106 protein-coding genes (1 of these 106 only partly in view) are annotated in these 115,343 nt (G+C 39.5%); 45 read left to right on the top strand and 61 right to left on the bottom strand.

The features are described from left to right. Window positions 1-1,845 (top strand): M1 family metallopeptidase, encoded by a 1,845-nt coding sequence (locus ACXAG7_RS04085; protein WP_408041910.1) that lies wholly within the window; start codon window positions 1-3, stop codon window positions 1,843-1,845. A gap of 29 nt (window positions 1,846-1,874) precedes the next feature. On the opposite strand, the gene ACXAG7_RS04080 is transcribed toward ACXAG7_RS04085, so the two are convergent. Next, window positions 1,875-2,714: a helix-turn-helix transcriptional regulator gene (locus tag ACXAG7_RS04080; RefSeq protein ID WP_476666052.1), complete on the bottom strand. Its 840-nt coding sequence runs from the start codon at window positions 2,712-2,714 to the stop codon at window positions 1,875-1,877. A 101-nt stretch (window positions 2,715-2,815) separates the two neighbouring features. On the opposite strand from ACXAG7_RS04080, the gene ACXAG7_RS04075 reads away from it, so the two are divergent. From ACXAG7_RS04075 to ACXAG7_RS04055, 5 genes are all read left to right on the top strand, one after another. Then, window positions 2,816-3,376, top strand: coding sequence for a YceI family protein (locus ACXAG7_RS04075; protein WP_476666051.1), 561 nt, complete (start codon window positions 2,816-2,818; stop codon window positions 3,374-3,376). A gap of 94 nt (window positions 3,377-3,470) precedes the next feature. Continuing rightward, the gene (locus tag ACXAG7_RS04070; protein ID WP_476666050.1) at window positions 3,471-4,523 is read left to right on the top strand and encodes a helix-turn-helix domain-containing protein; all 1,053 of its coding nucleotides are present in this window, start codon (window positions 3,471-3,473) and stop codon (window positions 4,521-4,523) included. An 89-nt stretch (window positions 4,524-4,612) separates the two neighbouring features. After that, window positions 4,613-5,470 (top strand): hypothetical protein, encoded by an 858-nt coding sequence (locus ACXAG7_RS04065; RefSeq protein ID WP_476666049.1) that lies wholly within the window; start codon window positions 4,613-4,615, stop codon window positions 5,468-5,470. 4 nt (window positions 5,471-5,474) lie between these two features. Beyond that, window positions 5,475-6,317: a hypothetical protein gene (locus tag ACXAG7_RS04060; RefSeq protein WP_476666048.1), complete on the top strand. Its 843-nt coding sequence runs from the start codon at window positions 5,475-5,477 to the stop codon at window positions 6,315-6,317. Window positions 6,318-6,530: 213 nt separating this feature from the next. Then, window positions 6,531-8,222, top strand: a complete 1,692-nt coding sequence (locus tag ACXAG7_RS04055; RefSeq protein WP_476666047.1) for a glutamine--tRNA ligase/YqeY domain fusion protein — start codon at window positions 6,531-6,533, stop codon at window positions 8,220-8,222. 43 nt (window positions 8,223-8,265) lie between these two features. Here ACXAG7_RS04055 and ACXAG7_RS04050 read toward each other — a convergent pair whose 3' ends face one another. Beyond that, on the bottom strand, window positions 8,266-9,861 hold the full coding sequence (locus ACXAG7_RS04050; RefSeq protein WP_476666046.1) for an Ig-like domain-containing domain: 1,596 nt from the start codon (window positions 9,859-9,861) through the stop codon (window positions 8,266-8,268). Window positions 9,862-9,913: 52 nt separating this feature from the next. Beyond that, window positions 9,914-10,459 carry a ComF family protein gene (locus ACXAG7_RS04045; protein ID WP_476666045.1) on the bottom strand — a complete coding sequence of 182 codons (546 nt, stop codon included), beginning with the start codon at window positions 10,457-10,459 and terminating at the stop codon, window positions 9,914-9,916. Between the two features lie 201 nt (window positions 10,460-10,660). On the opposite strand from ACXAG7_RS04045, the gene ACXAG7_RS04040 reads away from it, so the two are divergent. The 5 genes from ACXAG7_RS04040 to ACXAG7_RS04020 all read left to right on the top strand — a co-directional run bounded on the left by ACXAG7_RS04040 (window position 10,661) and on the right by ACXAG7_RS04020 (window position 15,045). Beyond that, window positions 10,661-11,221: a class I SAM-dependent methyltransferase gene (locus ACXAG7_RS04040; RefSeq protein ID WP_476666044.1), complete on the top strand. Its 561-nt coding sequence runs from the start codon at window positions 10,661-10,663 to the stop codon at window positions 11,219-11,221. A gap of 48 nt (window positions 11,222-11,269) precedes the next feature. Further along, window positions 11,270-12,154 (top strand): hypothetical protein, encoded by an 885-nt coding sequence (locus ACXAG7_RS04035; RefSeq protein ID WP_476666043.1) that lies wholly within the window; start codon window positions 11,270-11,272, stop codon window positions 12,152-12,154. 22 nt (window positions 12,155-12,176) lie between these two features. Then, window positions 12,177-13,055 (top strand): hypothetical protein, encoded by an 879-nt coding sequence (locus tag ACXAG7_RS04030; RefSeq protein ID WP_476666042.1) that lies wholly within the window; start codon window positions 12,177-12,179, stop codon window positions 13,053-13,055. 96 nt (window positions 13,056-13,151) lie between these two features. After that, window positions 13,152-14,696, top strand: a complete 1,545-nt coding sequence (locus ACXAG7_RS04025) for a glycine--tRNA ligase (protein ID WP_408041898.1) — start codon at window positions 13,152-13,154, stop codon at window positions 14,694-14,696. A gap of 94 nt (window positions 14,697-14,790) precedes the next feature. After that, a complete protein-coding gene (locus ACXAG7_RS04020; RefSeq protein ID WP_476666041.1) occupies window positions 14,791-15,045 on the top strand; it encodes a hypothetical protein in 255 nt (84 codons plus the stop codon). A 41-nt stretch (window positions 15,046-15,086) separates the two neighbouring features. On the opposite strand, the gene ACXAG7_RS04015 is transcribed toward ACXAG7_RS04020, so the two are convergent. Next, a complete protein-coding gene (locus tag ACXAG7_RS04015; protein ID WP_408041896.1) occupies window positions 15,087-16,724 on the bottom strand; it encodes a G-D-S-L family lipolytic protein in 1,638 nt (545 codons plus the stop codon). A gap of 11 nt (window positions 16,725-16,735) precedes the next feature. Further along, entirely contained in the window at window positions 16,736-19,426 is a 2,691-nt protein-coding gene (locus ACXAG7_RS04010) for a TonB-dependent receptor (protein WP_476666040.1), read from the bottom strand. Window positions 19,427-19,613: 187 nt separating this feature from the next. On the opposite strand from ACXAG7_RS04010, the gene ACXAG7_RS04005 reads away from it, so the two are divergent. Continuing rightward, complete coding sequence (locus tag ACXAG7_RS04005; RefSeq protein ID WP_408042288.1) at window positions 19,614-20,561, top strand: bifunctional riboflavin kinase/FAD synthetase; 948 nt, start codon at window positions 19,614-19,616, stop codon at window positions 20,559-20,561. A 146-nt stretch (window positions 20,562-20,707) separates the two neighbouring features. Then, the gene (serS, locus tag ACXAG7_RS04000) at window positions 20,708-21,982 is read left to right on the top strand and encodes a serine--tRNA ligase (protein WP_408041894.1); all 1,275 of its coding nucleotides are present in this window, start codon (window positions 20,708-20,710) and stop codon (window positions 21,980-21,982) included. Between the two features lie 56 nt (window positions 21,983-22,038). On the opposite strand, the gene ACXAG7_RS03995 is transcribed toward serS, so the two are convergent. Next, entirely contained in the window at window positions 22,039-22,182 is a 144-nt protein-coding gene (locus ACXAG7_RS03995; protein ID WP_408041893.1) for a hypothetical protein, read from the bottom strand. Between the two features lie 192 nt (window positions 22,183-22,374). Here ACXAG7_RS03995 and ACXAG7_RS03990 point away from each other — a divergent pair, with 192 nt between their 5' ends. From ACXAG7_RS03990 to mgtE, 4 genes are all read left to right on the top strand, one after another. Then, a complete protein-coding gene (locus ACXAG7_RS03990) occupies window positions 22,375-24,150 on the top strand; it encodes a tetratricopeptide repeat protein (protein ID WP_408041892.1) in 1,776 nt (591 codons plus the stop codon). Window positions 24,151-24,356: 206 nt separating this feature from the next. Then, window positions 24,357-24,686: a DUF4286 family protein gene (locus ACXAG7_RS03985; RefSeq protein ID WP_408041891.1), complete on the top strand. Its 330-nt coding sequence runs from the start codon at window positions 24,357-24,359 to the stop codon at window positions 24,684-24,686. A gap of 41 nt (window positions 24,687-24,727) precedes the next feature. Beyond that, complete coding sequence (gene rsmA / locus ACXAG7_RS03980) at window positions 24,728-25,540, top strand: 16S rRNA (adenine(1518)-N(6)/adenine(1519)-N(6))-dimethyltransferase RsmA (RefSeq protein WP_476666039.1); 813 nt, start codon at window positions 24,728-24,730, stop codon at window positions 25,538-25,540. Further along, a complete protein-coding gene (mgtE, locus tag ACXAG7_RS03975; RefSeq protein WP_408041889.1) occupies window positions 25,521-26,870 on the top strand; it encodes a magnesium transporter in 1,350 nt (449 codons plus the stop codon). The genes rsmA and mgtE overlap by 20 nt, the downstream gene beginning before the upstream one ends. A gap of 1 nt (window position 26,871) precedes the next feature. Here the strand turns inward: mgtE and ACXAG7_RS03970 are convergent, their stop codons facing one another. The 3 genes from ACXAG7_RS03970 to ACXAG7_RS03960 form a co-directional block, all read right to left on the bottom strand. After that, window positions 26,872-28,125 carry a T9SS type A sorting domain-containing protein gene (locus ACXAG7_RS03970; RefSeq protein ID WP_476666038.1) on the bottom strand — a complete coding sequence of 418 codons (1,254 nt, stop codon included), beginning with the start codon at window positions 28,123-28,125 and terminating at the stop codon, window positions 26,872-26,874. Window positions 28,126-28,197: 72 nt separating this feature from the next. Then, window positions 28,198-28,875, bottom strand: a complete 678-nt coding sequence (locus ACXAG7_RS03965; RefSeq protein WP_408041887.1) for a LysE family translocator — start codon at window positions 28,873-28,875, stop codon at window positions 28,198-28,200. A gap of 21 nt (window positions 28,876-28,896) precedes the next feature. Next, window positions 28,897-29,937: a 2Fe-2S iron-sulfur cluster-binding protein gene (locus ACXAG7_RS03960; RefSeq protein ID WP_476666037.1), complete on the bottom strand. Its 1,041-nt coding sequence runs from the start codon at window positions 29,935-29,937 to the stop codon at window positions 28,897-28,899. A 148-nt stretch (window positions 29,938-30,085) separates the two neighbouring features. Here ACXAG7_RS03960 and ACXAG7_RS03955 point away from each other — a divergent pair, with 148 nt between their 5' ends. The 4 genes from ACXAG7_RS03955 to ACXAG7_RS03940 are packed head-to-tail and all read left to right on the top strand — an operon-like array spanning window position 30,086 to window position 32,465. After that, complete coding sequence (locus ACXAG7_RS03955) at window positions 30,086-30,424, top strand: PadR family transcriptional regulator (protein WP_476666036.1); 339 nt, start codon at window positions 30,086-30,088, stop codon at window positions 30,422-30,424. A gap of 17 nt (window positions 30,425-30,441) precedes the next feature. After that, window positions 30,442-31,086 (top strand): hypothetical protein, encoded by a 645-nt coding sequence (locus tag ACXAG7_RS03950; protein ID WP_476666035.1) that lies wholly within the window; start codon window positions 30,442-30,444, stop codon window positions 31,084-31,086. 12 nt (window positions 31,087-31,098) lie between these two features. Beyond that, on the top strand, window positions 31,099-31,773 hold the full coding sequence (locus ACXAG7_RS03945) for a hypothetical protein (protein ID WP_476666034.1): 675 nt from the start codon (window positions 31,099-31,101) through the stop codon (window positions 31,771-31,773). Then, on the top strand, window positions 31,770-32,465 hold the full coding sequence (locus ACXAG7_RS03940; RefSeq protein ID WP_408041882.1) for a hypothetical protein: 696 nt from the start codon (window positions 31,770-31,772) through the stop codon (window positions 32,463-32,465). Before ACXAG7_RS03945 ends, ACXAG7_RS03940 begins: the two co-directional genes overlap by 4 nt. A 9-nt stretch (window positions 32,466-32,474) precedes the next feature. On the opposite strand, the gene rsmI is transcribed toward ACXAG7_RS03940, so the two are convergent. Next, a complete protein-coding gene (rsmI, locus tag ACXAG7_RS03935; RefSeq protein ID WP_408041881.1) occupies window positions 32,475-33,146 on the bottom strand; it encodes a 16S rRNA (cytidine(1402)-2'-O)-methyltransferase in 672 nt (223 codons plus the stop codon). A gap of 65 nt (window positions 33,147-33,211) precedes the next feature. On the opposite strand from rsmI, the gene ACXAG7_RS03930 reads away from it, so the two are divergent. Continuing rightward, window positions 33,212-34,972, top strand: a complete 1,761-nt coding sequence (locus ACXAG7_RS03930; protein ID WP_476666033.1) for a 1-deoxy-D-xylulose-5-phosphate synthase — start codon at window positions 33,212-33,214, stop codon at window positions 34,970-34,972. A 50-nt stretch (window positions 34,973-35,022) separates the two neighbouring features. On the opposite strand, the gene ACXAG7_RS03925 is transcribed toward ACXAG7_RS03930, so the two are convergent. After that, window positions 35,023-37,692, bottom strand: coding sequence for an Ig-like domain-containing protein (locus tag ACXAG7_RS03925; protein ID WP_476666032.1), 2,670 nt, complete (start codon window positions 37,690-37,692; stop codon window positions 35,023-35,025). A 186-nt stretch (window positions 37,693-37,878) separates the two neighbouring features. On the opposite strand from ACXAG7_RS03925, the gene ACXAG7_RS03920 reads away from it, so the two are divergent. Then, window positions 37,879-38,760 (top strand): hypothetical protein, encoded by an 882-nt coding sequence (locus ACXAG7_RS03920; RefSeq protein WP_476666031.1) that lies wholly within the window; start codon window positions 37,879-37,881, stop codon window positions 38,758-38,760. Between the two features lie 201 nt (window positions 38,761-38,961). Here the strand turns inward: ACXAG7_RS03920 and atpG are convergent, their stop codons facing one another. The 23 genes from atpG to gdhA form a co-directional block, all read right to left on the bottom strand. Next, window positions 38,962-39,822: an ATP synthase F1 subunit gamma gene (atpG, locus tag ACXAG7_RS03915; RefSeq protein WP_408041877.1), complete on the bottom strand. Its 861-nt coding sequence runs from the start codon at window positions 39,820-39,822 to the stop codon at window positions 38,962-38,964. A 73-nt stretch (window positions 39,823-39,895) separates the two neighbouring features. Next, complete coding sequence (gene atpA, locus ACXAG7_RS03910; RefSeq protein ID WP_408041876.1) at window positions 39,896-41,476, bottom strand: F0F1 ATP synthase subunit alpha; 1,581 nt, start codon at window positions 41,474-41,476, stop codon at window positions 39,896-39,898. A 21-nt stretch (window positions 41,477-41,497) separates the two neighbouring features. Further along, a complete protein-coding gene (gene atpH / locus ACXAG7_RS03905; protein ID WP_476666030.1) occupies window positions 41,498-42,055 on the bottom strand; it encodes an ATP synthase F1 subunit delta in 558 nt (185 codons plus the stop codon). Between the two features lie 16 nt (window positions 42,056-42,071). Next, complete coding sequence (locus ACXAG7_RS03900; RefSeq protein ID WP_476666029.1) at window positions 42,072-42,569, bottom strand: F0F1 ATP synthase subunit B; 498 nt, start codon at window positions 42,567-42,569, stop codon at window positions 42,072-42,074. 93 nt (window positions 42,570-42,662) lie between these two features. Further along, window positions 42,663-42,851: an ATP synthase F0 subunit C gene (gene atpE, locus ACXAG7_RS03895; protein ID WP_476666028.1), complete on the bottom strand. Its 189-nt coding sequence runs from the start codon at window positions 42,849-42,851 to the stop codon at window positions 42,663-42,665. 40 nt (window positions 42,852-42,891) lie between these two features. Further along, window positions 42,892-44,010 carry a F0F1 ATP synthase subunit A gene (atpB, locus tag ACXAG7_RS03890; RefSeq protein ID WP_476666027.1) on the bottom strand — a complete coding sequence of 373 codons (1,119 nt, stop codon included), beginning with the start codon at window positions 44,008-44,010 and terminating at the stop codon, window positions 42,892-42,894. A gap of 124 nt (window positions 44,011-44,134) precedes the next feature. Next, a complete protein-coding gene (locus tag ACXAG7_RS03885) occupies window positions 44,135-44,515 on the bottom strand; it encodes a DUF6168 family protein (protein WP_476666026.1) in 381 nt (126 codons plus the stop codon). Further along, a complete protein-coding gene (locus ACXAG7_RS03880) occupies window positions 44,508-44,738 on the bottom strand; it encodes an AtpZ/AtpI family protein (protein WP_408041870.1) in 231 nt (76 codons plus the stop codon). The genes ACXAG7_RS03885 and ACXAG7_RS03880 overlap by 8 nt, the downstream gene beginning before the upstream one ends. After that, on the bottom strand, window positions 44,707-45,114 hold the full coding sequence (locus ACXAG7_RS03875) for a bactofilin family protein (RefSeq protein WP_408041869.1): 408 nt from the start codon (window positions 45,112-45,114) through the stop codon (window positions 44,707-44,709). Before ACXAG7_RS03875 ends, ACXAG7_RS03880 begins: the two co-directional genes overlap by 32 nt. A gap of 25 nt (window positions 45,115-45,139) precedes the next feature. Continuing rightward, the gene (gene porW, locus ACXAG7_RS03870) at window positions 45,140-47,383 is read right to left on the bottom strand and encodes a type IX secretion system periplasmic lipoprotein PorW/SprE (RefSeq protein WP_476666025.1); all 2,244 of its coding nucleotides are present in this window, start codon (window positions 47,381-47,383) and stop codon (window positions 45,140-45,142) included. A 218-nt stretch (window positions 47,384-47,601) separates the two neighbouring features. Beyond that, entirely contained in the window at window positions 47,602-48,297 is a 696-nt protein-coding gene (locus tag ACXAG7_RS03865; RefSeq protein WP_476666024.1) for an ABC transporter ATP-binding protein, read from the bottom strand. A gap of 21 nt (window positions 48,298-48,318) precedes the next feature. Then, window positions 48,319-49,788 (bottom strand): DUF5687 family protein, encoded by a 1,470-nt coding sequence (locus ACXAG7_RS03860; RefSeq protein WP_476666023.1) that lies wholly within the window; start codon window positions 49,786-49,788, stop codon window positions 48,319-48,321. Window positions 49,789-49,884: 96 nt separating this feature from the next. Then, window positions 49,885-50,394: a DUF1761 domain-containing protein gene (locus tag ACXAG7_RS03855; protein WP_476666259.1), complete on the bottom strand. Its 510-nt coding sequence runs from the start codon at window positions 50,392-50,394 to the stop codon at window positions 49,885-49,887. Between the two features lie 78 nt (window positions 50,395-50,472). Then, the gene (locus tag ACXAG7_RS03850) at window positions 50,473-51,471 is read right to left on the bottom strand and encodes a DUF4837 family protein (RefSeq protein WP_408041864.1); all 999 of its coding nucleotides are present in this window, start codon (window positions 51,469-51,471) and stop codon (window positions 50,473-50,475) included. A gap of 5 nt (window positions 51,472-51,476) precedes the next feature. Continuing rightward, window positions 51,477-52,985 (bottom strand): lytic transglycosylase domain-containing protein, encoded by a 1,509-nt coding sequence (locus tag ACXAG7_RS03845; RefSeq protein WP_408041863.1) that lies wholly within the window; start codon window positions 52,983-52,985, stop codon window positions 51,477-51,479. Window positions 52,986-53,029: 44 nt separating this feature from the next. Next, window positions 53,030-53,791, bottom strand: a complete 762-nt coding sequence (locus tag ACXAG7_RS03840; RefSeq protein WP_408041862.1) for an exodeoxyribonuclease III — start codon at window positions 53,789-53,791, stop codon at window positions 53,030-53,032. Next, window positions 53,791-54,018 (bottom strand): hypothetical protein, encoded by a 228-nt coding sequence (locus ACXAG7_RS03835; RefSeq protein WP_408041861.1) that lies wholly within the window; start codon window positions 54,016-54,018, stop codon window positions 53,791-53,793. The genes ACXAG7_RS03840 and ACXAG7_RS03835 overlap by 1 nt, the downstream gene beginning before the upstream one ends. 1 nt (window position 54,019) lies before the next feature. Continuing rightward, the gene (locus ACXAG7_RS03830) at window positions 54,020-54,673 is read right to left on the bottom strand and encodes a 3-oxoacid CoA-transferase subunit B (RefSeq protein ID WP_408041860.1); all 654 of its coding nucleotides are present in this window, start codon (window positions 54,671-54,673) and stop codon (window positions 54,020-54,022) included. A gap of 97 nt (window positions 54,674-54,770) precedes the next feature. After that, on the bottom strand, window positions 54,771-55,472 hold the full coding sequence (locus tag ACXAG7_RS03825; protein ID WP_408041859.1) for a CoA transferase subunit A: 702 nt from the start codon (window positions 55,470-55,472) through the stop codon (window positions 54,771-54,773). Between the two features lie 19 nt (window positions 55,473-55,491). Then, window positions 55,492-57,780 (bottom strand): penicillin-binding protein 1A, encoded by a 2,289-nt coding sequence (locus tag ACXAG7_RS03820; protein WP_476666022.1) that lies wholly within the window; start codon window positions 57,778-57,780, stop codon window positions 55,492-55,494. A 2-nt stretch (window positions 57,781-57,782) separates the two neighbouring features. Next, entirely contained in the window at window positions 57,783-58,283 is a 501-nt protein-coding gene (locus ACXAG7_RS03815) for a gliding motility lipoprotein GldH (RefSeq protein WP_408041857.1), read from the bottom strand. After that, window positions 58,258-59,940 (bottom strand): regulatory iron-sulfur-containing complex subunit RicT, encoded by a 1,683-nt coding sequence (gene ricT / locus ACXAG7_RS03810; protein ID WP_408041856.1) that lies wholly within the window; start codon window positions 59,938-59,940, stop codon window positions 58,258-58,260. Before ricT ends, ACXAG7_RS03815 begins: the two co-directional genes overlap by 26 nt. 266 nt (window positions 59,941-60,206) lie before the next feature. Continuing rightward, window positions 60,207-61,550 carry an NADP-specific glutamate dehydrogenase gene (gene gdhA / locus ACXAG7_RS03805; RefSeq protein WP_408041855.1) on the bottom strand — a complete coding sequence of 448 codons (1,344 nt, stop codon included), beginning with the start codon at window positions 61,548-61,550 and terminating at the stop codon, window positions 60,207-60,209. A gap of 192 nt (window positions 61,551-61,742) precedes the next feature. On the opposite strand from gdhA, the gene pheS reads away from it, so the two are divergent. Together pheS and ACXAG7_RS03795 are read left to right on the top strand one after the other, a co-directional pair. Next, window positions 61,743-62,762, top strand: coding sequence for a phenylalanine--tRNA ligase subunit alpha (pheS, locus tag ACXAG7_RS03800; RefSeq protein ID WP_408041854.1), 1,020 nt, complete (start codon window positions 61,743-61,745; stop codon window positions 62,760-62,762). A gap of 121 nt (window positions 62,763-62,883) precedes the next feature. Continuing rightward, on the top strand, window positions 62,884-63,279 hold the full coding sequence (locus ACXAG7_RS03795) for a hypothetical protein (RefSeq protein ID WP_476666021.1): 396 nt from the start codon (window positions 62,884-62,886) through the stop codon (window positions 63,277-63,279). Between the two features lie 41 nt (window positions 63,280-63,320). On the opposite strand, the gene ACXAG7_RS03790 is transcribed toward ACXAG7_RS03795, so the two are convergent. The 11 genes from ACXAG7_RS03790 to ACXAG7_RS03740 all read right to left on the bottom strand — a co-directional run bounded on the left by ACXAG7_RS03790 (window position 63,321) and on the right by ACXAG7_RS03740 (window position 72,205). Continuing rightward, window positions 63,321-64,487 carry a hypothetical protein gene (locus ACXAG7_RS03790; protein ID WP_476666020.1) on the bottom strand — a complete coding sequence of 389 codons (1,167 nt, stop codon included), beginning with the start codon at window positions 64,485-64,487 and terminating at the stop codon, window positions 63,321-63,323. A gap of 255 nt (window positions 64,488-64,742) precedes the next feature. Then, window positions 64,743-65,105, bottom strand: a complete 363-nt coding sequence (locus ACXAG7_RS03785; protein ID WP_408041851.1) for a plastocyanin/azurin family copper-binding protein — start codon at window positions 65,103-65,105, stop codon at window positions 64,743-64,745. A 33-nt stretch (window positions 65,106-65,138) separates the two neighbouring features. Next, a complete protein-coding gene (locus ACXAG7_RS03780) occupies window positions 65,139-65,696 on the bottom strand; it encodes a carboxymuconolactone decarboxylase family protein (RefSeq protein ID WP_476666019.1) in 558 nt (185 codons plus the stop codon). Window positions 65,697-66,017: 321 nt separating this feature from the next. Beyond that, window positions 66,018-66,854, bottom strand: a complete 837-nt coding sequence (locus ACXAG7_RS03775) for a helix-turn-helix domain-containing protein (RefSeq protein WP_408041849.1) — start codon at window positions 66,852-66,854, stop codon at window positions 66,018-66,020. A gap of 211 nt (window positions 66,855-67,065) precedes the next feature. Beyond that, window positions 67,066-67,647, bottom strand: a complete 582-nt coding sequence (locus tag ACXAG7_RS03770; protein WP_476666018.1) for a hypothetical protein — start codon at window positions 67,645-67,647, stop codon at window positions 67,066-67,068. 19 nt (window positions 67,648-67,666) lie between these two features. Further along, the gene (locus ACXAG7_RS03765; RefSeq protein WP_476666017.1) at window positions 67,667-68,350 is read right to left on the bottom strand and encodes a hypothetical protein; all 684 of its coding nucleotides are present in this window, start codon (window positions 68,348-68,350) and stop codon (window positions 67,667-67,669) included. Between the two features lie 97 nt (window positions 68,351-68,447). Beyond that, a complete protein-coding gene (locus ACXAG7_RS03760; protein WP_476666016.1) occupies window positions 68,448-69,140 on the bottom strand; it encodes a hypothetical protein in 693 nt (230 codons plus the stop codon). A 64-nt stretch (window positions 69,141-69,204) separates the two neighbouring features. Then, on the bottom strand, window positions 69,205-70,170 hold the full coding sequence (locus ACXAG7_RS03755) for a hypothetical protein (protein ID WP_476666015.1): 966 nt from the start codon (window positions 70,168-70,170) through the stop codon (window positions 69,205-69,207). A gap of 46 nt (window positions 70,171-70,216) precedes the next feature. Further along, window positions 70,217-71,296 (bottom strand): hypothetical protein, encoded by a 1,080-nt coding sequence (locus ACXAG7_RS03750; RefSeq protein ID WP_476666014.1) that lies wholly within the window; start codon window positions 71,294-71,296, stop codon window positions 70,217-70,219. 53 nt (window positions 71,297-71,349) lie between these two features. After that, the gene (locus ACXAG7_RS03745) at window positions 71,350-71,781 is read right to left on the bottom strand and encodes a phage holin family protein (RefSeq protein ID WP_408041843.1); all 432 of its coding nucleotides are present in this window, start codon (window positions 71,779-71,781) and stop codon (window positions 71,350-71,352) included. Further along, window positions 71,774-72,205 (bottom strand): TIGR02594 family protein, encoded by a 432-nt coding sequence (locus ACXAG7_RS03740; RefSeq protein ID WP_476666013.1) that lies wholly within the window; start codon window positions 72,203-72,205, stop codon window positions 71,774-71,776. The genes ACXAG7_RS03745 and ACXAG7_RS03740 overlap by 8 nt, the downstream gene beginning before the upstream one ends. A gap of 289 nt (window positions 72,206-72,494) precedes the next feature. Between ACXAG7_RS03740 and ACXAG7_RS03735 the strand changes: the two genes are divergently transcribed. Beyond that, window positions 72,495-73,349, top strand: a complete 855-nt coding sequence (locus ACXAG7_RS03735; protein WP_476666012.1) for a zinc-ribbon domain-containing protein — start codon at window positions 72,495-72,497, stop codon at window positions 73,347-73,349. Between the two features lie 95 nt (window positions 73,350-73,444). Here the strand turns inward: ACXAG7_RS03735 and ACXAG7_RS03730 are convergent, their stop codons facing one another. From ACXAG7_RS03730 to ACXAG7_RS03720, 3 genes are all read right to left on the bottom strand, one after another. Further along, a complete protein-coding gene (locus ACXAG7_RS03730; RefSeq protein WP_408041840.1) occupies window positions 73,445-73,888 on the bottom strand; it encodes an SMI1/KNR4 family protein in 444 nt (147 codons plus the stop codon). 6 nt (window positions 73,889-73,894) lie between these two features. Next, window positions 73,895-76,138 carry a hypothetical protein gene (locus ACXAG7_RS03725; RefSeq protein WP_476666011.1) on the bottom strand — a complete coding sequence of 748 codons (2,244 nt, stop codon included), beginning with the start codon at window positions 76,136-76,138 and terminating at the stop codon, window positions 73,895-73,897. Between the two features lie 233 nt (window positions 76,139-76,371). Next, complete coding sequence (locus tag ACXAG7_RS03720; protein ID WP_476666010.1) at window positions 76,372-79,947, bottom strand: hypothetical protein; 3,576 nt, start codon at window positions 79,945-79,947, stop codon at window positions 76,372-76,374. Between the two features lie 306 nt (window positions 79,948-80,253). Here ACXAG7_RS03720 and ACXAG7_RS03715 point away from each other — a divergent pair, with 306 nt between their 5' ends. The 7 genes from ACXAG7_RS03715 (at window position 80,254) to ACXAG7_RS03685 (ending at window position 87,021) form a co-directional block, all read left to right on the top strand. Continuing rightward, window positions 80,254-81,054: an XRE family transcriptional regulator gene (locus ACXAG7_RS03715; RefSeq protein WP_408041837.1), complete on the top strand. Its 801-nt coding sequence runs from the start codon at window positions 80,254-80,256 to the stop codon at window positions 81,052-81,054. Between the two features lie 8 nt (window positions 81,055-81,062). After that, on the top strand, window positions 81,063-81,689 hold the full coding sequence (locus tag ACXAG7_RS03710; protein ID WP_476666009.1) for a DUF6973 domain-containing protein: 627 nt from the start codon (window positions 81,063-81,065) through the stop codon (window positions 81,687-81,689). Then, window positions 81,689-82,381, top strand: coding sequence for an alpha/beta fold hydrolase (locus tag ACXAG7_RS03705; protein WP_476666008.1), 693 nt, complete (start codon window positions 81,689-81,691; stop codon window positions 82,379-82,381). Before ACXAG7_RS03710 ends, ACXAG7_RS03705 begins: the two co-directional genes overlap by 1 nt. A 72-nt stretch (window positions 82,382-82,453) precedes the next feature. Next, the gene (locus tag ACXAG7_RS03700; protein WP_476666007.1) at window positions 82,454-83,428 is read left to right on the top strand and encodes a sterol desaturase family protein; all 975 of its coding nucleotides are present in this window, start codon (window positions 82,454-82,456) and stop codon (window positions 83,426-83,428) included. Window positions 83,429-83,553: 125 nt separating this feature from the next. Further along, entirely contained in the window at window positions 83,554-84,234 is a 681-nt protein-coding gene (locus tag ACXAG7_RS03695; RefSeq protein ID WP_408041833.1) for a succinate dehydrogenase cytochrome b subunit, read from the top strand. A gap of 15 nt (window positions 84,235-84,249) precedes the next feature. After that, window positions 84,250-86,265, top strand: coding sequence for a fumarate reductase/succinate dehydrogenase flavoprotein subunit (locus ACXAG7_RS03690; RefSeq protein WP_408041832.1), 2,016 nt, complete (start codon window positions 84,250-84,252; stop codon window positions 86,263-86,265). Between the two features lie 9 nt (window positions 86,266-86,274). Further along, window positions 86,275-87,021 (top strand): succinate dehydrogenase/fumarate reductase iron-sulfur subunit, encoded by a 747-nt coding sequence (locus tag ACXAG7_RS03685; protein ID WP_408041831.1) that lies wholly within the window; start codon window positions 86,275-86,277, stop codon window positions 87,019-87,021. A gap of 247 nt (window positions 87,022-87,268) precedes the next feature. On the opposite strand, the gene ACXAG7_RS03680 is transcribed toward ACXAG7_RS03685, so the two are convergent. Together ACXAG7_RS03680 and ACXAG7_RS03675 are read right to left on the bottom strand one after the other, a co-directional pair. Further along, complete coding sequence (locus tag ACXAG7_RS03680; protein ID WP_476666006.1) at window positions 87,269-87,652, bottom strand: DUF1573 domain-containing protein; 384 nt, start codon at window positions 87,650-87,652, stop codon at window positions 87,269-87,271. Window positions 87,653-87,664: 12 nt separating this feature from the next. After that, complete coding sequence (locus tag ACXAG7_RS03675) at window positions 87,665-88,564, bottom strand: thioredoxin family protein (RefSeq protein ID WP_476666005.1); 900 nt, start codon at window positions 88,562-88,564, stop codon at window positions 87,665-87,667. Between the two features lie 85 nt (window positions 88,565-88,649). Between ACXAG7_RS03675 and ACXAG7_RS03670 the strand changes: the two genes are divergently transcribed. Both ACXAG7_RS03670 and ACXAG7_RS03665 read left to right on the top strand, forming a co-directional pair. Then, window positions 88,650-89,717, top strand: a complete 1,068-nt coding sequence (locus ACXAG7_RS03670) for a sensor histidine kinase (protein WP_476666004.1) — start codon at window positions 88,650-88,652, stop codon at window positions 89,715-89,717. Next, complete coding sequence (locus ACXAG7_RS03665; RefSeq protein WP_408041827.1) at window positions 89,714-90,394, top strand: LytR/AlgR family response regulator transcription factor; 681 nt, start codon at window positions 89,714-89,716, stop codon at window positions 90,392-90,394. The genes ACXAG7_RS03670 and ACXAG7_RS03665 overlap by 4 nt, the downstream gene beginning before the upstream one ends. A 3-nt stretch (window positions 90,395-90,397) precedes the next feature. Here ACXAG7_RS03665 and ACXAG7_RS03660 read toward each other — a convergent pair whose 3' ends face one another. Together ACXAG7_RS03660 and ACXAG7_RS03655 are read right to left on the bottom strand one after the other, a co-directional pair. After that, window positions 90,398-91,000 (bottom strand): FAD-dependent oxidoreductase, encoded by a 603-nt coding sequence (locus tag ACXAG7_RS03660; RefSeq protein WP_408041826.1) that lies wholly within the window; start codon window positions 90,998-91,000, stop codon window positions 90,398-90,400. 29 nt (window positions 91,001-91,029) lie between these two features. Beyond that, entirely contained in the window at window positions 91,030-91,611 is a 582-nt protein-coding gene (locus tag ACXAG7_RS03655; RefSeq protein ID WP_408041825.1) for a MarC family protein, read from the bottom strand. 160 nt (window positions 91,612-91,771) lie between these two features. Here ACXAG7_RS03655 and ACXAG7_RS03650 point away from each other — a divergent pair, with 160 nt between their 5' ends. Beyond that, on the top strand, window positions 91,772-92,353 hold the full coding sequence (locus ACXAG7_RS03650) for a DUF3109 family protein (RefSeq protein WP_476666003.1): 582 nt from the start codon (window positions 91,772-91,774) through the stop codon (window positions 92,351-92,353). Window positions 92,354-92,415: 62 nt separating this feature from the next. Here ACXAG7_RS03650 and ACXAG7_RS03645 read toward each other — a convergent pair whose 3' ends face one another. The 4 genes from ACXAG7_RS03645 to ACXAG7_RS03630 form a co-directional block, all read right to left on the bottom strand. Next, the gene (locus tag ACXAG7_RS03645; protein WP_476666002.1) at window positions 92,416-95,589 is read right to left on the bottom strand and encodes a PA domain-containing protein; all 3,174 of its coding nucleotides are present in this window, start codon (window positions 95,587-95,589) and stop codon (window positions 92,416-92,418) included. Window positions 95,590-95,952: 363 nt separating this feature from the next. Then, on the bottom strand, window positions 95,953-97,380 hold the full coding sequence (locus ACXAG7_RS03640) for an endonuclease/exonuclease/phosphatase family protein (RefSeq protein WP_476666001.1): 1,428 nt from the start codon (window positions 97,378-97,380) through the stop codon (window positions 95,953-95,955). Window positions 97,381-97,706: 326 nt separating this feature from the next. Further along, window positions 97,707-98,216 carry a hypothetical protein gene (locus ACXAG7_RS03635; protein WP_476666000.1) on the bottom strand — a complete coding sequence of 170 codons (510 nt, stop codon included), beginning with the start codon at window positions 98,214-98,216 and terminating at the stop codon, window positions 97,707-97,709. Between the two features lie 124 nt (window positions 98,217-98,340). Next, window positions 98,341-99,678 (bottom strand): deoxyguanosinetriphosphate triphosphohydrolase, encoded by a 1,338-nt coding sequence (locus ACXAG7_RS03630; RefSeq protein WP_476665999.1) that lies wholly within the window; start codon window positions 99,676-99,678, stop codon window positions 98,341-98,343. A gap of 215 nt (window positions 99,679-99,893) precedes the next feature. Between ACXAG7_RS03630 and ACXAG7_RS03625 the strand changes: the two genes are divergently transcribed. Together ACXAG7_RS03625 and ACXAG7_RS03620 are read left to right on the top strand one after the other, a co-directional pair. Further along, on the top strand, window positions 99,894-100,391 hold the full coding sequence (locus tag ACXAG7_RS03625) for a Panacea domain-containing protein (RefSeq protein WP_408041819.1): 498 nt from the start codon (window positions 99,894-99,896) through the stop codon (window positions 100,389-100,391). Further along, complete coding sequence (locus tag ACXAG7_RS03620; RefSeq protein ID WP_408041818.1) at window positions 100,384-100,710, top strand: hypothetical protein; 327 nt, start codon at window positions 100,384-100,386, stop codon at window positions 100,708-100,710. The genes ACXAG7_RS03625 and ACXAG7_RS03620 overlap by 8 nt, the downstream gene beginning before the upstream one ends. A 189-nt stretch (window positions 100,711-100,899) precedes the next feature. On the opposite strand, the gene ACXAG7_RS03615 is transcribed toward ACXAG7_RS03620, so the two are convergent. From ACXAG7_RS03615 to trxA, 3 genes are all read right to left on the bottom strand, one after another. Beyond that, window positions 100,900-103,284 (bottom strand): ribonucleoside-diphosphate reductase subunit alpha, encoded by a 2,385-nt coding sequence (locus ACXAG7_RS03615; protein ID WP_408041817.1) that lies wholly within the window; start codon window positions 103,282-103,284, stop codon window positions 100,900-100,902. Between the two features lie 180 nt (window positions 103,285-103,464). After that, window positions 103,465-104,436 (bottom strand): ribonucleotide-diphosphate reductase subunit beta, encoded by a 972-nt coding sequence (locus ACXAG7_RS03610; protein ID WP_408041816.1) that lies wholly within the window; start codon window positions 104,434-104,436, stop codon window positions 103,465-103,467. A 282-nt stretch (window positions 104,437-104,718) separates the two neighbouring features. Then, window positions 104,719-105,078, bottom strand: a complete 360-nt coding sequence (gene trxA / locus ACXAG7_RS03605) for a thioredoxin (protein ID WP_408041815.1) — start codon at window positions 105,076-105,078, stop codon at window positions 104,719-104,721. A 271-nt stretch (window positions 105,079-105,349) separates the two neighbouring features. Between trxA and ACXAG7_RS03600 the strand changes: the two genes are divergently transcribed. From ACXAG7_RS03600 to ACXAG7_RS03575, 6 genes are all read left to right on the top strand, one after another. After that, window positions 105,350-106,681, top strand: a complete 1,332-nt coding sequence (locus ACXAG7_RS03600; RefSeq protein WP_476665998.1) for a serine hydrolase domain-containing protein — start codon at window positions 105,350-105,352, stop codon at window positions 106,679-106,681. A gap of 76 nt (window positions 106,682-106,757) precedes the next feature. Then, window positions 106,758-107,282 carry a hypothetical protein gene (locus ACXAG7_RS03595; protein ID WP_476665997.1) on the top strand — a complete coding sequence of 175 codons (525 nt, stop codon included), beginning with the start codon at window positions 106,758-106,760 and terminating at the stop codon, window positions 107,280-107,282. A 10-nt stretch (window positions 107,283-107,292) separates the two neighbouring features. Continuing rightward, window positions 107,293-107,670 carry a PH domain-containing protein gene (locus tag ACXAG7_RS03590; protein WP_408041812.1) on the top strand — a complete coding sequence of 126 codons (378 nt, stop codon included), beginning with the start codon at window positions 107,293-107,295 and terminating at the stop codon, window positions 107,668-107,670. Between the two features lie 230 nt (window positions 107,671-107,900). Further along, window positions 107,901-110,066, top strand: coding sequence for a prolyl oligopeptidase family serine peptidase (locus ACXAG7_RS03585; protein ID WP_408041811.1), 2,166 nt, complete (start codon window positions 107,901-107,903; stop codon window positions 110,064-110,066). A gap of 17 nt (window positions 110,067-110,083) precedes the next feature. Continuing rightward, entirely contained in the window at window positions 110,084-112,168 is a 2,085-nt protein-coding gene (locus ACXAG7_RS03580; RefSeq protein ID WP_408041810.1) for a M13 family metallopeptidase, read from the top strand. Between the two features lie 109 nt (window positions 112,169-112,277). After that, window positions 112,278-113,225, top strand: coding sequence for an ABC transporter ATP-binding protein (locus tag ACXAG7_RS03575; RefSeq protein WP_408041809.1), 948 nt, complete (start codon window positions 112,278-112,280; stop codon window positions 113,223-113,225). A gap of 71 nt (window positions 113,226-113,296) precedes the next feature. Here ACXAG7_RS03575 and ACXAG7_RS03570 read toward each other — a convergent pair whose 3' ends face one another. Together ACXAG7_RS03570 and ACXAG7_RS03565 are read right to left on the bottom strand one after the other, a co-directional pair. Next, entirely contained in the window at window positions 113,297-113,746 is a 450-nt protein-coding gene (locus tag ACXAG7_RS03570; protein WP_408041808.1) for a 3-oxoacyl-ACP synthase, read from the bottom strand. Between the two features lie 3 nt (window positions 113,747-113,749). Beyond that, window positions 113,750-114,856, bottom strand: coding sequence for an NAD(P)/FAD-dependent oxidoreductase (locus ACXAG7_RS03565; RefSeq protein ID WP_476666258.1), 1,107 nt, complete (start codon window positions 114,854-114,856; stop codon window positions 113,750-113,752). A gap of 70 nt (window positions 114,857-114,926) precedes the next feature. Here ACXAG7_RS03565 and ACXAG7_RS03560 point away from each other — a divergent pair, with 70 nt between their 5' ends. Next, window positions 114,927-115,343: the 5' portion of a hypothetical protein gene (locus tag ACXAG7_RS03560; RefSeq protein WP_476665996.1), read on the top strand. Its footprint extends 63 nt past the window's final position; only the first 417 of its 480 coding nucleotides appear in the window; its start codon is at window positions 114,927-114,929; its stop codon lies beyond the right edge, outside the window.

The raw sequence follows: 115,343 nt of genomic DNA, 5'->3' as shown, positions 1-115,343 counted from the left end.
ATGAAAAAATTTTTATTAGGGGTAAGTTTGCTTTCTATAATTGCTTGTGCTTCTGCTAAGCAACAGCAAAACAACCCAATTCAGCAATCATCAACTGCCAACAACTATTGGCAACAACACGCTGACTACACGATGGACATCGATGTAGATGTCAAAAAATTTCAGTACAAAGGAGTTCAAAAATTGGTCTATACCAACAATTCTCCTGACGTATTAAACAACGTGTACTACCACCTGTATTTCAACGCCTTCCAACCCAACTCACAAATGGATGTGCGCTCGAGAAACATCCAAGATCCAGACAAACGCGTAAAAGATCGCATCAGTAAATTAAAGCCTTCTGAAATTGGTTATATCAAGGTGAAGAGTCTTAAACAGAACGGAAAAGCGGTATCCTATGAAACCGTAGGAACCATTTTAGAAGTACAACTCAACCAGCCTATTCAACCTGGTGAAAGCGTTACTTTTGATATGCTCTTTGATGCACAAGTACCGAATCAAATCCGTCGTTCTGGAAGAAATAGTTCCGAAGGAGTTGCCTTTTCAATGACCCAATGGTATCCAAAAATGGCAGAATACGATTTTGAAGGTTGGCATACACCTCCGTATATCGGAAGAGAATTTCACGGTGTTTGGGGTAATTTTGACGTAACCTTACACATCGACAAAGCCTATACAGTAGGAGGAACCGGTTACCTACAAAACCCACAAAATGTAGGACATGGTTATGAGAAAAAAGGCGAAAAAGTAAAGCAACCAAAAGGTAAAAAACTTACATGGCACTTTAAAGCTCCCAATGTACACGACTTTACTTGGGCAGCAGACCCTGAGTACATTCACGATACTTTGACTATGGACAACGGTATTGTATTACACTTCTTGTACAAAGAAACCCTCGATGCTAAGTATTTGGAAAACTGGAAAAAGTTACCAGCTAAAACAGCAGAGTTGATGGAGTATTTTAGCAAACACGTAGGACAATACCCTTACAAACAGTATTCTGTAATGCAAGGAGGTGACGGTGGAATGGAGTATGCTATGTGTACCTTAATTACCGGAAAGCGCAGCTGGGGAAGTTTGTTTGGAGTAACTGCACACGAATTGGCCCACACCTGGTTCCAGTTTTTACTCGCAACCAACGAAACCAAACACCCGTGGATGGATGAAGGATTTACTACCTACATCTCTAACAAGGCAGAAAATGAGATCATGAATCTCAACAAAACAAACCCACACAAAGGTTCGTACCAATATTATAATTACGTAGTTCGCAACAACGCTGAAGAACCACTAACTACCCACGCTGACCGTTACCACACGAACATGGCCTACGGAATGGGTAGCTACTCAAAAGGAAGTATCTTCCTGTACCAGTTAGAGTACATTATCGGAGAAGAAAACGTCGCTAAGACATTGTTAAAATACTTCCGTGATTTTTCATTCAAGCACCCTACGCCAAACGATATCAAAAGAACAGCCGAAAAAGTTTCAGGTATTCACCTCGATTGGTATTTAAACGAATGGACTCAAACAACACATACTATCGACTACGGTGTTAAAAGCGTAAACGGTAAGGAAATCACTTTGGAGCGTATCGGAACGATGCCGATGCCTATCGATGTTGAGGTTACCTATACCGATGGTAAAAAAGAACAGTTTACCATTCCGCTACGCATGATGAGAGGCGCAAAACCAACGGAAGGAACCACCTTAACCGATTGGACTTTTGCCCACCCTACCTATACCTTTAATGCTGCCAAAGCAGTAAAATCTGTCAGTATTGACCCTTCACAACGAATGGCCGACATAAACATGGACAACAATACCTTTGAGGTAACTAAATAAAAAGAAAGGGAAGCAATTGCTTCCCTTTTTTATTGCTTTGCTAGTATTTTTTGTAGTTCTGAAGGACTGTAGCCCGTTTGCTTTTTTACAAACAAGCTAAAATTGGAAGGACTGTCAAAATTGTAGTGATAAGCCACCTCCTTTATATTGGTTTCTTTAAAGACCAAGTCTCTTTTTATTTCGAGTAACAGCGCTTTATGAATAAACTTCAACGGAGTTATACCGAAACTTTCCTTGACCAATTCAGTCAATTTTTTAGTACTTACCCGCAGGGCATCTGCATACTCATTAACAGACCACGCGTTTAGTTTCTCATCGACCAATTCCGTAAATGCCACTGCCGTTTTACTCAAAATAGCCGGTGTTTGCTGCTGTGACTTTAAACAGCTATCCAAGTCGTACAACAAGGTGGCCAATAAGTGTTTTGACATCGCATGCGCATGTGGATTAGGCTGCTGCTGTATTTCCTGAATCATAAATACCCATTGTAACATTTTAGCACTGAGCACCTCATCATTCTCGTAGATTACCTTGTTTGTTTTGTGATAGGCCAACATATCCAAGTCTTTTAACAAGACTGTATTAAGTGCCTCATGGGTAAACTGCACCAAATATCCATCGGCGTTCTCCAAGCGTTTTACCAAATGAATTTGTCGGGGTTTGATAAAATAACAACTAAAATCTTCAATAGCACTGCTTTCAAAATCGATCAACTGATCGCCTCCCCCCTGGACAAAAAACAACATTTCAAAATAGCTATGCCTGTGAATCTTGTGATAATCATAAGGATTCCTATACGAGATACGTTCTACATTCACGGCGAATTCAAGACCGATATCATGGATGGGGATTTGCTGTTTCGACTTCATAAGTACAAGCGTAAATTAATAACTATTCCTCTTTTTTTCATAAGCACAACAGCCATCGCTGACTGTACATTTGTGCAGTACGAAAATATAAAACAAGTATAATGAAAAAATTTATGTTACTCTTAGCAGTTGCTTTTAGCTTTCAATTGAGTATTGCCCAAAGCACTTGGAAAGTAGACAAAGCACACTCGTCTATCAGTTTTTCAGTATCGCATTTTATGATATCGGAAGTTACCGGAAATTTCAAACAGTTCGATATCGAAGCTACCGCGGGAGCTCAGTTCGAAAACCCTAGTTTCGACGTCAGTATCGCTGCCGGAAGTATTGACACCAACCAAGGAGGACGAGATAACCACCTAAAAGCTCCTGATTTTTTTGATGTAAAAAACCACGCTCAAATTACCTTTAAAAGTGAAAGTTTTACAGCTGGTGAAAACGGAACTTTTACAACCAAAGGAACCATCACCATCAAAGGAGTGCGTAAAGAAGTCGTTTTTAAAGGAAAGTTAAACGGTGTAATTAAAGGTCGTAACGGAAAACACAAGGCCGGACTGAAGTTGACAACACAAATAAAAAGAGAAGATTTTAACTTAGGTAAAGGAATGACTCCTATTGGAAAAGACGTTACTGTAACTGTTCATCTAGAAATGAACCAACAATAAAAATTCCCTCTCTCAAGTTTCTTGAGTGACTAAAAAAGGCAAAAGCAGTTCGTGCTTTTGCCTTTTGTCATTTTTGCACGTATCTTTAGCAATCATGAAAGAAATTACCCTTGAATTCTCACCCTATGCCCTAATTGATATCCTGTCTATTTGTACGGCATTTACCTTAGGATTACTGTTTTTTAGTACCCCCTCAAAAAATAAAAAAGCAACAGTATTCCTCGGTTTATTTTTGTGGTCATTAATGCTCGAAGTGGTTGATAGCTTTAAAGAAATACTAGTCCCAAGCTTTGAACTCTACCTTCAAACAACCTGGTTTACCCTTCCGTTACTCGTTATCTATGTTCAACAAACGTTGTTTAAGCGTTGGCAGAGGTGGCACAGTTTACTCTTTGTTCCCGGAATACTTGCAAATGGCATCGGCATAGCTCCCTCATTTCCTGCAATCCTAGAATATTTGTACAACTTGGGAATACTCGGATACCTGTGGATGCTCATAAGTAACCATCAAAAAGACGTAGCCAACTATTATTCTGATCTCGAAAATAAGAGTTTGGTATGGCTTAAAACCATCATCTATATTTTTATCGCCTTTCATTTACTGTGGATAGTAGAAGACCTCATCGGATTCCAATTTGAAACCGTGGCGGGCTACTTTGCCTACCTCTCGAACCTGGGAACCTATTTTATGATTTTTTGGATTGGCTACAACGGATTTTCACAACCCGAAATCTTCGCTACCGAACTCTTTTCCGTTAGCCCTAACTCAAAAAAAGACAGCAATACCGAAACTGCGGCCGATCGCGAAAAATACCTCAAGCTGGTTCGCTGTATAGAAGAACGAGAATTGTATCGCAATTCCAATCTCAACCTAAAAAGCCTCTCAGAAGCGGTAGACATCAGAGAAAAAGAGCTTTCCAAACTCATCAACACCTACGCGAATACCAATTTTTATCACTTTATCAATACCTTTCGTGTCGAAACCGTAAAACAACTCCTCACTTCCGATAAGGCTGTACAACTTTCTATCCTAGGATTGGCAACAGAAGCCGGTTTCAGCTCGAAGTCAACCTTTTACGCAGCCTTTAAAAACATAGAAGGCTGTACCCCTAAACAGTATCAAAAACGCCAACAAACGTCCGACTAACGTCTACTCGGACTTTTTCACAGCAGCTATACATACTTTTGGATATACTTTTGCGATTGTCAGTATATCACCCATAAATTCTTAAAAGTATGTTACAAAAATTTACCTGGTGTTTCGCCATCATCTCCTTTGTCTCTTTTTACGCTTGTTCAGACAGCAACTCCAACACCTCACCGAGCAACAACACTAGTTCCTTAGTGGAATACCTTAAAGCCAATGCCGATTTCGTTCATGAAATCAACGGATTTTACATCGTAGGTAGTGCTCAAAAACCGGGAAGTCCGGAAACGACTCCCGGAACTACGGGAAAAGAAATATTTGACCACAGCGTTCGCTTGTTCAGTAATTTCTTGGACCAGGATAACGACGGAGTCATCGATGCTGACAAAAAACAACTCAACAAAGACCTCGCTGCAAAACTCCTATTCATCTCAGGTCCACTTACTATGGTCGACAAGATTTCCGAATCGACCCAAGTAAACGCCAAGGGACTCTACGGCATGTCCATGCAAACCAATCATTGGCCTTATATCAAAGACTACAATGGTAAAGGTTGGACGGTAAGCAAGTTAGAATCCTCAACGTGGCGTCCGCCTAATTTTAATGCCCTGTGGGAAGAAACCTTTCACACCATTACCGAAGCCTATAGCCGAACCGATCAGAGCTTCCGATTTACTACGGGTGGCGCTCTACGCACACACATGGACAAAGATATTCAAGCAAAAACCTACGATATCTCAGAACAGAATGCCGCGGAAAACGGAAACTACGATAAGGTTACTGCCGTTAACGAATACATTCATCAAATTTGGGCCATCGCTTATGCCGGACAAGAAGTTGCTTTAAACACCCATCAAAAGGCCGCTTTAGCGTTTATGAAAACTAAAAACGTTCCGATGAAGTTAGTCCCTAACTACGCACACAAAATAGGAAAAACCATAAAATAAGCCCATGAAAATTGCACTATACAACACCCTAGGTGCCTTGTTATTTCTCTTAGGAACCAGCGCCTGTACCGATACTACTCCTGAAGGTCCCATAGCCCCAGGCAAAGACCCTAACTTTAAAATCGTCGCGAATACCGATGCCGGCATGAACCAATTTAACAGAAAGGTCGTTGTGTTTGGAATCGATATTTACGCAGCTCCAAAGGTCGAAGACAGCAAGCTCCTGCACGCCGCCAATGTTATGGCTCAATACCTCGACAACAATGCCGACGGTACCCCCGACAACCTACTAGTTGTCGAAAAAATGGTTGCTAACAAAGCCTTCTTATTTCTCTGGAAATCTCAAGGAGATATGGGAGCCCCACCGGCAGGGAGGTTAGGTCAAGACCTCGGAAACGACGAAACCAATCCGAATTATGTACAACAAGGTAAAACAGGCCGATTTGATGCCAGTTTAGAAGAAGTATGGCACCTCATTACCCATGCTGGTTACGCCTATGCCTATCCTAGTATTTTTGGAGAACAGCAAGGAACCACCTTGACAAATGCCATGGACAAGGCCCGAGGAGGTAGCTTTACCTCAATTCCCAATCCGTATCCTACAGGAGCTTGGTATACCTATGACGACACTACTTGTACCTACAACTGTCAAGCCACAGAATACTTTTATTGGGCCATGACCTCTATTTTAGGAGCTCAGACCAATAGAGCTGCCGACATTGAAAACGAATGGAAACTCAATACCAAAGCGAAGGTAGCACAAACGGATACTGCCATTTACGCGTTGCTAACCACCCCTCGCTATCAATTACCACAGGTACTTCCTAACGGGAAATACAAGCAATAAATATCCGAGCTTCTCATAAAATTCCTATGCCCTACACTGGGTATCCCTTCTTACAACACTGAGTAAAGCTGAAAAACCTCAGTGTTCGCGCCATCGAACACTGGGGTTCTCTGATAAAAATCAACTCAAGCATGTATTGCTACTGCAAAAGGATGTGGTAAGGCCATTTGGCTCAACTATTTTCACTAATTTTGCACTTCAATTCTTAAGAAAATGTCAGAAGAAAAGAAATCATTAAACTTTATTGAGCAAATCATCGAAGACGATTTAAACAATGGAATGCCACAAGAGCATTTGCGTTTTCGATTTCCTCCTGAGCCGAATGGGTATTTACACATTGGGCATACAAAAGCCATCGGAATTAGCTTTGGATTAGGAGAGCAGTACCAAGCACCTGTAAACCTTCGTTTCGACGATACAAACCCTGCTAAAGAAGAACAAGAATACGTAGACGCTATCAAACGCGACGTAGCTTGGTTGGGGTATCAATGGGAAAACGAATGTTACTCTTCTGACTATTTCCAGCAGTTATACGATTGGGCTGTACTCTTAATTAAGGATGGTAAGGCCTATGTTGATTCACAGTCATCAGAAGCCATGGCTACTCAAAAAGGAACTCCTACTGAACCTGGAGTTGCTGGTCCGTACAGAGACCGCAGTGTAGCGGAAAACCTAGACCTATTCACTCGTATGAAAGCTGGTGAATTTGATGAAGGAACACACGTATTACGCGCAAAAATAGACATGACCTCTCCAAACATGTTGATGAGAGATCCTATCATGTACCGAATTTTAAAGAAAACTCACCACAGAACCGGAGATGACTGGGTTATTTACCCTATGTACGACTGGACCCATGGTGAAAGTGATTATATCGAACAAATTTCACATTCTTTGTGCTCCTTAGAATTTAAACCGCACCGTGAACTGTACAATTGGTTCCGCGATCAGGTTTATCCTTTAAGCAAAGAACAATATCCTCTTGCTCCTAAACAACGTGAATTTTCGCGTTTAAACCTCAGCTACACCGTAATGAGTAAGCGTAAGCTTATGAAGCTCGTAGAAGAAGGTGTTGTGGCAGGATGGGACGATCCGAGAATGCCAACCATTTCTGGATTGCGCAGAAGAGGATATACCCCAGCATCAATTCGCAACTTTATCCAAACTGTTGGAGTTTCAAAACGTGAAAATGTGATTGATGTGGCCTTATTGGAATTTAAAGTCCGTGAGGACCTTAATAAAATTGCCAACAGAGTCATGGGGGTTTTAAACCCAGTAAAATTGGTCATCACGAATTACCCAGCAGGTCAAGAAGAAATCTTAATCGCTGAAAACAATCCGGAAGATGAAACTGCTGGATCACGTGAAATTCCTTTTTCTGGAGAACTCTACATCGAAAGAGAAGACTTTAAAGAAGAAGCGAACCGCAAGTACTTCCGCCTGTCTATCGGTAAAGAAGTTCGACTTAAAAACGGATACATCATCAAAGGAGAAAGCTGCGTAAAAGACAGCGAAGGAAACATTACAGAAATCCACTGTACCTACGACCCTTTGAGTAAATCAGGAAGCGGTACCGAAGAAAGTAAGCGCAAAGTAAAAGGAACCTTACACTGGGTGTCTATCAAACACGCGGAAAAAGCAGAAGTACGCATTTACGACCGCCTATTCTCTGACGAGGCACCAGACAGTCATAAAGACAAAGACTTTATGGAGTTCTTAAACCCAAATTCTTTGGATGTTATCGAAGCATTTGTAGAACCAAGTTTAAAATCGGCAGCTAAAGGAGCCCAATTCCAATTCCAGCGATTGGGGTACTTCAACGTTGACGATGACAGCAGTGAAACGGCACTCGTTTTTAATAAAACGGTTGGCCTTCGCGACACTTGGTCAAAGAAAAATAAATAATAAATAAAAAGCCGCTAATTTTACAGTTAGCGGCTTTTTTTATTTATTCGATAATCATCGTTTCATTGTCTACCCAGTTGGCGCGAAGCTTCAGTATTTTTTGGAAGTATTCTACGCGTTCCGGCTGTTGTCTTTTCAAATAATTTCCGGTATCCCACCTTCCGTTTTTGTTGTCGTCCACGATAACTCTAATCAAGTAATCCTTTGGTTCTAACAAGGTATAATTAACGGTTTTTGTACTGTTGATTACACGCTGATCTATCACCTCATCCCCATCTATTAACTCGACTAACAATTGGTGATTATTTGCATTGGAAACATTAAAAATAATGGTTCCGTAATCTTCTGGTTCAAGAGTTCCAAACTGGTACTTAATGGTATCCGTTTTACAGGTATAAATATCCTCTAATGCATCCGGTAGCATCTGGAAACTGTATTCATTCGACGGTTTCTTATCAAACAATACCGCTAATTTCGTGTGGCGTAGCTGTGCTATGCGATATTTCACAGGTAACGTATCTCTGTCTACCAATGAAATTTTACTCGTATCAATGGCCACAATAGGGTTGTTCGCCTCTAATATCAACGTGTCTTTTAAATTCAGAATGCGTTTTATCTTCGAAGTTACTCGCAACGAATCTATCTTTTTCTTGCGCAGTCGTACGGTAACTGTATCTGTAAAATCTCGATGTTCTATTGCAAATTGCAACGAATCTTTCACATTGGGAGTATACCAATAATTCAGCGTATCTCGTTTTTCGTCAAAAGCAGCAATGGCTTTAAAATCGGCTGGCACCTGTGACAATAGGCGAGCCTTAAAGTCGGCTTTGTTGCCCTGAAAACCAAAGCGTATCTTTCCCTTGAACAACTCTTTCGGACGCTTTAGTTTAAACGGTTGCTTTTCTGTAAACAACACGATTTCTTTGGCTAAAATACTATCTTGTGGCAGGTGTAAGGTATCAGAAAGAAATCCAATTTGATCAACTTTAGGATTAAATTTGTAATCATTTCCCTTATCCTTTAACGCAATCATCAAATACTTACCTTCTCGGATATTACTAAACTCAAAATCGGTAGAATCTAAGGTATTGGAAACGTAATCAGGTTTCTTCTTATAAACAATAGAATCGTTAAAATCGCGGTCGTAACGATACAAGAACACTCCGATATTCGAAAACTTCTTTTGTCTGAATGCGGGTTTAACAGCTCCCTTTACTTTCAATGAATCGATGTAAGTCCCGGTTGAAAACACGTATTTAAAACTCTCCAGAGTATTGCCTTCGTTGTTATCGCGTATCGCATTCCCGAAATTAATCGTATAGGTAGTATTCTCCTTGAGCGTATCCATGATTTTGATGGAAATATACTTGCTGGGAGTTCCTTGTGGTGTGATGATTAAAGGCGTTTTAACCGGTGGTGAAACAACCAATTGCTTCGTCAACTCTTTTAAGGTGATATACTCATCAAAGTAAATTCGTATGTTCTTCTCCTTAAATTCTAAGGTTTCGTATGGCGGATTCGCCGTTACCATAATTGGAGCTGTTTCGTCTTTGGGACCACCTTCTGGTCGTCCCACCCTTGCACAACTGGATATGATACTGGCAAAAACCATCGCGTAAACTATGTTTGTTATCTTCACAAATATTCAATTTATAAGGCATGTCAAAAGTACTAAAATAAAGGCATCAAAACTATTCCTTTGGCGTATATGCCATAGTACAAATACTAATTTTACGAACGCCCACCTTATATAATTGCTCACAACAATTAAGTAACGTAGCACCTGTGGTAATCACGTCATCTACCAGCAAAATATGGGCGTCACGTAACAACGCATGCTCTTCACAAGTAAAAAGGGTATCGCTATTAGAAAATCGTTCAAAGCGTTTTAATATTGTTTGGGAGGAACGCGTAGAGACTCTTTTTAACACTTTTGTAAGATATACAACCCCTAAAGTCCTCGCCAAGACGGTTCCAAACGCAGTCACTTGGTTGTATCCTCGCTCTTTTAGTCGCCTGGAGTGCAAAGGCACTGGCATTACGGCTGTAACGCTTTCAAACAAGTGTTGTTCCTGCAATTGCATCACGACTCTTTTAGCTAGCCATGTCCCTATGGCCTCTTGACCGCGATACTTCAATGCGTGAATTAAAGACTGTGAAGGCGTCGCTTTCCTAAAATACATATAACTCGAAATCTGTTCAATTACTGCGCTTCCGTAAAAAGTACTTTGTAACATTTTTTGATGGTACTCGTCATAAGGAATAGGAACCACTTGATGATTGCACTCGAGACACAAGAATTTTTCACCTGTAACTAAAGGTATTGAGCAGTGCACACACAAATTAGGAAAAAAAATATGGAATATATCTTTTAAAAATTGCATCTTTACTAGCAGTTTTTACCTTGAAAATTAAGAAAAAAATTAAGAAATTACACTTTGGAAAGCAAATTCAGTTTTTTTAAAGAGGCTGTAAAAAATTACAAAACCTCGGGAACCTTAGTTCCAAGTTCGCGCTTTTTAGCCAATAGAATGTTAAAGCCTATCGATTTTGACAAGGCAGATGTCATTGTTGAATTGGGGCCTGGTGATGGAGCCATTACCAAGGTCATACTCGAAAAACTACAACCGCATACCAAATTAATTTGCTTTGAAATCAATCCTATTTTCTTAAAAGAACTCGAAAAAATAACGCATCCTCAGCTCATATTGCTAAACGAATCTGCTGAAAACCTCGAGGAACACCTAAAAACATTTGGATTTACACAGGCCAATTACATTGTTTCAAGCCTCCCATTAACCATTATTCCCAAAAAGATATCACACAGTATTTTGAGCGCTTGCTACGCAGTACTCAAGCAGCGAGGCTTGTTTATTCAATACCAATACAGCCTTACCTACTTCAAAAAACTCAAGCTCGTATTCGGTAAAAACATCACCTTGGACTTTGAAACTTTGAATTTTCCTCCGGCATTTGTGTATAAATGTCTTAAAAAATAGTATTTTAGCCACGAACTCATTTAGTTTGTTCATCATAATTCCCCTTTGATGATGGTTGGCAGAAAAATAAAACATAAAGGGCTCGTAGCCTTTTTACTCTTTTTAGTAATAGTTATTGGGCTTTTAGCCTATCAGAATGCGCGAGACTTTTCGCAGCTGAAAAGCGCTTTTGATACCGAGAAAGCAGAACTTGAAAAAGACTTAGACAAGGTAATCACCAACTATCAAAACATCATTGCTGAAAACCACGATTATTCCGATAAATTAGAAGTACACCTTACCAGAGTTGTGGCTTTGCGAGACAGTATTCGCGATTTAGAAGCCAAAAATTACCGCTTGTTACGCGTTTACAAAAAGAAAATCGGTGTTTTAGAAGAGCAGAATGCCAAGCTCATGTCAAAAATAGACTCTTTAAACGCGATCAATCAAGAGTTGTATACCGAAAACGACAGTGTAAGAGAAGTACTCAACGAGACCGAAGAGCTGAACACCAAACTGTCAAGAAACAACAAAATATTAGAGCGAAAAGTAGCTTCTGCAGAGCAACTTGAAATTGCCAATATCGACTTCAATGCCATGAAACCCCGTGGAAGCTCACGATTGACAACCACGTATCGCTCCTGGAAGGCTACCGCCTTTAAAGTCAGCTTTGATCTCTTGGAAAACAAAGTCATTGACAAGGGACAGAAACCCATACACGTTCAATTGTTAGGGCCCGACAAAAAAGTTATTGCTCCAAAGGGTAAGATTCGATTAAAAAATGGTAAATTACTATCGTATAGCGATATAATTTCTGCCGAGTATTACAACGAACAGGTTCGCGTAATGTCTTTGGTTAAAATCGAAAAAGGATCTATTCAAGAAGGAGCGTATACCGCTCGTATCTTTGCCAACAAAATATTTATCACTGAATCAACTATCAAATTAAAATAACCCTCTTAAAAATCCCCTACACATGAATTCAAAATTCCTAAAAAACTCAGTCATTGTGGTACTGCTGTTTGCTGTGCTATTTTTGACGCTATTCAACCTAAAAAAGTCGAGTGAGCTCAACGAGCTTAAAAATGTATTTAAAGAGGAAAAAGCTGATTTAAAAAATGCCCTAGACGAAATGATCAAGGACTACACCGATGTTGTGGTTCGAAAAAAAAGCCTATCAAAACGCCTTCGCGTCGAGGTTCAAAAAATGAAAGACCTTCGTGATTCTGTGGCTAAACTACAAGGGCATAACTACAATCTAATACGACGCTATCGAAGTAAAATAGCGAGTTTGGAGCGCGAAAACAGGCGTTTGTTTATCAAAATTGACTCGTTGAGCACTGCGAACCAAGCGCTGGCGCAGGAAAATGTGATTACCAACGAAATATTAGAGCAAAAGGAAACCATCAATACCAAACTCGAAGAAAAAAATAAAATCCTCGCTGAAAAAGTAGCGATTGCCTCAAAAATTGACATTAGTCCGGTAAAGGCTATAGCCATGAAAGAGCGCAGTAGTGGTAAATTGACATCGACCTCGCGTTCGAGCAGATGCGATGCCTTTAAAATTAACTTTGATCTTTTGGAGAATCCGGTGACCGAATCGGGTAAAAAAATGGTATACATCCAAATCATCGATGAAGATAAAAATGTGGTGACTCCAAAGGGGAAAGCCAGTTTGAAAAACGGAAACAAAATCCTTTACAGTGACTCACTAGCTGTAAATTACGACAACAACCGATTGAGTTTAGTGTCGTTAATTTTGGTAAACAGAGACGATATCAACCGAGGCAAATACACCATCAGCGCATTTGTTGATGGCCGCTACTCGGGCAATTCCACTGTAAAACTCAGGTAAAAAATACACGAGCTATTAAAAAGTGGAGATTGCAAAATCTTCACTTTTTTTTATGTTCTTAATTCATAGTTTAAAAGCTTATTATATTTTTGCATTATGGCAAAACAAGAAGATCAATTTAAAAAAGTAATTTCACACGCAAAGGAGTACGGATACATCTTTCAATCTTCTGAAATTTACGACGGACTTAGCGCTGTGTACGACTACGCCCAAAACGGTGTAGAGTTAAAGAAAAACATTCGCGACTACTGGTGGAAAGCCATGGTTCAAATGCACGAGAATATCGTAGGGATAGACGCGTCTATCTTAATGCACCCAACCACCTGGAAAGCTTCGGGCCACGTAGATGCATTCAACGATCCTCTTATCGATAACAAAGACAGTAAAAAGAGGTACAGAGCCGATGTATTGGTAGAGGATTACTGTGCTAAAATCGAGACCAAAATTGAAAAGGAAGTCAAAAAAGCAGCGAAACGCTTTGGAGACGCTTTTAATAAAGAAGAGTTCGTAAGCACGAACCCAAGAGTCTTAGGGTATCAAGAGAAAATCGATTCGATTTTGAAACGCTTAGGGCAGTCGTTGGAAAAAGAAGATTTAGCCGACGTAAAAAGCCTAATTGAAGAACTCGAAATTGCCGATCCGCTGACAGGAAGCAAAAACTGGACAGATGTCAAGCAATTTAACTTGATGTTTGGAACTCAGTTAGGAGCCTCTGCTGATAGCTCAATGAAAGTATACTTGCGCCCGGAAACAGCACAGGGAATCTTTGTTAATTTCCTCAACGTGCAGAAAACTGGAAGAATGAAAATTCCTTTTGGTATTGCACAAACTGGAAAAGCGTTCCGTAATGAAATCGTAGCACGTCAGTTCATCTTTAGAATGCGTGAATTCGAACAAATGGAAATGCAATTCTTTGTAAAACCAGGGACGCAAAAAGAGTGGTATAACCAGTGGAAAGACACTCGTTTAAAGTGGCACTTATCATTGGGAATGGGTGCGGACAATTACCGTTTCCACGACCACGAAAAATTAGCGCACTACGCCGATGCTGCTGCTGATATCGAATTCAAATTTCCATTTGGATTTAAAGAATTGGAAGGAATTCACTCTCGTACAGATTTCGATTTAAAAGCTCACGAAGAGTTCTCAGGTAAAAAACTACAGTATTTTGACCACGAAGACAATCAGAACTACGTTCCTTATGTAGTGGAAACTTCTATTGGTTTAGATCGTATGTTCTTAGCAGTTTTTGCAAATTCACTACAAGAAGAGGAGTTGGAAAACGGTACTACGCGTACGGTATTGAAATTACCTGCGGTATTGGCTCCGACCAAAGCTGCCATTTTACCACTAGTGAAAAAAGATGGACTTCCTGAAGTAGCTCGTCAAATTGTAGACGATTTAAAATGGGATTTCAACGTAGCATACGATGAGAAAGATGCCGTAGGACGTCGTTACCGCCGTCAAGACGCAGCGGGTACACCCTTCTGTATCACTGTAGACCACGATACCTTAGAAGATCAATCTGTGACTATTCGTCACCGCGACACTATGGAGCAAAAACGCGTTAAAATAAGCGATTTAAGAGCCATCATCAAAGAAGAGGTTGATGTACGCACTTGGTTGCAAAAAATGAAATAAAACGAGCTAAAATTAGCTTAATTGGCCTGTCTGACTTCGGTTGGACAGGTTTTTTTATTCTCTTGAGCGTTCCCTGCTAATTATGTGTATTTTTGTGGAGAATTCAATAGTATCAAGAACCATGCAAACCTTAGTAAAAATACTCTTTTTCATTTTCGTAGCTTGGATGCTTGTCGGCGCCTACCTACTCAACACAGCACACCCCAAAGCACAAGTTGTTATGGGACTCGGTGTTTTGTTTATGGCCTTTATCCTCATGCCGGTTTTTATTTACCATCGCTATCGAGACGGGAAGTACAAAAAATACATTATCAACAACGACACCAATAATAAAAACAAAAAAGACTGATGTTTCCATCAGTCTTTTTTTATGCATGATCTTTCCTTTCCTTATTTCAAGGTAGGAGAGTAATTTGTCGGATAATTTTTAGCCTTAGCCAAACCGTCTTTTGCATCTTTAAAGTTAGATCCGTAGGTTTTATCGATAGCCTTTAACATCTCGTTTGCCATTAAAGCATAACCTCTTGCAGTTAAGTGCACACCGTCTAAACTCACCAAGCCTCCAAATACGAACCTAGTACTCATATTGAATTCGTCAAATACTAAACCAGTGGTTGACGCTTGTTGTAAGATAGCTTTTAAATCAACTACAGCCAATCCTTTAGCAGTCGCTACAGAAGTAATCGTATTGTTGTACGCATCTACCGCTGTTTTTAACTCAGCTACCTCGCTTTTTGTCAAGACCCACTTATCTTCTAAAGGTAAGGTAATTCCTTCAGCAGAGAATTGTCCTGCAACCGCTTGTGGCAATCCTTGTCCCATCAATGCTTGTACGCTTGCTCCATTCACAGTTCCAATAATACCACTACTAGGCAATACGATATAATCATCAGCCGTTGCTGGTCTTGCCTGCCCATAAGTACGTCCTAAAAGCGTTGCTACCAATGGTGCTGCCGCTGCAGGAAGTCCGAACTGTTGTACGAACGCTGGAAACTGAGGGTTTGCATTTAAAGCCGCTGTGATTTGACCTTCTAAGTTCACCAAACTTTCATCCTTAATAACTACAGGATTCGCTTGGTCTGCCTTAAACTGGATGATACGATTAGGCTGATTGATTGCCGGATTCGAAAAAATCTGATTTAAGGCACCGTATACAGTATTAATACTTGCCAACTGTCCTTGTAAAGCAGCATTCGTTCTAGGATCTAATGGATTGTGGGGTACTGTTGTAAAATACGGTAACGAATTAACGTAAGGTACCGTTCCTACCACTCCTTTAGCTCCTCCGGCCGTCAATGCATTGACCATGGCAGTAAACGATTGAGCAAATACTCCTGGATCCGTAATATCTGTTGGCCCGTAGGTAGCAGGGTTGGTATTACCTGTTTGATTGGTACCAACACCTCCGGCAATGGCATACCCTAGTACGTCATTTCCTCCAATTTCTGACAAACTAAAAAACGTTGGTTGCTTAGACGCCGCCTCAGCAATAACTGTAGATTGCGTAGGTGCCATGCGTCCGAAATAAGGATTCAAAGCCGCGTACCCTGGAGTTACAAAGTGAAAACTCTTTGCTCCTGGAAGTCCGTAGTTATTAAAATTTGGTGCGTTGGTTGCTGCAGTTCCTACTACAGTTCCTGGCTTGTCAGTCAAGCGCTTTGGCTTCTGTGTTTGCGCATCGAAATAAAATCTTTGGTCCTGAGCAACAGCTCCTGCTGACGTTACCATTCCTCCGATATTATCGGCCATTAACGGCTGCACAAAATCGCCTCCGCCGACCATTTTAAACTTAGACGCAAGTGTATTTGGAAACGAGTATTGTTGTCCAGTTTTAAACAGGGCTCCGTCAGAAAAACCTGCAGTGAAAGAAGCTCCTACTGCCACGTATTTCGAAAAGTCCACACTTCCTGCGTCTAACTTAATTGTATTTTCTGCGTCTTTAATTTCTGGCAATGAATTATCCACGTCACAGGCAGTAAACCCAACGAGCATTGCAGAAAGAAAAGTATATTTTAAAGTATTCTTCATGTTTCTTCTTTTTAGTTATTGATAGTCCAAGAAATGTAGTACTGTGAACCAACGGCTCCTACCCCTGGTGCACTGATAAACTCCTCACCTGTCAAGTTTGTTCCTCCCAACTTAAATACCGACTTGATAGAAGGTACGCTGTAGTTAATTTGAGCATCGAGTACTGTTCTTTCTTCAACAGTTCCTTCTAAGAAAGTAGACTGCCAATAAAATTCATTTTGCCAACGACCACTGATGTTAAATCCGAAGTTCTCAAATAGATTTGGATGTCCAAACTGCACCTTAAGCTTGTGCTCAGGCGTGTTGAATCCAGCTTCGAAATCAGGATCTTTTGACTGGTCAAAATCAAATTTAGACCACGTATAGTTCATTCCTACAGTATATCCGTTGAAAACCTTAGTGTTTAATCCTAACCCTACTCCGTATGAATTTACGTCAACAGTTGAATTTGTTTTTACACTAAATGTTCTTACTAAATCTCTGTTTGTAAGATTTGCAGGAGTCACTGGAGTTGTTGGGTTGATTAATACCAATACATCTTTGTTCGCGATGAAATCAGAATACATGTTGTAGTAAGTACTAAAGTCAACCGATAATTTTTTATCTCCAATTGGTAAAGCGGCACGGTATCCGATCTCGAAAGACTTTACTTTCTCAGGTTTTACCAATGCTGTTTGTGCCAAGGTAGGCGCTCCAGCAGCAACAGAACTCGCTGAATATCCTCTTGTAAACACATCCGTTCCTGTTAACGTAAACGAATTTCCAGCAACGTCTGATACTTGCGACGAGAAACGTGTTAAGTTATCAGGAGCAGTACCTAAAATGAATCCAGCACCTGTCGCTAATCCGATGTATTGATCTTGTGTTGTTGGATTTCTAAATCCTGTTTGGAACGACGCTCTGAAGTTGTGATTCTTATCTTCACCAGCTGCATACGCTAACGAGATTCTCGGGGTAAAGTTTCCTTTAAAGTTATCTGACTTATCGTAACGGATAGACCCAGTAAACTTCAAACGATCGTCTAACATTTTCTTTTGAACCTGCGTATAAATACCGTATTCACCGTATTCGATAGGTCCGTCTGCATCGGTATAAATAGTACCAAATGAGTTCAATCGGTACTGACGGTACGATCCTCCAAACTGCACCTCAGCCCAGTCGATATAATCGCGTAAATTCAAGTTACCATCTGCGTGGTAGTAGCTCGTTTGATCTCTAAACTTAGATCCTGTTAATAAATCTGGATCTGAAGTTACCTGGTTAAATAAGTTTTGGAATTGCGCTGATCCTGGTAATGGGCGACCTGTATCGGCAACCTGACGTGCCACTGCATGTGATCCAGAATTTAAATACGCTACTGCGTACTCGTTAAACCACTGTGTGTTTGACTTCCACTTGCTGTTCATGTTGATCGCAGCAAAACGCGTATCATACGAGTCCCCTGCGTCTTCTCCTGCGTAGTAACCTCTAATGAAGAAACTCTTTCCGCGTACTTCTAACTTGTGTTGCTCCATAAAGAAGTTTGCCAAGTTATACCTGTTTTGTCCTTGGTAAATAGTATTACCTGTACCGAACTTAGAATTCCAAATAATTTCTACACGGTCATTTCCTAAAGGACGGTAGTGCATCGATCCGTTGAACTTAACACTGCGAGCTTCGTTACTCATTAAGTCAACTTCTCTGTATCCCGTTCTACTTACTTTTCCGATAGCTCCTCCTAAATCGATAGAAACTTCGTCTCCGTAGATGTTTGCTCCGTCGTAATTAGGATCGTCAGCATGGCTCATTCCAGGAATGTATTTCCCTCCGATTCCAGTAGTGTTTCTGTAATCTGTAGCGTGCCACTCTTCTCCTTTTAAATACGACATACTTGCTTTCGCTGCGAAGTAATCGTCAAAGGCATGTGCCATACGCACTGTAAAATCGTAGTATCCGTTATCTCCAGCTGCTTGTTGGCTTGTAAGTCCTGTTTTCAATCCTAAGGTAATTCCCTGATCGTCAAACGGGCTCTTACTGGTCATTAACATGATTCCGTTAAATGCATTCGCCCCGTATAATGCCGAAGCTGCACCTGGTAAAATCTCTACGCTCTTTACATCAACCTCAGATACTCCTAATAAGTTTCCGATAGCGAAGTTCAAGGCTGGTGAAGCGTTGTCCATTCCATCAACCAACTGAACGAAACGCTCGTTTCCAAACGTAGCGAAACCACGAGTGTTCACCGTTTTAAAGGTTAAACCACCCGAGTTAATATCAATTCCTTTTAAGTTTTCTAATCCGTCGTAATACGATGCAGAAGCAGTATTCTTGATCGCTCTTGAATCGAAACGCTCAATAGTCACCGGAGACTCCATTACACGTTCAGGAGTACGAGATGCCGATACCACAACCTCATCAAGAGATGTTACATTCTCTGCTAAACTCACTTCAACAACCTGATTGTTTTGAGTGATTTCAACTTTTTTAGTCTGATAACCTATCAATGAAATTTCAAGAGTGAAAGGAGGTTTATCGGTAACACGAAGTGTAAACTTACCATCAAAATCAGTAGAGGTTCCTACTGCCTTACGTGAAATTTTGATGTTGGCTCCCGGTAGTGGACCACCGAGGGTCGCATCGTTTACCGTACCTGTTATGGTGGTCTGGGCCATCATAATACTACCGTACAGTGCAAATGCAACAAGTAATAATCTTTTCATCATAATGTGTATAATAATTTGTTAACTTAACGCAAAATACGATTTTTTTTCATTTCCAAAATAATTGTGTTAAATTTTATTAAAAACAATAGTATTACTAGGGCCAAATTAGCAAAATCACACTGAGTAATTTGCATGGATTTTAGCCTAGCTATTTTGGAAATCTCCGACAAATCGTACATTTGTGAAAATTTATTTCACCTTGGAAATTAGGCATTCAATTTTTGACTTTACCCCTACTCAAAAAACTTATGTAACCATAGGTACTTTTGACGGTGTACACATAGGACATCAAAAAATCATAAAAAAACTGGTTGCAGAGGCTAAAAAAGCCAATAAGCAATCGGTACTACTCACCTTTTTTCCGCATCCGAGAATGGTTCTTCAAAAAGATGTCAGTATAAAATTGATCAATACTATTGAAGAGAAATCAGAACAATTGCGCCGTTTGGGGCTCGATTGTTTGCTAATCCATCCTTTTAGCAAAGATTTTTCGCGATTAACAGCCCTCGATTTTGTACGAGATATACTGGTCAATCAGTTAAATACCGATAAATTGATTATCGGTTACGATCATCATTTCGGTAAAAACAGAGAGGGGAATATTGAACAACTCACCGAATATTCTCATCTGTACGATTTTGTGGTAGAAGAAATTCCAGCACAGGACATCGATGATGTTTCTGTGAGTTCCACGAAAATCCGAAGGGCACTACAACAAGGACATCTGAAAACGGCAAATGACTATTTAGGCTATGCGTATACTTTGCGCGGCACAGTGGTTACTGGTCAGCAACTGGGTAGTAAAATAGGTTTCCCAACGGCGAATATTCAAATCAAAGAATCGTATAAACTCATTCCTAAAACTGGTGCATACATCGTGCAAGCCCACCTAAACAACGCCGTGGTATACGGAATGATGAACATAGGCATGCGCCCAACGGTGAATGGAACTACTGAAACCATTGAAGTGCACTTTTTTGACTTCAACGAGGACCTCTATGGACGGGAAATTACCATTGAGCTTCTGTACTACCTCCGCGAAGAGCAAAAATTCGACTCTATTGCCACACTGAAACAGCAGCTCGCTACTGACAAACAACAAGCACTGAACTATCTAGACACAGCAATACGTTAAACAGAAATTACTGTAATTACAGCTGTTTTTATGCCAGTACTACTACATTCGGTTACCATTTGTAACGGCAGACCATAAAATATGGAGAAATCGTAGGTAATACTTGTCACAAATTTTATATTTGCCTTAGTTAAAAAAATATAATAATGTTACAGGTTCAGTTTATTAGAGAAAACAAACAAACTGTTTTAGAAGGCTTGGCAAAGCGAAATTTTGCCAATGCAGAAACGATGATAGAGGAGGTATTAAAATTAGATGAAGCCAGGAGAGCTACTCAGGTTTCATTAGACAATGTACTTGCTGAATCCAATAAACTGTCCAAAGAAATCGGTGGTCTTTTTAAAGCTGGAGAAGTTCAAAAGGCAAATCTTTTAAAAGAAAAGACATCACAACTCAAAGAAGACTCTAAACGCCTTTCTGAGGAGTTGAATACGCACAGTAACGATTTACAGAACTTGCTGTATCAGATTCCTAATGTTCCACATGCCTCTGTGGTAGCTGGTAACAGCGAAGAGGATAACGAAGAGATTTTTAAAGAAGGGATTGTTCCTGATTTGGGAGAAAAAGCCTTACCTCACTGGGAGATCGCTAAGAAATACGATATTATCGATTTTGATTTAGGAGCCAAAGTATCGGGTGCTGGTTTTCCTGTTTACAAAGGAAAAGGAGCGCGTTTACAACGTGCGTTAATCTCGTATTTTCTCGATAAAAACACAGCTGCTGGATACAACGAAGTACAGGTACCTCATTTAATTAACGAAGCTTCAGGATACGGAACAGGGCAACTTCCTGACAAGGAAGGACAAATGTACCACGTTACTGGAGATGATCTATACCTCATTCCGACGGCAGAAGTTCCTATCACCAACATGCACCGCGGTGACTTGTTAAAAGAAGCCGAATTACCAAAAGCCTATACGGGATATACGCCTTGCTTTAGACGTGAAGCTGGTAGTTACGGAGCTCATGTACGCGGGTTAAATCGCTTACACCAATTTGACAAGGTAGAACTCGTTCGTGTAGAGCACCCAGAGAAGTCGTACCACGCATTAAACGACATGGTAGAGCACATCAAAGATATTTTGAGAGAATTAAAATTACCGTATAGAATTTTACGTCTTTGTGGAGGAGATACCGGATTTACCGCTGCTCTTACTTTTGACTTTGAAGTGTATTCAACAGCACAAGAGCGCTGGTTAGAAATCAGTTCTGCATCGAACTTTGAGACCTTCCAAGCAAATCGCTTAAAATTGCGTTTTAAAAATAGCGAAGGTAAGAGTCAATTGGCACATACTTTAAACGGAAGCTCGTTAGCGCTACCGAGAGTATTGGCGGCAATTCTTGAAAATTATCAAACGGCTGATGGAGTTAAAATTCCTGAAGTATTAGTTCCATATTGTGGATTCGACCTCATTGACTAAGTACTTTTCAACCGACAAATTCATATAAAAGTAAGTTTCTCCGGAAACTTACTTTTTTAGTTTGCAACGATGGCAACCATCAATCTTTTGTATTTGTTCATTTCTAACAAAGCCTCGAAGTATTGGGCTATTTGACCATTTTTCATAAACACATTGGCTTGTTCTCTTGCAGTTTCGTATTGTCTAGTTAAGTTTTTCATGATGTTCTAAGTTGGATTGTTATCATTAAGACAAAGTCCGTGCCAAAATGTTACAGTATTCTCAAAAAAAATTATTTTTTTAATAGCTTTTTAACAATAAAAACGCAGATACTCAAGAGCACAACGCTTTATTTACTTGATATTCTGCACTTTTTTTAAGAAGTTTGTATACCTGCTTTTTTATTCAGTTTTATGAGAAAATTATTGCTTTTCGTTTGTATGCTCCTCCTCAATACAGGAATTTTTGCCCAGCAAAACTCCTTTGTAATTGCCGAAAACTACTTTCGAAATAGCGAATACGAAAAAGCGCTACAATACTATCAGGAGTTGTATAAAAGTAGCCCGTACAATACGACGTATTTGAAGCGACTCATGAGTTGTTACCAAGAATTGAATCAATTTGACAAAGTGGAGCAAACGCTGGTCAGCAAATTACAGCAATACCCAGATCAATTGTACCTAGAAGTATTGTTAGGACACAACTACGAGCGTCAGCAGCGACATACCGAGGCCAAAGAACACTATGAAAAAGCCATACAGGCAGTACAACAAGGAAACGGCTATGCCAGCGTCATTGCAAACCTCTTCAAAGATTTCAGTAAGTTAGACCTCGCTATTCAAGCCTACGAAACCATCCTCGTCCAAAACCCGAACGCCAACTTTGGATTTCAATTGGCACAAATTTACGGGGAGCAAGGAAATTTTGCCAAAATGTTCAATTCCTATTTTGACCTTGTAGACAAGAATGAAAATTACTTGAGTAATGTCAAGTATTTCAGTAACCGCTACTTGTCAGACAACCCTGATGACCCCAACAACCAATTGTTTAAAAAAGGCTTGTTAAAAAAGTCGATCAGCAACCCCAAAGATATTTGGAACGACTTGCTGGGCTGGTACTTTATCAAGCAAAAGCAATTTGGCAAAGCGCTTATTCAATACAAAGCCTTGTTGGCTCGAAATCCCGACAACCTCGCCAATATTAAAAACCTCAACAGGCTGGCTTTTGACGCCGAGGATTACGATACTTCCGAAAAGTGTTCGGCTTTAATTATTGCCAAAACCAACTACGAGCGCGATAAGTTCAGTGCTATATACATCCAGCTACAAATTGCCATACAAAAAAAATATCCAGATGTTCTTGAACGCTTTGAAAGCATTCTCAAAGAGTACAAAAACTCACGTCATACCATTCCTGTAAAAATTGCTTACGCCAACTATTACAGTTACACCTTAAAACAACCTGAAAAAGGCATCGCCATCCTAGAACAAGCACTGCGAGAAAGTACTAGTAAATTCAGTAAGGGACGCATTAAATTAAATTTGGCACAACTCCTCGTATTTACAGAAAATTTCAACCGAGCGCTAATCTATTTTTCTCAGGTTCAAAGTCAATTTAAAAATCATCCACTGGGTCAAGAAGCTCGCTTTAAGGTTGCCCAAACTTCGTACTTCAAAAACGATTTTAAATGGGCTAAAGCTCAATTAAAAGTCCTCAAAGGCTCTGCCACACAACTCATTGCAAACGACGCAGCAGAACTGTTCTTAACCATTTCTGACAACCAACCCAAAGACAGTACCGCAACAGGGCTAGCTCAGTATTCAAAAGCTGACTTCTTGAGCTATCAACGCAAAAATGACCAAGCGATCCCCATCTTACAAGAATTGATCAGCTCGTATAAAAATCAACCCATTGAAGACGAAGCGCAATACAAACTAGGAGTATTATACATCGATGAAAAAAAATACCTAGAAGCCATCGCTTGTTTTGAAAAAGTGATTGCCATAGACGCAAAGGGAATTCTCGTCGACAACGCCTTGTACCAGTTGGGTAATCTATACCTCAATCAACTCGAGGATACAGAAAAAGCAGCTACTTACTTTCAAAAAATCATTTTTGACCACCCGTCGAGTATCTATTTGATCGACGCTAGAAAAAAATACCGTACACTTCGCGGAGACCAACTGTAAAGAGCCAAAAAAATAATCGTATCTTAGAGAGAAGCCGGTAAAATGCCTTGCCTAGCTATCCAACGAACAGCTGTTTTGCTCTATTTGTAAAAATTAGGGAAACTTATTCGTTTTCAACAGGCAAATTATTGTAGGTAAACCCTATTTTTGCAAAGCAAACAACACAACTGCTCAACAATCACTTTATACTTTAAATACGAAAGGATATGTATATATACAATGTAACTGTAAACGTAGACGAGAGCATTCACAAAGAATGGCTGGTTTGGATAGAAAATCACATTCCAGATGTTTTAGCCACGGGGTATTTTTTGAGTGCTAAAATGACCCAAGTTTTGGTTGAAGAAGAAATGGGAGGCATTACCTACTCTATTCAATACACGGCGAAAACAAGAGAAGATTTAGACAATTATTACAAAAACAGTGCTGATCAACTCAGACAGGACGGATTGAAAAGATTTGCCGATAAAATTCTTGCCTTTAGAACAGAATTGAAGGTGATTAATGAATTCTATCCTACAGCAAAAAACAACTAGACTCTTCACAGAGGTTTCTCAACATAAAATTAGTACGCAACATGACGGTACGCGCAAAAAAACATTTAGGACAGCATTTTTTAAACGATGAAAATATCGCAAAAAAAATTGCGGACACCCTTACCGAAAACGGTTATGACAACGTTTTGGAAATAGGACCTGGTATGGGGGTACTCACGAAATACCTGCTGGCTAAAAAGCCAAAAGTAACCGTGATGGAACTAGATAGCGAGTCTGTTACTTACTTGCACGAAACCTTTCCCTTAGAGCATATTACCTTAGATACAAGTGCGGAAAATTTTCGCATATTAGAAGGTGACTTCTTAAAGCAAAATCTCGAAGAACTGTTTCAGGGAAATCAAGTAGCGATCATCGGAAATTATCCGTACAATATATCGTCACAGATTGTATTTAAAGCTATTGAGAACCGCCATCTCGTTCCTGAATTCTCAGGAATGTTTCAAAAAGAAGTCGCTCAGCGCGTCGCTGAGAAAAAAGGAAGTAAAACCTATGGTATTCTCTCGGTATTAACTCAAGCTTTTTACGATGCTGAATATTTGTTTACCGTTCCACCAGGAGTTTTTAATCCTCCTCCAAAGGTAGATTCTGGGGTGATCAGACTGATCCGCAAGGAGAACCAAGAGCTCCCTGTGGATGAAAAATTGTTTTTCCGAGTGGTGAAAACAGCCTTCAATCAACGTAGAAAAATGCTCCGTTCTAGTTTAAAATCCTTGCAAATTTCGCAGGAACTAAGAGAAGATCCTGTGTTTACCATGCGTCCAGAACAATTGTCCGTAGAAGAATTCATCGAGCTAACTGCTAAAATCGAAAACGATGGCCATAGAAATCACTAGAGAACTACTCAAAGGCTTACAATCGTGTGTAGCCAATCAGAAAGACAAAGAAATACTCGAAACCTTTGAGAGTGTTCATCATGCTGATATCGCCGAGGTTTTAGAAGAGTTAACCTTCGAAGAAGCGCTGTATATCATCCGTTTGCTCGATTCTGAAACGACTTCAGAGGTTCTTATGGATATTGATGAAGATACCCGAGAACGCGTTTTAGGAGAGCTTTCAGCAAAAGAAATTGCCGAAGAAATTGACGAACTCGATACGGATGATGCTGCCGATGTTATTGCTGAGTTGCCCGAAGAACGCAAGCAAGAGGTAATTCAAGAAATTGAAGACAAAGAACACGCGAAGGAGATTGTAGAATTACTCCGTTATGACGAACATTCTGCCGGTGGACTTATGGCCAAGGAATTGGTAAAAGTAAACGAAAACTGGAATGTCATGTCGTGTGTGAAAGAAATGCGCCAGCAGGCGGAAGAAGTAACCCGAGTTCACTCTATTTACGTAGTTGACAACGACGGAAAACTAAAAGGACGGCTGTCTTTAAAAGACCTACTCATGGCCTCTACCCGCTCAAAAATTGCCGATGTCTACATCCCTAATGTAGATTACGTATACGTGCATGACGCAGCGGACGAAGTTGCCAATATCATGCGTAAATACGATTTGGAAGCCATTCCTGTAGTTGATGAATTGGGAGTGTTAGTAGGCCGAATTACCATTGATGACATCGTAGATGTTATCAAAGAGGAAGCGGACAAAGACTACCAGTTAGCAGCCGGAATTACACAAGATGTCGAGGCTGATGATTCTATTTTGCAATTGACCAGAGCGCGACTTCCTTGGTTGTTTTTAGGTCTCATTGGAGGGATTAGTGCTGCCAGTATCATGGGCTTCTTTGACGAAGCACTTTCTAAGAATGCCATTTTATTTATGTTTACCCCATTAATTGCCGCTATGGCTGGTAATGTGGGGGTACAATCGTCAGCGATTATCGTACAGGGATTGGCAAACGACGATGTGAAAGGAAGTGTTGGGAAACGCTTATTGAAAGAAATGTCATTAGCCGCCGTTAACGGTGCTATACTCGCCATACTATTATTCTTTTTTGTACTGGTATCAGAATCGGATATCAACATGGCAATCGCAATCTCAGTTTCTCTGTTCGCAGTGATCGTTGTTGCGGGACTCATCGGTACCTTTATTCCGTTGTTTTTACATAAAAGAGGCATCGATCCAGCCATTGCAACTGGACCGTTTATTACTACCTCTAACGATATTTTTGGTATTCTTATTTACTTTTCAATCGCTAAACTGATCATCGGTTTCTAAGTTATTTAACAACGAGCTTTTGTACGCTGCGCCTTCCCGTATCTGTTCGAATTTCTAATAGGTATACTCCCCCTGAAATACTGCCCAGTTCTAAGCTTGCTCTAGAAACCTTTTTGATTTGTACTCCCGTAGTTGTATACAAAATGAGCTCCTTTACCGAATCGGTCTCCAAAGTTACCTGTACTGCGTTAGTAGCCGGATTTGGGAACACGCGTGCCTGCGAAAGACTTGACTCATTTACCGACATGGTTTTACAACTCGTACTGTACGTTGCATCGGTATCTTTTTCCCAGTTTACATTGACCAAACTAGCGGCCGGATCATCGACCTGAATACACTTTAACAAGGAATTGTTCTTTAATTTCACCGAGGTCAATACCTTATTGGTTCCATTTTTTAGATTTAAATACTCCAACGAATTATCATCGAGGTTTACGGTTGTAAGTACTGTATTTGCGGATAAATCTAGACGTTTTAGTTTCGTGTATGAAGCGTGCAATGACTCCAGTTTTGGGTTACTAGAGAAATCAATGCTCTCCAGTGGATTGCTTACTCCGTTAAAACTTCTCAATTTTGCGTTCTGCGTGAGGTTGAGCTGTTTTACACCATTACTCGCCATCAACAAAAATTCCAACTCCGGGCAATTCGAAACATCGAGTTGAGTCAACTCATTCTCAAAGCAATTTAAATTTCGCAATACTCGATTTTTCGTCAGGTTTAAGGTCTTCAGATGATTGGTTCGTACCCAGAGAAAGCTCAATTTGGGATTTGCCTGAACATCCAAGCTCTTCAACTCATTCATATTGGCAACAAAATACTCCAGATTTGGGCATTTAGAGAGGTCTATTTGCGTCAATTTATTCTGCATAACCGTCAAACGCTTCAAATTGGGATGAGTCCCTAACACCAAGGATTGCAAACCAATTCCAGTGGCTTCCACCCTTTGTAATTTTGAATTTTTAGAAAGATCCAGTTGCGATATGCTATTTCTGGTACATACCAGCCCGGTGATGTTTTCGAAATACTCAATTCCTGACAAATCGGTAATTCCGAGGTTTCCACAGCGCAATTCTCCGGTAAAGGCCTTGGCCTCGGTTACCTGGATTTCTCCATCATTATTGGTATTGATGGTGTAATTCGTAAGCAAATAGTTTTTGAAAATTGCATCCTTAATCGGAACAATATCGTTGGCGTAACCAAGGGTAACAGACAAATTTAAGAGGAAAATTGACAGTAATTTTTTGGTTTTCAACATATTAATTTTATTGATAGTTTCCTCCCAATCTAAGTCAGAATCCTCAATAAAAGATTATCATTTGTTAAAAAATTAATGCCCAGTAACAGCCTCTAATTTTACACTTTCGATTAATTCTTTCGGAATGAACCCCTTAAGCATAAAAAAGGCTCCGAATACGATGAGTAATATTCCCATTCCCTTTTTAATTCGGTAGATGACAAGCGGAGTAAGGGAGCTCTTTAAACGTTTGGCCAACACAATTTTCATAAAATCGGTAGTAGCATACCCGATAATCACGGTTACGAAATACCAAAAAATGGCATTGGGATTCATATTTAAACTCGGTCCTACCATAATCATAATTCCGAGCCATCCTGCCAAGACCCCTACATTGATAAAATTGAGCAAAAACCCGTTTAGTATAAGCTTAAAGTAGTTGTTTGCCTTCGGCACCTCAACTTGACTTTCATCTACTTCCTTTTTATTGTTTTTATCGATATAAGTTATGATACCATACACGATAAGAATGAGACCCCCAATCCAGAATAATCGGGGGTCATCCTTGATTTTTTCTAATAAATTTCTACTTCCGTAATAGGCGATCAGTATAAAGGTTACATCACCCAAAATAACACCAATATCAAAAGCCATGGCCGCACGAGCCCCTTTTAAAATACTAGTCTTTATCAACATAAAGAATACCGGTCCTATCATAAAGGCCATACCCACACCTATTAAAAACGCATTTTTTAACGTAAGGAAATCCATTAGCTATTTTTTTATTTATTATTAAACCTCATCAAAATCGACAGTAATTGTCGGTGTTGTCGGATGCGATACACAAGTTAATATCAACCCTTCTTCCAACTCTTCATCTGTCAAAATCGAATTTTTGGTCATTACTGCCTTTCCTTCAGTTACCTTAGCAATACAACTGCTACACACACCTCCTTGACATGAATAGGGCGCATCTAACTTATTGCGTAAGCTCGCGGCCAAAATAGTATCCGTTTGCTTCATCGTAAAACTCGCTTCCTCATCATCGAGGAGTATTTTAACCTGCGACTCTCCGTCTTTCACACCTTCTGTATCATTCGAAGTCGAAGCTGTAAACAATTCGTAATGTATGTTACCTGCAGGAATACCCGAGGTCTCTAAGGTCGATGAGGCAATTTTTATCATCTCTTCAGGTCCACATAAGAACGCAGCATCGAAATTCGCAGCTTCACCGTATTTTTTAAGTAGGTAATTAATGTGACCTTGATCAACACGACCATTCAAACTTCCTTCTACACGGGCTCTACTGTACACGTAATCCACAGTAAATCGATTTGCATACTTCCCTTGCAATTCATTAATTTCCTGATAAAAGATGGTATCTTCAACGGTTTTATTTCCATAAATCAAGGTAAAACTAGCTTCTGAATCTTCTAGGGTTGCCTTGACCATCGATAAAACAGGAGTAATTCCACTACCTGCTGCTATCCCTAAATAACGCTTTCCGTCGGCTGGTTGCAACACAAACTTTCCTTCTGGAGCACTCACCTCTAATAGGTCTCCAGCCTTTAATTTTGTTGTGGCATAGGTAGAAAAAACACCGTTAGGTACTGCTTTTACGGCTACTTTTAAAGTACCACTAGCAGGGGATGAACAAATAGAATACGCACGGCGTACTTCTGCTCCGTCAATAGTCGCTTTCAATGTTACATATTGTCCTGCTTGAAATGCAAAGCTCGCTTGCTCTTCTGCTGGAATTGTAAAAACTATCGAAACGGCATCTGCCGTCTCTTGAATAAGGTCTTGTATAGTAAGTGTATAGAATTTTGCCATGTTGTTTGTAATATCACGCAAAAATAGCAAACTAAAAAGTAACATTTAGTTAGAGTTCTGATAAAAATATACCTAAGAAAATTATACATAAGAAAATTATGCATATATTTGTAACAGCAAACTTGTTCATTTACAGGTTAAAAATTATATGGGAAATCAAAAATTATACAAAGGATCTTTGCAAACCATCATCCTAAAACTCCTAGCCCAGCAAGACAAAATGTACGGGTATGAGATTACGCAAAAGGTAAAAGAACTCACCAAAGGAGAACTTAAAATTACGGAAGGTGCACTGTATCCAGCGCTACACAAACTCGAAGCCGAAGGATTGCTAGAAGTAGAAGTCGCCAAAGTTGGTAACAGACTTCGAAAATATTACCGCCTGACTGAAACGGGCACCACAGAAACGGTTAATAGACTCGCAGAAATGCAAGAGTTTTTACAAACCATGCAACAATTAGTAAATCCTAAATTCGGATTGGAATAACCCTCAAATAAGATGTTATGAAAGTAGTATTAAACGATGAACAATTACGACAAATTGATAGGTACCTCAACGCAAAACGCATCACTTATATCGATTTTAAATTTGAAATTTTTGACCATATTGCCTCGGAAATTGAAAGTAGAATATCCGAGGGGACTGACGATTTTGACACTGCGTTTTACGAAGTTCAGAAAAAGTGGAACCACCATTTTCAGAGAGATACTAGCTGGCTTTTCGGAATCTGTTTTAACGCTCCAGCCATCGTACTCAAACGAGCGGCTAAGGTTTACCGTCCATTTCATGCCATACTTTTACTCATCGCTTTTGGAGGCCCCTTTTTGAGTTATTATTTCAACATTCAATTCAGTCCTGTTACTTCTGACACCCTTCTGTACTTTGGAAAGCCTATACTGGCCCTCTGCTTTGTAATCTGGGCGTTCGGAACTGTAAAAACACTGACTGACAAGGTAAAAACCACCTATACCTTTTTGATAAAAACACAGGTATTATCGATTTTGTACCTCCCAATCCTTTGGTCGATGCAAAGTCTGAACCAGACCTATTCATTGACCTTGGTAGTCGCGTTTATATATACCAGCGGCTTGATATTTTACCTGGCAAACAAACACTCGAAAGAAAAGGAAAAATTCGCTCTTGATTAAATTGACAACGCTATGGAATTAACAGAAATACAACTCGCCTACATTCTTGACCGACTCGAAAAAGACGGCATAAAATATTGGGACTTGCGTTTGGAATTACTAGACCATGTTGCGGTACTCGTAGAAGATAAACTCGTAGCAGGTACCAATTTTCGCGCAGCCGTGCAAGAGAGTTTTGAAGAAATTGGCTGGAAAGAAAATTTTAATGGCAGCTGTTTTGAATCGTTAATCACTACCCATTACAAAGAGGTATACAAAGGCTATCAGCGCCAGCACAGGAAAGCGTTCGTCAGTTTTTTTAAATCCGTACCCAACACGGTCGTATTTATGAGCGGAATTGGCTTGTACCTGATTTTAGCATATACGCTATCATTCCGTTATTTCAATAGGATGAGTGTGATCATTTTTATCCTTCCGGTAGTGTATTACTTCTATTTATTGGTGAAGTCTTATGTTAAAAAATGGGGGCCTTCCATGCACTTGGAAAGCGGTTTGGCCGTCTATGGCTTAGCGTTTACAATTATGCAGGGAGTGGTTAATTTGGCTACCGAATTGTCAGAAACGGTGCAATTGAGTTTATGGATCGGTTTGATGCCCGTTTACCTATTAAGCTCCTTTACGGGCTATCTCGTATTCAAAAACTCACTCCGTCAATTAAATTCCTATAAAAAAGTAACGAGCGCATGAAACTAACAGCAGCACATATCGAAGAACTATTCACCTTTACACAACAACACTACGTAGAATATTACGACGTGCAATTGGAGTTGGTAGACCACCTCGCAAATGATATCGAGGCCATTTGGAAACAAGAACCTCACTTGAGCTTTGAACAAGCAAAGGCGAAAGCCTTTCAGAAATTTGGAATCTTTGGATTTATGCCCGTTGTCGAAGCCAAGCACAAACAACTCAGTAAAAAGTATTTTAAACTCTTGGGGCAATTTTTAAAAGAGTGGTTTGCCCTTCCTAAAATACTCTTGACAGCGGTGTTGTTTTACTGTTGTTTTCTAATACAAGAAGTACCTTATGGAATCGAAATCTATATCGGCAGCTATTTTGCACTCATCATCACCGAACTGATATTTCTCTTTACGTCAAAAAGAAAACTAGAAAAGAAGAAACGTGAAGAGGGCAAAATATGGATGTTAGAGCACTATATTTGGCAACAAGGACTCAGTGGGTTCACCCTAATCATTTTAAATGTGCTCCAATTTGCAGTTCCCAGATCGAATGTTTTTACGGATCTTTCTATGATTTGGCGACTGGTATTTGCTGGGCTTTTAGGACTATGCATACTTATCGCTTATATAAATCAACGAGTAATTCCTCAAAAAAGTGAAGCGATACTACGAGAACAGTATCCTGAATACAGCTTATAACACAACTCGTTACTTTTTACCATCCACGATGATTACGATCTCTCCTTTGGCAGGTTTTTCTAGGTAATAAGCCTCAACACTAGCGATGTCTCCTCGTTTGGTCTCTTCGAACATCTTGGTCAATTCTCTGGATACAGAAATGCGTCTGTCGGTACCAAAGTACTCTCCAAATTGCTTCAATGTTTTGGCTAATTTGTGCGGACTCTCGTAGAATATCATAGTTCTGGTTTCCTCTGCGAGCTGCAATAATCGCGTTTGTCGTCCCTTTTTAACGGGTAAAAATCCTTCAAACACAAAGCGGTCGTTGGGGAGTCCTGAGTTCACGAGTGCTGGTACGAAGGCCGTTGCCCCTGGTAAGCATTCTACAGCAACCTCATTTTGGACACAGGCACGTGTGAGTAAAAAGCCAGGGTCTGAGATAGCCGGTGTTCCCGCATCTGAGATCAACGCAAAAGTTTCGCCCGCCTGGATGCGTTTTACGATGGCATCCACTGTTTTGTGTTCGTTGTGCATGTGATGTGATAACATAGGGGTTGCAATGTCAAAGTGCTTTAACAACTTCCCGCTAGTTCTCGTATCCTCCGCTAAGATTACATCCACTTCTTTCAATACGTTAACAGCCCTAAAAGTCATATCTTCTAGGTTTCCGATAGGGGTAGGTACCAGGTATAATTTACTCATGATACAAAACTACAAAGTTTTGGTTGATTGAAAGGGTTGTTCCTAGCTTTTTGTACCTTTGTTTCATGTTAAATAGCTTACTACCTTCTATCCATACTCCTGCCGATTTACGGAAGTTATCGGCTGAACAGCTCCCTTTAATCGCCCGTGAATTACGCGATTTTATTATCGATGTCGTCGCTACGAAGGAAGGACATTTAGGAGCCAGTTTAGGAGTGATCGAGTTAACTATTGCATTGCATTACGTGTACGACACCCCTAATGACCTGTTAGTATGGGATGTAGGGCATCAGGCTTACGGTCATAAAATTCTCACAGGGCGTCGCGAGGTGTTTCATACCAATCGACAATTAGATGGAATTTCAGGCTTCCCTAAAAGAAGCGAAAGTCCGTTTGACACCTTTGGGGTTGGACATTCATCCACCTCTATATCCGCAGCCTTGGGAATGGCCATTGCTTCAAAATTACAAGGGCACTCGAAACAACACATTGCAGTTATTGGCGATGCTTCCATCGCCAGTGGAATGGCCTTTGAAGCTCTGAACCACGCTGGAGACACCCATGCCAACCTATTGGTTATTCTCAATGACAATGCCATTGGTATTGATCCTTCAGTTGGGGCCTTAAAAGACTATTTAACCCGTATCAAATCGACGCGAAATGATTTCGAGCAGCACAATATATTTGAAGCTCTTAATTTTGATTATTCGGGCCCTATAGACGGCCATAATTTTGAAGAATTATGCCGTGAATTAGAGCGATTAAAGCATATTAAAGGTCCGAAATTCCTGCATGTCATTACTACGAAAGGAAAAGGCTTACGACAAGCAGAAGAAAACCAAGTAAAATACCACGCCCCGGGAAAATTCGATAAAATTTCAGGTGATGTCCTGCCAAAACAGTACAATGCTTTTACCAAGTTTCAAGATGTCTTCGGAAAGACCTTGGTAAGCTTGGCCGCTGATAATGAAAAAATCGTAGGAATCACGCCAGCTATGCTCACAGGAAGTTCCATGAAATTTATGATGGAGCGCTTTCCAGAACGTACTTTTGATGTGGGTATTGCCGAGCAACACGCAGTAACTCTTGCAGCAGGGATGGCCGCGGAAGGTCTCATTCCATTCTGTAATGTGTATTCTACATTTCTGCAACGTGCATACGATCAGATTATTCACGATGTAGCCCTGCAAAAGCTACCCGTTATTCTTTGCCTTGACAGGGCTGGACTGGTCGGTGAAGACGGAGCCACCCATCACGGAGTTTTTGATTTGGCCTATTTACGCTGTATTCCCGACTTACAAATTGCAGCTCCTAAAGACGAGCTAGAACTACGCAATATCATGTATACGGCACAGTTAGGTTTGACAGGTCCTTTGGCCATCCGTTATCCGAGAGGCTATGGGGCACTACCCCATTGGGAAGCAACTTTCGAAGAAATTCCATTCGGTAAAGCACAAGTAATACAAGAAGGTCATAAAATTGCCGTACTCTCAACAGGTACTATGGCCACCGTAGTTTCCGAGGCCTTAACAAAACTTGGTGATGCTACTATTGCCCACGTTCACTTCGCCTTTGTTAAACCCCTAGATATTGCTATGTTGCGAGCTGTATTTACCAAGTTTGATCGTATTATTACCTTAGAAGATGGCTGTATAGCTGGTGGTTTTGGAAGTGCTATTGCAGAACAAGCAAGCGTTTTAAAATTCAGAGGGACTCTAGAAATCATGGGAATTCCAGATAATTTCGTACATCACGGTACCGTTGCTGAATTAAGAGCCTTATGCCATATCGATGCCGAGGCCTTACTTAAAAAATTACAATCGTAAAACAGGGCAAGCATCGCGTACTCACCCTGTATGATCTTTTTATTTGATGACTATTCTTTAAAGATTTTTTGCGTCAAACGATGGGTACCTTGTTCGTCGTATAACTGAACAAAATAGACGCCTTTAACTCCTAGAGAAGAGACATCGATGCTGTTGTTCTTTAAATCGGCTAGTAACACTATTTTACCAGTCAAATCTATCACTTTTGCCTTCCACATAAGCGTTGAATCGACTCCATTGATATACAAAACGGTACGGACTGGTGTAGGATAAACGGTAAGCTCGTTGACATTTCTTAACATAGAATTCGTATGTAAACTGGCCGCGCTCCCTCCCATACAGAAAGCCTTCGTCTCGTCACTCCCGAAACTTCCCCCTGAAAGGATAACCTTACCTTTATAAGAAAGTTCGTAAACACCATTTCCATGAGCACAACATATTCCATCACCGTAACTGTCGGTAATAGAAAAGCGGTAACAACCCCGCGGTAAGCATTTTGACACCTCTATTTTTTCGCCATTGGCCTGCGTATATCCACTACCACTCATAACCGTAGCTCCCGATTCATTAGTGAGTTTCCAAGAAGTTTCACTCGCGTAACGATCAAATACAATTTTTACTTTCAGCGCCTCACAAGTAGGAGGGGTCCCGCCACCGGTTCCGACAGCATAACTCACTACTAATTTTGGCGCTTTGGAACTACTGCCATCATACGCTTCAGCAGTGCGCTCACCAGTTCCCGAAAGATAAAACATCATATTATTCCCGGCCTTCCAATCGTCCAAGCTCACCACTTGCTGAACCAAACTTTTTAAACTAGGTGTTCTCTGTGCACTTCCTGCTTGCCCTACCTGAGTCCATGGAGCAGGGTTCCACGTCACAAAACTATCCAAATACGTCCGTTTACTAACGTTGTAATCAGCATCGGTAAGCATTGCTGGCTGTGCTGATTGCTCCATCCTAATTTTCAACTCCGTAGTACCAGAACTCGTCTCATCAGTCGTAAATTGAAGATACGCATCCGAAATAGTAGCATTCTTCGGAATATTGAGGTTGCGGAACAACAGACCTACGTGTTGATTTCCCTTTCTAGAGCCATCAAACACGAGTTCCAAATCAGAGCTATCCATATACATACGTCCAGACGATTGGTATTCTTCTACATCGTCATTGGTACGGTTAATTGCCACGCTAATTGTTTGGCTTACTGTACCTACGAAAATAGTGATCCCATTTGAGCTTGCTGCATTTCCATCGTTGTCAACAGCGATCGCTTTAAGCTCATAACGCTGATTGTTCACTGTTGGCGTCCAATCTATGCTGTAAGGAGCACTAGCATCAGTTCCTACTTTTGTGTTGTTCACATAAAAATCAACTCGACGAATACTACCATCGCTATCAGAAGCTGAGGCTTGCAATGAAATATTCTTATTAACGGTAAATGCATCCCCATTTTTAGGACTTGTGACAGCTACTTCAGGCAAATTTACATTGCTATTCAACAGGGTAATCACCGCTCCGTTTGCAGGGCTCCACAAATCGATATTGCTGGGTATGCTAAAGGGGTTACTATTCGAGACAGTTCCTACCTGGCTTGCATTATCGACCTTCACGGTGCGTATCTCTATTTTTGACTCTTCCACAAAGATCCATTTGAACTGATTAAAAGAATCCGCATCACGAGTCCAGTCCTTAGCGTCGTTAGCACTTCGAAGTGGAGCACCCCAACAACCTTCACCTACATATACGGTACCTCCAGTAGTGGCTCTTGAAAAACCATCCTCACAACCAGAACCGCCTGAACAAGGTTTTACCGGCCAAGTGGTTTTTACCGTATGTGAATCTGACTCAAACACCAAATTCACTCCTTTAGCATAAAACAAGGCTGCCCATGAACTGTACTCGTCATTTCCTTCCGATTTAGAAGCTACGTGAGGTCGCATAGGCTTGTGGTATTGAGCAGATTTCCACACGGCGCTATTCGTAGCTAATTTTGACTGCAACCAAGTATACTGATTCCCTCCGGCCGAAATCTCCGAATTCAGTGTAAATACGGTGTATAAATTGCTTCCAAACGTAATATCGTAATAGACACTCGTTGAAGGTACATTAAACAAATGGTAAATACTATTGTTAGAATCCTCGTGATTTCCGCGAGCGGGAATGATAGGAAACATGCGTCCGTCACTAGCAATCGTATTTTGCCAATCGTCAAACCACTCTTTCCATTCACTACTAGAATCCCCATTGGTCATATCACCTCCAAAAAAAACAGCAGTGGGCTTTAACTTGGCCACCAAGGTATTAGCGTTACGACGGGGCGTGCGGTTATTTCGGGAATCCCCACCAGCAATAAATGACATACGATCATTGGTACTCGGCGCTGTTTTAAACCAAAATCGATTGCTTAGGCCCTCACTGTCTTTAATAACAAAGTAATAATTTGTATTGGGGCTTAGATTTTCTAGTTTTACAAAGGTGTTATTCATGCCTTTGTAATACACTGAACGCGTCACTGCTTTTGTACTCGGATAACTACTCCAAACCGTACCAAAATCGGTTGTTCCGTAATGTACTACCGGACTAGTTCCGGAAATTTGATTCCAACCAATTGTTATGGTCGTTGCAGGATTATCGGTGATAATCAAGCGGTATTTGTCATTATTGGCCCAGCAATAAACGCTTGCGAAAAGCACAAATGTGATGACTAAGTTTTTCATTGATAAAGGGTATTAAATTTTAGTACTAAGGTATCTTGTTAGTGCAGTAAAAAGGTACGACAATTCAAAAAGTTAATGATCTAATAAAACAACGAAATACCCCGATTACACTATTTTTACACTTTTCTAAACTTAGGTTAACAAGCTTCGAAAATTAGCTTCTTATTTTGGTCTAAATTATCAGGCATGCAACACAAAACGCTTTTACAGTTCCTAAAAATAAGTAGCTTTCTCATTTTTGCTGGACGCGCATATCAGCACCTTTTTTGGGATGCTCCCTATCGCAGTATTTTTTGGGATCAACAGCTACTAGAACCTATAATTACGAAACTATTAGCACTCCCCTGGCAGGACTACGTAACCAATTTGGAAACTGATCGTGCCATTCAGCTACTTACCAGAAGTATTGGTGTATTATTCGCGCTCTGTGCTATGATCGCTATCACCTATACCGAAACCACAAAACGCTGGAACAAAATAATCTTAAAGACAGGGAGTGTCGGTTTGGTATTTTTAGCCTTTGCCTTGACCAAAGAAAAGTTTTATCACCTGAGCATGTTTTTTGAACACAGCATACAATTCGGTATTCCAATCGCCCTTGTATACTTTGTCAAATACCCAAACACAAAAAATCTTATTACCTATCTAAAAGTGTGCATCGCCTTGGCATTTACCTGTCATGGAATGTATGCATTAGGCATACTTTATCCTATCCCGGCAAACTTTGTTACCATGACTTTGAATATACTACCTGTAACAGAGGAAACCGCTAAACATTTATTGTTTATTGCCGGGATTTTAGATGTGCTGATTGCTATAGGAATATTTATACCCAAAATGGCTAGAATCAGTTTGTGGTACGCTTGTTTTTGGGGGTTTATCACAGCCTTAGCTCGAATTTTAGAGGGCTATCACTACGGTATTACTGCCGCTAACACGCATCAATACCTGTATCTCGTTATTTACAGACTTCCTCATGGGCTTGTGCCCCTTGCTGTTTATTGGACATGTTACCTAACCCCTCTTCGAAATGTAGGGCTTGACAGCGCCAAGCTTAAGCTTCATTGATGAGTTCGATAAAACCCACAGGTTTAACCCCATAAATAAAGCATTTAAAAGCAACTATTAGCTTTTCTAACGCGGAACACTTGAGAAGCCTAAAAAAGGCTTAGAGCTTAAAAAATTACGGAAATTAGCTATACATGACAATCTATAAAACAAAAAAAGCGAGTCCTTCCGAACTCGCTTTTTTAAACTTTATAAAATTTTCTAATTGTTTAATGCTTCTGCACCACCAACAATCTCTAAGATTTCGTTGGTAATTGCTGCTTGACGTGCTTTGTTGTATGTTAACAACAACTCGTCACGTAATTCTTTAGCATTATCCGTAGCCTTGTGCATTGCAGTCATACGTGCCCCGTGTTCGGCAGCAAATGAATCACGGATTGCTTTGTACAACTGAGTTTTTAAAGACTTAGGTATTAATTCTAATACAATTTCTTCTTTTGAAGGTTCAAAGATATAGTCTAGATTTACTGTATCGTCACCTTCTACAGGTTTAATCGGTAAAAATTGCTCTACTTGCACTATTTGAGTTGCAGCGTTTTTAAAACGGTTATAGATCAATTCGATCTTATCATAGGTACCGTTAGTAAACAGCTCCATCAATTGTTCAGCCAATACAGCTACGTTATCGAAAGTCAAGTCGTCAAAAACATCGTTTCTATTATCGATGATAGTATACTCTTTTCCTAAGATATCGTTTCCTTTTTTACCAATAGTCAATACGTCAACATCTACCCCCTGATAGGTATCTTCAATTGTTCTTACTGTTTGTTTGATGATCGATGAATTAAAACCACCACACAAACCTCTGTTTGAAGTTATGCTAACTACTAATACTTTATTTACTTCTCTTTGCTCAGAGTACGCTCCTCCCACATTACCGTCTAAGGTAGCGCTAAGGCTTTGCAATAACTCAGTAAGCTTCGATGAATACGGACGCATAGCCGTAATTGCATCTTGTGCTTTTTTCAACTTAGCAGCCGATACCATTTTCATGGCAGAGGTAATCTGCATCGTTGATCCAATCGAAGTAATTCTGTTACGTATTTCTTTTAAGTTTGCCATACTAGTAATTCTTTAGTATTGAGTATTGAGTATTGAGAACTTTCATCTCAACACTCAATACTAAAATAGGTTATTAAGCTGAAAATTTAGCTGAAATTTCTTTAGCTGCTGCTGTTAAGGCATCTGTTACCTCATCAGTCAATTTACCAGCTTTTAAAGTATCTAAAACGTTTCTGTGTTTCGCGTTTAAGTACTCTAAGTAATCTTTTTCGAATTCTTTTACCTTGTTTACAGGTACGTCTTTTAATAAGTTCTTAGAACCTGCATAGATAATCGCAACCTGATCTTCTACTGTAAATGGATCCGCTTGGTTTTGCTTTAAGATTTCTACGTTACGCTTACCTTTTTCGATTACGTTCATCGTAGCTGCATCTAAGTCAGAACCAAACTTTGCGAATGCTTCTAATTCACGGTATTGCGCTTGGTCTAATTTTAACGTACCAGATACTTTCTTCATCGATTTAATCTGAGCAGAACCTCCTACACGAGATACCGAGATACCTACGTTAATTGCAGGACGAACCCCTGAGTTAAATAAATCAGACTCTAAGAAGATCTGACCATCAGTAATCGAAATTACGTTAGTTGGGATATATGCAGAAACGTCACCAGCTTGTGTTTCAATAATTGGTAGGGCTGTTAAAGATCCTCCACCTTTTACTTTACCTTTTAAAGACTCTGGTAAATCGTTCATTTCAGCAGCAATAGCGTCATCGTTGATCACTTTTGCAGCACGCTCTAATAATCTTGAGTGTAAGTAGAATACGTCTCCTGGGTACGCCTCACGTCCTGGTGGACGACGTAATAATAATGATACCTCACGGTAAGCTACAGCTTGTTTAGATAAATCATCATAAACAATCAATGCTGGTCTACCCGTATCACGGAAGTACTCACCAATAGCCGCTCCTGCGAAAGGTGCGTATACCTGCATTGGAGCAGGGTCAGATGCGTTTGCTGCAACAATTGTAGTATATGCTAAAGCTCCTTTTTCTTCTAACATATTAGCGATTGCTGCTACGGTAGATCCTTTTTGTCCTACTGCAACATAGATACAGTATACAGGCTCACCCGCATCGTAAAATTCTTTTTGATTTAAGATAGTATCGATAGCAACGGTAGACTTACCAGTTTGACGGTCACCAATGATTAACTCACGTTGACCACGTCCGATAGGAATCATTGCATCTACAGACTTAATACCAGTTTGCATAGGCTCAGTAACTGGTTCACGATAGATTACCCCAGGAGCTTTACGCTCTAATGGCATCTCGAAAGTTTCACCTTCGATAGGACCTTTACCGTCGATTGGTTGTCCTAAAGTGTTTACTACACGTCCTACAATACCTTCACCTGCTTTTAAAGAGGCAATTCTTTCAGTACGTTTTACAGTAGATCCTTCTCTTACAGATGTAGAAGCTCCTAATAATACAACCCCTGCGTTATCTTCCTCTAAGTTCAATACGATACCTTCCAATCCGTTATCGAATTCAACTAATTCACCATATTGTACGTTCGACAAACCGTATACACGTGCGATACCATCACCTACTTGTAATACCGTTCCTACTTCGTTTAACGTCGCTTTCGCTTCGAAATTCGTTAATTGTTCCTTTAAAATTGCTGATACCTCAGCTGGTTTAATTGCTGCCATCTTATATCGTTTGATGTATAATTAAATTTTTGGAATATAATGACTATTGTCAAATTCTCTTCTTAATTCTTTAAACTGATTAGAGATACTTGCATCGTATTGCACATCTCCAACACGTAAGATAAATCCTCCTAAAATATCAGGATTTACTACGTTTTCTATCGTTGCGCTGTTCCCTGTTAATTCAACGATTTTCGCATGAATTTTTTCTTCAAGGTCTTTGTTCAACGCCACTGCAGTAGTCACTTTAGCTACTTGCATGCTCTTGTAGTAATCGTAAATTACACTGTATTGCTTAGCAATAGGCTCAAGCATCATCATACGCTTATTTTCCTCTAACAAGTTAAATAAACCTTTTACTACATTGTCAACTTTGTCACCAAAAAGAGCCGTTAAGACTTTACGTTTATCGGCTGTTTTGATAATAGGACTCTTAAGCATGGCATCTAAGTCGCTACTTTCAGCAATGGTACTTGCGATCAACTTCATATTCTCATTTACAACGCCGTCGTTTCCTGAAGTTTTTGCTAAGTTTAAAATTGCCTTTGCGTAACGTAATGCTGGTCTTGCTCCTTTCATCGGTTGTACTAATTAATTAGTTTAAAGTAACTTCTTCTAACATCCCCTCAACAAGCTTTACTTGCTCTTCTTGAGATGCTAACTCTTTTCTTACTACAGTTTCTGCAATACCGATAGATAAGTCAGCTACTTTTTTCTTTAATTCAGCGATCGCTGCTTGTTGCTCTTGTCTAATAGTAGCTTTTGCATTTTCAATTAATACAGTAGCTTGCTCTTGAGCTTCTTCTTTCGCTTCAGTGATGATGCTTTCTTTAATATCACGTGCTTCTTTCAACATGGCATCTCTCTCTGCTCTAGCTTCTTTTAACAAACGATCGTTATCAGCTTGTAAGTTTTGTATTTCTTTACGGGCGTTTTCTGCTTGATCTAAGGCATTTTGAATTCCTTCTTCTCTTTCTGTCAAAGCTGCCATAATAGGTTTCCAGGCAAACTTCATCATTAAGAAAATTAAGATGAGTAAAATGATCATCTGCATGAAAAACAATCCGGGTGAAAAATCTTCTAATAAGCTCATTTTATGTATATCTGTTTTATAAAGTTTCTTGTTTAATTTTAAAACACTTCCTGTAACCAACCGTTACAGGAAAGTGTTTTTGTGTGTTTTGGACTATCTTCCTAAGATTAAAGCACCAAATGCTAAACCTTCTAATAAAGCCCCGATGATGATCATCGCAGTTTGGATTTTACTAGCTGCTTCAGGTTGACGAGCAATTCCTTCCATTGCTTTTGATCCGATCATACCTAATCCTAATCCTCCTCCAATTACGATTAATCCTGCTCCAATTAAATTGTACATACTAATTGATTTATATAATTAAACAAATTCTTATTCTTACTTAGTGGTGGTCGTGCTCTTCTACAGCCATCCCGATAAATAACGATGATAACATCGTAAAAATAAAGGCTTGTAAGAAGGCTACTAAAATTTCAATAACCGAGATAAACAAGGCTAATAACATCGAAATTCCCGTTGACCCAAACGCTCCAAATTGTGCTTTTAAGGTAATCATCAACGCGATCAAACTCATTACTACGAAGTGACCTGCAGTCATGTTCGCATACAAACGAATCAATAATGAGAATGGTTTCGTTAACATTCCTAAAACCTCAATTGGTGCTAATATAATTTTCATTGGTACTGGCACTCCTGGCATCCAGAAAATGTGTTTCCAGTAATCCTTGTTTCCGCTAAACTGAACGATAAAGAACGTGAACAATGCCAAACATACTGTCACAGCAATTTGTCCTGTTACGTTAAATCCTAACGGCGTTAACCCTAACAAGTTCAACACCCAGATAAAGAAGAATACGGTTAATAAGAACCCCATAAACTTACGGTAGTGCTTTTCTCCGATGTTTGGTCTTGCAATTTCGTCTCTCACGTACAATACCAATGGCTCTAATACACGACCGATACCTGTAGGAATCGCTCCTTTTTTATAACTTTTTGCTAATGAACCAAATCCTAATAACAATAACAACCCTGCGAACAACATTCCGAACACACTCTTCGTAATAGAAAAATCTAATACTTTGTGAGCGTTTGTTGCGTGATGACTTTCGTCAAAAGCTACCGCCGTTGCACCTTCGTTCAATTCGTAAATTTTACTGTGGATTTTTACGAGCTTTACATCTCCTTGATCAACGATTACAGTTCCGTTGTCGTTGTGATGGAATGCTGACGACATAAAGGTTTTCACTCCTTTACTCGTCCAAACGATCACGGGTAATGGAAACCCAACATGCTTGCGCTCTCCCGCATCGTTAGTATACGAATACAACGAAAAATCGTGAGAATCAGCTAAGTGATGTTTGATATATCCTTTAATAGATTCAGGAGTGTTGATTTGTCCTCCTTTACTTGAAGTTCCTCCGCCACCAGCAAATGCTGTGAACGAACTAAATACTAACGCGATTAGCACTAAAAAATAGATAGGTTTTTTTGCTATCATCATACCTTACTAAATATAGAATTATGGTCTCTAAATTTCCGTGCAAAGGTACACAATTAATTAAAACTACAAACGCTTTTTTTATTTAGTTTTTTTATTTGGGGGTTTCGTCCCCTAGCAGTCTAAACTATTTGTTGTTCAAGAGCTTTGCAATAAAAATCGCTTCAGCGAATAAAAACAAAAATAATGGAACGATTAAAGACAATCTTTCCGGCATTGGCATCTCGACATTCGAAAAGACAGAAGCTTTAAAGATGAGTACAAAAAATCCTATTTTGATAAAGATAGACCCTAAATAGGCGTAGCCGGCTTGGTCAGGTAAAAACTTCGCGACCAGTTCAACGATACCGTACACAAACATGGCGGCAATTAAATGGAATATATACACTCCTAAAAGAGAGTAGGACACACTTGCTTCTTGTGCGTTGAGAATAAAACTGTGGATTCCGTAACTCAAGCCAAACAAGGCTGTCATTACTCCTATGAAGATTAAAATTCGCTTAGTCATTGTCATTTGATAATTTAGTAACCTGGCGAATTACTGAGTACATTGCGCCAAAAACTGCTGCAAGTGTACAAATTTTTGTGTAAAGTTCTCCTTCATTCGGGAACTTTGTGTCTAACCATTTACCCAGAAGACTTCCCAGATAAATGGTGAGACCCATTTGTAGGGCTATGCCCGAAAATCGAATGTATTTGTTAAGCTGACTTTTCGGTGGCTTTTTGTCCATTCTTTTTTAATTCTTTTACCGCACCTTTCATGGCACAAGTAGCGTTAAAGGTAGCTCCAGGTTCTACTGACAATTTACCGATAACCACATCACCTGTGATGTTTGCTGTCGATTTAACCGTCAAGGTGTTCGAAACTTGTAAATCACCTGAAAACTTTCCTTCAATATCGGCATTGGTACATTCGGCCTTTCCTTTAATCAGCCCTGTTTGACCAATAATAATACGACCGTTGGTTTGAATATTTCCTTCCAGTGTACCGTCAATACGGAAATCACCTTCAGAGATGATATCACCAGTAATTTTGGTATTTCCTCCAATTATATTTCTTTCCGATACTATTTTTTCGCTTCCTTTTTTACTCTCTTTACTGAACATATCGTGGGGAATTTATACTAATAGGTTATTTAACTTTATTTAATTGTGCGATAATTTCTTTGGCTTTTTTTCCGGCATCTGTGTTCGCATAACTCAACGAAACAAATTCCAAGGCCTTCTTGTAGGTTTCTTTGTCTTTGTGCTTCCCTATAGCCAGCGCCTTTATCAGGGCTAATTTAGGAATTAAATTCGAATTTTTTAGGGTCGGCAAAAACTTGTCTACTTCTTCAATAGTTTCTTCGAACTTATTGAGCTTGTACATCACGTAAATATTTTTAAATCTCCTATAAGCTTCGTCTACTTTTTTCTCTTCTTGAGGCCCTTGATCCGGTGTGCGTATCACTTGAGCAAACCTCGTATCCGGATACTTCGTTAAAATCACTTCTTTGTACTGGTCTGCCTTTGTCATATCATCAATTCCTTTGTATATCTGATACAAATGGTAACTCGCTGCCAGCTCCGTTTGTCTGTCTTTACGCAAGGTGAGCAAGCGTTCGAGTTTTTCGATGGCCAGTTGTGGATTTTTAAATTGTTCCTTATAAATCAACCCTAATTGATACAAGGCCTCATTTCTATCGTCTTTTAACTGCTGTACCACTTTCGGATCTTCTGGAATCGCTTCCAAATAGGTAGCCAGCATATAACGAGGGTTCGGTTTTGCCTCGGCTTCTGCTACTTCCTCCTCATCAGGAACATTTTTAGCCGATTTATCAGAGACTCTCCAATTGTCTTCCAAAGGGCGGGTTCCCCATACTTTCTCAAACTCTGCCTTTCCAAAGGCCACACTCTGATCGTTATAGAAATACCACTTTCCTTTGCGTGTACTGGCTCCGATAGTACCAAAACCTCCAAAAGAGGTTCCGAAATTCTGAGCATTCAGCATTTGCTGTCTGCGTTCCTCATCTTCCTTTTTTATTTTCGCAATATAGGTTTCAAAAAACTCCGTTCGTTCTTCTGAACTCATCCCTACCAAAGTCAGGATACTGTCGTTTTCTTGTACCGTTTCTTCAAACTTACGCAAGGTTGTAAGTCCTTTGTTTTTTCTTCTCAAACGACGAATGCGCTTTTCCTGATCAAACTTCTTCGAAGTCAAACCTAGCACACTGTCATAATACGAGCCCGCAAGCACGTATTGCTGCTTTTCAAAAGCTAGGTTCCCCAGTTGCTCATACGCATGTGTTTTCTGATAGTCCGTATTTGTTTTGGCTTTCAGTGACTTCTGAAAGTAGGCTTCTGCATTCTCGAACTTTCCACGACCTTTTTCCAATACTCCCGCTTGGAAGTACAAGGCGTTCAAGTACTTTCTATTATCGCTGTTTTTTATCAGTTTCTTTAAACGAGCTAGGACAACTACTGATGCTGAGTCGTGTTCTGTGTTCTTTGCCAATTCCACATTGGCTCTTATTCTGTATTTATAAGGAGCCCTTCTGTAATCGGCTAATTTTTGAAATACCATTCTCGCAGAATCACGGTGATTTAGTTCACTGTAAATTTGACCGAGAATAAACATATTTCTGGCCGCTTGCTCTTTGTTCTTAAACGTTCTAGTAGCCAACTTTAAATGTTCGATAACTTTGTGGATGGTATCTGTTTTCTCATAAGCCATAGCCATGGCGGTATGCGCACGCTCCCTTTGTAAATCCGATAAGTTTTCCTCGTTCTTATCCAACTTCAACAACAAATCTAGAGTTTCAATAGCCAAGGTTTCGTTGTCCAAGCGAATATTGGCTTTTGCTCTCCAAATTTTTGTATCGTAAATCAAATCGGCTTTCGGGTAGTTGGCAATGATGTAGTTAAACGCTTCAATTGCCGGAATAAAACGCTGGGTGTAGTACCTTGACTTTCCCAACAACAAATAGGCGTCGTCAATTTGACGGTTGCGTTCAAAACCTCTGATATTCATCGAGTGTTTTTGAATTGCCTTAACTGCTTTTTCTTCGGCTCTATCAAAACTCGTTAATTGTTTTGGTTCTTCATCTTCGGCATCGGCATCATCGAATCCGGTTCCTGGCTTAAAAGTAGGTACGATAATTTTATCCTCATCAAAGACGATGGGTTCAATAGGGAGGCGTTTCCAAAAGTTATCGCGGTAATTATCTTCGATATCTTTAATCCCTTTTAAATACGCTTGTTCACCATTAAATAACACATTGTACTTGGTAGTAACAGCGTGGAAATTTCTATTGACAAACCCGTCTTTTTTGACACTACAGGACAAGGCCAATGCAATCAGCGTACTGAATGCTAAAGTTTTGGACAATTTTTTCATATAAAATACGCATTTACTTTACAACAACTATACAGTTAAGTTATTGTGTGTAAATGCGTAAAAATACTAATTATATTTATAGATGTACTCTTGAGTTTTTCTATTTCCTAAAAAAATAGCCAAATTGACTTCCGAATACAATTTGATGATCTTCTCTCTCGAAAACTGGTTTTCTCAAAAGCATGGCTTTTAAAAGATCAGTACAGCTACAACTTCCACTATGCAGAAAAATAGCTCTCTAACTCTTGTAGAGTTTCTGTGGATGTATGGATATCTCGTACCTGTTCTCCTTTATCCAACACGACAATACGCTCACACACATCAGTCACGTGGCTTAAGTCGTGGCTCGATACCAATACTGTTACTTCCTTGTCTTCCGTCAATTTTTTGATAATATTTTTAAGGCGAATTTGAGTTGTTGGATCTAAATTGGCAAAGGGCTCATCCAAAATTACCACTTTCGGATTCCCCATCATAGCCGCAACGATACCGGCCTTTTTTTGATTCCCTTTAGAGAGGTCTCTTAAATATTTCCTTTTGCCGAGAATTTCTCCATTAAAGAACTCTTCAAATTGGACCAAGAAGCTATTGACATCTGCCTTATTCATTCCTCTCAAGTCACCTATAAACTGAAAGTACTCCTCAGGAGTTAAATAACTAATCAAAAAACTCTCATCGATAAACGAACCGGTAAATTTCTTCCACTCTTCGCTATCATTCACTCGAATCCCATTATTTGCAATGTGCCCTGAGCTCGGACGAATAAGGTCGAGCAGTAAATTAAATAAGGTGGTCTTTCCAGCACCGTTGTTTCCTACCAAACCAAACGCTTGGCCTGTTGGGATTGTTAATGAGTCGATGTCTAACACCTTGGTACTTCCGTAAGATTTTGTAATATTTTGTATCGTAATCATAAGTTCTTTTTTAGTTAGTTATTAAGCTTCTTGACTAAAAGCGTGAATCATAGCATATTTGTCGCGTATGTATTTCTTTTCAATTCCATTCATTACCACATTCTTTAAAGCCAACCCTAGCAGCCCGACAATCACAATCGCGGCCAAACCAGCATTAAACCCGAGAAAGTAACTTACCAACCCAAATAGCAACATTGGAAAGCCCAAAACAGGAATGACAATTAAAAATTGCGTCGCACTCGTGCCTTGATAGTTCGTAAGTCCACTTTTTGTCAAATCGATTTGTTTTCTGTTATACGACCCCATATACACCAAGAATAAGGCGTTAAATCCTATATTAAAAATAGCTCCAGCAGTAATCATCAGAAACTTGTCTACTCCGTAATACAGGTAAGGAATACTGAGAAGGTAAAGTAAAACTGTCATTACCACCATCAAGTACCATTTACTCTCTAAAAATTTTCGATAAGGAATGTTCTGACTCATGATCATCTTGTAATACGAGCTGTCCCAAGCCGGAATAAACTGTCCGTAGTTTATGGTAAATCCACCAGTAATAAACATCGCTATAAAGAGAAGAAACCCTTCCATTTCCCCATCGTATTTAGGGTCTCCAAAAAACACTACCCCATAAAACAGAAAAAGGAATGACATTAAAAAAACGGTTTTCGTTCGCTTGTTTCTCCAAATAAGTCGGACATCATTTTTTAAAAAGGCTCCTAATTCACCAAAGCGCTCCACCCAAGTTAACTCCATAGCAGTGGCCTCTTCGGTTTTACTCGCTACCGCTGCATCTAAAAATACGAGTTTTCTGAGCATCTTGAAATTCAGGATGTACAACAGGAGTACCAACAGCACAAATAAAAGGCTCGCTAGAGGATAGTTGTAGATTCCCATAAAAAAATCTCCAAAAAAACTACCAAAATCAAACCAACCGTTGTATTGTAAAAAGTACCCTACCCCTAAGACAGTTAGCAAACTGGCAAAAGCCACATTGTTTTTATTGATTAGAAAGTTGATAAAGTTTGCCGATAATACAATGAGCATTAACGAAAACAGCCATCCTAGTACTCCATTGGCATCGTAGCCTTCGCGCACCAATACCACAGAGAATGGGATATAGAAAAACAACGGCAATACGTTGAAAAAAGAAAACACCGACTTTCCTAATACAAAGTGCACAAGGGCATCCTTCTTAATAGGCACCGTTAAAAAGGGCTTTATTTTGAGCATGGGTAGCTTGTGCAACAAATACCTCGCAATCAAATCACCCACTATTACAAATATTAAGAAATTGTTTACTAGAACAAAGGGGTCCATTTCAGGATACTCTTTTTTAAGTATACTAAAGCCAAGGACACCAATTCCTAAAAACACTAGTACAAAATACAGTGCAAACAATGCCATGATGATATTCACGGCAATGCTTTTGCCAAAATAAGAGGAACGGAAAAACTGTTTCCATTCGAGATTTAAAAAGCGTAGAATCATTTGGTTTCTTAATTGATTGATACTTATTGGTAGCACTTAGAAACAAAATGTTACAAAAAAACACCTAGGAGCTAGGTGTTTCTATTTTTTTATCGCTTAAGCCCATTGACAAACGATGCCTCCCATAAGCGCTAAAGTCAGTATCCAGTACCCTGCATTGATTGCGATATATCGGAAACTCTTGCGTTCAAATAAAGCCTTAGTTCCCAAAATTGGGAGAATAATAAATATCCCAGATAAAACCCCGTGCAATGCTCCGTGCTTAAACGTGCGGAAGCGATTGCCATACGTTTCCATAAACTCCGTATAAGTTTCATATCCCGATCCTGTTTGCTCTAAAAAGCCTGGTTCACCAGCCAGTGTTGAAAAAACACCCCATTGATGAATTACCAGTATTTGCATGGCATAGGCCAAAATAAAACTAAACAAGAAGCTCAATCCAAAAATCAACAGCATATTCCCTCCTTCGACATCCTTTTGGGTAAAGTTCATTTCCTTCATCCAAGCTTTTTGAAAAAGCATGGGACCGTACCACAAAAACCCCATGATCATCGGGATAAATGCAGCACCTAGTACGGCTAAAAAATTAGTTTCCTTTGAATTGATTTTTAAGTTAATACACTCAAATATAACAAAAAAAGCACCGAATAAATCCGGTGCTCACTGTATAACTGAGGTTTGTACTTACTTAAATTTCAACGATTTTGCTATGGCTTCCAGCTCAAACAAAAAGTTTCGTTTGTTTACAGAAGGTGCATAGGTAAACCCTTCAACAACAATCAAACGCTTATTTTCCTTGTCTACCACAGTGTAATTTACAAAAGGACCTGCCATAAAATCATTCTTCACTTCCCATTTCCCACGTGTTTCAAAGGCGGGTTTACCAGCAACAGTAGCGCTATAGGTAAACGGTGTATAGGCCTGTTCAGTAATCATGTACATTCCTTCCTTTGATCCCGGAATGTGTTTTTCTCCAATACTATCACGAACAGCGGTAATTCGATCAACGATTTTTGCTTCATCTCCTAGAGGTACGCTGTACACTATAATGTTGTTGGTTCCATCACCACGAGCAATTCCACTTTGCAAGCGCTGTCTAAACCACAAGAAATCTCCTGCGTCATCTACCAAACTAAAGCGTTTAGGAACATCTAAAGAAATCCCTAAATTCTTAAAGGTTTTGAATTCTGCATCGTCATGACGTTCTTTTTTAAAGATACTCTGGATAAATTTGATATCCTCGTCTTTAAACGTTTTTATAATTTCCTTACCACGTTGTTCGATAAGTTGGATGAGTTCTGCTTTACTCTTAGCCGTTGCGTAAACGATGATTTGAGGGTCTGCATATTTGTTTCGCTCTACCTGAATACTTTCTTCTTTGCCTTTGCGCAACACGAGAACGGCTCTTCCGTGACGCATAAACCCCTTGAATCCTGAAGGATCTACTTGCGGTGACACTGTTAAAAGTGTTTCTGGCTGTGGTAATCCTACCTGATGCTCACCGAATACTTTGCGGATAGCATCGCCCACTTCGCTTTGCCAATCAGTACCTTTTAACACAACTGTAATGGAATTGGTATGTCCGTTTGAGCCTGGTAAGGTAATTTCATTGGTACCTTTTCCTCCTTGATTACAAGAAGTCAATAGTAGTATTGCTACTAAAAAGGTTAGTACATTTTTCATGCTTTCTAGCTTTTAAAAATTTTTAATTTCATGCCTGGTTTAAGACTTTTTACACTCCAAATATTGTTCCATTTTTTAATTTCGTCGATAGAAATTTTTGGAAATTTTTTGGCAATTGACCACAACGAGTCTCCTTCTTGGACCACGTAAACTTCGTGTTTCCCTTTAGGCGTTGATTGCTTGGCTTTTGAAACCGATTTTGGAATTGCCAATCGTTTGGGATAGATACTCAAGCGTTGTCCTACTTTTAAATTATTCGATCGCATACCATTCCAACGTTTAATATCACGTACGCGAACACCGAATTTATTAGCTATTTTTCCGAGGTAATCTCCACTGCGCACACGATATCGAATGCGTTTGTCCATTTCAAAATACTTCGGTAGTGGTTTTTCTCTTTTCGCGTCTTCCTCTTCGGCAAGTGCATAGATTTCTTTCTCTTTATCCAAGAAAGCAATCATATTCTTTACGGGCAAACGCAAACTGTAGTTTCTATTCGGCACCAAAGGAATGATGTCGAGTTTGTACGATGGGTTTAAAAAAGCCAACATATCGCGATCAACGTCAATTTTAGCTGCAATTTGATCGAAGCTTACTGTTCTTTTAATGCGGATGGTATCGGTTTCGAACTGATATATTTTTGGTGAATTGGCGTACAAACCGTGTTCTTCTGCATATTCAAACAAATACATAGTAGCGTAAAAAGCAGGAACGTACCCAGCAGTTTCACGAGGTAAAAAAGGGCGAATATTCCAGTAATTTCGGTAGCCTCCCGAACGCTTAATAGCCTTCGCCACGTTACCAGGACCTGAGTTGTAGGCTGCTAAAGCCAAATCCCAATCTCCAAAAATCTTATACAACTGACTGAGGTATTTGCACGCGGCCACGGTTGCCTTAACAGGGTCCTGACGTTCGTCGACATAGGAGCTGATTTTTAAGTCAAACTGCCTTCCTGTGCCGTACATAAACTGCCACAGTCCGGTTGCTCCAACATACGAGCGGGCGTCCGGACGCAATGCCGATTCAACGATGGCTAAATACTTCATTTCAACCGGGATGTCGTACTGATCCAAATGCTGTTCAAACATCGGAAAATAATACTTCGCCTTTGCCATGAGTGCAGGGTAATACTTTTTACGGTATTTTAAATAACTGTTAATCACTTTGCCTAAGGCGGGGTTATACGACAGGTGAAAAGGCGTATTGGCATTCAAATCAGCGAGGCGTTTCTTCAGTAGTTCCTCGGTTACAATTACGGTTTTATTCGCAAAAATATCTTTGTCATCTATGACGTATTGCACGGTATCGACGAGGCTAGAATTGAACTTCTCCTGTATCATCAAATCCGTAATCATTTTCAAATCCTCGTCGGTAATGAGCTCTAACCTTCGCTTTTTCGTTACCGTATCCATCGCGACTTGCACGCTGTCTTGCTGCACTTCACTACTCGGGGTAGGTTCTTGAGCAAACACAGGTGAAACCGCTATTCCTAAAAGTAGCAATAGTTTCTTCATGGTCGTAGTTTTAAACACTAAGTTTGGTTGGTCTTAGCACTGCATTAAACAGCAAGTTCAACCACTATAGGGCAGTGATCTGAATGCTTAGCTTCTGGTAAAATATACGCTCTCGAAATCGCGTCTGTAAGCGGCGCTGCCACCATACAATAGTCAATACGCCAGCCTTTGTTATTAGCGCGTGCATTGGCGCGGTAACTCCACCAGCTATAATGATTAGGTTCTTTATTCAAATGACGAAAACTATCTACAAAACCACTGTCGATAAATTTCCCAATCCATTCACGTTCTTCTGGTAAAAACCCTGAAACGCCTTTCATTTTAGGATTGTGAATATCAATTTCTTCGTGACAGATATTGTAGTCTCCACAAATCACCAAATTCGGAACTTCCTCTTTTAATTGATTCACGTATTCTTGGAATTCATCCATGTAATTGAACTTAAATCCCAAGCGAGCGTCATTGGTTCCTGATGGCAAATACAAACTCATGATAGAAACGCCATCGAAATCTACTCGTATATTTCTACCTTCAAAATCCATCGATTCAATACCGGTACCGTATACGACGTTTTTAGGTTCTTCCTTACAAAAGATAGCTACACCTGAGTAGCCTTTTTTTTGTGCTGAAAACCAATACTGATACGGATAGCCTGCCGCTGTAAAATCATCGGCATTCAATTGTTCTTTTTGAGCTTTGGTTTCTTGTATACACAGTACATCAGGATTTGCCTGCTGTAACCATTCTAAAAAGCCTTTTTTTATGGCGGCTCTAATTCCATTTACATTGTACGATACTACCTTCATTAATCTAAGAATATTGGCTCTTTAAGAAATACCCAAGTCAACTGCTTTCGGTATCCTGTTTCTGTTTTTACTGATTTTACCTTAGGGGATAAAAAATAGGCTACTCCAATGGCAATGGCAATACGGAGCCACCTCGGTTCTAATTTAACCCCTCGCTCCAGAATCAGGTAAAACACTACCATCAACGCGGGATAAATTAAACGGTATGCATAAGCTATCACCTTCATCTTATAGCTCCATTTCCGGAATATCACCATTGATAACGAGCGTTCCTTCTGTCGCCTTCTGTATTTCTTCTACAGAAACTCCAGGAGCTCTTTCTAGTAAGTGAAACGCATTGTCTTTAATTTCCAACACGGCTAGGTTCGTCACTATTTTAGTCACACAGCCCACCCCTGTTAGCGGTAAAGAACATTTTTTTAAGAGCTTTGACTCTCCGCGTTTGTTGGTATGCATCATAGCCACGATAATATTATCAGCACTGGCTACAAGGTCCATAGCACCTCCCATACCTTTTACCATTTTACCCGGAATTTTCCAGTTGGCAATGTCTCCATTTTCTGCAACTTCCATAGCTCCTAAAATAGTGAGGTGCACGTGTTTTCCACGAATCATGGAAAAACTGGTAGCTGAATCAAAGAAACTCGCTCCTGGCAATGTTGTAATGGTTTGTTTTCCTGCGTTGATGATATCGGCATCCTCTTCTCCTTCAAAAGGGAAAGGCCCCATACCTAACACTCCATTTTCGCTTTGAAATTCAACTTCTATATCTTCACGAACAAAGTTCGCTACTAAGGTTGGAATTCCTATACCTAAATTGACATAGTATCCATTTTTTACTTCTTTTGCTATACGTTTAGCTATTCCGTTTTTATCTAACATTTTTCTAAATGAATCGATTTTATTGGTACTTAGGTACCCTAGTTTTTACTTGGTGTATTTGTCATCTATCACCTCTATCGGTGCTTAGCATTGACAATTAAGCCTTTGAGCGTACGGTACGTTGCTCAATTCTCTTTTCATACTGCTCTCCTTGGAAAATTCGTTGAACAAAAATTCCTGGAATATGAATTTGATTTGGGTCTAAAGTTCCTACAGGAACTAACTCTTCCACCTCAGCAACAGTAATCGTTGCTGCCCCACACATATTAGGGTTAAAGTTTCTGGAAGTACCTTTAAATATCAAATTTCCGGCAGCATCTCCTTTCCAAGCTTTTACAAAACCGAAATCAGCTTTAAAAGCGGGTTCTAGTACGTACATTTTACCGTCAAATTCACGAGTTTCTTTCCCTTCTGCTACTTCCGTTCCATAACCTGCAGGCGTGTAAAAAGCTGGGAATCCAGCCTGTGCTGCACGGCACTTTTCTGCTAAGGTACCTTGAGGGGTGAGCTCTACTTCTAGTTCACCGGAAAGCATTTGTCGTTCAAACTCATCATTCTCTCCTACATAGGAAGAAATCATTTTTTTTATTTGTCGATGTTGGAGTAATAAGCCCAAACCAAAATCGTCTACTCCTGCATTGTTAGAAATACAGGTAAGCCCATTTACCCCCAAGCGCACGAGCTCAGCAATAGCGTTCTCTGGAATACCACAAAGACCAAAACCACCTAACATTAAGGTCATATTGTCTTGAACACCAGCTAGGGCTTCTTGTACGTTCTTTACTTCTTTATTAATCATATAGCTGTTTGTTGTTAGTTTAAAATTCAGTATCGTTGTTTTGCTCTACTTCTTTCTTTTCTTCTTCCTTTTTCTCCTTATCAGCCTTATCACAATCGATTACAATTGACAATTCTTCTTCTGGTTTTTCAAAATCCTCCGTACTAATATTTAAGGTTTTGTCGTCATAGCACTTTTTCATGTACAATCCCCAAGTTGGTAAAGACATGGTGGCTCCTTGCCCCATTCCTATTCCCGCAAAGTGGGTTGCTCTATCTTCTCCTCCAGTCCAAACACCTGTTGCCAAGTTCGGAACAATTCCCATAAACCATCCGTCTGACTGGTTCTGTGTTGTTCCTGTTTTTCCTGCAATTGGATTCATCAACGAATACGGGAATCCCGTAATTGCTTTTTGTCTTTTGGTGTGTTTCGCTCGTAAGCGTCCTCCAGAACCGTATAAAGTAACTCCTTTCATAAGATCTAAAATCACATAAGCCGACTCTTCACTGAGTACCTCTTTTGTTTTCGGAACAAATTCCTCTAACACGGTCCCATTCTTGTCTTCAATTCGCGTGATAATCATCGGGCTTACTCGAAGTCCTTTGTTAGCGAAGGTCGAGTAGGCACTTACCATCTCAATCAACGAAAGATCAATGGCTCCTAAGGCAATAGAAGGATTGGCTTCGATTTTTGATTCAATTCCCGCTGACTCCGCCAAACGCGCAACGTTTACTGGAGATACCATATCAATTAACCTCGCCGTAATCACATTGGTTGAATTTGCCAAAGCTTTCTTTAAGGTCAACTCTCCTCCGTACTTATTATTCGAGTTTTTCGGAGTCCAATCATCTGGCATACCGTATTTTTCTTTTGGAATGGTATACGGTGTATTTGGAAACTTATCACATGGAGACAACTTTAATTGGTTGATTGCCGTTGCGTAAACAAAAGGCTTAAAAGTTGACCCTACCTGTCTTTTTTGCTGTTCTACAGCATCGTACTTAAAGTGTTTGTGGTTAATACCACCTACCCAAGCTTTGATATGACCCGTTTGTGGTTCAATAGATACCAACCCAGTACGAAGTATCTGTTTGTAATAACGAATCGAATCGTAAGGAGTCATGACAGTATCACGCTCACCTTTCCAAGAGAATACGCGCATTTCAGTTTCCGTTTTAAATGCTTTTTCAATCTCTTTTTCAGAAGCTCCATTCGCTTTCATCTTTTTATAGCGCGATGAATTTTGTTTAGCCCTGCGAAGCGTTCTCGCAATTTCATCTTTATCAAGATCGTAAAAAGGCGCGGTTCTATTGCGCTTTTGCTCATTGTCAAAATACGATTGTAAATTTCTCATATGAGCATCTACAGCTTCTTCTGCATACTGCTGCATTCTCGAATCAATCGTCACAAAAATTTTGAGTCCATCACGGTAAATATTGTACGACTCTCCATTCGGTTTTGGATTGTTTTTTACCCAACCTTTAAGCACGCGTCGCACGTGTTCGCGGAAGTAGGTTGCCAAACCATCACTGTGACCTTCTTTATTGATATTTAAGCCTAAAGGCAATTTCTGTAGTGAATCTTTTTGCTGCTCCGATAAAAACTCACTGCGCGTCATTTGCTTGAGTACTACATTTCTTCGTTTTCTAACTCTTTCTTCTCTTCTCAAAGGATTAAATAGCGAAGAATTCTTCAACATCCCTACGAGCATTGCCGATTCATGTACATCCAATTCTTTAGGCTCTTTACCGAAGTAAATGCGTGCTGCAGAGCGGATTCCTACGGCCTGATTTAAGAAATCGTATTTATTGAGGTACATCGTAATAATTTCCTCTTTGGTGTATTGGCGCTCCAATTTCGTCGCCACTACCCATTCTTTCACTTTCTGTAAAACGCGTTTAAAGATGTTCTTAGAAGCTCTTCCTGTGAAAAGCATCTTTGCCAACTGCTGTGTAATGGTACTCGCTCCACCACTTCCCGGTTTTAAAATCGCACGTGCGGTTCCTCTAAAATCAATTCCTGAATGCTCATAAAAACGTTCATCTTCCGTTGCTACCAAGGCTTTTACCAGGTTTTCTGGAATGTCTTGGTATTTGATTGGCGTTCTGTTTTCATACGCGTATTTCCCGAGGGTTTTTCCATCGGATGAAATAATTTCTGTCGCTAAGTTATTCTCTGGGTTTTCGAGTTCTTCAAAGGTCGGCAAGTCTCCAAACAAGCCCCAAGAAGCAAATAAGAACACGAGGGCTAGGGCAGTAATACCACCGAGGACTATCCCCCAGAACCATTTGATATACGTTGCGAAATTCACTGTTTTTTCCTTTGTCATTTTTAATTTGATTTTTCTATTCTAAACCCGACATGAGTAACCCCTGGTAAGGCCTCAATGCCTTGTACTGCTCCCATTTTTCGCATAGACTGCTTAATTTTAAAATGGTACATCCCCGTATTGGGGAAGGTGATTTTTTCTTTATAGAAAAGTTTATTTTCCTTAATATCCGTCATTCCCTTTCCCAAAAACTCACCTGCTGCAGTGGCCATATCGTATTCTAAAGTATCTATTACCTGGGTACCGTCTGGAAAATCCATTTGTGTGATAACAAATAGATTGCTGTACGCGTAGTCCTTATTGTTTCTGAGATTGATAAAAAGATCGTGCTTACTGAGCGTGTCATTCACTTCAAAACTAAAATCCAAAGTATTCGCAGCTTCCCATTTTTGATGGGAAAGTGGCAAATAGGCATCAAATACCCCCTTGCTATCGCAGGCTACTACGCTGAGCATCAAGAAGCCCATCAAAAGCCCTTTATTTCTTTTTATTCGTCGGAGCATTTTTGTCGTTATTATTATTCTTTCTGTTGTTATTCGTTCTCCTTCTCGGAGCTGTTGAATTCCCTTTAGCTTCAGGATTCTTTGCTGCTGAAGGTCCATTATTTCCTCCCGATTGAGGTTTTGCAGCTCCTTCACCTCCTTTTTTCGGTTTGCGATTTCGAGACCTGTTACCGCTATTTTTCGGTTTTGCCTCGTTTGCTTTTGGATGGGTATCCGTACTCTTACCTTTTCCTGCAGTCGCCTTTGGTCTCGCTTGTTGATTAGACTTCGTTTGTTGACCGGACTTCGCTTGTGGATTGGTTTTGGTTTGTTGATTTGGCTTTGGCCTCGATTGCCCTCCCTTTTTTGCTTCGGTATTTTTAGCCCTGTTATTTCTAGACTTACTCCTGCTATTTCTCGACGTTCCTTCTGCTGGTTTTTTTGCCTCACCTTTTGAATTCCCAGCGTTGCTTTTCGGTTTACTTCCTCCAGCATTCTTAGAATTATTCTGCGCAGTTCCTCCTTTTTTATTTTGAGGTCTTTTACGATTTCTTCGTCTGTTGCGCTTCGGTTTTTTAGGCGTATCAAAACGCGTTAAACTATCTTGACCAACCACATTCTCAAAATCGACAGACTCGTCTTCTAAGATCTCCGATTCATATTCTTCCAACGGAGAAGCAAGTTCTTTATTTTCATTGAGCTCGATGATTTCTTGAACCTGTTCGAGTGATAATTTATACCATTTAAAACTCTCTTCTTTATACGTATACCAGAGTAACTCTTTAAAAATGTCCATTTTTACAAAAACGGCATCTCCTTTTTCAGTTTTAAGTACGAGATCTTGTGCTGGAAACTCCTTTAAGGCATCCAAATAGGTGTCTAATTCAAAATTTAAACAACACTTCAACTTCCCACACTGTCCAGCGAGTTTCAATGGATTAAGCGACAATTGTTGGTAACGTGCGGCAGCCGTATTCACTTTACGGAAGTCAGTAAGCCACGTAGAACAGCACAATTCTCTTCCACAAGATCCTACACCTCCTAGTCGGGCAGCTTCCTGACGCATTCCTACCTGTCTCATTTCAACGCGAATAGAAAAGGCACTAGCCAGATCGCGAATAAGCTGACGGAAATCTACTCGTTCATCAGCGGTATAATAAAAGGTCGCTTTGGTTCCGTCTCCTTGGAACTCAACATCCGACAATTTCATTTTCAATCCTAATTTCGAGATAATTTCACGACCACGACGCTGGGTTTCGAGCTCTCGATCGCGTGCATTTTGCCAAACATCAATATCTTTTTGGCTCGCTTTGCGATAAATTCGCTTCACGTCTTCACTATCAAACGCAACCTTGCGTTTTCTCATCTGAACTTTTACCAATTCACCTGCCAACGAAACCACGCCGACATCATGTCCTGACGAGCCTTCGACGGCAACAACGTCACCCATAGATAGGGTTAGTTTCTCGGTATTTTTAAAAAAGTGTTTTCTTCCGTTTTTAAAACGGACTTCATATATCGAAAATGGAGCTTCACCTGTCGGTAAAGTCATATTAGACAACCAATCAAAAACGGCTAATTTATTTCCACTACCACAAGACCCAGAAGCGCAATTTCCATTGCTCTTACAGCCCTTAGGCACTCCGTCTTTACTAGTTGAGCAACTGCTACAACTCATAATTTACATGTATATTTTTATCGCATTCTTTAAACCTGACCTTCATCAGCATCAAAAAACACTTATTATCTTATTGATTTTCAATTTTTTAACCTCAAATAGTCAAAATCTACTTTTAATGAGTAAAGATACATATTCTTATGAAATGTAAAAACCGGATCAGTTTATTCTTTTATTCTGTTAAAACAGCCCTAAATTTTGGGGTATAACAGTAAAAAAAACCCACTGCTAAGCAGTGGGTTTTTAAAAATTTTATCGCTAGAAGTTTATACAACTCCTTGATCTAACATTGCATCGGCTACCTTTACGAATCCAGCAATATTTGCTCCTTTAACGTAATCCACGTAACCATTTTCATCAGTTCCGTAAGTAACACAAGCTTCGTGAATATTATTCATGATACCATGTAACTTGCTATCTACTTCCTCTCTTGTCCAAGAAAGACGCAACGAGTTTTGAGACATTTCCAAACCAGATGTTGCTACTCCACCAGCATTCGAAGCTTTTCCTGGAGCAAATAAGATTTTTGCTTCGTGGAATACTTCAATAGCCTCAGGAGTTGACGGCATGTTAGCACCTTCAGCAACACAGATACATCCGTTTGCTACTAAAGCTTTTGCTTCCTCACCGTTTAACTCATTTTGCGTTGCACATGGCAAAGCCACATCACACTTCACACCCCAAGGTCTTTCACCTTTGAAGAACTTAGCCGACGGGTACTTTTCAACGTATTCGTGAATTCTTCCACGACGAACGTTTTTCAACTCCATTACAAACGCTAATTTTTCAGCATCAATTCCTTCCTCGTCATAGATAAATCCAGAAGAATCAGATAAAGTAACTACTTTACCTCCTAATTGTGTTGCTTTTTCTGTCGCGTATTGTGCTACGTTTCCAGATCCTGAAACTACAACTGTTTTACCTTCGAAAGACTCACCTTTCGTTTTCAACATGTTCTCAGCAAAATATACATCACCGTAACCTGTTGCTTCTGGACGAATTAAAGATCCTCCCCAAGAAGCTCCTTTACCAGTTAATACACCAGTAAATTCGTTACGTAAACGCTTGTACTGACCAAACATAAATCCTATTTCACGACCACCAACACCGATATCTCCCGCAGGAACATCCGTATCAGGACCAATATGACGTGCTAATTCACTCATGAATGACTGACAAAAAGCCATTACTTCGCGATCTGACTTTCCTTTTGGGTTAAAGTCAGAACCACCTTTTCCACCTCCCATAGGTAAGGTAGTCAAGGAATTTTTAAACACCTGCTCAAATCCTAAGAACTTTAAGATTGATAAGTTTACAGATGGGTGGAAACGCAACCCTCCTTTGTAAGGACCAATAGCAGAATTGAACTCCACTCTATACCCTCTATTCACCTGAGTTTCGCCATTATCATCTACCCATGGCACTCTGAACATAATAACACGCTCAGGCTCTACCATACGCTCAAGTAATTTTTTATCTTGATACTTAGGGTTATTTTCAATGAACGGAATAACTGTTTCTGCGACCTCCTTCACTGCTTGCAAAAACTCTGGTTCGTATGCATTACGTTCTTGAACGTAATCCATAAAAGCATTTATTTTAGATTCCATAAATCTTTTAGTTGTTGTTATTAAATATTAACAATTTTACTCGGCAAATATAATTAATTTACAATTTGTTAAATTTGATTTTATCGTTTATTTTTCTTATTCCTACAACGATTTCGTTATTCCCTAAAAACTCCTGCTTTTTTAACCAAAAAAACGTAAATTTGCGACTTAATTTTTTTTGCAACAAAAACAATGTTAGACAAGGTTAAAGAACTTATTGGAGATGTACAGGCATTTAAAGCCACCTCTAAGGAAGAAGTTGAAGCTTTCAGAATCAAATATTTGGGTAGTAAAGGACTTTTAAAAGACTTATTTGCTGAGTTTAAAAACGTAGACGCTGAGTTACGCAAAGATTTTGGTCAAGCCCTCAACAACCTAAAGAAATCAGCGGAAGGAAAAGTTGCTGAATTAAACGATGCACTGGAAAGCGCTATCGAAGAAAAAGGTGTTTACGGAGACCTTACCCGTCCTGCAGAACCTATAGAACTCGGTTCAAGACACCCTATTTCACTCGTTAAGAATCAAATTATCGAAGTGTTTAACCGCATCGGATTTACCGTATCAGAAGGTCCAGAAATAGAAGATGATTGGCATAACTTTACGGCCTTAAACTTACCGGAATACCATCCAGCACGCGACATGCAGGATACTTTCTTTATCGAAAAAAATCCGGATACCTTATTGAGAACCCACACCTCATCGGTACAGGTACGTTACATGGAAAACAATGAACCTCCTATTCGTACCATATCACCGGGACGCGTTTTTAGAAACGAAGATATTTCGGCAAGAGCACACTGTATTTTTCACCAAGTAGAAGGACTTTACATCGATACCGATGTTTCTTTTGCGGACCTGAAACAAACGTTGTTGTACTTTACCAAAGAAATGTTTGGAAAGTCGAAAATTCGATTACGTCCTTCGTATTTCCCTTTTACGGAGCCTAGTGCTGAAGTAGATATTTACTGGGGACTTGAAACCGAAACAGATTACAAAATTACCAAAGGAACAGGATGGCTTGAAATTATGGGATGCGGTATGGTAGATCCAAACGTATTAAAAAACTGTAATATCGATCCTACCAAATATTCAGGGTATGCCTTTGGAATGGGAATCGAACGAATTGCCATGCTTTTATACCAAATACCAGATATTCGAATGTTTTACGAAAACGACAAACGTTTCTTAGAGCAATTCAAGTCTGTTTTATAAAAATAGTTTATATACCACTCACGAGTTAAGAACCACTTAACAACTACAAAAATTCACGACGGGAAGCACTGCTTTCCGTTTTGATTTTACGAAAAGACCCTAATACAGTAATTGAAGTAGTATGAAAAAAGACATCCAAATCCCAGAAGTAACCGATATCGAAATGGCTGTGGTTTTAGAGCACAATGAAACCCATAATTGCGATGATTGGAACGTGTATTTACTGAATAAAAAATCCGTTGCTATCGAAATGGTTGTTATCGTATCACAAGGATTCTCCGAAACCAAAACCACTTCTGTTTTTAGAAAAAAAATCGATGCTCTTCCTGCAAATTCAGTAGCTAAAATTGAGTTAATTCAGCCTGAATTATTCGCTTTAGACAATCGCTTTCAAGTCAGTTTTTTTGAAGGGAACACCTTGTTTGAAAAAACGTTTACTTTTGAAAAAAACACCATTAAAGAAGGAAATCTCCGCATGTTAACCCCTTTTAATAAAAGAGGCGTTTTATGCAAATAATACAAAACGACAGGTAGTTTTACCTGTCGTTTCTTTTATACTTAAGATTTTAATTCAACGCTACAAGATTGGTAAATCTTATCCAATTCTTGCTCATAAGTCTCGAGCTGAGCGTACACACTTTCAATTTTTGACAAATCGGCTGCCAAGGCATTTATCGAAGCTTCGATACTATTTTCAAAAGAATTCAATGCAGATGTCAAGTCGTTTAGTACCCCTAAACCAGGAATAGAAGGCAGATTAATGTTTAAATGCAATGCTTTAAGTACAGGATCTAACACTTTTTCCATGGCTTTGTTTAGCAAATCCATCACCGGCTTGATCACATCAACACCTTTTAAAATATCGTTCACCGAAAATGAAAAGTACACGGTGTGCCATCCACATGGATACGGAACTTTTACTCCCAACACGTGCTTATAACACACTTTTGGATAACCTCCGTAAGGCACTCTAATAGTATCACTCAGTACTTTTTTCACCTCATTCAGCTCAGAAATTAACGGATTCAACACATTCATAATTGCGTTGATTTGGTTTTGTAAACTCACCAAACCAGAAACCATCCCTACCAATTTTTGGGCCTCAGCCTCCGCGCTGTTAATCCCGTTTAACAATTGAATTTGAACGGCATCAAAATCCAAAACAATAGGATCTACTTTTTCTGCTGCCGCATCCAAACCATTCCCTAAGGAAGTTTTTACCGAAGAACTAGGAAGACTATCGATACACTGAATAGCATTTCCAAGCGCAGCAATTAACGAGTTTTCTCGATTCATCAAATTCAAAAGTGCTTTGTCTACTTGTTGCACCTTAGGCGCTATCTTTTCAATAGCATTGCGCACAGGAGACACCACTTTCTCTACGTCATTTGAAGCTGATAACGCCTCATCAATAGGTTTTTTGAACGCCGATAAGGTATCTTTTAATTCAGCAGCTTCGGCCCCAATTTCTGGGATAACAGAAACCACTTCTAACAAATCAATAGCTTCACCGAGTGCCGAATCGATATCGCTCAAGGCCGTATTGATTTTTTTTGAAACGGCGAGATCGTTGTCTATCGTTTCCAGATCATTGTACAAGCTCTTGGTATCCGCTTCTAATTTAGCAGTATTCCCTTCGGTCGTACTTACATCGTGCATTAGTTTGTTGGCAGCTGCTAATTCTTGCGTAGCTGCGTCAGTAATTTGAGAATTTACTGTTGACATAATAAATAGTTTAGTTAGTTAATACTCGAAGGTCCTCCGAAAGACTCCTCGTAGCGCTGGGTAATTGCGCTACGATAACAAAACAGACTCTCTAAGTCCCTTCACTACTCAAAGTTTGTCATTTTAAATCCTTTACGTCTACAAAAATCCACAAACGACTGATTTACAGTCACAAAAACCACTACCAACAGTACAACTGTAGGTAAAAGAAAACCCCGCCAAATGGCGAGGTCTTCAGAAATCAATATAGGTATATTACTGAACTGTAAGTGTGTACTGTGGCGTCGGGTTCAACGGACAAAAATATACGTACTCTCCCTTTTCCAACTGTACTTTTTTAGAACGTGACTTTTTGTTAGTTTTAACTAAAGACGTTACATATGCGTTTTTAATATGGTGCTTTTGATCGGTTTTTCCTTTCGGAGCTAGCACAAATCCTACATCGTGCCCTACTTCGTTGTTAGCGATTTCGAAAACATAGGTTCCCGGTGCTAGGGTTAAGGATTTTTGAGTAAATTCTCCCTTAGTTTGTTCTAAGGCTACTGTTTTTACTGATTGTGCATTTGCTTGAATTCCGAATCCAAGTACTAAAGCGATAATTGCGATTAATTTTTTCATGATGATATAGGTGTTTTTTGATTAGATTATAGATTATACGTTTGCTGAAAATTTACCAGCTGTTACTTTTGGAAAATCAATTTCCGTTTCTGCGATGTGATTTACATAGTTTGTTAAGGTATTTGAAACCACATTTAACACGATTTCAAGAATATCCTCATCGGTATACCCCGCAGCCTTAGCCGCTTGTACTTCCTCAGTACTAACTTTCCCTCGGTTCTTTGTTACGAGCTGTGCAAATTGAAGCCCTGCTGCAACTTTAGCATCTGAGGCATTGGCAACACGGTTTTGCTCAATTTCTGACTCCTCTAAACCGTTCATTTTCCCGATAGCAGTGTGTGCTGACAAACAGTAATCACAACTGTTCTCTTCTGCGATGGCAAGTGCCAATTGCTCTCTGAATTTATTGGTGAAATTTCCACTCGCTGTCAATTCTCCTAAACTCAAATAGCTCTGTAAGGTCGCAGGAGAGTTTCCAAATACCTTGATAAGGTTCGGAATAAACCCTAATTTAGCCTGAACGGCATCAAATAACTCTTTTGATTTCCCAGTAGTAGTCGCTGGGTCTAATGTTTTAATTCTTGTACTCATAATGCTTTTATTAAATAGTTCTTTTAATTACTTATTACACTGACACAATTCTCTTTCCGGATATTGCTCATCGTATTCCTGATAGCCCCAACAGTTTGGGCATTGGTGTTCCTCTGTTCTCATATAGCCTTGTGTTTTATTTCTGATACAAAGATGCGACAGATACCAAGCTCAAAAAATGGACAAAGGTTCCTAACACTTGGACAGCTATACAAAAGGGATGATTTTAAGAGCAAAAACAGAAAAAAACGCATAAAAAAACCGGCTGTACGATCGCTAATCACGTACAGCCGGCATATACACATCTAAAAAGTAAAAATTCTATTTCTTTTGAAATTGCTTTGGCGAAATTCCTGTGGCCTTAGCAAAAAACCGGGAAAAGTAAGCCGGATCATTAAAGCCTAAATCAAAGGCTATGTATTTGATGGCATCATTAGAATACCTCAACTTTCTCTTAGCTTCCGTAATAATGCGATTTTTTATATAATCACTCGGAGTTTGTACACCTAACTTTTGGAAGTGTTTTGTCAATGACTTCGGCGACAAGCCCAACCTATTGGCGTAATCAGTAACGCTGTGCAGGGATTTATAATTTTGCTCAACTAACAAACTAAAATCTTTAAACAGCTTGGTTTCTGCATCTTCCTTAACAACATCTCTTTCTTTTTTTATTCGCACGGAATACACTATAAACTGTTTTAAAAAAGACTGTAGCATGTCGTATTGTGCAGTTTCTTCTAGTCGGAACTCCTCAATTAAACCCGACAAAATCATTTCGAGTCTTTTTGTTTCCACGTCAGACGGAGATACAAAAGGGGTTTGATATACATTATTAAACAGCACCCCATTACAGGCAACCTCAGCATCATGCGCTTGGATACAATAAAAATCTCTCGTAAAACTCAACTGGTAAGCTTCTTTCACTTTTTCTGAATCTACGGTAAACACTTGCCCAGGAGATAGAAAAAAAAGTACATTCCCCGTAAAACTATAACTCTCGAAGTCAATTGTATAAGTACCCTTTCCTTCCTTAATCCAGTAAATCTTGTACGAATCAACGCGCTCGTTCTTATTTGCTATACAGGCTTTTTCAAACTGCACCTGATGTAAAGCGAAAACATTCTTAAAATTATAGGTTACTAAATCTTGCACTGCCATAGTTTGCGATAGTTTTAATGAATTGGTCGTATAAATACAAGATACTGACAAAAAACCACTAAAAAAACCTTTGGCAGAAATCAGTAGTAATCTCCTAAAAACAGTGACGTCAAACAACATCCAATGCCTTTAACTACGCATAAAAAAAGACCACTAAGTTTAACTTAGTGGTCCTGATAAATTTCTCTTTCTCTTATAGTGCTATCTATCGCTACCTAAACAACCGATATCCCACTCCTATGTTATGAGTAGGCTGACTCCAAGTATTCAAATTCATACGATAACTCGCAAACCAAGCTCCTCGGTGCTGGTATTGCACTCCTAAACTTACATTTGAAAATTTGGTCGCATTCCCTCCTAACTCCGAAAAGATATACCAACCACTGTAGTACTGTTTTGGATATTGAATCGTCTTTTTAACGTTTACCTCAGCCGTCTTGTTTTTATAGGTCAATTTTCCATCCAACAAAACCCCTCGAATCAACTGATAAGAATAAATCTCCAACGAAGGCGTCTGCAGTGTATCACGATATGCACGAGCAGTCATGACAGCTGTCGTATCTTTAATCAATGTGCTATCACTAACCACTACCGCAGGCTGTTCACGGTAAACATAGACTTTTTTAAACTTGGTTCTTTCTAACAAAAACGTATCTATTTTTGTTCTCCAAATAGTATCGTGCTGCACCGTAATTACGGGAGAACCTTCCACTGTGGTGCCTTCTTTTCCTGACCTCAACCAAAAAAGCAATACCGCAATTACGAACAGCCACAATCCTCTTTCTAGCTTCATAGCAACTTCTTTTTTTTTATTAATTTACCTGTACCATCAAAACGGCGAAAAACTCATTAAATCCCTGTAGTGCTCCCATACTCTGGAGCGCTGTGCTGTTTGCCCTGATTTTGTAATCTTGCATACCTGCGGTACCACCACCACGGAAGTATTGGGTGTATTGAATTTTATAAGGTAATTGAGCAGTAATTTCAAGGTTTTCAGCACCACCTGACAAGTTAACTGCATGCAACAGTAAAAATCTACCTTCTAATTTTGCGTAAAACGAAGTTGCTGTATACCCCTCATTTAAAGGCACTGCTACCCAGTCTGAATGCATGTCTTGATGCAACAAGTTCGTTTTAGGATCAATCACGACATCGCGGAATTTTGGCAAATACGAACTGTGGTAGTTTCTTTCAGGAAGGTCTCCTAAAGCACTGCTATCTTTAGCATACTGGGCAAGGTCGATCTCCTTGAGTACTTCGCCATCTTTCAAAAAGCTAATTTTATTTCCCGTAACTCCTGCTACATCGTACACAGGTATTTTTTTAGCCTCAGCAATCGAGACAGCTCCTTTTTCGTCAATTACAAAGCTTCTTTCAGCACTTCCCTCAGACTGTTGTGCATCGATATAACTATCAATTAAATCTGCGTATTGCGCTTGGGTTGGCTTGTCGCCAGACTCGAAGTACTGTTTTAATTCTTCTTTTGTTTTTTTCATCTTCTTATCATAGTTTTTTATGTGATTTCTTCTATTTATGATAAAAAGAGTCCCTAAAAACACCTCAAGAACGGTGATAGTGACTAAACTTTAACAATTACACAAGAACTAGGTTCCCTGCATTATCAATGGTAATTTTCTTGGTCGTATTCCCATCAGGACTTTTCAAAACGATTCCACCTCCGTTCGCCTGCACTTCAATATGCTTCGTGCTCAGCTGCTCTGTTAAGTCTTCAACAAAAGCAAAAGTTCCTGTCGATCCTTTACCGACCCTATTCTCTAACTTTAAGGTATGAATATTCGTAAAATTCGAAGTGATAATATACGGTTGAGACGTTCCTTTAGGATTGAAAAAAAAGCCCTTCGAGGCAGCACTTTCCGTATATCCTGCACAAGCGGTAACTCCATTAATACCACCAGCCGACGGCGTGGGTTTAAAAGCCACCCTCCTCATGATTAAATCGTTACTAGTTTCGTTTCCTACTGACGACACCTCATGTAAATTTCCGTTGGCTCCACTCGCTGCTGGCAAAGTAATTTCCTTTACTACCACACCGTCTTTCAACAACGATAGTTTATTATTGGCAACCTCCGATAAACTGTACACCGGAATTGGCTGTTGTTCTACCACAGCGACCTCTCCCTTTTCGTCAATGGCAAACTGTCTGTTGGGCTTACCTTCGGGTTGTTTCGCATCGATATAACTATCAATCAAATCCATGTACTGTTCTTGTGTAGGCTTATCTCCCGTCTCAAAGTACGTCTTTATCGTTTCTTTATTTTTTTTCATTTTTCGATTTATTTTTAGTCGAAGTTGCTAGCGCAATGCCCCAGCAACTCCTTGTGTATTTTAGTTATTGGTAAACATTGGTCATATAACACCCTGAGACAAAAACAGCTCCATTGGTAAACTCGACTTTTGATAACGTAGTGGTTCCACCTGCGTTTAAAATACCGTAATTGAACTTAATACGATCGGTGTATTGCCCAACTCCTACATAAGCGTTGAGTGTCTCGGTAGGCAGGGTAATTCCAGAATTCCCTGACTTAAAAGCACTGATATTCAAACTACCTCCCAGAGTCAAGTCTGCGGATCTGAAGGGTAACGAAATTGACATAGCTCCAGACCCTGCTTGAATAGTATTCGATGGAGTTGTAATTCCTGTAAGCTTGATGGTTACATATACCAAATTCCCGATTCTCAAGTACTTTCCTTCCGCTGAAGTTGTGTTGTAAGTAAACTCATTTACTCCTGAATGCCCTCTGAACACAGGGGTAAAATTCCCCTCCGCGTAGTAATTGGCCTTCATAAGACCTGCCTTTGACATTGTTGCTACAGGAATGACAGCAGCTGTTCCTGAACTTGAAACTACTTTTCCTTGATCAGCTGCAGTTTCATACGATAAGTTCGTCGCTGTACCTCCAGCTCCGCCGCCTACTAAAGAACTAAAATCGACCGTAAACTCTGATCCATCGGTTCTGGTAAACGTCGCAATTCCATTTCTATCTACTTCTCCCTCCGTCAGTCGGGCCAGATTAGTATCATCGAGATACGGAGACAAGTTAATTTCCTTTACCACCACACCGTCTTTTAAAAGGGATAGTTTATTATTCACTATATCCGACAACGTATACACTGGCAACGATGGTTTTTCAATAACGCTCACGGCCCCTTGTTCATCAATAGAAAACTGTCTATCTGCAGTTCCTACTGGTTGTTTTGCATCGATATAGCTATCGATTAAATCGGCATATTGCCCTTGTGTTGGTTTGTCACCTGTTTCAAAGTACTTTTTTAAGGTTTCTTTGCTTTGTTTCATATTCTTTTTTTGTTTTTACTCGATGTTTATTTAATTTTTCTACTTATTAGCTTTGTGCTGACGCTCCAAACACGTTGGTTCTGTAGGTACCTCCCAAGATTAATTGCGTTCCCGGAGTTTTGAACTGGAGGTTATTAACTCCGCTGAGAAACACTTTATCGCTCGTTGAGAATATTCCGTACACTGTAGCACCTTCAGGACTTATAGACCCCGAAGCCCCATAACTTAATCCACTTATGGTTGCATAGCCATTATTTAAAGTAAAACCTGCAACAGGAAGCCCTTCCGGTAATGTTATATTGATCATACCTCCGGCATTTGGCGTCGTCAACTCCGTTAGATTGATCCAAAAATGGACGGTATTACCCATACGGACGTAATTCGCATCAGCACTCGTACCTATACTCCCTAAGGTTACTCCTTTTGCAATTTTTGGAGTCCAGGTACCTTCTTCGTAAAAGTTGGGCATCATCAACCCTGAGTGGGTCTTATTCGCCAGAGGAATTTGGGTATTGGTCCCACTGCTTGACGCCACTGTTCCTGGCCCAGCACTCGCGACATACGATAAATTTGTTGCTCCGCCAGCTGGGATATCGTCTAGGTGTGCAATGGTACCAGACTTCCCTTGTAATAGGTGCTGCGTACTTCCCGTAATGGTCGCTTTAATAGTAGCGGAACCCGCATTGTTCGGTTCTGTAAAATCAAGTGCATTTGCACCCGCACGGATACGTCCTCCAGCAACGATTCCTTTTGCAGCGGAGATACCGTTATTACTTTGAATATAACCAGTATACAAACTCGACTGAATTGTTTTGGTTCCGGTAATGGTCTGATCAGTATCTAGGGTTACAAAATTCCCTCCGGAATCTCCACCTGTGGCGTTAATTACCGGTCTTTGAGGATCTGACGTATCAATGGTTACGTTGGTTCCACCTTGGTAGGCGGGCACCTTTTGCTCGGGTGCAACTTTTACGGCTCCCTGCTCGTCAATAACAAATCTTCTGTTCGAGGCTCCTGCAGGCTGTTGTGCATCGACATAGCTATCGATTAAATCGGCATACTGTCCTTGTGTAGGCTTATCACCTGTTTCGAAAAATTCTTTTAAAACTTCTTTTGTTCTTTTCATCTTTTTTATCTGTTTCAATGATAAAAAAGAGGCGCTAAAAACTACGTTAGCGACTAAACTTTTTCTTGTTCTTCTTTTTTTGGCTGCTCCTTATTCAACTGTTCCAGTGTCGATTTAAAACCAGACTGATTCAATAAGTTATGCAGTACTTTAAACGGATTTACTCCGTAAATTTTATTGTAATTTTCTAGGATTGATTTTATTTCAGTAATCGCAATAAACCCAGCAATAATTTTTAAAAATGGCACCTCATCAACGATGTGAATTTCCAAGAAATACGCGGAAATAATCACCAAATTATAAATAAAAAACTTGGAAATTGTATGGGCAATTTTGGCGCTTTTAATCGGCATTAAAAGCTTAATTGACGCATAGGCACCGGTAATAAAATCAACTACAATAAGAAACATTACAGTAGTCAACACCCCGTTTAACGGCGAAAGCAAGGCTAACAACCAAAAAACGCTGGGAGTTAACTTATCCATGTTTCGCTAATTTTCTGTAATCTAAAATTCTGTTTTTAGGATAGGCCTTAATACTCACACTATTCCCCTGGTTTCCACCTAATAAATACACATATCGCTTGGACTCCTTCACTAAGAATCCGACATGTCCTTTCCAGCTATTCGGTGATTCACGCCACAATACCACCACATCTCCTGGTTCTGGTTGCATGGTAGACGTTCCTACCGATAACCAACTTCTTGCCGTAAGTTGATTGGATCTTTCATAGCCAGCTTGCTGTGCTACCCAGTTGGCAAAAGCACTGCACCAAGCTGTTTCTTCTTTAAATTTTGTAGCCTCGAAGCCCATTGAGGTAAAGTAGTTGATAATTTGAGGGTGGTCTTTAGCCCCTTTTACTTCTTTTACTCCATATTGCGACAACGCTACTGTTAATACATTACTCATACAAATGTTTGAATTTTTAGCGTTCGCAGATCAAACTATTAAGTTTGTGATTCTTTTTCGTTTTTTCTTGACCTGAATGAGGTTTAACCCAACTTTTTTTAGTTTCTGGCGAACAATACTAGATTAATAATTACTTGAACTGTTAGAAAAGCTAAGCAAATATACAACATTTTACAAACAACACCAAAACATTTTACAAATTAATTCAACATATTGCGGAAAAAAATTATCAACCAATTGAAACTTAAATTCCTAAATTTACAAGCACGAAAAAAAAATTAAAAACGCTATGTTACTACTATTTGGAACCGGCAAGACACGGCTGGACGCTAGAATGCTTACTTCTGAAACTCCTTGTGATCACTGTCAACAAGAAAACACGTATGGAGCTATCACAGAAAGCACCTATTTCCACATCTTTTGGATTCCTATCCTCCCAATCAGCAAAGAGACTGTAGTCGTTTGCCAGCATTGCAAAAAAGCGTATCACGAAAAGGAGCTACCTCCTTACCTTCAAAAAGCGCTTACACAGTCCTACGAGCAGCAACAGGTAAAACACAAATTTTGGGAATACTTTGGCTGTCTTGGCATCAGCGCAATCATTGCCTTTTTTGTAATTACTGCAGTATTTGCCATATTTTACAATCTCATCAAAGGACAACCCGACAGCCCAGCTTCTTCTGATTCGTACTACCATACCGAGGGGACAGCTCCCCCAGAAAACACTCGTTCTGAGTCAGTACTCCCCCTGTGGCTGCAAACGCTAGAGAAAGATAGAAGAAAGGCAAATTACTTTCCTGAAGCAACCGAACAGGCACTGGAACACCGAATTTTTGAATGCCTAGAGAGCAACTTAGCTACTGCTAAAAAGGGAGACATCGCCTATTATACCAAGGTGCAAGACAACAAAATACTCGTGTTAGTTGGGGCCTTTAATTTAGAAAGTTATACAGGTCAACAACGCGACTCCTTTTACAGCCGCATTAATGAATGTCTCGACAAGGTACTCCCCTCTGAAGAGCAGCAACGCTATGTGGGTATCTTTAAAGGAAAAACCTATTATTATCAGCAAAACAACACCACACAAAAGGATACCGTTCAAACCAAAAGCCCTGAACTATTGAGAGCTTTTTACACAGAATAACAAAAAAAACCGCAGTTAAAACTGCGGTTTTTAAAAATTGTATTCTTTACAATATTACCAGACTTAACCTGTCTTGTTTTGATGAGCGGTTATTCTTAAATAGTATAACGCGCTATTTTCGAACTTATCCAATCTTCAAAATTTTCGGCAAGTTTTCCAAAACTAAATTCATCAGGTTCTTCTTGATGTGCTTCACATGCCAAACGATATACAGGTGGATTTCCTCCTTTGTTTAACGGAAAATAAAACAGTGACCTCGAATCGTAATCAACTGCAAAAACCCAAAAAGGCTTGGGTACCAATCCATCAAAACCGAATTCCGTCAACCAGGACTTCGCATCCTCCTGAAAAGATTCTAAATAATCAAAATTGTGAGACACTCTAACAAAGGGTGCTTCCTCCCCAACGTGAAGTAAAAAAGATTTATAGCTCTCAGGAAATTCTACTCCTGCTCGCTCTTCCATCATTTGAATCTCGTTTATCGAAACACCACTCCCATCTTCATAGGTTTCTTTCCATTGTTTAATTTTTTCCAACATACCTCATTATTTTTTCTTAGTTAATTTTCCTGTAGCCCTTTCTAGGCCTGTCTTATCAATTACGACTTCTCGTTTTCCTTTTTTATTCACGTAAAAAGGTCTAAAAATCGCTAAGTCGGCATCGTAGAGCTCTTGAAACAGCAATAATTCTTTTCTACAAACAATACACGGATCATAAGTAGAGTCAATTTTTAAGTCGATTTTCAGCCTTTTCAAATCTTCCAATGGGATACCTAATTTATCAGCAAGCTTTACTATATCTTCATTTACCAACTCCAATATTTTCCTTTCCGAATCATTGAGCCTTGGTACATTTAATTCTGAATCGTAAAAATGCGGCCTATGCGTTTCCCTATGAGGAGCTCCTAAAGAACCAGGAATCTTCGCTCCATTTCCTGCGTGTTCAATATAATCATACGTATACACCTTTCCTTCGAACTTTATTTCCAATTTTGCCGTTGCTATATTCACGTTTTTCAATTCCTCGTAATATACCAAGAGTTCGTCTAACCTTTCTTTTGGAATTTCTTCCTTCACAATCTTAGAACGCTTATTCCACTCATCCTTAATAAAAAGATCATCGAGTTTACCGTCGAGCATAAAACGTTCTCTATTCTCCTTAAACCAATTATCAATTTTAAGAAATTTTGCATTTTTTCTCCTAAACAAACTGCGTTTTCTTCGAGCAATTCTCTTTATTTCGTTCTCAAAAAAGTCTTTATCCCGCGTCAATCGATACAAATACTTATCATATTCAGGGGTAAAATCATATCCTTTGGAAGAGAATAACAAATCTCCTTTATAATACACTTTTTTCACTTTAGATTTTAAGAGTATCGTTACAATTGCCGGTATCGAGATAAAAGAATTAAAACTATCAAACTGAAAATTAAAGCGTACCTCTATTCCGAGAAGCTTTAGTTTTTCAGCCAGCTCAGGATTGATATTCAACAATAGCTTGTTCTTGATTTCTTTTACCGCCTTTTTTAACTCATTTGCTTTCTTAGGTAGGTCTTTAACGATTTCTGCAATTGTTTTCAGTCCTTTTTGTGCCGCTCGAGCTCCGGTTAGCAAGCTGACAATCATCTCAATGAGTTTCGGAAAAAACTCACCAAACAAATAAATTTGCTTGTACTTGTTTTCTTCGTCAACAAAGGCAAAAAACTTTTGAAGCTCCTTTTGAAACATGTTAACCAGTAAAGACCATTCAAAATTTTCAGCAAATTCTTCAAGAGCGTTGACTAACTCAAACATCGTTTCCTTATTGAATAAGCCTATCATGGAACCGATTCCTTCTACAACAGAAGCAACAGCATCAATTAACCCATTGATTAACCCAACTATAAAAGCATTGTTTTCACGGATGTATTCATTCAAACTTTTTAGGGGAGTCAACAAGATTTTCTTAAACCATCTGAGCAATTGATTCACCTGCCGTGCAAACCCTCGATAAATGGCCGCTGCCTCAGGATGTTGAGGCATCCCAACTTCTCCTAACTCCAGCCCATCAAAAAAAGCTTCTAAACGCTCTTCAAAACTTGAAAAATCGCTAAATAAAGGACTGTAATCGGGTTTGTTTTTTTTGTCTTTGCTATCCGGATTCCATCTTTTTTCTGCTAATTTTAGCTTCCTAATTTCCTTAGCCAACGCCAAAAAAACTTCATCAGCCAAAAACTTTGCAATATCACTTACACCTTCTACCCCCAGAATCAAACACTGCTGTAGGAGCCTTACAAACTCTTCGTATACTTTTGGAGCTTCAAAGACCTCTGATGGAAACTCAGTTACAAAATCACCTATCAAACCTTTCAGGTGTAAATAGGCCGTTTCATCTTTAGCTCTGCTCGTTCCGGTCCAACTCAAATAATCTTTTAGGATTACTTCCATGTTTTTCGGATCCTGCTCAATGGCCTTCACCAAATTGACTCCTAAACTCACTCCGTGAATCTTTTTAATATCTCGATGTCCAAGGCCTGCGTTTTCCAGCTTTTTAAATGACCCTTTGACTTTCATTTCAGGGCTGTATAACTGCGCAAATACTCGAAACTTATTGGGAGCGTGTTTTAACAGACCAAACTTCTTTTCAAAATCTCGTTTTGATGCTACCCAAATAATCCCCGACTGCACGCGTTTGGTTGTGAGCTTAATAGGATCTTTGTATACATCTAAATCAGCAACTTCGGGCGCTAAAAATTGAAAAGGAGGTGTGAACTCAAATTTTTCTTTTAATTCAAATTGACTTTTCATCATACTAATTCTTCTTCAAAATTTCACAAAAAAGCCCCACAAGACCTTTGCAAACTATTTCACATACCTACAGCAATACCCCGGTGCAAGCGCATAGATGCTCGCATTAAAAACTTTATTAAATAGATGAAAAATGTGCCTGTGACAACGAAATTTTGTCACAGAAAGCACGAGGTTAGCACAATAGTGAAATGTTTAGCAAAGCCTTATGAGACTCACTTTCAATTTACTGCCGTTTAGGCTACAGTATTCGTTTTTCCAACGATATCAAAGTCAACACCATCAGGTGACGTTTTTACGGAATCAAACAAACCACCGCTTTCACAATCTGGATTACAAGGTAAGCCGCCTTCATTCAAGGCTACAGCGTCTGCCTGTAAAACGGTTAATGAAGTAGGAACACGTGTTTCCCAAGTTCCTTCGATTTCTCCCTCGACCGTTTGCATTTCGTCAACAACAGAAACGTACAAATCGTCATCAATGTCCGTTACCATTCCTTGACCATTCCAGATTTCTCCGGTTTTCATATACCAGTTAACTGCTTCTTCAAATCCTGGCTTAACAGGCACTACAGCTCTCGCCATGGCACTTTGTAAAAAGGCCTTAAATACGGGGTCATTCCCTCCGAGATAATTGAACGATTTTTCCCAAGCTCCTTTGTTTTTGTAGAAGTACGGATAAAACGTATAGGCCATGATTTCCCAATCAAATGCTTGTTCAAAGAATTTAACCAGCGCACTGTGTTTTTCGAAGCCTACATTTTTAACCACCTCCGTATAATCTTCATTTATGTAATGAGACTCGCTAGTATTCAATCCGAATGGCTCTGTTAATAAATCAACAGCGATTCGTTTTAGCTCGCGTTTTTCAATACCTCGATTCAAAGCAGCGTTCAATTCCTTTTTCTCTTCCTTAGCGGCTTTTGTAGCATCTTTGATCTGTGCGTACTCATTGTACTCTAACACGCGATCGCGGTACGCCTCCATAATGCGTTGGTAATTTTTATTTTGCCAATTTTGACCGGCTGCAACGGTAGGAATACACCATACTCTTACATTCACACTTCCTGAATGGCGTCCCATTACAGAATATGAAATAGCGACTTTTCCTGTCAATTCTCCTAAGAAACTAGTTTGACTTCCAATAGTACATCGATTTCCTCCAAGCAATACTTGAACACCTTTTCCGTCATCTTTTTCATTTGACATCGTAGTCTGAACTTCGTACCAACGGGCTTTATACCCTTCCGGAATTACCAACTCATAACTTCCTGCAGCTACCTCATCGTATTCCGCACCGTGACTTTCAGGAGTTGTAAACGTCAAGCCTTTACTAACACTTATATTCTCTGGATAGGCCTCCACCTCTGCACCGTAAGCCGCTGCTACTTTTTGGTAGTTTTGTATGCTTAAATCTCCTGCATTTTTGATTCCATTGTGGGAAATATTTCCGTATTCGTCTTTAATAATCGGAATATTTAGCTCAGCCGGATGGATTGGCTTAACAGGAGCAACTCCTGAAAACCCTTCTTCCGTAGTATCCTTCCCCCAATACGAATCGATGAAATACTTCGCCGGCTCCGGGATAGAAAACTCGTACATCAAGCGCTTTCCGTAGTTAATAATTTTGTTGTTGTAAATTTTATCAACCCACCTGTAAACACCCGTTACGTGTTTATCGCCTTTGGTGTTGTCAAAACCGTGTTTATTATTTTCTTCAAATTCACGCAACATACGCGATGTTCTTCGTGATGACACCTTTTGCACAACGCGTTCTAAAGCGCGCTCCGTTACTTCTTGTGCGTAATTTTGCGCTTGCGAATTCGAATTTGACTGTGAACTGTTTGAAGCCGAATTAAAACTTGCTCCTGCACTAAACTTAACACCTCCAAAACCACCACTTACGCTGGCATTAGCACCATAACTCGTCGATGAATCTTTACTTACAACTGACGATACTTCACTTTGCAGCTCATTGCGTTCCGTGGTACTGGTATCCGTCAAGTTTTCAACTTCTTGCTCTGATGTTTTTTCCGTGGTTACCTCTGAACTGGTCAAATTTCTGGTAGAGCGCTCCTTGTATTCCTTCGCCATAATATTTTCGATATGCGAAACTTCTCCCGGAACATAGCAACATACTTCCTGCTCTACGCGTCTGAAATCGGCAATTCCCAATTGTGTTACTCCGTAAAACACACCTTCCTCAGCATCAGAAGTATCCTCAGCGTTCTGCTTTATTTTACACAGTCCTCTAAAGTTGGCATCCAACATACCATCATCGAAAAGTACGGCCATCTTCTTTTCGTGGAAGGTCAATACAACCCCATTACTCAAGGTCAATTCTCCTTTTAATTGATAGGTGCCTTCAGCAATCATTTTCTTCTCAGGGAACAACGCTACAACGAGGTCTTTTTTACTAAAACTTGACGCCTTACTTTCTACAGCGGTTCCTGCGTACAACGCTCCACCGTCGGCTTGCAATAATTCGTATGTAGCACTGGTAACTGTCACTCCTTCTTGCGGAATACGCAACACCAACTCTACACTCGATTTGGTTTGAAAAAATGGAAATACCAAACTTCCGTTACTCGCTAAACCTCCCCAATACGAATACACCGGAACTTGTTTGTCTATGTTAAAGACTAAAGATTCTCCATTAATTTTGAGCGCCTTTGTTTTTTGCGGTGTATTTTCAATTAAATTCTGGTATTCTTTGGCCACCTTTTTCTCGACAGCTTTGGTAACTTCGGTAAACGTGTCGTACATTTTAAACTCTTCAGAGTTCAATAATAAATTAGTTACCTCAGAAAAAGCGGTTACTTCAGCAGCATTTGACAAAGCAGCTTCCGCTTTCGCCGAAACAGGCTGATTTCTCGGAATCTGAACACCATTTTGAAAGCTAAACTTCGGTAACTTTAATTCTGGATAGGTTTTAACACTTTTTTGAAATCCCGTTTTGGAATCTACGACATTTTGAACAATGGGAGTCGCTTCATTTTTTAAGCGTTCAATCTCCTGCTCGTGTGCTTTAACTGCGACATCGTATCTCTTTTCTTCCGATTTTCTAAAGGTTCTGTCAGCTCTTTCTAATTCGTCTAAACTCGATTTTAACTGACTTATTTTAGTACGCGATTGGTGTAGTTTTAAGCTTGATTCCAAATATCGCTCCACGTCTTTCGTCAATCGAATATCCGGATTTCCAGCAGCATTTCTCCCTTCTAATATCACTGCTTTCGGGATAATCACACTCGCGTTAGCACGTCGAATAAACTGCTCCTTTTCTTCTTTTGAAAAAACAATACTTCCCGATTTTGGCACGTAGGAAGGAGTAAACGTCTTAAACTCCTTGGCAAATCGATACCCGATCATCAGCTGAATTAAAACATCCCTGATGCCAGCATCTCCTTTTTCGATCACGTTGTTGAACAATTGATTCCACAAAGCGTCTTCCATAGCTAAGAAGGCAGCATCAATTTTTAGGTCCTTTGGTAGGTTAGCAGCTACCGATTCATACGAAAAATACTGCTTATTTCTTCCTAACCACATTGAAAAATCGAAAATACTCTCGAAAGCTTTCTTTAAGGCTGCTCTGGAATTCAAACTCACAAATCCAGTATTGTAAGCGCCACTCAAAGCTGTTTTTCGCGCTGCTTCCGTGGTGACTCCATCCACTGCTAGGAGTGCTTTATTATTTTTCTTTCGCTCCTGAGGAAAGGAAATAAATCCTACTTCAAGATTTTTCTGATCAATAGTTTGTGGACTACGCAGTGTAACAAATCTAAAAAGGTTTGATGTAATTGGTTTTTTACTCATGTTAATTTTTTTTTAATTAATAATACTCCCTTAGAGCATCCTGTTTTTGGCTTTTCTAACAGTCCACTCTGGAATAGTATTCCAAAAAATGTTTGATTTTTTTAAATGAGATTTTAAGAAAGTGAAGAAAATCAAGTCAAAACCTCCAAAACGCAATCACTAAAACAACACAAATGTTTGATTTATAAAGTTTTTTTGTATCTTAGCAATTAATTACGGGGCAAATATACCACATTTTACAAACACACCCAAACAAAAGTGTAATTATTTTTTGTAAAATGTGCTAAAAAAAGAAAAACAATGAACATGGGGATATCAGAAAAAATAGCCGCTATACGCGATGCATTTCAGTTAAATAATTTTTCGCTTTCTAAGCGCATTGGCGTTACTGGTACCACCATCGACAGTATTATCAACGGTAGGCCGCAGCGCGATGGAAGCAGGAAGAAAACCAAACCAGGCTACGACGTATTAACAGCCATCATCAATGAGTTTAATATCAATCCAGACTACTTGTTTGGAAAAAGCGATCAGATGCTTAAAAGCGAAGTAACGAGCCCGACGAGCTATTCAGGGATGCCTCAAGTGGTTTCGGTAAATCCGCAAGGACATGAAAACATTATATACGTACCAATCCAAGCAAGAGCAGGATATTTAAATGGCTATGGCGATTCTAATTATATAGGACAACTTCCTTCCTTTCATATGCCGCATTTAAACAACGGAACATTTCGTTGTTTTGAAGTACAAGGGAACTCCATGGTCCGTACTTTCTTTGACGGTGATCTCGTTTTCGGTAAATACGTTGAACATTTAGAAGATATCAAAGACGGTAGGGTGTACGTCATCGTTAGTAAGAATGATGGTATTGTACTTAAACGCGTCATCAACAGAATTCAAGAACGCGGTAAGTTAATTTTAAAAAGCGATAACAAAACAGGAAATTACCCAACCTATACCATTAATGCAGAAGAAATTATGGAGGTGTGGTATGTAACCATGTTTGCTTCAAAGCAAATGCCAGAACCTGTGGATGTTTACGATAGACTGCACGACCTAGAAAGTCAACTCGTAGAATTACAAGAACAAATTAGCCGCAATCACTAGGAAGTACTATGAAACGTTATACGGCGTTATTTGCCTTTCTACTGCTGAGCAGTTACGGCTTTGGCCAGTCTAATTGGAAAGCTTTTACAAAGTTATCAGGGCCCAAGAAAAATTGGGTTATTTGGCATGTTTTTAAAGCAAAAAAAGCGCGACAAATATCACTAGAAGCTAGGAGGGTAGCTGACTCTATCAAAAACTCACCGTTACTAGACCGAGATCCTTCAGGAGGTCAAGTTGATGCTTTCCGACATGCCTATTGGATGGCGAGATTAAGACAGGAAATAGGTAAAAATGCAGCTCGATCATTAGGAAAAGCTCATGAAAAAGAAAACTACAACGATTTTCTAAAGAGACGAAAAGAGGAGGGAAGTGTGCCGGATGCCATCAGTTCAGAAATGGATTTGTACAACAACGAAATTGGGCTCAGTTTCACCGTTAAAAACTGTGTGTGTCCGAGAGAAGGACTTATTTACAAAATAATTAACGCCATTAAAGCTGGAAAACTCAAAGTGATCAAAAAAAATAAAGATCAACAGTTTTTAACCTGCAACGATGTGGTAATTCCTGAAGAAACCCTTCAAGGAGCCTGGTACAATGAAAAATGTCTCGTCCCATCTAATTATCGCAACCGCTAATGCAAAAAATTTATTTTATTCCAGGTACCATGTGTACCGCTGCCTTGTGGAGTTCCATGCACGCTGTAGCTCACAACTATACTCCGATTTATATCGATACGACTGCTGCGACCTCCTTCGATGAAATAAACGCCATTATCGATTCAACATTAACCGAGCCTAGTATTATAGTCGGGTTTTCAATGGGTGGTTTTGCCGCGATGTACTTCGCCGTAAAGCACCCTGAAAAAGTGCGCAAATTAATCGTTGTTTCGGCAACGCCCTTTGGATTGAGTGAGCGGGAATTATCACTGAGGAAAAGCACTTTAGAATTCCTTGAAAAACATCCTTACAAAGGAATTTCTCAGCAACGAATAGCACAGTTTATTCACCCTTCTCAAAAAGGGAATACTCCTTTGATTGCACTGATCAAAAAAATGGATAAGGATTTGGGTAAAGAAGTATTGATTAGACAATTGAAAGCCACTTCTAGCAGGACCGATATTAGTGAAGCGCTCAAAAAAAGTACCGTACCCATACTCTTTGTTTTAGCGGCTCAAGACTCTCTGGTAAATCCGGCGCCAGTAAAAGAATTATACCCTGAAATTCCGAAGGCTCGATATATGTTATTAAAGGGGAGTGGTCATATGATTCCGCTGGAAAAACCCGAAGTCTTAACAACGATTATTGAACGTTTTTCTGAAGCCCTATAATTTCGTATTTTTGCAGTACTAACCAACACATCATCCCAATGAGGGTAGCACCGATAAAACCAATCGTTAATTATGAATTTTGATGTGTTTTTACGCGAACTCGAATCAGTAGTTCAGTTGCTCAGTTCATACTTGAGCAACCCACAACGCAGGACTTATGTAGTGTACTTGCTTTCCGCAGGTGCCTTGGCTTACTTTTGGTTTAAACGAAAAAAGATCAAGGGATCCTTTTGGCGATACATTTTCAATCGAAAAGTTTGGCTTTCCTCTTCGGCGAAAGTCGACTATAAAATACTCACATTCAACAGTGTTTTAAAAGTTGTATTTATCGGACCTTATTTGATTTTGGGGTTGTACTTGTCATTTTACACTCGTGAATACTTGCTACAACAGTTTGGCTATCCGACAGCTAGCTACGCTACCCATACACTAATCATCACCTACAGCATAAGTTTGATGTTGCTCAACGATTTCACCTATTACCTGTTGCATTTGGCTTTCCACAAACTTCCCTGGCTTTGGGAATTTCACAAGGTACATCATTCGGCAACGAGTTTAAATCCCTTTACGCAATACCGTATTCACCCTATTGAATTATTTGCCAACAATGCGCGAAGTTTGCTTATTTTCGGCCTTACAACCGGGGTTTTTGAATATTTTTCGGGAGAAACACTCCCCAAATTAGCACTTTTTGGGATTCCTGTTTTCGGCTTGTTATTTATGTTTACGGGGGCCAACTTACGACATTCACACGTTCCTTTCCGATATCCTCCTTTACTCGAACGCATTTTTATCAGTCCGAGACAACATCAAATTCACCACAGTAAAGCCACGGAACACTACGACAAAAACATGGGATCAAAACTAGCTATCTGGGACTGGCTGTTTGGCACGCTTGTCATTTCAAATGCCGATGACAAACTCAAATTTGGCATCGATGATCCCGGGCAAAAGTTTAGTTCTCTTCGTGGAAATTTAGGGATTCCTTTTAAAAACATATTCTATTTACTGAAACGAAACATCAATAAACTACTCAAAGCGAATTAGTAGCCCTCGTTTCAAAAACTTATTTAAACCGATTCTAAATATCCAACAAAACAATTCTTAAAGTTTGCCCAAGTAGGTGGTTCGGCGTAAATTTGTGGTTATTATTTAAACAATAACACAAAATAATGAGCGGATTACTCAAATCTTCGATCGGAAGGAAATTTGCCATGGCACTTTCGGCTTTTTTCTTAATGTTTTTCTTACTTCAGCACTTTGCTATTAACCTGACGTCTATGTTTCCTGATAACGGAGCGACTTTCAACAAGCTTTCGCACTTTATGGGAACCAACCCAGCAGTACAGTACGCCTTACAGCCTGTATTGATTTTCGGAGTTGTATTCCACTTTGTTATGGGATTTGTACTCGAGTTAAAAAACAACAGTGCTCGTCAAGTAAAATACGCTAAAAATAACGGAAACGCCAATTCTACTTGGATGAGTAGAAACATGGTATACAGTGGATTGGCTATTTTAGCATTTATCGTTTTACACTTTATCGATTTCTGGATTCCAGAATTAAACACCAAGTTTATTCAAGGAGACTGGACAGGAATGCACAACGGTGAATTCAGATATTTCCACGAATTACAACACAAATTTGAAAATCCAATTCGCGTAGTAGCTTATGTAATTGCTTTTGTTTTCTTAGCATTACACTTATTACACGGATTTAGCTCAGCATTCCAATCTGTGGGTGCCAATAACAAATACACGAGAGGGTTGAAAACATTCAGTAAGATTTACGCTATCGGTATTCCAGTAGGGTTTATCATCATCGCAATTTTTCACCATTTGACTCACGCATAAAACCACTTATCACATATGGCAATTTTAGATTCAAAAGTACCAAAGGGTCCATTAAAAACTAAGTGGACTGATTATAAAGATAAAATTAACTTAGTAAACCCTGCTAACAAGCGTTTGATTGACGTTATCGTTGTAGGGACTGGTTTAGCAGGAGGTTCAGCATCGGCTACCTTGGCTGAATTAGGATACAATGTAAAAGCATTTGCTTACCAAGATTCACCGCGTCGTGCGCACTCGATTGCAGCACAGGGAGGGATCAACGCAGCAAAAAATTACCAAGGTGATGGTGACTCTACGTACCGTTTATTCTACGATACAGTAAAAGGAGGAGATTACCGTTCACGTGAAGCCAACGTATATCGTTTAGCTGAGGTTTCTGCCAACATCATTGACCAATGTGTTGCCCAGGGAGTTCCTTTCGCTCGTGATTACGGTGGTTTGTTAGATAACCGTTCTTTTGGTGGGGTATTAGTATCTCGTACGTTCTACGCCAAAGGACAAACAGGACAGCAGTTATTATTAGGAGCTTATTCGGCGATGAACCGTCAGATTGCTCGTGGTAAAATTGAAATGTTTAACCGTCATGAAATGCTTGATGTAGTAATCGTTGACGGGAAAGCGCGTGGAATTATTGCGCGTAACATGGTAACAGGAGAAATTGAGCGTCATTCAGCACACGCTGTGGTTATCGCCTCAGGAGGGTACGGAAACGTATACTTCTTATCGACCAATGCCATGGGATCAAACGCAACGGCTGCATGGAAAATTCACAAAAAAGGAGCTTTCTTTGCTAACCCTTGTTTTACCCAAATTCACCCAACATGTATTCCTCGTTCTGGTGATTACCAATCAAAATTAACCTTGATGTCAGAGTCGTTGAGAAACGATGGTCGTATTTGGGTTCCAAAAAACATGGAAGATGTATTGGCCATCAGAGAAGGGAAATTGAAACCGACAGAAATCGCTGAGGAAAACAGAGATTACTACTTAGAGCGCCGTTACCCGGCCTTCGGTAACTTAGTACCTCGTGACGTTGCCTCTCGTGCTGCCAAAGAGCGTTGTGATGCTGGATATGGAGTAAACGCAACAGGAGAAGCAGTATATTTAGATTTTAAATCTGCGATCGAACGCTATGGTAAAGAGCAGTGTAAATTAAAAGGGAATGAAAACCCTACACATGCTGAAATCTTAGCAGAAGGAGAGCAGGTAGTTGAAAATAAATACGGAAACTTATTCCAGATGTACGAAAAAATCGTAGATCAGAATCCGTACAAAACACCGATGATGATTTACCCTGCAACGCACTATACCATGGGAGGTATTTGGGTAGATTACAACTTGATGACAACCATTCCTGGATGTTACGCAATTGGAGAAGCAAACTTCTCTGATCACGGTGCCAACCGATTAGGAGCTTCTGCCTTAATGCAAGGATTAGCTGACGGGTATTTTGTATTGCCTTACACGATCGGTGATTACTTAGCTAACGATATTAGAACTGGGAAAATCAGCACTGACACACCAGAATTTGACGCTGCTGAAAAATCAGTAAAAGATCGTATTGACTTCTTCGTAAACAACAAAGGAACGCACTCAGTAGACTACTACCACAAGAAATTAGGAAAAATCATGTGGGACAAATGTGGTATGGCGCGTAACGAGAAAGGATTGCAAGAAGCTATCAAAGAAATTAAAGAACTTCGTGAAGACTTCTGGAAAAACGTAACAGTGCCTGGAGGAGCTAACGAAATGAATCCTGAATTAGAAAAAGCAGGACGTGTTGCTGATTTCCTTGAATTAGGAGAATTGTTTGCACGCGATGCACTGGACAGAACAGAGTCATGTGGTGGACACTTTAGAGAGGAGTCTGTAGAATTAGACGGACCTCAAAAAGGAGAAGCAAAACGTGATGATGTGAACTTTACTTATGTTTCGGCATGGGAGTACAAAGGAGAGCCATCAGATGCTGTTTTACACAAAGAAGATTTAGAGTTTAACGATATTGAATTAAAACAACGTTCATACAAATAAGAAAGGATTATGAATTTAACATTGAAAATCTGGCGCCAAAAAGGTGCGAATGATAAGGGAAAAATGGTCGAATACAAAGTGACCGAGATTTCTGAACATATGTCCTTCTTAGAAATGATGGATGTATTAAACGAACAATTAATCGCAAAAGGAGAGGAGCCTGTAGCCTTTGACCACGACTGTCGTGAAGGTATTTGCGGTATGTGTTCGATGTATATTAACGGGGAAGCTCACGGTCCTGACCGCGGAGTAACTACTTGTCAGTTACACATGCGTATGTTTAAAGACGGTGATACTATCTTTATCGAGCCATGGAGAGCAAAAGCCTTCCCAGTAATCAAAGATTTAGTAGTAGACCGCAGTGCTTTTGACAGAATTCAACAAGCAGGTGGATACGTGTCTGTGAATACTTCAGGAAACACCCAAGATGCCAATGCACTTCCTATTAATAAAGAAAATGCAGACAAAGCATTTGACGCCGCTACCTGTATTGGTTGTGGAGCCTGTGTAGCTACGTGTAAAAACTCTTCTGCCATGTTGTTTGTAGGAGCAAAAGTTTCTCAATACGCCTTGTTGCCACAAGGACAAGTAGAAGCAGTAGATCGTGTTAAAAACATGGTTGCTCAAATGGATTTAGAAGGATTTGGTAACTGTACCAATACTGGAGCTTGTGAAGTAGAATGTCCGAAAGGAATTTCTTTAGAAAACATCGCTCGTATGAACTCTGAATTCTTAAAAGCGAGTTTAAAAGGTTAATAGTTATACCTAACGATAAAAAAAGCGAGGATCTTCATCCTCGCTTTTCTTTTTTTACCCACTTTTATACCTTTATTAGCCACGTTTGTGGTTCTTTTTTTTTTCTCTGTAAGAAAACGAATACATTTGTACCCGTTGATTAACCAAGCATAAAAATCTGGGGGGATTTGCATGTAATAATGACATCAACAGTACAACCCACATGGGTATAAAAAAGCCTGAGCTCACTACTCAGGCTTTTCTGTGTTTACACATCTTTTTTCCCTTTTTTCACCACAAACCCTTTGATTTTCAACCGCCTTTTCGATTGCTTGGCATTAGACACTATAGTAATAACCTTGGAAAACCCTCCAAGTGCATGGGTATTGTAGGAAACCACGATACTCCCTTTTTCTCCGGGCATAATCGGCTTTTCTGGTTTCTTGGGAATTGCGCAACCACAGGTAGATCGAACCTCTTTGATAACCAAAGGCGTATCTCCGACATTGGTAAATTCAAAGCTTCGTTCTCCATTTGCCCCCTGTACTACCTTCCCGTAATCAATTTGTTCTTTTTCAAATTTAAATTCTTGTGCTACTAGTTGCATTTGGAACAAGCCTGCAACTAATAAAAAGAGTACACTTCGTTTCATATGTTTTCGTTTTTATGGATTACTTTTTTTTATTACTTCCGAAACCTCACGGATTTCTTTTTGAAGTTCGTTATTTTTTGGCTGTAATTGCAGCGCTTTTTTATAGGTTTCCAAAGCTGCTGTACACAGCTTCAATTCCTTTTGAAGACTTGCCAGACTCTCTAGGATATACGCATTGTTCGCGTACATACCTGCATTTAACTCAAAAACAAAAAGGGCTTTGTCCATGGCTCCTGATCGCCAAAGTTTATAACCGAGCGTATTTAGTTCTTTGCTACCCTTGGCATGCTCTACAAAACTCGCCATCAATTGGGCTTTTTGATTTTTTAACTCAGGCCAAGTACTCGATTCTAGTAAACTGTATAAATAATTCGCTACACGGTAATTAGGACGGTACGTTTCTCCTTGTACTAATTTTAACATATCGCGCTCAAAATCTTGTTTAGGATACTCCACTATGCGTCCAACTTCTTTTCCATCCTTCAAAACAACTACTGTGGGGACACGGTGAATTCGCCAGCCCTTTTCTTCTCCATTAGGCGCTTGTTTATAGGCCGTTGCCTTCCGGTCAACAGCGATGAGTTCTAGTTGTGCTATTGGAAAACTTGCCTCCTCCAATACCTTGTAAAACCTCGGAACTTCACGCTTACTATCACCGCACCAGGTTCCGTAAAATACTTTGATCGTATAGTTTGGGAGCTCCTTTGCCAACTGTGTTATTACTGCCGTATTAGTAAGGTAAGTTTCCTGATTTTTCTCAAACCAAGGAAATTCAGCCGTCTGCAAGTCCGCTTTCGTTGTTGGGCCTAAGAGTAGCACAGTACCTTTTTCGTCCACAACCCTTGCCGTAGACTGTTGCGCAGACAACGCAAGTACGCTCATAAAAAAATAAATGAATCCTATATATTTCATAGTTAGTTAATTTGATAAGTCAAAAATAGGAGCCACTGCTAGTAGGCACAAAAAATCAATACCTACTACCTCAAAAACTGTATCAATGACAAAAAGTGTGTTGTTCATACACATAAGACCGTCATTGGTACTCGACATTAGCTATGGACCACAAAAAAATACGTATTTTAGTTTTCCTATGATTTTTATAAAAAAATACGGCACACAGCTGCTTATCCACCTCCTTTTTTGGCTGTTCTTTACAGCGGTGTCACTCTTTGTTTTTACCCCGTATTATTGGACAGAAAACCCCTTTTTACAGTACTTTTTTATTTTGGTGAGCATCGTATACAGCAATTACTTTATCCTATTGCCATTCTTCGTCAAAAGAAAGTGGTACTTTTTATACCTTCTCCTTTTTGCGGCAATTGCCTTCCTTGCAACCCAGCTTTATTGTAACGTATTCACGCGTTGCGGTTGTACTGTACTCAAATGTTTAAGCGATTACTTATGGCAAACCTTGGTTCCTCTGTTATTTTTTTCCTTTGTGTGGTTATTGTTCCGATTCATTGAAAACACCGAAGAAATCGAAGAAGTAAAGAAGGCACATACCGCTATGGAACTCCAATTTTTAAAAAATCAGATCAACCCTCATGTACTTTTCAATAACCTAAATACCATTTACGCTCACGCTATCGAAAAGCCAGATGAAACCCCAGACCTTATTTTAAAACTTTCCGAAAACCTACAGCACGTGCTTTACGAAAGTCACGAACGCTATGTATCTTTGAGCAAGGAGATCGATTATATTGACAATTATTTAGCTTTCCAAGAATTGCGAACAGAAGGATTACAGACCATCCACTATGAAAAAAACATCGTACCGAATCGCCTTAAAATAGCACCGTTACTCCTGATAACCATTATTGAAAACGCTTTTAAACACAGCATTCCACATGGAAGCATTCGTCTGCGTTTGGTAGTAAAGGAGCAGCAACTCGATTTTTTTTGTGAAAACAGCTATCGTCCCAAAAACGAAGAAAATGAGCGTACCATCGGCTTAAAAAACTTACGAAAACGCTTAGACCTCATCTACAAGGAACACTACCGCTTAGAAATTAGGCAAGAAACCTTATTTAAAGTCCATTTAAGCATCAAACTCACAGAAGTATGACCTGTATTATAATTGAAGATGAAATGCCGGCACAGCGCATTTTAAAGCATTATATCAATAAAATTCCAGATTTGGAAATCCTAGCCTGTTTCCAAACAGCTCTCCTAGCTCATGATTTTTTAAAATCAACACGGGTTGATTTGGTATTATTGGACATCAACTTACCGGACATACAGGGCATCGATTTTATCAAGACCATTCCGACACCACCTCGAATCATCATCACAACTGCTTATCCTGATTACGCTGTATCGAGCTTTGAATTGGAAACTATTACTGATTACCTAGTCAAACCCATTTCGTTTGATCGTTTTGTAAAAGCCATCCAAAAAGCAAACAAACAAATTGATCGATACGCAAGTACCTCACAGGAATTCTTGTACTTAAACGTCGATAAACTTTTACACAAAATAGCCTTAGACGATTTGGTATACCTGGTTTCTGACAGGAATTATCTGACTTTTGTTACCACTCAGCAAAAGTTGAGTATCGTAGACTCTTTAAAAAAATGGAAGCAGCAGCTGCAATCCAACGGATTTATCCAGGTCCATAAATCCTATCTTATCAATAAAAAACACCTGCAAAAATACAGTGGGAGCTTTGTGTGGATTGCCAAAGAAAAACTCCCTATAGGCAGAACCTATAAGGAGTCATTTTTAAACGCTATACAGTCGTAAGACTTATTTTTTATCGTGCACCTTAGTAGGTATATGTTCGTTCCAAACGGTGAGTATGTCCGTAGCGACACTAGCTCCACTACCGGCTGCAATGGCAAATTGACTTCGCCAACCCGCGAGTGTTCCGCAGACGTATAATCCCTCCTTGATGAGGTGATTAAAATTGCGCAACTGGATGCGGTCTTTCATAGCATTAGCTCTTGAATGGCGTTCTACATATTGCTCCAAACCACCAATTTCAAAAGGTTTCGAGTAGTTTAACGCCACGACTACATTGGCGGTTGTGTATTCTGCTTTGTTGGTAACCACTCGATAACTACCGTCCAAATCCATTACCGCTAACACTTTTTCCGACGCTATTTGTATCACTTCAGGATACTGACTTGTTAGTTGCTCTTTTCCTGAGCTCAATATCTCTTCTCCTAAGGTTCCTGGACTGAGCCCCAACACATTGTTGAACAAGGCATTTTGTAAATGAGAAGTACGTTGGTGCATTATTATTCCAACCTTTTTCCCTTGAGCGAATGGCTTTTCTAGGGCAGAACCGAGTACCAGAGCACACTGCATTCCTGCCACGCCACCACCTATGATGAGTACATCAAACATAATTCTAGTTAATTAATTCGAATTTTTAATTAGGCCAATAACATTTTGATATTCGCTGCGAATAACTTTACTGCGATCGCCAACAGTACCACACCAAATATTTTACGGATGATTTTAATTCCGTTCGGACCAATAAATCGCTCAATTTTCGAAGAGGTTTTTAAAACCACGTAGATCAACAATACATTCAAAAAGATAGCGACTAAGATATTCTCCCAGTTATATTCTGCACGCAAAGATAATAGCGTAGTCAAACTACCTGGACCTGCAATCAGTGGGAATGCAATAGGAAAAACAGAAGCGTTTAAAGCTTCATCTTCATCCTCTTTGTACAAGGTGATTCCCAAAATCATCTCCAAGGCGATAAAAAACAAGATAAACGCACCTGCCACGGCAAATGAATTTACATCAATTCCAATGAACCCTAACAATCGCTGTCCTACAAACAAGAAGACGACCATAATGGCTCCTGCAATAACTGCGGCCTTTTCGGATTGAATATGACCTACCTTTTTTCGTAAATCGATGATAATTGGAATGTTTCCAATGATATCAATTACAGCAAATAACACCATAAATGCCGTAAAAATTTCTTTTAAATCAAAATTCATAATAGGTTGTTTTTCGTTGACAAAATTAGATAAGTAAACTTACAATCTGCTATTTTTGCAAAAGTTTTACAGAAAACTAATATACTATTTTTAAGTTTACCGCGTAGTACTCTGATTTTATTTGAGTTAACTAGCAAAACACCATAACATCAAGGAGGATATGTTTCAATTAGGAAAGACCATAGTATCGGAAGATTTATTAGAGAAAGAGTTTGTTTGCAATTTGTCTGCCTGTAAAGGGGCTTGTTGTATTGAAGGAGATGCCGGTGCACCCTTAAGTCAAGAAGAAACCGAAATTTTAGAACGCATATACCCGCAAGTAAAACCGTTTTTACGTCAAGAGGGAATCGATGCCATAGAAGCACAGGGAACCTGGATTACCAGTGATTTCGACGAGCTAGAAACCCCCTTAGTAAATCACGAAGAATGTGCCTATGTCATTTTCGACGATAAGGGAACGGCGCTTTGCGCCATTGAAGAAGCCTATAATCAAGGACTTGTCGACTGGAAAAAACCTGTTTCATGTCATTTGTATCCCATTCGCGTACGCGATTACAGCGAGTTCTCTGCTGTGAATTTCCACCAATGGGAAATTTGTGATGATGCTTGTAGCTTGGGGAAAGAATTGCAAGTTCCTGTATACAAATTTGTAAAAGACGGCTTGATAAGAAAGTTCGGCGAACACTGGTACAGTGAACTTGAAAAAGTTGCCAGAGAAAAACAAGACAACAATCCAGCATAAAAAAAGCCAGCAAATTGCTGGCTTTTTCATTCTTACAAAGAATTTTTACTGTTAACTATCTATTATTCGATAACAACTTTTTTAGAGCTCTTTCTATTTTGAGCATCGTAAATTTGCATAATGTAAATTCCTGCACTCAAGTTCACCTCAACTTTATTGCGCTCTTCAACGCTAAAATCGATATTTTGACGGTGTACTTCTTGACCTTTTACATTGTACATTTTTATCGTAGACTTTCCTGCATCAGCCTTTGCAAAAACTGTAAAACTTCCGTTAGACACGGTCGGATATACCGTAAATACATCTACATCAGCAATCACATCTTTTACAGACGCCGACTCAGCAGTGAATTTACCTGAGAATACTCCTCTACCATAAGTAGCGGCAAATACAGTATTATCATCTCTTAAATCCATATCTAATACAGGTACATTACTCATTCCGTTATACGCTTGTACCCATTTAGGGCTACTAGCAGTAATGTCAGAAGTTGTCCATACTCCTAAATCAGTACCGATAATTACTTCTTTTCTGTTCAATGGGTTTTGTAATATAGTTTTTACTGGAATGTCTGGTAAATCTCCTTCTTTGCTTACCCAGTTCGTTCCTCCATCGGCAGAATACCAAATGCTGTTTACACCGTAGTTGTGCATTGTCACGAAGATTTGGTTCTCATTTTCACCGAATTCAACATCCGATACTGAACCTAAAAAGTCTGTTCCCGTAATGTCAGCCCAAACAGCTGCTGCAGTATTTGCATTGGTTACTTTTAATAACTTTCCATTCTTCAATCCAACAAATAATTTGCTTGAAGCTGTTGTATATGGTGAAACTTTTAACGTTGATGGTTCAGAATTCATCATAGGAGATGTCATTTGAGTTTTCCCAACAGTACCCGTTTTGATTTCTGAATAACGCATTACAATTGGAGTTACTGACCCGTCTAAAGCACTTGTAACACTGTAGTTAGAGTATAAGATATCTAAATTAGAATCCAAATCTTCTTGGTTGATAAAGTCTCCATTTCTAGTTCTTTCACTATTAATGCTCTTTCTACCAGTAGCCACATCAACTAAGTCAATTGCCTGGTTGTAAACGTAGTTTGTAACAAAATACCTGTCTGTTCCATCGGTATCGAAGAAACTCGCAGCACCGTCACCTCCAGACACATCACGTGAACTATTGATTCCAGCTGTAGCGTTTTGCACTAATTGAGTACCGTTGTCCTGAGCTCCAGCTAAGAAGTACTCAGCTCCACCAAAAGCAGTTGTCGGTGCAACACCAACGGTATAAAATTGCAAGGTATTGTAATTCTTATTTCTCGCTGAAATAGTAGTTCCTGAGTTCGTTGATAAGTAAACTCCTCCGTCATTACTAAATACCATTTTCGAAGAAGATGCAAACGCTAATCCGTGCTGATCTGCATGTACGTTATTTGCAATTCCGAATCCGCCGTACCAGTGTGATAACTGTCCCCATGAAGTACCTGCATCTGTTGACTTAAATAAGTCAATACCTCCGGCGTACAATACTTTATCATTGTTAGGATCTACACGTAATAATAAATCGTAAAAAGACTGTCCACGTGTAAAATCAGTAGCTGAGATACCAGTATCAGCGTCATTTGGCAATGCCATTTCAGTAACTGTAGTAAAACTGTCAACAGTTTTATACATCTTAACAGGGTTATTTCTGTCTGTTGTTTGCGCTAGGATATAAGCAACTTTTGCATCTTGCTTTGAAAGTGCAATCTCAGTTCTCGCTCCATTTGGCACTGTGTGTACCTTAGTAAAGGTTACCCCATCGGTAGATCTGAAGATTTCTCCTCCACCATTTCCGAATGAAGAACGCGCCGTACTCATAATTACTGCGTTATCCGCTGCAATACGAACGTTATTTGGTTCGTGCTCGTTACCCCCTGTAGTTTTTGGCACATTGACTTTCGCAAAGTTAGTACCGTCAGTAGAGCGGTATAAACCATAGGTTTTTAAACCGATGAATGCAGTAGTACCAGGACTCTTATTAGGACCTTCTGCAACAGCAACGTACACTTCAGAGTTTCCTCCGTTGTTTCTTACAACGATGTCGTTTACCATTCTAACTCCAGGAACGATTAATTGATTAATTGCTCCAGAAACAGCACTTAATGTAATATTAACAGCACCTGAACCCAATGCATTTATCAACTTATTACCATCAGCTTGTGACAACATCATAGCTGGAATGGTAATAGTAGCATCGTCACCTGACATATCGATTGGATTACCCGATGTATTGTTGATAACGATAGCAGCAATAGCTCCTGCCTTTTGAGCGCGCAATACTTTATCGTCAAAATTACAACCACCTCTTTTAATCAAGGCAATCTTACCGTTTACAGCAGCGACATTCGTGATATCTTCACAAATATCATCTACCGTTCCAGTACCGTCATTTGCCACGGCTACATCCCCTGTAATAGGCGCCGTAATATCTCCTCCAAAACGAGAAGACTTTACCAATCTGTACTCTCCAGCAATTCCAGCAGGGCTGTTTACGACCATCTTGGTGTTAAAATCTAAGAAAGAGGCACCCGATGCATCACCGAATACTCTTTTCCAAGAAACTCCTCCATCGACAGATTTCCATACACCGTCACCATTAGAATCTCCTGTATACGACTCACCAGTACCCACGTATAAAATTTTAGGGTTGTTTGGATCCGCAGCGATACACGAAACGGCTAAGTTTTCTGGAATTCCAACACGCTCCCATTTGTGCGCTGCGTCAGATATTTTGGTATTTTTCCATAAACCACCACTAACTCCACCGGCAAATACAGTTTCATTGGTAGCGTCATTAGGATCAAATAACACGGCTCTCGTACGTCCACCTACGTTATCTGGTCCTCTCTCAATCCAAGCGTTCTTAGCATCTCCAGGAACTCTTCTTCCTCGACGTAATTCCGCTAGTGCACGTTGAACTTCAAAAATGTTTTCCTTGTGAATTTCTCCTGTAGCAGGGTTGATTTCCGACAAGTACTTTTGTTCGTAAAACGCGTTAGGAGGTAAGCCTAAAGCTTTTCGCTCCTCTTTGTCCAAATCCCCAACTTTTTGATATGGGTGATTTTTTAAGAACTCAGCGTGTTTTTCTCTGAGTTTTTCGACCTCAGACGGTCGACCTTCCATTGTTTTTAAGATTGCCCCTCCGGCCAATATTACTGTGCAAGACACAAAGAGTAATATTCTTCTATTCATACTTATTTGTTTAGTTTAGTACCTCTTATAACAGTTAAAATCATAAATACCCTAACTATTTTTAACAAAAAAACAACTATTTTAAAAAAATATTAAATCTTTTAACATAAAAAGAATAATATTTTACCAATAGTAATAGGATAGACGTTTTTTTTACTAAAAACTAACAACCATCTAATACTAAAGTTCTTAGTACAAAAAGAAATAGTATTTAGAACGAACTAAACACTATTTCTAATTTAAATTTTCTCATCGCTAAAAGAACTGATACGCACTTTTAATTCCCTTCAATTTAACCCTTAACGCCGTCGAACTCGAAACAGACAGCTGGATAACAACAAGTAGCTCAGAAAACTACTTCGATTACTGGTTGCTAAAGGTAAACGTGACTGTTGGGCTCGTTCCTCCTCCCATGACACCTCGTAATTGAAAACCCTGCGCCGTCGATGTAAAGCGTTTTCCGCTTCCGTCAGAAACCACAGCGTTAATCTTACCGTTGATTTCGTTGGCCGCCCAACCCCAAGGGATAATTGATTTGGTAGAAAAATAATGTCCGGAAGCTCCTATGTGGTACTCCAATGAACTTTCTACCCCTAAAGCCTCTCCTGGTGGATGTACCACTAGAAAAACACCAAACTTTCCTGGAGGAATCACGCTAGGAGGTTCGCTAAAAAATTCTCCGCCATCCAAAACAATGCGTTTTTTTAAGCGCAGGTACTGATTGGAGGTGTTTTCAATGATTGTCAATCCTGAAACGCCATTACCATAAGCAGACTTTAGTGCTTTAACCGCAGATGCTGCTTCTGAACGGGTATTGTAAAGATGCGGAGGTATCGACGTTTTATCAGTCGTTATGCTTACGACGGTTTGTATTGGATAATGATCGGATACATCGAGTAGTTTCCCAGCCTTTTTAGAGGTATACTTCGGAGTAAACACCTTTGTTAAGTCCTTGTTTACATGAGCTTCTTTAGCGACGAGTATGTAATCTAATCGCGATTGCTCAACCACTTTTTTGTTTGTATCAAAGTGTTGTGCCAGTTCATTATGAACTTCGTCATAGGTATAATTCTTTTTTGTTGGATGCTTTGCTGGATCTTGTAAAAAGCCCAATCGTCGCTCCACGACATTTACGTATTCCCTTTTTTCCGCAGGTACGTTGAGGTCCCCAGCTACGATGATAGGGTAGTCCTTTTTAGCATTCATTCGTTGCAACATTTGACTAAACTGCTTGTTTCGAACTTCGAACTGATCATCGTCTGCTTGCAAATGGCTCGCGTACAAATACACACCAGCGCCTTTTTTAGTACCTAATTCCAGCTCCCAAAATCCTTTTTGTGACAAGGCATCAAAACCGGCCGCATCTTTAAAGCGCTCAAAATGCTTTTTATGAACCCCCAATTTCGATAGAATTAATAAACCATCCCCAACAATTCCATTGGCTTCTGTATGGATGGCATAGGGGTGGGTAGCACTTAAACTTTGTGCAATTGCTCGTTTCGACGCATCTGTCCAAACTTCAGTCAATACAAATACATCTGCATCTGCTTGTTCCTTGAGAAAAGCGATCACCGCCTTTTGACGTAAAGCGTCTTCGTAACGAGTAATCAAAAACAGATGTGTATTGTAGGTCACCAATTTAATTTGCTCCGTGATACTGCGTTCCATAAATTGGTTTTGCTTAGCTCTATCCTGCGGGATAGCCATTTCTAAAAGTTCATCATTGTGCTGGCAACGCACGCTGATAAAGAATACCAGCACTCCGAGAAGTGCTACAAAAATTTTCTTCATAATAAAGGGTTTAGTGTCCCCTGAAGATAGTGACGACCTAACTCAACCATTTTACCGCTGTGTTACTAATTAGCAGTGTGTAGTTTATTCATTTGGAGTTGAAGTAGCCCAATTCAAGGATCATGATTACAAACACAAAGGTGTTCCACAAACCCCTCACTATCAAGTTTTAGAAGTCCTAAATCAGCATATAGGACTCCTTACCATCACGAAAGCCTCCCCTATAATTCGCTATGCTACTGGTATTGATCATTTTAAATAAAACCTATTCTGAAAAGCTATTGCTGAAAGGTACCAACGGTAAGCGACCAAAACAATGATTGGTTTTAATTATGTCTATCGATAAAATCTTTGTAAAATTTCAAAATTGGTAGTATCGCTTCCCACCAGTTTTCAAAAGCGAGGTGGTATTCCATTTCTAGATGAAAATTCTCGGCTACATTTTTCCCCGTGATACGGGGCTCAAAAGCCTGCACATTAGCAAGGTTTTTAAGAGTCTTTACCGCACTATTGGTACGTATAAAATTACGAATTCCTGAGTGATCACAATTTAGTTTAAAGCGGTTTCTATTTCTAAAAAACAAGGTTTCCCAGTGACTTCTCGTTACTAATTCAAATTCACCAGAGGCATTGTAAGACAAATCTCTACAGTACACCAAACCCGTAGCACCAACTCCTAAAAAATTTGTTAGTACAACCGTTTTATTGCGATATTCTAAAACTATTTTAACATTAGTCGCAGTATCGCGAACTCCAAACCCTTTGTAAACCAAGGCTTCATTAAAATACAAGGATGCTCCCGCCTTCTTGGCAATTTTTTCTAATACTTCTTTCATTTAACAAGCTACTTTTTCATGCTTTGACAAGATAGCTGTTTAAAACTACCCCACAAAATTAGCTTCTGTAAAAGAGTATTTCCATGGTCATTAAAGAGTAAAGCACTCCATTAAGAACAACTATTTAAAATATATCTCCCTTGAGTTTTTTATGCAAACGGATGGCATATCCGTCAGACAATCCTGCTACATAACTACAAACTTGCATAATACGATCGTACAAGCGTTCCTTTCCTTGCTGGTACTCTTGAGGGAGCACATTAAGCACGAGCTTATCGTAATTAGATGCCTTATTTAAGTGGGTATTGTTCAATGCGGTTACGAACACATCCAATAAATCTGCAATAATTCGATAGCCAGCAACTTCCTTTTCAATGACGTCTTTACTGCGATAAATTTTTTCTACACTGATCTTTATGATATCATTGATTTGCGCCTCGTATTGGCATTTATCGAGCAGGCCTTTGTCAAAAGTTCCTTGCATAATGGCTGCTTCATTATCTAAAAAGATGGTGACAGCCTCGTTAATTAGGACCCCAATAGCGAGGGCTCTCAAGTAGGAAACACGATCCTTTTTATGAACAAGCGAGTGATATTTAGCGCTATCAATTGTTCCCTTCACCAGTTTAATCAAGTACTCCAATGCGTATTCTTCATCGATTAATCCGAGGTTAATTCCATCTTCAAAATCGATAATCGTATAGCAAATATCATCTGCTGCTTCCACTAAATACGCCAAAGGGTGACGGTAGTACGACACGCCTGTACTTTCCTTTTTTAGTAAACCGAGATCCTGCGCTAAATCATTGAATGCCTCTTTTTCTGACTGAAAAAAACCGTATTTTTTATCGACGATATGCTTGCTTGGTTTTTTAGGTAAACTCTCTTTAGGATACTTGATAAAAGCTCCTAAAGTCGCATAAGACAAACGCAATCCTCCAGTTACTCCCGCCTTAGATTCTGTGAGTAGTTTTAATCCATTGGCATTCCCTTCAAAATCGATGAGGTCTTGGTATTCCAGGGCTGTCAGTTCGTCCTTGTACTGCAATCCATTACCCGTTTTAAAATACTCTCCAATAGCTTTTTCACCAGAGTGACCAAAGGGAGGGTTTCCAATATCATGCATGACGGATGCAGCCGCAACTATGGCTCCAAAATCATTGAAGGTATAACCTAATTCTGCCAATTGTGGATGTCTTTCTAGTAAGACTTTCCCAACGCGACGTCCTAAGGTTCTTCCAACTACTGATACTTCCAAACTGTGGGTCAAACGGGTGTGAACAAAATCAGTTTTCGATAGGGGAATCACTTGAGTTTTGTCTTGCAAACTCCTAAAGGCAGATGAAAATATAATGCGATCAAAATCGACTTCAAACCCCAAACGCGTTTCATCTTGTTCGGCTCTTAAGCGCTTTTTGGTATCTCCAAATCTCTTTAACGAAAGTAATTGTTCCCAGTTCATATCGGTAGTTTAAGTAAACAAAGTTATTTAAAGTTTTTATCTTTCGGTAAGCTTTTTTTAACTTGCTTCGAATAGGTTTTTACTGAAACCCAGATGCTCTGATAAAAAATTGTAAACGAAAGAGTTAAAACAAAAAGTAAATCCGTACCTTTGTATTAATTAACTTGACTAACCAAAAAATTGTGCTTAACTTTATTACCGAAAATATAAAACACATGGGGAGTACTAGCTCTGTAGCTAATGAATTTATAAAACTTTCTAAGGAGAGTGATGTTGCGCTTACTAATATGAAACTCATTAAATTGATGTACATAGCGCAGGGGCTATCTCTGTCTTTATTGGAACGTCCAATCTTTAGAAATGACGCCATTGAGGCTTGGAAATTTGGTCCGGTTATCCCTAGTGTATACCACGAGTTTAAGCATTTCAAATCTGATCCTATCACCAGTAAATCAGTTATCCTTGACAGTGACTGGAGTCATTCATCAGAACCGACTTTAAGCAATGAAGAGGATCGAAAAATAGTGTTGCTCACTTGGCAGCTCTACAGAGATATTTCTGCCAAAGATTTGGTAAATCTCACCCACATGCCTGGAACTCCTTGGAGTTTAACCTACAGTCCAGATCAAAACAGAGTTATCAGTAACGACCTTATCAAAAGGTATTACGATAAGTTTATTATCAACCTGGATAAACAATTAGAGAGTGCATAATTCCAAGCTAGACAAACTACTAGAAGGTTCCAAAAAAGTTGCAGTAGATACCACAAAAATAGACAAAGACACCGCGCTTACCCAACAAGAGGTATACGACCGCGTACAAGACCGATACGAGCGTAAAAAGTACGCTTTTCGGACTTTTATATTTCTCTGTGCGTTTACTAGTTTGGTCCTGCTGATTATCATTGCCGCTGGTTTTTCGAAATTGAGTCATTTTGAGTTGAGCGAGGCCGTACTTATTGCCCTCATCACCTCCTCACTAGCTACCGTCGTAGGGATTTTTATATTGGTCATGCGTTATTTGTTTAAATAAATACCCCAGTCTATAAGCTACTCGCGCCACAAACCAGTAAACCTCCATTTTAAGACCTGTTTTATCAGTTTCTAAGGAAACCCCTTATTCCAACAGAAACGTTTTATAAAACCCCATTAACACCAAAAAAAAGAGCCTTTACCCAATCCGGGCAAAGACTCCTTCGTGTCGATTCTTAGGGAATCAAGCTTATGATCCACACATTAAACAATCATCAGGACCTGCGTTCTTTGATTGTTCAACCATGGCTTTAAATTCTTCTGGGCTCATTGCTGGCTCTTCTTCTTTCTTTTCAACATCTAGTGTAAATTGTTTAGCATTTACAGCCGATTTGGTACGTAGGTAATACATACCTGTCTTCAAACCAGATTTCCAAGCGTAGAAGTGCATCGATGTCAATTTACCGTAATCAGGGTCATTCATAAATAAATTTAACGATTGCGACTGGTCGATAAAGTAACCTCTATGTCGTGCCATATCGATAATATCTTTCATACTCATCTCCCATACAGTTTTATACAGCTCTTTGAGTTCTTGAGGAATCGCATCGATATGCTGAATCGAACCGTTTGCACGCATAATACTCTCCTTCATATTGTTGTCCCATAAATCCAACTCTACCAAGTCTTCCAACAAGTGTTTATTTACGACAATAAACTCTCCAGAAAGTACACGACGCGTATAAATATTAGAAGTATAAGGCTCAAAAGCTTCATTATTTCCTAAAATTTGCGATGTAGATGCTGTTGGCATAGGTGCTAATAACAACGAGTTTCTCACCCCGTGCTCCATCACTTCTTTACGCAGTGATTTCCAATCCCAACGACCACTTAACTCGTCATCTTGAACTCCCCACATATTGTATTGGAATTCTCCTTCAGACATCGGTGATCCTTTAAAAGTAGAATACGGTCCTTTTGCTTTTGCTACCTCCATTGATGAAGTTACTGCAGCGAAATACAAGGTTTCAAAAATTTCCTGATTCAACTTTTTAGCTTCGTCACTTGTGAACGGCATGCGCAGCGTAATAAAAGCATCGGCCAATCCTTGAATTCCCAATCCTACTGGGCGGTGACGGAAGTTTGAGTTTTCAGCTTCTTTAACAGGGTAGTAGTTACGATCAATTACCGTATCTAAGTTACGGATAACTTTTTTCGTCACCTCAAATAATTGCTGGTGATCAAAAAACTTATTTCCGTTTTCATCTTGTGCGATAAACATCGGAATGGCAATAGACGCTAAGTTACATACTGCTACCTCATCTTCAGCAGTATACTCCATAATCTCGGTACACAAATTCGACGAACGAATAGTTCCTAAGTTCTTTTGATTCGACTTACGATTTGCCGCATCCTTATACAACATATAAGGCGTTCCCGTTTCAATTTGAGACTCTAATATTTTCTCCCAAAGCTCTCGTGCTTTGATGGTTTTTCTACCTTTTCCTGCTGCCTCATAGCTCGTATACAAACGCTCAAATTCCTCACCATACGTATCGTATAAATGCGGGCACTCGTGCGGACACATCAACGTCCAATCCGCATCTTCTTGTACGCGCTTCATAAATAAATCAGAAATCCACATTGCGTAAAACAAGTCACGGGCACGCATTTCTTCTTTACCGTGGTTCTTTTTAAGATCTAGGAAATCAAAGATATCGGCATGCCAAGGCTCTAAATACATGGCAAAAGATCCTTTGCGTTTTCCTCCTCCTTGATCCACGTAACGCGCGGTATCGTTAAATACACGTAACATAGGTACAATTCCGTTTGAAGTACCGTTGGTTCCACTGATATAAGAACCTGTAGCACGGATATTGTGAATAGACAACCCAATACCTCCGGCCGACTGAGAAATTTTAGCCGTTTGTTTTAGAGTATCGTAAATTCCATCAATACTGTCATCTTGCATTTGTAATAAGAAACAAGAAGACATTTGTGGTTTAGGTGTTCCTGAATTAAACAGGGTAGGAGTTGCGTGGGTAAAGTACTTTTTACTCATCAATTCATAAGTTGCGATAGCCTCATCGATATCATTTTTGTGAATACCGATAGACACACGCATTAACATATGCTGTGGACGTTCCGCTATAAGTCCATTTAACTTGAGTAAGTACGATCTTTCTAAAGTTTTAAAACCAAAATAATCATAGTTAAAATCGCGGCTGTAGATGATGGTAGAATCTAATTTATCCGCATTTTTCTCAATGATTTCATAGACATCATCGGCCAAAAGAGGTGCCTTATTACCAGTACGAGGGTTTACGTACACGTAGAGGTCCTTCATGGTCTCTGAGAATGATTTTTTAGTGTTTTTATGTAAGTTAGACACTGCGATTCGAGCTGCTAATTTCGCATAATCTGGATGTGCAGTGGTCATGGTTGCAGCAATTTCTGCGGCTAAGTTATCCAATTCAGAAGTAGTAACTCCATCATACAATCCTTCAATAACACGCATGGCTACTTTAACAGGATCAACAATCTTATTCAAACCATAACACATTTTGCGCACGCGCTCAGTGATTTTATCGAACATTACAGGCTCTTTTCTACCGTCTCTTTTTACTACATACATACTCTTAATAGGTCGTTTTAGGTTAATTTAGCTGTTGCCAAGAGTCCACAAGAACTTCAGCAACCTTTTTTAAATGATTAAAAATGGTTTCCACAATGAAAACTAGATAACGTATGAAAAGCTCAAAGCTTTTATACTTACATTACCGCATGTAGGGGATAGCAGTATTCAATTCCTTTTTTAGAAGTCAGCATCAAAACTGATACTTCCAGTACCTCCTGATTTTACACCAGCTTTTTGGTACTCAGAGACTCTCTTTTCGAAGAAATTAGTTTTTCCTTCTAGAGAGATCATCTCCATAAAGTCAAACGGATTGGAAGACTCGTAGACTTTTTCGCATCCGAATTCGAGTAGTAGTCTATCGGTCACATACTCTAGGTACTGCGTCATTAATTTGGCATTCATTCCTATCAAGCTTACAGGCAATGACTCCGTAATAAATTCGCGTTCTATATCAAGAGCTGACACGATAATTTCTTTAATTCGTTCTTTAGGAACTTTGTTGACTAGGTGGTTGTTGTGTAAGTGAACAGCGAAGTCACAGTGCATACCTTCATCTCTTGAAATCAACTCATTTGAGAAGGTTAGCCCCGGTAATAAACCTCTTTTCTTTAGCCAGAAAATTGAACAGAAAGAACCAGAGAAGAATATTCCTTCAACCGCAGCAAAAGCGATTAAACGCTCAGCAAATGAATCAGAATCAATCCACTTGAGTGCCCAATCAGCCTTTTTCTTAATTGCTGGGAATACCTCTATCGCTTTAAATAACCTGTTCTTTTCTTCTTCGTCCTTAATATAAGTATCGATCAATAATGAATACGTTTCAGAATGAATATTCTCCATCATGATTTGAAACCCATAAAAGAACTTTGCTTCAGAATACTGAACCTCATTTACGAAGTTCTCCGCTAAATTTTCATTTACGATACCATCCGATGCAGCGAAAAAAGCCAATACGTGTTTAATAAAATAGCGCTCGTCGTCAGATAACTTGTGATTCCAATCATTGAGATCAGAATGTAAGTCAATTTCTTCCGCAGTCCAAAAACAAGCCTGTTGCTTTTTATACCATTCCCACAAATCGTTGTGTTGGATTGGAAAAATTACAAATCTGTCTTTGTTTTCTTGTAAAATTGGTTCGATGCCAGCCATTTTTTAAACTAATATTTTCTGTTATTTTTTCGAGTTGTTAAGGGATAAACAAAGATTGGAATTTTTGATTCAAATTGAAAGTTATACTTATTCACAAATCCCTTGAAGTTTTTAACAAATGAGCTTTTTAAGCAATTTTTTACTAAAAAAAAGATTTACCTAAACAACTAAAAAACAACCGTTTAAAATTACTTTTTTTCGCTCCGCAGTGATAATCACTGAGTTTGTATTGAACGGCATTTTAAAAAAAAAGTGAGGTAAAATTACCTCACTTTTATCCGTTTATTTTTCTGTTTTGAGCACGTCTTTTATAATTTGCTCTAGCTGCTTTTTCGGCAGTGCTCCGTGTGCCATTTGCGGTTCCTCGCCCATAGGACAAAACAACATGGATGGAATGCTTCGAATTCCAAAAGCAGCCGATAATTCCTGTTCTGCTTCCGTATCTACTTTATAAATTTTTAGCTTATCACCGTACTCTTCGCTCAATTCCTCCAATACAGGAGCAATCATCTTACATGGACCACACCAATCTGCGTAAAAATCAATAATGGCAGGAACCGACCCCTCAAAAGTCCATTCCTTATTCTTTTCATAATTAAACACCTTTTCTAAAAAAGTTGCTTTGGTTAAATTTTCTGTCATTTCTTTATTCGTATTATCCTGAATTTCTTAATTACACTACATTTGGGCTTGATTAGTCGTAGTATAACCCAATCATTACAGCCCTGGAACTTTATTAACCTTTGTATAGCAAAAGCTACTAACTAAAACTCCTAATGCTCCTATATATTGTTGTCCTTCAAGAACCATACCGCTCCCTTAAACTGAAATATTGACATAAAAAACATATAGTACCTTGCATAACAAGGTATATATTTTTAACTTAGCCGAACTAATACATTAATTTATCAGTATGAAAAGGTACACTGTTTACACGGTATGCCTACTGCTCTTTGCAGTGGCTTGCCAACCGAAACATACTAATAAAACCAAACCAACTGAAGTTCAATCGTTCGCTCGTACTTTTAAGAAGTACCCTCCAGAAACTCATTTTATGGGATCTGTTGAAATTGCGGATCAAACCCGAGTTCGCTTCACAAAACACCAAGGTTTTGAGCAGCTGACCCGAGGGGTCCCGATAGGCAATTCCTCCACCTTTAAAATCGGCTCCGTTTCAAAAATGTTTACCGCGGTGCTCTTATTGAAAGCCTATGAGAAAAAAATGCTCACTTTGGAAACTCCTCTAACAGCGTTCTTCCCAGAAAACAGGCATTGGAAAGACATCCAGGTGAAAATGTTATTACAACACCAAAGTGGAATTCACAATTTCACAGCAGATTCATCCTTCTTTTCCTACCGAGAAACTGCACAAACCCAGCAAATGCTGTTGGGAAAAATCAGCAATTTCCCCTTAGATTTCACACCAGGGCACAGCACTGAGTACAGTAATTCTAACTATTTTTTGTTAGCACTCATTTTAGAAAAACTGTATCAGCAGCCCTACGCAGCACTCATCAAATCTGAAATTATTACTCCCTTAAAACTCAGGCACACCTATGAAGGTACAACCATAACAGCCGCTGCTCAACCTAACTCGTATACCTATACTAGCCATTGGACTCTATTTCCACCTACCCATCTGTCTATTCCTTTGGGTAGCGGCTCACTGTGTTCCAACCCGAGCGATCTCAATCGGTTTTTATCAGCTCTTTTTGAGGGAGAACTCCTCCAGCAAAACACTCTAGCACTCATGCTTTCTACTAAGCAACAATTTGGACTAGGAATAAAAGAATACGTTTTTAACGATCAGAAGGCTTGGGGACATATGGGAAGTATTGACGGGTTTAAAACTGCGGCTCTCTATTTTCCAAAGCAAAAGATAGCCCTGAGTGTTTGCTCAAACGGTACTGCTAATAATTTCGATCAGTTCCTTCAAGAACTCACTAGCGAATTTTTTAATCGACCCCAATTACAAATTTCTCAGCAACAACTCTTGCAGTATACCGGCCGTTATCAAGACCCTACAGACCCTAAACACCAACCGGAATTCTCTGCAAAAAACGGAATCCTATACCTTCATCTCAGTGACTTTAAAGATCCGTTGCGTTATAAAGGAGCTCACGAGTTTGTATTGGATCAAATCCATGCAAATCCCATCCATTTCGTATTTGACACAAAAAACAATCAGCTCACTTTTAAGCAGGGTACCTTTCAGTGTACGATGAAAAAACAAGAACAAGGCTAGGTTGAAGACCTAGCTTTTTCTTTTTCATCTTTCAAAAAATCTCGTATCTTTAATCCCAAAATTGACTAACTGAGCTATGAATTCATTTGAAATAAAAGGAAACCTCCTGACCATGAAAAATGGTAAAACACCTGTTGTTGTCAGAGTTATTACTTTTACTTTAGCGCTGCTCTTTTTTCTTATGCCGATAGCGGCTTTGGTGAAGGCTTTTATGGAACAGCAAGCTCCCACTTTTTATTTGTTTGCCTTTGTCATGGTGTTAGCTTTAATGGGCTACTATATGTTTCGTATTTCTCTGTGGAATACCTATGGAGTAGACCTCATTGATTTTCACGGCGATCGCATCACATACAAGACTCACTACGGATGGTTTTCAGAAGAAATGGATACTTTACCCGTTAAGGGCGCTGTGTTCTTTACTTTCGACACATCACGTTCAAAAGATAATACTACAGGCAGTTTATGCATTTCAACAGCAGAGCAGTCAATTCAATGTACAGTACAAATTCCTCTTAATGAGTTAGAGCTACTCCTAAAAAAGCTCGAAAAATCAAGCTTTACAGCTACTTATAATAATGACAAATCAACATTAATTATATAACTCTAAACTCATGGGATTATTTAACAAATTGCTAGGCAACGCCAGCGAAGTAAATTCAGAAAAACTCAACGAAAAATACGCGCGATTGCTATTGGCCAACGAGGAAATTGAATTGGGATTCAAATTGGTAAGAGATACCTTTATGTTTACCAATAAGCGCTTAATTTTAGTAGATGTTCAAGGACTTTCGGGAAGTAAAGTTGAGTACTTATCACTTCCTTACAAGAGTATCTCACGTTTTTCATTGGAAACAGCGGGTACCTTTGACCTCGATGCAGAATTAAAGATTTTTATGTCAAGCGCCGACACTCCAACGGTTAGTAAAAAATTTAATAAGAGCATCGATATCTACGAAGTACAAAAATACTTGGCATCAAAAGTGATGTAAGCATCCAAAATATTAGCGCCACTTTCCACATCCAGGAGAGTGGCCTGATTTTAAACACAGTACAGCTTCTCTCGCTGTTTGTTATTAAAAAATTCTCGCTCGTTTCACTACTAAAAAAGGAGCTTCCTTCGTTTACTGGAATGTTATCATATGTTAAAATCCTCTTAAAATGTAACATTTCCGGATTTATTTCATCTAACTTTGAGAGAATTATCTAACTATTTCATACCATGAAAAAACTACTCTTCCCTGTTATGGCAGCGGGCGCACTATTGGTCGCATGTGATAACACCAATTCATCAACTTCAAAACAAGATATTGCCGTGAAATACCCGGAAACCACTAAAAAACCAGTTGTTGACACCTATTTTGAAACTAAGGTGACCGATAATTACAGATGGTTAGAAGATGACAGAAGTCCTGAAACTGAAGCTTGGGTAAAAGCTGAAAATGCAGTAACCTTCGATTATTTAAAGAAAATTCCTTACCGCGAACAACTCAAAGAGCGATTGTCAGCACTTTGGAACTACGAAAAAGTAGGGACGCCATTTATCGAAGGAGACTATACTTATTATTATAAAAATGACGGGTTGCAAAACCAATACGTTATTTACCGAAAAGATAAAGAAGGAAAAGAAGAGGTCTTTTTAGATCCTAATGGTTTTTCAAAAGACGGTACGACCTCTTTAGGATCTGTGAGCTTTACCAAAGATGGTAAAACAGTTGCCTATTCAATTTCAGAAGGAGGAAGTGATTGGAGAAAAGTAATTATCATGGATGCGGAGACGAAAGAAATTAAAGAAGACACGCTCGTTGACGTTAAGTTTTCAGGAATTTCTTGGAAAGGTAATGAAGGATTTTTCTATTCTAGTTACGACAAGCCAAAGGGTAGCGAATTGTCGGCCAAGACAGATCAACACAAATTGTACTTCCATAAATTAGGTACTCCCCAATCAGAAGACAAGGTAATTTTTGGAGCTACTCCAGAAGAGAAACACCGCTATGTAGGAGGTTATTTGACTGAAGACGATCGCTATTTATTGATTTCAGCGTCTACCTCTACCTCTGGAAACAAACTATTTATCAAAGACTTAAACGATCCGAAAGCCAAACTCGTAAGTATCGTGGATAATTTTGACAGCGATACCTATGTAATTGACAACAGAGGAAGCAAACTATACTTGGTAACCAACTTAAATGCACCGAATAAAAAGGTGGTAACTGTGGATGCTGCAAATCCTACTCCTGATCAGTGGGTAGATTTTATTGCAGAGACAGAAAACGTACTTTCACCATCAACAGGAGCGGGATACTTTTTCGCAGAGTACATGGTTGATGCAGTATCAAAAGTAATGCAATACGATTTTGACGGAACCTTAATTCGTGAGGTTAAACTACCTGGTGTAGGATCTGCTGGAGGATTTGGAGGTAAAACAACCGCCAAAGAATTATATTTCTCATTTACAAACTACAACACTCCTTCATCATCGTATAAATTTGATCCAAAAACAGGAGACTACCAAGTATATTGGACGCCGAATATTTCGTTTAATTCGGACGATTACGAGAGCAAGCAAGTATTCTATACTTCAAAAGACGGTACCAAAGTTCCAATGATTATCACCTATAAAAAAGGTATCGAACTCAACGGAAAGAACCCTACTATTTTATATGGATACGGAGGATTTAACGTAAGCTTAACTCCGAGTTTTAGCATAGGAAATGCCGTTTGGATGGAGCAAGGTGGTGTGTATGCTGTTCCGAATTTAAGAGGAGGAGGAGAATACGGTAAAAAGTGGCACGATGCAGGAACTCAAATGAAAAAGCAAAACGTATTTGACGATTTTATCGCTGCAGCTGAATACTTAATCGCTGAAAAATATACTTCTTCTGATTTCTTAGCTATCCGAGGAGGATCAAATGGAGGTTTGTTAGTGGGAGCTACCATGACACAACGTCCTGAATTAATGAAAGTAGCACTTCCTGCAGTTGGGGTACTAGACATGTTGCGTTACCACACCTTTACAGCGGGAGCTGGTTGGGCTTACGACTACGGTACATCTGAACAAAGTAAAGAAATGTTTGAGTACTTAAAAGCGTATTCTCCAGTACACAATGTAAAAGACGGAGTGGCCTATCCGGCAACTTTGGTAACTACCGGAGATCATGACGATCGCGTAGTCCCTGCTCACAGTTTCAAGTTTGCTGCAGAACTACAAGCACATCAAAAAGGGAACAATCCTGTGTTAATCAGAATTGAAACCAATGCCGGACACGGTGCTGGAACCCCAGTTGCAAAGACTATAGAACAGTACGCTGACATCTTTGGATTTACCCTTTATAACATGGGATTCAAAGCATTGCCGAACCCAAGCACGGCGAAAATCAAATCATAATCAAATATATTAGCACAATGAGAACATTACATAAAGTTGTTTTTACTTCTGCCTTGGCATCCCTTGCCATTGCATGTAAGACTGAAAACAAAGAAGCGAAGCCTGAAGCAAAAGCTCAGGGTATCGTTTTGGCCAATATGGATCCTTCTGTAAAACCCAGTGATGACTTTTTCACTTATGTCAATGGTAAGTGGATTGAGAACACGAAAATTCCTGCCGACAGAACTTCTTGGGGAGGTTTTGGAGAGTTGGTTAAAAAGACCGATGCGGATGTCTTAGCCATTTTGGAAGAGGCTATTGAACAGGGAAATTTTCCAAAGGTAAAAGATGCCAACGGAAACGAAATTGATTCTGATCAGCAGAAAGCTGTAAACTACTACCAAACCATTATGGATACCGTAGCTAGAAATCAAGCTGGAATAGCCCCAATTGAACCTTTTTTAAAGCGTATTTCCGAAATTAAAAACCTGGATGACGTTCAACAGTACTTAATCAATATGGCTCCATATGGAGGTGGTGGTTTTTATGGATTCAGTGTTTTTAACGACTTAAAAAACAGTTCCATCAATGCTGGATACTTAGGTTCTGACGGTCTTGGACTCTCTCGTGATTACTACGTTGATGCAAAGGTTAAAGAGAAATTAGCAAAGTACGAACTCTTCGTTGCCAAAATTCTCGAGAAATTTGGAGACGACACTGCTACAGCACAGAAAAATGCTGCTGCGATCATCAGCTTTGAAAAGAGCTTGGCGGAGCCTATGATGAGCAAAGAGATGCGCAGAGATACTCGTAAAATATACAATCCAATGACAATTGCTGAATTGACAAATTTGGCTCCAGCTGTTAATTGGGATGCTTACTTCAAAGGAATTGGCGTAACTGATATCGATAAAATAATTGTCACGGATCCTGGATACTTTAAAGCCATGAGTAGTCTTTTAAAAACTCGTTCTATCGACGATATCAAACTCTTACTGCGCTGGAATGCTATCAATGGTTCGCTCGGTTTGTTAACTACAGATTTAGACAAAGCCAGTTGGGAATTCTACAGTAAAGAAATGCGTGGTGCTGAGAAGCAACGCCCTCGAAATGAGCGTGCTTTAAACAGCTTAAACCGTGCTATCGGAGAAGCTTTAGGTAAGTTATACGTAGAAAAAAAGTTTCCGCCTGAAGCGAAGAAGAAAGCACGTGAAATGATTGATAATGTAATGCTTGGATTTGAAAAGCGCATCAATCAATTGCCTTGGATGAGTGAAGAAACTAAGAAAAAAGCCTTAGATAAACTTCATAAGTTAACTGTTAAAATAGCCTATCCGGACAAGTGGAAAGATTATTCGGCATTGCAAGTAAAAGGAACCGAAAAAGGAGGAAACTACTTTGACAACGCCCTTCAAATTCGTCAGTGGAACTTTATGAAGACTTTGGAGAAATTAGGTAAAGAAGTAGATAAGACAGAGTGGGGGATGTCTCCGCAAACTGTAAATGCGTATTTCAATCCGGTGAACAATGAAATCGTATTCCCAGCAGCTATCTTACAACCTCCATTCTACAATTACAAAGCTGATGATGCTGTAAACTACGGTGGAATTGGTGCTGTTATCGGGCATGAAATTTCTCATAGCTTCGACGATTCTGGTGCGCGTTTTGACGGTGATGGAAACCTCAAAAACTGGTGGACAGAAGAAGATTCTGAGAAGTTTAAAGTTGCAGGAAAACGCTTGATCGATCAGTTTAGTACTATTGTCGCTATTGACAGCATGCACTTAAATGGTGAGTATACACTTGGTGAAAACATCGGTGATTTAGGAGGTGTTCAGGCAGCTTATGAAGGATTACAGATCTTTTTAGCTAAAAATGGACGTCCTGAAAACATTGATGGATTTACACCAGAGCAACGTTTCTTCCTTTCTTGGGGAACCATTTGGAGAACTAAGATGAGAGATGAAGCTCTTAAAAATAGAATTATGACCGATACCCACGCACCTGGTATGTATCGCGCATATATGCCTTTAAAAAACGTAGACGCTTTTTACGAAGCATTCGATGTTAAGGAAGGAGACAACATGTATTTAAAACCAGAAGATCGCGTTCGAATCTGGTAATTTGAATACGACTGAATTTTAAAAACTGGCCTTGTGCCAGTTTTTTTTATGGTTATTTACCGTGTATTCTAAAGTACAAAAGCTCGTTAATTATCGTATTTTTGCAAGCATGCTTCAAGTACAAGACATACGGTTTACCTATCCTGATAAAACAGCTACCTTACATTCCATCAGCTTTGATTTAGCCCCTGGAGAGCACTTGTGTGTCATGGGCGAAAGTGGGTGTGGAAAATCAACCTTACTCAAACTCATTTACGGCTTACTCGACCTGAAATCCGGACATATCTTTTGGAAAGAAACAGAAGTTCTCGGACCAGAGCACTACTTAGTCCCTGGTATGGATTTTTTTAAATACGTCGCACAGGATTTTGATTTGATGCCATTCACTAGTGTCGCTGAAAACATCTCGAAATACTTATCGCGTTTTTATCCTGAAAAAGCCCAAAAACGAACCAAAGAACTCTTGGAAGTCATTGAAATGACAGCCTTTTCAGACGTTAAGGTAAAAAACTTGAGCGGGGGACAACAACAGCGCGTTGCCATTGCACGTGCTTTGGCCAAGGAACCTGAATTACTTTTACTCGATGAACCTTTTAGCCAAATCGATAATTTTAAGAAAAATTCGCTGCGCAGAAAGCTGTTTCAGTATTTAAAGGAGAAGAACATCAGTTGTATCGTTGCGACACACGACGGAAACGACGCATTGTCTTTTGCCGACAAACTACTGATTATCAAAGACCAGCAATGTTTGGATTTCGACAGCCCCACAGCACTGTACAACCATCCTAAAAACCGCTATACCGCAGCGCTCTTTGACGATGTCAATGAAATCCAATTTAACGGTACTACCACATTTTGGTACCCACATCAAATTAGCATTGTCGATCACAGTGAATATCGCGGTACTGTAGTTACTAGTTACTTCAGAGGTAGTACTTGGTTGCTAGAGATCGAATTCAACGAAACGCATATTTTTGTGAATCACCCAAGGCCTATCCCTAAAAAAAGAACAGTTTCACTGGAATTTAATAAAAAACTCACTCGTGAAACCGTCTAAATTATAAACAACCGATTTTTGACATTCATCAGTTATATAACAACCTCGTTGTACTATTCCCTACCACAAAATTAAAATACCGCGGTTATTTTGATGCTCATGCCGTTTAAAATCTCGGTGTCTCCAGCTCTTTTACCCAATAACAACTTTCCTATTGGAGAAGACAGCGAAACCGCAAAATAATTTTGGTCTGCTATGTGCAAGCTTCCAGCAGAAATACTCAGGTAATACTGTCCTTTATTGGTATGCACCAGACTTCCTAGACGAGCGACGTCAGAACTGTCTAGTCCGATTTTATTCAAAGTCGTTTGCATGGCTTGAATATTTTGTAGTTGCTGTCCTGCTTTTTCCATTTCCAATTGAATCATGGCCCTTCCTGTTTCGTGTTTGTCACCGGCAGAGCTCTTGGTTTCAGAATTCAACGAATCTCTTCCTGAGGACATGACCTTGCTAACCGTTTCCAAACGCTTGTTCACAAAGCGCTCACAAGCTTCTTTTAATTGTCGTTTAATCGCTTCCATACACTACACTATTTCAGCCAGTTCTTTTCCTATTATACTACCTATGGCCACCCCCATTCCTCCTAAGCGAACACCACAGTATACATGAGCGTCCAGAGATTTAACGATCGCTTTCTTTTGTTCACCTACACCCATAATTCCACTCCAACGCTGCGCTATTTTAACTTTCTTCCCGGGTAATATCACGGTTCGTAGCAATTCTTCTAACTTGTTTTGCACCAATTGAGTTTGCCCGAATTCAGCGGTTTCTTCTGCTTTAAAATCCAAATTTCGTCCGCCTCCAAACAAAATTCTACCATCTATATTTCTAAAGTAATAGTACCCTTTGTCTAAGTGAAAGGTACCTTCAATGTGTAAATCTGGTATCGGTTCTGTAATCAATACCTGAGCTCGTGCTGGCTTAACATCAGCCGACAGCAGTTGTCTGGCAAAGCCATTGGTCGTAATGCACAATTTTGCCGTGCGAAATTCAAAACTTCCCAAAGATACGCGTACCCCGTCAGCATCACTTTGATATTCGGTTACTTCACAACTGTTCAGTACGCGAATTCCTCGATGCTGTACCAGTGCTAATAAAGAAGCCATCATACTACCCGTATCTATTTGCCCTTCAAAATTATTAACGATATACGACGGGTGTATATTCTCGAACTCAAATACATTCGTCATTTCGGTAAACACTGGTTGTTTAAATAAAGGCAATAAGAGCTCATTTACGCGTTCTTTTTCTAGAACGCAAGTATTGTATAGCTTTTTATCTAAAAACAGCTCAAATCCTTTCTTTTGTTGAAAATCTAATTTTAGATCTCCAACGGTACTCCGAAGTTCTTTTAAACCTTCCCAACGCTTGGCCACTAAATTAAGAACTTCAGCTTCGCGGTGACTCTGTAAATCATCAATGAGTTCTGACAAACTTCCAAAACAGGCAAATCCCGCATTTTTAGTACTTGCTCCTTGTGGCAACATTCCTTTCTCCAAAACGAGTATTTTGGCTGTAGGATATTTCTTTTTGAGCTGTAAGGCCGTTGACAAACCGACAATTCCACTGCCTACAATGGTAATATCGACATTTGAAAACCACTCTTTTAACTCCCAGTAACTGAAATTCAACATTTTATAATCGCTAATAAATTAGTATTTTGGCACACTACTTGAAAAGCTAAAATATAAACAATATCTCATGAAATTAATGAAACTCTTCAGCTTGTTGTTCCTAAGTTTAGGATTTATCCAATGTGGCAGCACCAAATTTGACCAAACCCCACCTTTTAAAATACTGAGTGCCAAAATGACTCACATTACTGGTGGAGTTCCAGGAGTCTCGAGTTTAGACGTATATCTACAATACACTGCAGCGACCAAACCAACGGTTAAACACCTTTATTTTAGAGGTAAAAAAACAACGGCTATCATTGAGCAAAAGCTCGACAATCCGTATATCGTTGCGCGCTTTAAAGAAGAAGACAATGCTGAACGCTACGATTTAGAACTTCAAAAAGACATCAAAAAGGAATACGGTAATACGACCGCTAAGAAAGCAGAAAAATTTCCTTTTGAATTGCGACAAAATGAAGCTGTACTGAGTTATGAAGTTAAC

It is taken from the genome of Tenacibaculum sp. AWR4_210, from assembly GCF_056160945.1.
Note: the sequence above shows the minus strand (reverse complement) of the source record. Positions and strands in the feature narration are given on the sequence as shown.

Coding starts and splice junctions, on each gene's coding strand:
- ACXAG7_RS04085 (WP_408041910.1), top strand. CDS start 1: ATGAAAAAATTTTTATTAGGGGTAAGTTTGCTTTCTATAATTGCTTGT.
- ACXAG7_RS04080 (WP_476666052.1), bottom strand. CDS start 2,714: ATGAAGTCGAAACAGCAAATCCCCATCCATGATATCGGTCTTGAATTC.
- ACXAG7_RS04075 (WP_476666051.1), top strand. CDS start 2,816: ATGAAAAAATTTATGTTACTCTTAGCAGTTGCTTTTAGCTTTCAATTG.
- ACXAG7_RS04070 (WP_476666050.1), top strand. CDS start 3,471: ATGAAAGAAATTACCCTTGAATTCTCACCCTATGCCCTAATTGATATC.
- ACXAG7_RS04065 (WP_476666049.1), top strand. CDS start 4,613: ATGTTACAAAAATTTACCTGGTGTTTCGCCATCATCTCCTTTGTCTCT.
- ACXAG7_RS04060 (WP_476666048.1), top strand. CDS start 5,475: ATGAAAATTGCACTATACAACACCCTAGGTGCCTTGTTATTTCTCTTA.
- ACXAG7_RS04055 (WP_476666047.1), top strand. CDS start 6,531: ATGTCAGAAGAAAAGAAATCATTAAACTTTATTGAGCAAATCATCGAA.
- ACXAG7_RS04045 (WP_476666045.1), bottom strand. CDS start 10,459: ATGTTACAAAGTACTTTTTACGGAAGCGCAGTAATTGAACAGATTTCG.
- ACXAG7_RS04035 (WP_476666043.1), top strand. CDS start 11,270: ATGATGGTTGGCAGAAAAATAAAACATAAAGGGCTCGTAGCCTTTTTA.
- ACXAG7_RS04030 (WP_476666042.1), top strand. CDS start 12,177: ATGAATTCAAAATTCCTAAAAAACTCAGTCATTGTGGTACTGCTGTTT.
- ACXAG7_RS04025 (WP_408041898.1), top strand. CDS start 13,152: ATGGCAAAACAAGAAGATCAATTTAAAAAAGTAATTTCACACGCAAAG.
- ACXAG7_RS04015 (WP_408041896.1), bottom strand. CDS start 16,724: ATGAAGAATACTTTAAAATATACTTTTCTTTCTGCAATGCTCGTTGGG.
- ACXAG7_RS04010 (WP_476666040.1), bottom strand. CDS start 19,426: ATGATGAAAAGATTATTACTTGTTGCATTTGCACTGTACGGTAGTATT.
- serS (WP_408041894.1), top strand. CDS start 20,708: ATGTTACAGGTTCAGTTTATTAGAGAAAACAAACAAACTGTTTTAGAA.
- ACXAG7_RS03995 (WP_408041893.1), bottom strand. CDS start 22,182: ATGAAAAACTTAACTAGACAATACGAAACTGCAAGAGAACAAGCCAAT.
- ACXAG7_RS03990 (WP_408041892.1), top strand. CDS start 22,375: ATGAGAAAATTATTGCTTTTCGTTTGTATGCTCCTCCTCAATACAGGA.
- ACXAG7_RS03985 (WP_408041891.1), top strand. CDS start 24,357: ATGTATATATACAATGTAACTGTAAACGTAGACGAGAGCATTCACAAA.
- rsmA (WP_476666039.1), top strand. CDS start 24,728: ATGACGGTACGCGCAAAAAAACATTTAGGACAGCATTTTTTAAACGAT.
- mgtE (WP_408041889.1), top strand. CDS start 25,521: ATGGCCATAGAAATCACTAGAGAACTACTCAAAGGCTTACAATCGTGT.
- ACXAG7_RS03970 (WP_476666038.1), bottom strand. CDS start 28,125: ATGTTGAAAACCAAAAAATTACTGTCAATTTTCCTCTTAAATTTGTCT.
- ACXAG7_RS03965 (WP_408041887.1), bottom strand. CDS start 28,875: ATGGATTTCCTTACGTTAAAAAATGCGTTTTTAATAGGTGTGGGTATG.
- ACXAG7_RS03960 (WP_476666037.1), bottom strand. CDS start 29,937: ATGGCAAAATTCTATACACTTACTATACAAGACCTTATTCAAGAGACG.
- ACXAG7_RS03955 (WP_476666036.1), top strand. CDS start 30,086: ATGGGAAATCAAAAATTATACAAAGGATCTTTGCAAACCATCATCCTA.
- ACXAG7_RS03950 (WP_476666035.1), top strand. CDS start 30,442: ATGAAAGTAGTATTAAACGATGAACAATTACGACAAATTGATAGGTAC.
- ACXAG7_RS03945 (WP_476666034.1), top strand. CDS start 31,099: ATGGAATTAACAGAAATACAACTCGCCTACATTCTTGACCGACTCGAA.
- ACXAG7_RS03940 (WP_408041882.1), top strand. CDS start 31,770: ATGAAACTAACAGCAGCACATATCGAAGAACTATTCACCTTTACACAA.
- rsmI (WP_408041881.1), bottom strand. CDS start 33,146: ATGAGTAAATTATACCTGGTACCTACCCCTATCGGAAACCTAGAAGAT.
- ACXAG7_RS03930 (WP_476666033.1), top strand. CDS start 33,212: ATGTTAAATAGCTTACTACCTTCTATCCATACTCCTGCCGATTTACGG.
- ACXAG7_RS03925 (WP_476666032.1), bottom strand. CDS start 37,692: ATGAAAAACTTAGTCATCACATTTGTGCTTTTCGCAAGCGTTTATTGC.
- ACXAG7_RS03920 (WP_476666031.1), top strand. CDS start 37,879: ATGCAACACAAAACGCTTTTACAGTTCCTAAAAATAAGTAGCTTTCTC.
- atpG (WP_408041877.1), bottom strand. CDS start 39,822: ATGGCAAACTTAAAAGAAATACGTAACAGAATTACTTCGATTGGATCA.
- atpA (WP_408041876.1), bottom strand. CDS start 41,476: ATGGCAGCAATTAAACCAGCTGAGGTATCAGCAATTTTAAAGGAACAA.
- atpH (WP_476666030.1), bottom strand. CDS start 42,055: ATGAAAGGAGCAAGACCAGCATTACGTTACGCAAAGGCAATTTTAAAC.
- ACXAG7_RS03900 (WP_476666029.1), bottom strand. CDS start 42,569: ATGAGCTTATTAGAAGATTTTTCACCCGGATTGTTTTTCATGCAGATG.
- atpE (WP_476666028.1), bottom strand. CDS start 42,851: ATGTACAATTTAATTGGAGCAGGATTAATCGTAATTGGAGGAGGATTA.
- atpB (WP_476666027.1), bottom strand. CDS start 44,010: ATGATGATAGCAAAAAAACCTATCTATTTTTTAGTGCTAATCGCGTTA.
- ACXAG7_RS03885 (WP_476666026.1), bottom strand. CDS start 44,515: ATGACTAAGCGAATTTTAATCTTCATAGGAGTAATGACAGCCTTGTTT.
- ACXAG7_RS03880 (WP_408041870.1), bottom strand. CDS start 44,738: ATGGACAAAAAGCCACCGAAAAGTCAGCTTAACAAATACATTCGATTT.
- ACXAG7_RS03875 (WP_408041869.1), bottom strand. CDS start 45,114: ATGTTCAGTAAAGAGAGTAAAAAAGGAAGCGAAAAAATAGTATCGGAA.
- porW (WP_476666025.1), bottom strand. CDS start 47,383: ATGAAAAAATTGTCCAAAACTTTAGCATTCAGTACGCTGATTGCATTG.
- ACXAG7_RS03865 (WP_476666024.1), bottom strand. CDS start 48,297: ATGATTACGATACAAAATATTACAAAATCTTACGGAAGTACCAAGGTG.
- ACXAG7_RS03860 (WP_476666023.1), bottom strand. CDS start 49,788: ATGATTCTACGCTTTTTAAATCTCGAATGGAAACAGTTTTTCCGTTCC.
- ACXAG7_RS03850 (WP_408041864.1), bottom strand. CDS start 51,471: ATGAAAAATGTACTAACCTTTTTAGTAGCAATACTACTATTGACTTCT.
- ACXAG7_RS03845 (WP_408041863.1), bottom strand. CDS start 52,985: ATGAAGAAACTATTGCTACTTTTAGGAATAGCGGTTTCACCTGTGTTT.
- ACXAG7_RS03840 (WP_408041862.1), bottom strand. CDS start 53,791: ATGAAGGTAGTATCGTACAATGTAAATGGAATTAGAGCCGCCATAAAA.
- ACXAG7_RS03835 (WP_408041861.1), bottom strand. CDS start 54,018: ATGAAGGTGATAGCTTATGCATACCGTTTAATTTATCCCGCGTTGATG.
- ACXAG7_RS03830 (WP_408041860.1), bottom strand. CDS start 54,673: ATGTTAGATAAAAACGGAATAGCTAAACGTATAGCAAAAGAAGTAAAA.
- ACXAG7_RS03825 (WP_408041859.1), bottom strand. CDS start 55,472: ATGATTAATAAAGAAGTAAAGAACGTACAAGAAGCCCTAGCTGGTGTT.
- ACXAG7_RS03820 (WP_476666022.1), bottom strand. CDS start 57,780: ATGACAAAGGAAAAAACAGTGAATTTCGCAACGTATATCAAATGGTTC.
- ACXAG7_RS03815 (WP_408041857.1), bottom strand. CDS start 58,283: ATGCTCCGACGAATAAAAAGAAATAAAGGGCTTTTGATGGGCTTCTTG.
- ricT (WP_408041856.1), bottom strand. CDS start 59,940: ATGAGTTGTAGCAGTTGCTCAACTAGTAAAGACGGAGTGCCTAAGGGC.
- gdhA (WP_408041855.1), bottom strand. CDS start 61,550: ATGGAATCTAAAATAAATGCTTTTATGGATTACGTTCAAGAACGTAAT.
- pheS (WP_408041854.1), top strand. CDS start 61,743: ATGTTAGACAAGGTTAAAGAACTTATTGGAGATGTACAGGCATTTAAA.
- ACXAG7_RS03795 (WP_476666021.1), top strand. CDS start 62,884: ATGAAAAAAGACATCCAAATCCCAGAAGTAACCGATATCGAAATGGCT.
- ACXAG7_RS03790 (WP_476666020.1), bottom strand. CDS start 64,487: ATGTCAACAGTAAATTCTCAAATTACTGACGCAGCTACGCAAGAATTA.
- ACXAG7_RS03785 (WP_408041851.1), bottom strand. CDS start 65,105: ATGAAAAAATTAATCGCAATTATCGCTTTAGTACTTGGATTCGGAATT.
- ACXAG7_RS03780 (WP_476666019.1), bottom strand. CDS start 65,696: ATGAGTACAAGAATTAAAACATTAGACCCAGCGACTACTACTGGGAAA.
- ACXAG7_RS03775 (WP_408041849.1), bottom strand. CDS start 66,854: ATGGCAGTGCAAGATTTAGTAACCTATAATTTTAAGAATGTTTTCGCT.
- ACXAG7_RS03770 (WP_476666018.1), bottom strand. CDS start 67,647: ATGAAGCTAGAAAGAGGATTGTGGCTGTTCGTAATTGCGGTATTGCTT.
- ACXAG7_RS03765 (WP_476666017.1), bottom strand. CDS start 68,350: ATGAAAAAAACAAAAGAAGAATTAAAACAGTACTTCGAGTCTGGCGAC.
- ACXAG7_RS03760 (WP_476666016.1), bottom strand. CDS start 69,140: ATGAAAAAAAATAAAGAAACGATAAAGACGTACTTTGAGACGGGAGAT.
- ACXAG7_RS03755 (WP_476666015.1), bottom strand. CDS start 70,170: ATGAAACAAAGCAAAGAAACCTTAAAAAAGTACTTTGAAACAGGTGAC.
- ACXAG7_RS03750 (WP_476666014.1), bottom strand. CDS start 71,296: ATGAAAAGAACAAAAGAAGTTTTAAAAGAATTTTTCGAAACAGGTGAT.
- ACXAG7_RS03745 (WP_408041843.1), bottom strand. CDS start 71,781: ATGGATAAGTTAACTCCCAGCGTTTTTTGGTTGTTAGCCTTGCTTTCG.
- ACXAG7_RS03740 (WP_476666013.1), bottom strand. CDS start 72,205: ATGAGTAATGTATTAACAGTAGCGTTGTCGCAATATGGAGTAAAAGAA.
- ACXAG7_RS03735 (WP_476666012.1), top strand. CDS start 72,495: ATGTTACTACTATTTGGAACCGGCAAGACACGGCTGGACGCTAGAATG.
- ACXAG7_RS03730 (WP_408041840.1), bottom strand. CDS start 73,888: ATGTTGGAAAAAATTAAACAATGGAAAGAAACCTATGAAGATGGGAGT.
- ACXAG7_RS03725 (WP_476666011.1), bottom strand. CDS start 76,138: ATGATGAAAAGTCAATTTGAATTAAAAGAAAAATTTGAGTTCACACCT.
- ACXAG7_RS03720 (WP_476666010.1), bottom strand. CDS start 79,947: ATGAGTAAAAAACCAATTACATCAAACCTTTTTAGATTTGTTACACTG.
- ACXAG7_RS03715 (WP_408041837.1), top strand. CDS start 80,254: ATGGGGATATCAGAAAAAATAGCCGCTATACGCGATGCATTTCAGTTA.
- ACXAG7_RS03710 (WP_476666009.1), top strand. CDS start 81,063: ATGAAACGTTATACGGCGTTATTTGCCTTTCTACTGCTGAGCAGTTAC.
- ACXAG7_RS03705 (WP_476666008.1), top strand. CDS start 81,689: ATGCAAAAAATTTATTTTATTCCAGGTACCATGTGTACCGCTGCCTTG.
- ACXAG7_RS03700 (WP_476666007.1), top strand. CDS start 82,454: ATGAATTTTGATGTGTTTTTACGCGAACTCGAATCAGTAGTTCAGTTG.
- ACXAG7_RS03695 (WP_408041833.1), top strand. CDS start 83,554: ATGAGCGGATTACTCAAATCTTCGATCGGAAGGAAATTTGCCATGGCA.
- ACXAG7_RS03690 (WP_408041832.1), top strand. CDS start 84,250: ATGGCAATTTTAGATTCAAAAGTACCAAAGGGTCCATTAAAAACTAAG.
- ACXAG7_RS03685 (WP_408041831.1), top strand. CDS start 86,275: ATGAATTTAACATTGAAAATCTGGCGCCAAAAAGGTGCGAATGATAAG.
- ACXAG7_RS03680 (WP_476666006.1), bottom strand. CDS start 87,652: ATGAAACGAAGTGTACTCTTTTTATTAGTTGCAGGCTTGTTCCAAATG.
- ACXAG7_RS03675 (WP_476666005.1), bottom strand. CDS start 88,564: ATGAAATATATAGGATTCATTTATTTTTTTATGAGCGTACTTGCGTTG.
- ACXAG7_RS03670 (WP_476666004.1), top strand. CDS start 88,650: ATGACAAAAAGTGTGTTGTTCATACACATAAGACCGTCATTGGTACTC.
- ACXAG7_RS03665 (WP_408041827.1), top strand. CDS start 89,714: ATGACCTGTATTATAATTGAAGATGAAATGCCGGCACAGCGCATTTTA.
- ACXAG7_RS03660 (WP_408041826.1), bottom strand. CDS start 91,000: ATGTTTGATGTACTCATCATAGGTGGTGGCGTGGCAGGAATGCAGTGT.
- ACXAG7_RS03655 (WP_408041825.1), bottom strand. CDS start 91,611: ATGAATTTTGATTTAAAAGAAATTTTTACGGCATTTATGGTGTTATTT.
- ACXAG7_RS03650 (WP_476666003.1), top strand. CDS start 91,772: ATGTTTCAATTAGGAAAGACCATAGTATCGGAAGATTTATTAGAGAAA.
- ACXAG7_RS03645 (WP_476666002.1), bottom strand. CDS start 95,589: ATGAATAGAAGAATATTACTCTTTGTGTCTTGCACAGTAATATTGGCC.
- ACXAG7_RS03640 (WP_476666001.1), bottom strand. CDS start 97,380: ATGAAGAAAATTTTTGTAGCACTTCTCGGAGTGCTGGTATTCTTTATC.
- ACXAG7_RS03635 (WP_476666000.1), bottom strand. CDS start 98,216: ATGAAAGAAGTATTAGAAAAAATTGCCAAGAAGGCGGGAGCATCCTTG.
- ACXAG7_RS03630 (WP_476665999.1), bottom strand. CDS start 99,678: ATGAACTGGGAACAATTACTTTCGTTAAAGAGATTTGGAGATACCAAA.
- ACXAG7_RS03625 (WP_408041819.1), top strand. CDS start 99,894: ATGGGGAGTACTAGCTCTGTAGCTAATGAATTTATAAAACTTTCTAAG.
- ACXAG7_RS03615 (WP_408041817.1), bottom strand. CDS start 103,284: ATGTATGTAGTAAAAAGAGACGGTAGAAAAGAGCCTGTAATGTTCGAT.
- ACXAG7_RS03610 (WP_408041816.1), bottom strand. CDS start 104,436: ATGGCTGGCATCGAACCAATTTTACAAGAAAACAAAGACAGATTTGTA.
- trxA (WP_408041815.1), bottom strand. CDS start 105,078: ATGACAGAAAATTTAACCAAAGCAACTTTTTTAGAAAAGGTGTTTAAT.
- ACXAG7_RS03600 (WP_476665998.1), top strand. CDS start 105,350: ATGAAAAGGTACACTGTTTACACGGTATGCCTACTGCTCTTTGCAGTG.
- ACXAG7_RS03595 (WP_476665997.1), top strand. CDS start 106,758: ATGAATTCATTTGAAATAAAAGGAAACCTCCTGACCATGAAAAATGGT.
- ACXAG7_RS03590 (WP_408041812.1), top strand. CDS start 107,293: ATGGGATTATTTAACAAATTGCTAGGCAACGCCAGCGAAGTAAATTCA.
- ACXAG7_RS03585 (WP_408041811.1), top strand. CDS start 107,901: ATGAAAAAACTACTCTTCCCTGTTATGGCAGCGGGCGCACTATTGGTC.
- ACXAG7_RS03580 (WP_408041810.1), top strand. CDS start 110,084: ATGAGAACATTACATAAAGTTGTTTTTACTTCTGCCTTGGCATCCCTT.
- ACXAG7_RS03575 (WP_408041809.1), top strand. CDS start 112,278: ATGCTTCAAGTACAAGACATACGGTTTACCTATCCTGATAAAACAGCT.
- ACXAG7_RS03570 (WP_408041808.1), bottom strand. CDS start 113,746: ATGGAAGCGATTAAACGACAATTAAAAGAAGCTTGTGAGCGCTTTGTG.